The 115,343-nt window shown below is 50.0% G+C and carries 97 protein-coding genes, 1 tRNA gene and 1 riboswitch (1 of these 99 running past the window's edge); of the genes, 69 read left to right on the top strand and 29 right to left on the bottom strand.

The features are described 5' to 3' along the window. From ligA to eno, 3 genes are all read left to right on the top strand, one after another. A protein-coding gene (gene ligA / locus HMPREF0636_RS06820) for an NAD-dependent DNA ligase LigA (protein WP_044169358.1) crosses the window boundary here: on the top strand, window positions 1-1,539 show its 3' portion. The gene continues 552 nt to the left of window position 1, outside the view; the window shows 1,539 of its 2,091 coding nt (coding positions 553-2,091); the start codon falls outside the window, past its left edge; the stop codon is at window positions 1,537-1,539. 41 nt (window positions 1,540-1,580) lie between these two features. Beyond that, window positions 1,581-3,818 carry an inorganic phosphate transporter gene (locus tag HMPREF0636_RS06815; RefSeq protein WP_044169355.1) on the top strand — a complete coding sequence of 746 codons (2,238 nt, stop codon included), beginning with the start codon at window positions 1,581-1,583 and terminating at the stop codon, window positions 3,816-3,818. A gap of 858 nt (window positions 3,819-4,676) precedes the next feature. After that, a complete protein-coding gene (eno, locus tag HMPREF0636_RS06810) occupies window positions 4,677-5,957 on the top strand; it encodes a phosphopyruvate hydratase (RefSeq protein ID WP_005468802.1) in 1,281 nt (426 codons plus the stop codon). Window positions 5,958-6,088: 131 nt separating this feature from the next. Here the strand turns inward: eno and HMPREF0636_RS06805 are convergent, their stop codons facing one another. Then, window positions 6,089-8,026 (bottom strand): DNA topoisomerase IV subunit B, encoded by a 1,938-nt coding sequence (locus HMPREF0636_RS06805; protein WP_044169353.1) that lies wholly within the window; start codon window positions 8,024-8,026, stop codon window positions 6,089-6,091. Window positions 8,027-8,493: 467 nt separating this feature from the next. Between HMPREF0636_RS06805 and HMPREF0636_RS08290 the strand changes: the two genes are divergently transcribed. The 7 genes from HMPREF0636_RS08290 (at window position 8,494) to kbl (ending at window position 14,942) form a co-directional block, all read left to right on the top strand. After that, window positions 8,494-9,336, top strand: a complete 843-nt coding sequence (locus tag HMPREF0636_RS08290) for a DNA-processing protein DprA (protein ID WP_052328786.1) — start codon at window positions 8,494-8,496, stop codon at window positions 9,334-9,336. Window positions 9,337-9,641: 305 nt separating this feature from the next. Beyond that, entirely contained in the window at window positions 9,642-10,697 is a 1,056-nt protein-coding gene (nusB, locus tag HMPREF0636_RS06795; protein ID WP_044169351.1) for a transcription antitermination factor NusB, read from the top strand. A 41-nt stretch (window positions 10,698-10,738) separates the two neighbouring features. Further along, window positions 10,739-11,047: a preprotein translocase subunit YajC gene (yajC, locus tag HMPREF0636_RS06790; RefSeq protein ID WP_044169349.1), complete on the top strand. Its 309-nt coding sequence runs from the start codon at window positions 10,739-10,741 to the stop codon at window positions 11,045-11,047. Window positions 11,048-11,166: 119 nt separating this feature from the next. Beyond that, the gene (locus HMPREF0636_RS06785) at window positions 11,167-12,198 is read left to right on the top strand and encodes a CdaR family protein (protein ID WP_044169348.1); all 1,032 of its coding nucleotides are present in this window, start codon (window positions 11,167-11,169) and stop codon (window positions 12,196-12,198) included. Window positions 12,199-12,200: 2 nt separating this feature from the next. Beyond that, a complete protein-coding gene (gene coaE, locus HMPREF0636_RS06780) occupies window positions 12,201-12,800 on the top strand; it encodes a dephospho-CoA kinase (RefSeq protein WP_052328785.1) in 600 nt (199 codons plus the stop codon). A gap of 468 nt (window positions 12,801-13,268) precedes the next feature. Continuing rightward, window positions 13,269-13,676, top strand: a complete 408-nt coding sequence (locus HMPREF0636_RS06775; RefSeq protein ID WP_044169347.1) for a DUF5606 family protein — start codon at window positions 13,269-13,271, stop codon at window positions 13,674-13,676. 75 nt (window positions 13,677-13,751) lie between these two features. Then, entirely contained in the window at window positions 13,752-14,942 is a 1,191-nt protein-coding gene (kbl, locus tag HMPREF0636_RS06770; protein WP_044169346.1) for a glycine C-acetyltransferase, read from the top strand. Window positions 14,943-15,288: 346 nt separating this feature from the next. On the opposite strand, the gene HMPREF0636_RS08490 is transcribed toward kbl, so the two are convergent. The 5 genes from HMPREF0636_RS08490 to rfbA form a co-directional block, all read right to left on the bottom strand. After that, complete coding sequence (locus HMPREF0636_RS08490; RefSeq protein ID WP_005468812.1) at window positions 15,289-15,459, bottom strand: hypothetical protein; 171 nt, start codon at window positions 15,457-15,459, stop codon at window positions 15,289-15,291. A 261-nt stretch (window positions 15,460-15,720) separates the two neighbouring features. After that, complete coding sequence (gene rfbB, locus HMPREF0636_RS06765) at window positions 15,721-16,758, bottom strand: dTDP-glucose 4,6-dehydratase (protein ID WP_044169344.1); 1,038 nt, start codon at window positions 16,756-16,758, stop codon at window positions 15,721-15,723. Beyond that, window positions 16,758-17,639, bottom strand: coding sequence for a dTDP-4-dehydrorhamnose reductase (gene rfbD, locus HMPREF0636_RS06760; RefSeq protein WP_044169342.1), 882 nt, complete (start codon window positions 17,637-17,639; stop codon window positions 16,758-16,760). The genes rfbB and rfbD overlap by 1 nt, the downstream gene beginning before the upstream one ends. After that, the gene (rfbC, locus tag HMPREF0636_RS06755; RefSeq protein WP_044169341.1) at window positions 17,626-18,189 is read right to left on the bottom strand and encodes a dTDP-4-dehydrorhamnose 3,5-epimerase; all 564 of its coding nucleotides are present in this window, start codon (window positions 18,187-18,189) and stop codon (window positions 17,626-17,628) included. Before rfbC ends, rfbD begins: the two co-directional genes overlap by 14 nt. Then, window positions 18,190-19,074, bottom strand: a complete 885-nt coding sequence (gene rfbA, locus HMPREF0636_RS06750) for a glucose-1-phosphate thymidylyltransferase RfbA (RefSeq protein ID WP_044169340.1) — start codon at window positions 19,072-19,074, stop codon at window positions 18,190-18,192. Window positions 19,075-19,965: 891 nt separating this feature from the next. Between rfbA and HMPREF0636_RS08365 the strand changes: the two genes are divergently transcribed. From HMPREF0636_RS08365 to HMPREF0636_RS06665, 18 genes are all read left to right on the top strand, one after another. After that, window positions 19,966-20,193: a 4Fe-4S dicluster domain-containing protein gene (locus HMPREF0636_RS08365; RefSeq protein WP_081748432.1), complete on the top strand. Its 228-nt coding sequence runs from the start codon at window positions 19,966-19,968 to the stop codon at window positions 20,191-20,193. 45 nt (window positions 20,194-20,238) lie between these two features. Continuing rightward, entirely contained in the window at window positions 20,239-21,327 is a 1,089-nt protein-coding gene (locus HMPREF0636_RS06745; protein ID WP_044169338.1) for a 3-methyl-2-oxobutanoate dehydrogenase subunit VorB, read from the top strand. Beyond that, the gene (locus HMPREF0636_RS06740; RefSeq protein ID WP_005468819.1) at window positions 21,327-21,533 is read left to right on the top strand and encodes a hypothetical protein; all 207 of its coding nucleotides are present in this window, start codon (window positions 21,327-21,329) and stop codon (window positions 21,531-21,533) included. The genes HMPREF0636_RS06745 and HMPREF0636_RS06740 overlap by 1 nt, the downstream gene beginning before the upstream one ends. 12 nt (window positions 21,534-21,545) lie before the next feature. Then, complete coding sequence (locus HMPREF0636_RS06735; protein WP_044169337.1) at window positions 21,546-22,319, top strand: thiamine pyrophosphate-dependent enzyme; 774 nt, start codon at window positions 21,546-21,548, stop codon at window positions 22,317-22,319. A gap of 21 nt (window positions 22,320-22,340) precedes the next feature. Further along, window positions 22,341-22,889, top strand: a complete 549-nt coding sequence (locus HMPREF0636_RS06730) for a 2-oxoacid:ferredoxin oxidoreductase subunit gamma family protein (protein ID WP_005468821.1) — start codon at window positions 22,341-22,343, stop codon at window positions 22,887-22,889. A 36-nt stretch (window positions 22,890-22,925) separates the two neighbouring features. After that, window positions 22,926-23,966, top strand: coding sequence for a branched-chain amino acid aminotransferase (locus tag HMPREF0636_RS06725; protein WP_005468823.1), 1,041 nt, complete (start codon window positions 22,926-22,928; stop codon window positions 23,964-23,966). Window positions 23,967-24,514: 548 nt separating this feature from the next. Further along, a complete protein-coding gene (locus HMPREF0636_RS06720; RefSeq protein ID WP_044169335.1) occupies window positions 24,515-25,105 on the top strand; it encodes a LemA family protein in 591 nt (196 codons plus the stop codon). A 58-nt stretch (window positions 25,106-25,163) separates the two neighbouring features. Next, window positions 25,164-26,471, top strand: a complete 1,308-nt coding sequence (locus tag HMPREF0636_RS06715; protein WP_044169334.1) for a TPM domain-containing protein — start codon at window positions 25,164-25,166, stop codon at window positions 26,469-26,471. Between the two features lie 100 nt (window positions 26,472-26,571). Next, window positions 26,572-27,234 (top strand): cell division ATP-binding protein FtsE, encoded by a 663-nt coding sequence (locus HMPREF0636_RS06710; RefSeq protein WP_044169332.1) that lies wholly within the window; start codon window positions 26,572-26,574, stop codon window positions 27,232-27,234. Window positions 27,235-27,280: 46 nt separating this feature from the next. After that, complete coding sequence (locus HMPREF0636_RS06705; protein ID WP_044169330.1) at window positions 27,281-28,618, top strand: aspartate kinase; 1,338 nt, start codon at window positions 27,281-27,283, stop codon at window positions 28,616-28,618. Beyond that, on the top strand, window positions 28,618-29,505 hold the full coding sequence (gene menA, locus HMPREF0636_RS06700; RefSeq protein WP_044169328.1) for a 1,4-dihydroxy-2-naphthoate octaprenyltransferase: 888 nt from the start codon (window positions 28,618-28,620) through the stop codon (window positions 29,503-29,505). Before HMPREF0636_RS06705 ends, menA begins: the two co-directional genes overlap by 1 nt. 53 nt (window positions 29,506-29,558) lie before the next feature. Beyond that, entirely contained in the window at window positions 29,559-29,900 is a 342-nt protein-coding gene (locus tag HMPREF0636_RS06695; RefSeq protein WP_044169327.1) for an FtsB family cell division protein, read from the top strand. 15 nt (window positions 29,901-29,915) lie between these two features. Continuing rightward, on the top strand, window positions 29,916-30,269 hold the full coding sequence (locus tag HMPREF0636_RS06690; protein ID WP_044169325.1) for a hypothetical protein: 354 nt from the start codon (window positions 29,916-29,918) through the stop codon (window positions 30,267-30,269). Between the two features lie 26 nt (window positions 30,270-30,295). Then, window positions 30,296-31,312, top strand: a complete 1,017-nt coding sequence (locus HMPREF0636_RS06685; protein ID WP_044169323.1) for a pseudouridine synthase — start codon at window positions 30,296-30,298, stop codon at window positions 31,310-31,312. Between the two features lie 48 nt (window positions 31,313-31,360). Further along, the gene (locus HMPREF0636_RS06680; protein ID WP_044169321.1) at window positions 31,361-33,460 is read left to right on the top strand and encodes a protein-disulfide reductase DsbD family protein; all 2,100 of its coding nucleotides are present in this window, start codon (window positions 31,361-31,363) and stop codon (window positions 33,458-33,460) included. Between the two features lies 1 nt (window position 33,461). Next, a complete protein-coding gene (gene mazG / locus HMPREF0636_RS06675; protein ID WP_044169320.1) occupies window positions 33,462-34,256 on the top strand; it encodes a nucleoside triphosphate pyrophosphohydrolase in 795 nt (264 codons plus the stop codon). A gap of 127 nt (window positions 34,257-34,383) precedes the next feature. After that, window positions 34,384-35,472, top strand: a complete 1,089-nt coding sequence (locus HMPREF0636_RS06670) for a glycosyltransferase family 4 protein (RefSeq protein WP_044169318.1) — start codon at window positions 34,384-34,386, stop codon at window positions 35,470-35,472. A 143-nt stretch (window positions 35,473-35,615) separates the two neighbouring features. Further along, the gene (locus HMPREF0636_RS06665) at window positions 35,616-36,236 is read left to right on the top strand and encodes a porin family protein (protein WP_044169539.1); all 621 of its coding nucleotides are present in this window, start codon (window positions 35,616-35,618) and stop codon (window positions 36,234-36,236) included. 286 nt (window positions 36,237-36,522) lie between these two features. Here the strand turns inward: HMPREF0636_RS06665 and HMPREF0636_RS06660 are convergent, their stop codons facing one another. From HMPREF0636_RS06660 to HMPREF0636_RS06630, 7 genes are all read right to left on the bottom strand, one after another. Further along, window positions 36,523-37,881, bottom strand: a complete 1,359-nt coding sequence (locus HMPREF0636_RS06660; RefSeq protein WP_044169317.1) for an MATE family efflux transporter — start codon at window positions 37,879-37,881, stop codon at window positions 36,523-36,525. Between the two features lie 147 nt (window positions 37,882-38,028). Further along, window positions 38,029-39,588: a peptide MFS transporter gene (locus tag HMPREF0636_RS06655; RefSeq protein WP_044169316.1), complete on the bottom strand. Its 1,560-nt coding sequence runs from the start codon at window positions 39,586-39,588 to the stop codon at window positions 38,029-38,031. Between the two features lie 56 nt (window positions 39,589-39,644). Continuing rightward, a complete protein-coding gene (locus tag HMPREF0636_RS06650) occupies window positions 39,645-40,742 on the bottom strand; it encodes a DUF4831 family protein (protein WP_044169315.1) in 1,098 nt (365 codons plus the stop codon). A 487-nt stretch (window positions 40,743-41,229) separates the two neighbouring features. Beyond that, a complete protein-coding gene (locus HMPREF0636_RS06645; RefSeq protein ID WP_044169314.1) occupies window positions 41,230-42,393 on the bottom strand; it encodes a TlpA disulfide reductase family protein in 1,164 nt (387 codons plus the stop codon). Window positions 42,394-42,438: 45 nt separating this feature from the next. After that, entirely contained in the window at window positions 42,439-43,644 is a 1,206-nt protein-coding gene (locus tag HMPREF0636_RS06640) for a hypothetical protein (RefSeq protein ID WP_044169313.1), read from the bottom strand. Between the two features lie 9 nt (window positions 43,645-43,653). Beyond that, a complete protein-coding gene (locus HMPREF0636_RS06635) occupies window positions 43,654-44,109 on the bottom strand; it encodes a NanQ anomerase/TabA/YiaL family protein (RefSeq protein ID WP_044169312.1) in 456 nt (151 codons plus the stop codon). Window positions 44,110-44,161: 52 nt separating this feature from the next. Continuing rightward, complete coding sequence (locus tag HMPREF0636_RS06630) at window positions 44,162-45,409, bottom strand: MFS transporter (RefSeq protein WP_044169310.1); 1,248 nt, start codon at window positions 45,407-45,409, stop codon at window positions 44,162-44,164. A 461-nt stretch (window positions 45,410-45,870) separates the two neighbouring features. Between HMPREF0636_RS06630 and HMPREF0636_RS06625 the strand changes: the two genes are divergently transcribed. Next, entirely contained in the window at window positions 45,871-48,642 is a 2,772-nt protein-coding gene (locus tag HMPREF0636_RS06625) for a dipeptidyl-peptidase 3 family protein (RefSeq protein WP_081748423.1), read from the top strand. A 16-nt stretch (window positions 48,643-48,658) separates the two neighbouring features. Further along, complete coding sequence (locus HMPREF0636_RS06620) at window positions 48,659-50,944, top strand: exo-alpha-sialidase (protein WP_044169307.1); 2,286 nt, start codon at window positions 48,659-48,661, stop codon at window positions 50,942-50,944. A 94-nt stretch (window positions 50,945-51,038) separates the two neighbouring features. Here the strand turns inward: HMPREF0636_RS06620 and meaB are convergent, their stop codons facing one another. Together meaB and HMPREF0636_RS06610 are read right to left on the bottom strand one after the other, a co-directional pair. Beyond that, the gene (gene meaB, locus HMPREF0636_RS06615; protein ID WP_248616893.1) at window positions 51,039-52,154 is read right to left on the bottom strand and encodes a methylmalonyl Co-A mutase-associated GTPase MeaB; all 1,116 of its coding nucleotides are present in this window, start codon (window positions 52,152-52,154) and stop codon (window positions 51,039-51,041) included. 75 nt (window positions 52,155-52,229) lie between these two features. Beyond that, the gene (locus HMPREF0636_RS06610) at window positions 52,230-52,604 is read right to left on the bottom strand and encodes a DUF488 domain-containing protein (protein WP_044169305.1); all 375 of its coding nucleotides are present in this window, start codon (window positions 52,602-52,604) and stop codon (window positions 52,230-52,232) included. Window positions 52,605-53,108: 504 nt separating this feature from the next. On the opposite strand from HMPREF0636_RS06610, the gene HMPREF0636_RS06605 reads away from it, so the two are divergent. From HMPREF0636_RS06605 to mscL, 11 genes are all read left to right on the top strand, one after another. After that, a complete protein-coding gene (locus HMPREF0636_RS06605) occupies window positions 53,109-53,765 on the top strand; it encodes a LysE family translocator (RefSeq protein ID WP_005468856.1) in 657 nt (218 codons plus the stop codon). Window positions 53,766-53,814: 49 nt separating this feature from the next. Next, window positions 53,815-54,459, top strand: a complete 645-nt coding sequence (locus tag HMPREF0636_RS06600; RefSeq protein WP_044169303.1) for a carbohydrate-binding family 9-like protein — start codon at window positions 53,815-53,817, stop codon at window positions 54,457-54,459. Window positions 54,460-54,462: 3 nt separating this feature from the next. Beyond that, complete coding sequence (locus HMPREF0636_RS06595; protein WP_044169302.1) at window positions 54,463-55,917, top strand: DUF5686 family C-terminal domain-containing protein; 1,455 nt, start codon at window positions 54,463-54,465, stop codon at window positions 55,915-55,917. A 338-nt stretch (window positions 55,918-56,255) separates the two neighbouring features. Beyond that, window positions 56,256-57,101: an ATP-binding cassette domain-containing protein gene (locus HMPREF0636_RS06590; RefSeq protein ID WP_044169300.1), complete on the top strand. Its 846-nt coding sequence runs from the start codon at window positions 56,256-56,258 to the stop codon at window positions 57,099-57,101. Between the two features lie 52 nt (window positions 57,102-57,153). Beyond that, entirely contained in the window at window positions 57,154-57,966 is an 813-nt protein-coding gene (locus HMPREF0636_RS06585) for a hypothetical protein (protein WP_044169297.1), read from the top strand. Between the two features lie 6 nt (window positions 57,967-57,972). Further along, window positions 57,973-58,317 carry a GntR family transcriptional regulator gene (locus HMPREF0636_RS06580; protein ID WP_005468861.1) on the top strand — a complete coding sequence of 115 codons (345 nt, stop codon included), beginning with the start codon at window positions 57,973-57,975 and terminating at the stop codon, window positions 58,315-58,317. A gap of 212 nt (window positions 58,318-58,529) precedes the next feature. Continuing rightward, window positions 58,530-60,002, top strand: coding sequence for a cysteine--tRNA ligase (gene cysS / locus HMPREF0636_RS06575; protein WP_044169295.1), 1,473 nt, complete (start codon window positions 58,530-58,532; stop codon window positions 60,000-60,002). Between the two features lie 3 nt (window positions 60,003-60,005). Further along, window positions 60,006-60,992, top strand: coding sequence for a glycosyltransferase (locus HMPREF0636_RS06570; RefSeq protein ID WP_044169293.1), 987 nt, complete (start codon window positions 60,006-60,008; stop codon window positions 60,990-60,992). Continuing rightward, complete coding sequence (locus tag HMPREF0636_RS06565; protein WP_044169291.1) at window positions 60,985-61,473, top strand: DUF5106 domain-containing protein; 489 nt, start codon at window positions 60,985-60,987, stop codon at window positions 61,471-61,473. Before HMPREF0636_RS06570 ends, HMPREF0636_RS06565 begins: the two co-directional genes overlap by 8 nt. A 4-nt stretch (window positions 61,474-61,477) precedes the next feature. Beyond that, on the top strand, window positions 61,478-62,119 hold the full coding sequence (locus HMPREF0636_RS06560; protein WP_044169290.1) for a MarR family winged helix-turn-helix transcriptional regulator: 642 nt from the start codon (window positions 61,478-61,480) through the stop codon (window positions 62,117-62,119). 98 nt (window positions 62,120-62,217) lie between these two features. Then, complete coding sequence (gene mscL / locus HMPREF0636_RS06555; RefSeq protein WP_005468868.1) at window positions 62,218-62,643, top strand: large-conductance mechanosensitive channel protein MscL; 426 nt, start codon at window positions 62,218-62,220, stop codon at window positions 62,641-62,643. Window positions 62,644-62,919: 276 nt separating this feature from the next. On the opposite strand, the gene HMPREF0636_RS06550 is transcribed toward mscL, so the two are convergent. Then, on the bottom strand, window positions 62,920-63,624 hold the full coding sequence (locus HMPREF0636_RS06550; protein WP_044169535.1) for a YceI family protein: 705 nt from the start codon (window positions 63,622-63,624) through the stop codon (window positions 62,920-62,922). A gap of 230 nt (window positions 63,625-63,854) precedes the next feature. Here HMPREF0636_RS06550 and HMPREF0636_RS06545 point away from each other — a divergent pair, with 230 nt between their 5' ends. From HMPREF0636_RS06545 to recN, 12 genes are all read left to right on the top strand, one after another. Then, the gene (locus tag HMPREF0636_RS06545) at window positions 63,855-64,487 is read left to right on the top strand and encodes a nitroreductase family protein (RefSeq protein ID WP_044169288.1); all 633 of its coding nucleotides are present in this window, start codon (window positions 63,855-63,857) and stop codon (window positions 64,485-64,487) included. Between the two features lie 272 nt (window positions 64,488-64,759). Further along, on the top strand, window positions 64,760-65,653 hold the full coding sequence (gene folD / locus HMPREF0636_RS06540; protein WP_044169287.1) for a bifunctional methylenetetrahydrofolate dehydrogenase/methenyltetrahydrofolate cyclohydrolase FolD: 894 nt from the start codon (window positions 64,760-64,762) through the stop codon (window positions 65,651-65,653). Then, window positions 65,646-66,923 (top strand): MFS transporter, encoded by a 1,278-nt coding sequence (locus HMPREF0636_RS06535; RefSeq protein WP_044169286.1) that lies wholly within the window; start codon window positions 65,646-65,648, stop codon window positions 66,921-66,923. The genes folD and HMPREF0636_RS06535 overlap by 8 nt, the downstream gene beginning before the upstream one ends. Before the next feature lie 34 nt (window positions 66,924-66,957). Continuing rightward, window positions 66,958-67,956: a glycoside hydrolase family 130 protein gene (locus HMPREF0636_RS06530; RefSeq protein ID WP_005468873.1), complete on the top strand. Its 999-nt coding sequence runs from the start codon at window positions 66,958-66,960 to the stop codon at window positions 67,954-67,956. A 194-nt stretch (window positions 67,957-68,150) separates the two neighbouring features. After that, window positions 68,151-69,404: an alkaline phosphatase family protein gene (locus HMPREF0636_RS06525; RefSeq protein WP_081748421.1), complete on the top strand. Its 1,254-nt coding sequence runs from the start codon at window positions 68,151-68,153 to the stop codon at window positions 69,402-69,404. 11 nt (window positions 69,405-69,415) lie between these two features. Next, a complete protein-coding gene (locus HMPREF0636_RS06520; RefSeq protein ID WP_044169285.1) occupies window positions 69,416-69,961 on the top strand; it encodes a DUF4924 family protein in 546 nt (181 codons plus the stop codon). Window positions 69,962-69,970: 9 nt separating this feature from the next. Continuing rightward, complete coding sequence (locus HMPREF0636_RS06515; protein WP_044169284.1) at window positions 69,971-71,557, top strand: peptide chain release factor 3; 1,587 nt, start codon at window positions 69,971-69,973, stop codon at window positions 71,555-71,557. 53 nt (window positions 71,558-71,610) lie between these two features. After that, window positions 71,611-73,053 (top strand): Gfo/Idh/MocA family protein, encoded by a 1,443-nt coding sequence (locus HMPREF0636_RS06510; RefSeq protein WP_044169283.1) that lies wholly within the window; start codon window positions 71,611-71,613, stop codon window positions 73,051-73,053. 897 nt (window positions 73,054-73,950) lie between these two features. After that, a complete protein-coding gene (gene dnaN / locus HMPREF0636_RS06505; RefSeq protein WP_005468881.1) occupies window positions 73,951-75,096 on the top strand; it encodes a DNA polymerase III subunit beta in 1,146 nt (381 codons plus the stop codon). A gap of 34 nt (window positions 75,097-75,130) precedes the next feature. Beyond that, window positions 75,131-75,898 (top strand): 3'-5' exonuclease, encoded by a 768-nt coding sequence (locus HMPREF0636_RS06500; RefSeq protein ID WP_005468882.1) that lies wholly within the window; start codon window positions 75,131-75,133, stop codon window positions 75,896-75,898. A 1-nt stretch (window position 75,899) separates the two neighbouring features. Then, on the top strand, window positions 75,900-77,108 hold the full coding sequence (coaBC, locus tag HMPREF0636_RS06495) for a bifunctional phosphopantothenoylcysteine decarboxylase/phosphopantothenate--cysteine ligase CoaBC (protein WP_044169281.1): 1,209 nt from the start codon (window positions 75,900-75,902) through the stop codon (window positions 77,106-77,108). Between the two features lie 29 nt (window positions 77,109-77,137). Then, the gene (recN, locus tag HMPREF0636_RS06490) at window positions 77,138-78,808 is read left to right on the top strand and encodes a DNA repair protein RecN (protein ID WP_044169279.1); all 1,671 of its coding nucleotides are present in this window, start codon (window positions 77,138-77,140) and stop codon (window positions 78,806-78,808) included. A gap of 641 nt (window positions 78,809-79,449) precedes the next feature. On the opposite strand, the gene HMPREF0636_RS06485 is transcribed toward recN, so the two are convergent. The 11 genes from HMPREF0636_RS06485 to HMPREF0636_RS06435 form a co-directional block, all read right to left on the bottom strand. Further along, complete coding sequence (locus tag HMPREF0636_RS06485) at window positions 79,450-81,402, bottom strand: helix-hairpin-helix domain-containing protein (protein WP_044169277.1); 1,953 nt, start codon at window positions 81,400-81,402, stop codon at window positions 79,450-79,452. An 11-nt stretch (window positions 81,403-81,413) separates the two neighbouring features. Continuing rightward, window positions 81,414-81,965, bottom strand: a complete 552-nt coding sequence (locus HMPREF0636_RS06480; protein ID WP_044169274.1) for a DUF1697 domain-containing protein — start codon at window positions 81,963-81,965, stop codon at window positions 81,414-81,416. Next, window positions 81,932-82,639: a PM0109 family protein gene (locus tag HMPREF0636_RS06475; protein ID WP_044169272.1), complete on the bottom strand. Its 708-nt coding sequence runs from the start codon at window positions 82,637-82,639 to the stop codon at window positions 81,932-81,934. The genes HMPREF0636_RS06480 and HMPREF0636_RS06475 overlap by 34 nt, the downstream gene beginning before the upstream one ends. Window positions 82,640-82,644: 5 nt before the next feature. Then, a complete protein-coding gene (locus HMPREF0636_RS06470; protein WP_044169271.1) occupies window positions 82,645-83,355 on the bottom strand; it encodes a hypothetical protein in 711 nt (236 codons plus the stop codon). Between the two features lie 71 nt (window positions 83,356-83,426). Next, entirely contained in the window at window positions 83,427-86,312 is a 2,886-nt protein-coding gene (gene gcvP, locus HMPREF0636_RS06465; protein ID WP_044169269.1) for an aminomethyl-transferring glycine dehydrogenase, read from the bottom strand. A gap of 100 nt (window positions 86,313-86,412) precedes the next feature. Further along, window positions 86,413-87,063, bottom strand: a complete 651-nt coding sequence (locus HMPREF0636_RS06460; RefSeq protein WP_044169267.1) for an MBL fold metallo-hydrolase — start codon at window positions 87,061-87,063, stop codon at window positions 86,413-86,415. Window positions 87,064-87,435: 372 nt separating this feature from the next. Then, window positions 87,436-88,143 carry a methylated-DNA--[protein]-cysteine S-methyltransferase gene (locus HMPREF0636_RS08285; protein WP_162147896.1) on the bottom strand — a complete coding sequence of 236 codons (708 nt, stop codon included), beginning with the start codon at window positions 88,141-88,143 and terminating at the stop codon, window positions 87,436-87,438. A gap of 61 nt (window positions 88,144-88,204) precedes the next feature. Continuing rightward, window positions 88,205-88,876 (bottom strand): thiamine diphosphokinase, encoded by a 672-nt coding sequence (locus tag HMPREF0636_RS06450; protein WP_044169265.1) that lies wholly within the window; start codon window positions 88,874-88,876, stop codon window positions 88,205-88,207. Window position 88,877: 1 nt separating this feature from the next. Continuing rightward, window positions 88,878-89,477, bottom strand: coding sequence for a nicotinamide riboside transporter PnuC (gene pnuC / locus HMPREF0636_RS06445; RefSeq protein WP_044169263.1), 600 nt, complete (start codon window positions 89,475-89,477; stop codon window positions 88,878-88,880). A gap of 20 nt (window positions 89,478-89,497) precedes the next feature. Further along, the gene (locus tag HMPREF0636_RS06440; protein ID WP_248616892.1) at window positions 89,498-91,774 is read right to left on the bottom strand and encodes a TonB-dependent receptor; all 2,277 of its coding nucleotides are present in this window, start codon (window positions 91,772-91,774) and stop codon (window positions 89,498-89,500) included. A gap of 45 nt (window positions 91,775-91,819) precedes the next feature. Further along, a riboswitch (TPP riboswitch) is annotated at window positions 91,820-91,931 on the bottom strand. A 210-nt stretch (window positions 91,932-92,141) separates the two neighbouring features. Then, window positions 92,142-92,223 (bottom strand) — tRNA-Leu (locus tag HMPREF0636_RS06435). A 703-nt stretch (window positions 92,224-92,926) separates the two neighbouring features. Here HMPREF0636_RS06435 and HMPREF0636_RS06425 point away from each other — a divergent pair. From HMPREF0636_RS06425 to HMPREF0636_RS06350, 16 genes are all read left to right on the top strand, one after another. Next, a complete protein-coding gene (locus HMPREF0636_RS06425; RefSeq protein WP_155807304.1) occupies window positions 92,927-93,337 on the top strand; it encodes a hypothetical protein in 411 nt (136 codons plus the stop codon). A gap of 274 nt (window positions 93,338-93,611) precedes the next feature. Continuing rightward, the gene (locus HMPREF0636_RS06420) at window positions 93,612-95,879 is read left to right on the top strand and encodes a GH92 family glycosyl hydrolase (protein ID WP_044169256.1); all 2,268 of its coding nucleotides are present in this window, start codon (window positions 93,612-93,614) and stop codon (window positions 95,877-95,879) included. A gap of 578 nt (window positions 95,880-96,457) precedes the next feature. Further along, window positions 96,458-97,591 carry a tRNA guanosine(34) transglycosylase Tgt gene (gene tgt, locus HMPREF0636_RS06415; RefSeq protein ID WP_005468903.1) on the top strand — a complete coding sequence of 378 codons (1,134 nt, stop codon included), beginning with the start codon at window positions 96,458-96,460 and terminating at the stop codon, window positions 97,589-97,591. 7 nt (window positions 97,592-97,598) lie between these two features. Further along, the gene (locus HMPREF0636_RS06410; protein ID WP_005468904.1) at window positions 97,599-98,753 is read left to right on the top strand and encodes an LptF/LptG family permease; all 1,155 of its coding nucleotides are present in this window, start codon (window positions 97,599-97,601) and stop codon (window positions 98,751-98,753) included. Between the two features lie 12 nt (window positions 98,754-98,765). Then, the gene (smpB, locus tag HMPREF0636_RS06405) at window positions 98,766-99,227 is read left to right on the top strand and encodes an SsrA-binding protein SmpB (RefSeq protein WP_044169254.1); all 462 of its coding nucleotides are present in this window, start codon (window positions 98,766-98,768) and stop codon (window positions 99,225-99,227) included. 100 nt (window positions 99,228-99,327) lie between these two features. After that, complete coding sequence (gene pheS, locus HMPREF0636_RS06400; protein ID WP_044169253.1) at window positions 99,328-100,347, top strand: phenylalanine--tRNA ligase subunit alpha; 1,020 nt, start codon at window positions 99,328-99,330, stop codon at window positions 100,345-100,347. Between the two features lie 29 nt (window positions 100,348-100,376). Then, a complete protein-coding gene (nth, locus tag HMPREF0636_RS06395; RefSeq protein ID WP_044169251.1) occupies window positions 100,377-101,039 on the top strand; it encodes an endonuclease III in 663 nt (220 codons plus the stop codon). Window positions 101,040-101,052: 13 nt separating this feature from the next. Next, entirely contained in the window at window positions 101,053-102,006 is a 954-nt protein-coding gene (locus tag HMPREF0636_RS06390; RefSeq protein WP_044169250.1) for an ABC transporter substrate-binding protein, read from the top strand. Between the two features lies 1 nt (window position 102,007). Then, complete coding sequence (locus tag HMPREF0636_RS06385; RefSeq protein WP_052328782.1) at window positions 102,008-102,721, top strand: ABC transporter ATP-binding protein; 714 nt, start codon at window positions 102,008-102,010, stop codon at window positions 102,719-102,721. After that, on the top strand, window positions 102,705-103,460 hold the full coding sequence (locus HMPREF0636_RS06380) for an ABC transporter permease (RefSeq protein WP_044169248.1): 756 nt from the start codon (window positions 102,705-102,707) through the stop codon (window positions 103,458-103,460). The genes HMPREF0636_RS06385 and HMPREF0636_RS06380 overlap by 17 nt, the downstream gene beginning before the upstream one ends. A 770-nt stretch (window positions 103,461-104,230) precedes the next feature. After that, window positions 104,231-107,296, top strand: coding sequence for a SusC/RagA family TonB-linked outer membrane protein (locus HMPREF0636_RS06375; protein WP_044169246.1), 3,066 nt, complete (start codon window positions 104,231-104,233; stop codon window positions 107,294-107,296). A gap of 41 nt (window positions 107,297-107,337) precedes the next feature. Beyond that, window positions 107,338-108,855: a RagB/SusD family nutrient uptake outer membrane protein gene (locus tag HMPREF0636_RS06370; RefSeq protein WP_044169245.1), complete on the top strand. Its 1,518-nt coding sequence runs from the start codon at window positions 107,338-107,340 to the stop codon at window positions 108,853-108,855. Between the two features lie 571 nt (window positions 108,856-109,426). Then, window positions 109,427-110,356 (top strand): CsgG/HfaB family protein, encoded by a 930-nt coding sequence (locus tag HMPREF0636_RS06365; RefSeq protein WP_044169244.1) that lies wholly within the window; start codon window positions 109,427-109,429, stop codon window positions 110,354-110,356. A gap of 25 nt (window positions 110,357-110,381) precedes the next feature. Next, window positions 110,382-110,738, top strand: a complete 357-nt coding sequence (locus HMPREF0636_RS06360) for a hypothetical protein (protein ID WP_044169243.1) — start codon at window positions 110,382-110,384, stop codon at window positions 110,736-110,738. Between the two features lie 47 nt (window positions 110,739-110,785). Continuing rightward, window positions 110,786-111,133: a DUF4810 domain-containing protein gene (locus HMPREF0636_RS06355; protein ID WP_005468918.1), complete on the top strand. Its 348-nt coding sequence runs from the start codon at window positions 110,786-110,788 to the stop codon at window positions 111,131-111,133. Beyond that, window positions 111,130-111,846 carry a GNA1162 family protein gene (locus HMPREF0636_RS06350; RefSeq protein WP_044169242.1) on the top strand — a complete coding sequence of 239 codons (717 nt, stop codon included), beginning with the start codon at window positions 111,130-111,132 and terminating at the stop codon, window positions 111,844-111,846. Before HMPREF0636_RS06355 ends, HMPREF0636_RS06350 begins: the two co-directional genes overlap by 4 nt. 1,148 nt (window positions 111,847-112,994) lie before the next feature. Here HMPREF0636_RS06350 and HMPREF0636_RS08485 read toward each other — a convergent pair. Both HMPREF0636_RS08485 and HMPREF0636_RS06345 read right to left on the bottom strand, forming a co-directional pair. Further along, window positions 112,995-113,132 carry a hypothetical protein gene (locus HMPREF0636_RS08485; RefSeq protein ID WP_169728693.1) on the bottom strand — a complete coding sequence of 46 codons (138 nt, stop codon included), beginning with the start codon at window positions 113,130-113,132 and terminating at the stop codon, window positions 112,995-112,997. A 27-nt stretch (window positions 113,133-113,159) separates the two neighbouring features. Next, window positions 113,160-115,211, bottom strand: a complete 2,052-nt coding sequence (locus tag HMPREF0636_RS06345) for a hypothetical protein (RefSeq protein ID WP_044169241.1) — start codon at window positions 115,209-115,211, stop codon at window positions 113,160-113,162. Between the last annotated feature and the right edge of the window lie 132 nt (window positions 115,212-115,343).

Genomic DNA, 115,343 nt, shown 5'->3' with positions numbered 1-115,343 from the left:
GCAGAGCGTAGTGAGGCAGGACTCCCTCTCTTTGCCAACCCACGTAATGCAGCTAGCGGTACACTCAAGCAGCTCGATCCCGCCATCGTAGCCTCCCGTAGGCTGGATGCCTTCTTCTACTATGTCCCCGCACAGCCCGATATGCCTGATAGCCACTATGAGCGACTCATGCAGTGCAAGGCATGGGGGCTCAAGGTGTCTCATGCCATAGAGCTCTGTCACTCACTCTCGGAGGTACATCACTTCCTCGACCACTGGGATGAAGCTCGCCACTCTGCACCTGTAGCTACAGATGGCGTTGTGCTCAAGGTGGACTCCATTACCGAGCAAGAGGAGCTGGGCTATACGTCCAAGACACCTCGCTGGGCCATAGCCTACAAGTTCCAAGCAGAGCAAGTAAAGACGACTCTCCTCTCTGTAGACTTCCAGGTCGGACGTACAGGAGCCGTAACACCGGTAGCGAACCTAGAGGCAGTACCCATCTCTGGGACGATCGTACGCCGTGCCTCCCTACACAATGCAGACTTCATCACTACCCTAGATCTACACCTCGGAGACCAAGTCTTCGTCGAGAAGGGGGGAGAGATCATCCCCAAGATCGTGGGTGTAGCTAAGGAGGAGCGTCAGCAGGGAGCCGAACCAGTCATCTTCCCCACACAATGTCCATCATGTAGTACCCCCCTACAGCGCAACGAAGGGGAGGCTGCCTATTACTGTCCCAATCAGTCTGCATGCCCACCACAGCAGACAGCACGTATCGAGCACTTCTGCGGGCGTAAGGCAGCAGACATTCGTCTCGGAGAGGAGACGATATCTCTGCTCTTCGAGCTCGACTTAGTGCATAGCATAGCAGATCTATATCGCCTAAGAGTAGAGAATCTACTTACCCTCCCCGGCTTCAAGGAACGTAGTGCTACGAAGCTCCTTGACAGCATCACCGCCTCCAAGGATCGCCCCTTCAGTGCTCTACTCTTTGGTCTAGGCATTCGCTTCGTGGGTGAGACGGTCGCTAAGACCCTAGTACAGCACTATCGAAGTATAGAGGAGCTCGCCAAGGCTTCCCTTGAGGAGCTGACCACCATACCTGATATCGGCAAGGTCATAGCGCAGAGCCTAGTCGATTACTTCGCACTCGAGAGTAACAGACACTTCATCCTAGAGCTTGAGGAGCTAGGCCTTCCGCTTAGACGTACAGCACAGGAGGAGCCAAGCCCTGTCACCTCGCACGAATTCATCTCTGGACGGACGTTCGTCATCAGCGGTGTCTTCACTGAGCATTCTCGAGAGGAGTACAAGGCTATGATTGAGTCCTATGGAGGTAAGATCTCCTCCTCAATCTCAAGTAAGACGGACTTCGTCCTTGCAGGAGCCAACATGGGACCTGCCAAGCTCGAGAAGGCTACCTCCCTAGGCATCACCCTACTCTCCGAGACAGACTTCCTTGCCCATCTCCATGCTACTCAGGTTACGTCCACTGAGGCACCCACTCCCGCTCCTGTACAAGAAGAGCGCGATGAGCCTCGTCTACTCTTCGATTAGTCAAGCAACCCAACTAACCCTAGAACATATTTGTCCCAGCAATGGAAATCATCTTTATCTGCATCCTAGCATTCCTACTTATCCTCGCCTGCTTCGATTTGGTGGCAGGGGTAAGCAATGATGCTGTGAACTTCCTAAACTCTGCGATCGGAGCGAAGGCTGCACCCTTCAAGGTCGTCCTCGCTGTTGCAGCTGTCGGTATCTTCATCGGTGCATCCCTGAGCAACGGGATGATGGACATAGCACGCTATGGTATCTATGACCCGTCGTACTTTACCTTCCAGGAGGTGATGACGATCTGTCTAACAGCAGTGGTCACCGATATTATCCTACTGAACATCTTCAATACACTTGGGCTACCGACCTCTACGACTGTCTCGATGGTCTTCGAGCTACTAGGTGCAGCCTTCTGTATGGCGATGATCAAGAGTGTCGGTGATCCCTCCCTTCAGGTACTCGATCTACTGAACACCTCCAAGGCCCTACAGGTCATCATCGCCATCTTCCTCTCTGTGGCGATCGCCTTCTTCTTCGGCTCTGTGGTGCAGTGGATAGCCCGTGTACTCTTCACCTTCAACTACAAAAAGACTCTCCCCTACCTAGCCGGTATCTACGGGGGACTAGCCATCACGGCTATCATCTACTTCATGCTCATCAAGGGGCTAGGAGACTCTACCTTTGCCTACAAGGCATGGATCAACGAGCATACTCAGGAGCTCGTCCTAGGCTGCCTCGTCGTCTCCTCCATCGTGATGCAGATCCTGCACTGGTGCAAGGTGAATATCCTCAAGATCATCGTCCTAGCAGGTACACTCTCCCTCTCACTCGCCTTCGCTGGTAACGACTTGGTGAACTTCATCGGGGTACCTCTGACTGGGCTAGCCTCCTATCAGAACTTCATGGCTCACGGCAACGGTGCCTATGATAGCTACCTAATGGCAGCCAATAAGGGCCCTGCCGAGACACCCTATTACTTCCTCCTGGCCTCTGGGGTCATCATGGTCGTTGCGCTCTTCTTCTCCAAGAGTGCTCAGAACGTCATCAAGACCTCCGTAAACCTCTCCCGTCAGGATGATGGTGAGGAGACCTTCGGCTCCTCTCGTATCGCTCGTGGTCTCGTACGCACGAGTAGTGCGATAGCGAACTTCCTAGAGCGTGCCGTACCCAAGCGTACACGCACCTGGATTGATAGCCGATTCAACAAGCAGGAGATCACCCTCGAGCAGGGGGCTGCCTTTGACCTCGTCCGTGCCTCTGTGAACCTCGTCCTCTCGGGGCTACTCATCGCCGTAGGTACCTCGATGAAGTTGCCCCTCTCTACGACCTACGTGACCTTCATGGTCGCTATGGGTTCATCACTGGCAGACCGTGCCTGGGGACGTGAGAGCGCCGTGGGACGTCTCACGGGGGTTATGTCCGTGATCGGTGGGTGGTTCGTCACCGCTGGTGCAGCCTTCATCATTGCGATCATCATCGCTGCGATCATGAACTTCGGGGGCTTCGTAGCTATGGTTGCCCTCATCGGTGTCGCCCTCTTCCTCCTCTTCAATAACCACCTACTCAAGCGCAAGAAGGATGATGCTGACGATGAGCTCTTCGTCGCTATCCTCAATGCCGAGAAGCCTGAGGAGATGTGGAGCCTCCTCTCCGAGCACGTACGTCTCAACCAGATTACACTCCTCGACCAAGTCAGTGCAGACTACATGGATCTGACTACAGGCCTCTTCGGCGAAGACCTACGCAAGCTCCACCGTACCCAGCACCACCTAGACAGCCACAAGCGTCGCTTCAAGACGATGCGCCGTAAGGAGACGATCGGACTAAGACGTATGTCCAACGATGAGGATGTGCTGGAGAAGAACATGTGGTTCCACCTCGGAGCAAACACCTGCCTGCAGATGATCTATGCCCTAGAGCGTGCAAGCGAGGTCTGTGCCGAGCACGTAGACAACAACTTCAACCCTATCCCCGAGCAGTGCCGTGAGGAGTTCCTCCCCATCCGTGACCGTGTCGTAGACTACATCGCACAGGTGCATCGTCTCATCGCCAGCGAACGTATGGAGGATGCCAAGACAGCTAAGGCCATGGGGAAGGAGCTACGCAACATTGTCAAGGATATGCGTAAGACGCAGATGAAGCGTACGCACAAGAGCAGTAAGGAAGACCTACGAGCCTCCCTCGTCTACCTCAACCTCCTCATCGAGACCAACGAGCTCCTCGTGAACCTCCGTCACCTCGTAGGCTACAGCCAGCATCTACTAGAGGAGGAGACCGAATAACATCGGACACAACCATCCTTTGCTACAAAGGATGACCTCGCATTCCCCGCGTATAGCATCCTATACCAAGGTGAATCATCATATCTTAAACTTTGGGCTGGGCTTTAATAGAGCTTAGCCCAAAGTTCATTTCTAGAGCTTGTGTTTGAGAGTAAATTCAGTTGAGAGAGGCCTTTGGTGTACCTCAGATTTATTGATGTGGCCCCTCGTTATCTACTTAGCTCTTAGTCTCTGGCCTGGATCTGCCCAATAGCAAGTATTCTTCCCCATACCAGTAGTGGCCATCCCCCGAAAATAAACCCGACAATGCCCTAATCAAGTTTCGCCTATTTAAAGGGATTTACAGCACATGCAGACGAGTTACTATAAGTCGCCATGAAGAGTTATGGTAACTCGTCTTGACAACTTACCATAACTCGTTGCAAAGACTTACCATAACTCATTGCGACGAGTTACCACAACTCGTTCACTCGCCTTTCTACCCTTTTGTATCTCTCTTGTTTTCATATCATTATAGAGCTATCTAAGAGTACACCCTCTCTGGAAATTGCAGCCGATATGTTTCGCTCCGTATCAAGAGACGAAGCGGACTTCATCACCTCCCATATCCAAGCACTGTATTTAGGCATTTATCAAGGGCAAATATTCTGATATTTCGAAGCTAAACAAACGCTGCATAGCAGACCATACAGAACTATGCAAGTATAGAGTATACCTCACATTCCACTTCGGCTAGCACACCTACCTCTGTTATCGTCTTTTTTCTACCTTCTTCCTCTTTTATCTCTTGTATAATAATCGTATCTTTGCGAGCAAGTATAATCACTAGTAGATTTGCTAATTCGAATTAGTTCAGTTATGGAAATTATCAAGATCGTCGGGCGTGAAATCCTCGACTCGCGTGGGAACCCCACCGTAGAAGTAGATGTACATCTAGCTTGTGGTATCATCGGACGTGCTGCTGTCCCCAGCGGTGCCTCTACAGGTGAAAACGAAGCCCTCGAGCTGCGTGACGGTGACAAGAGCCGTTACCTCGGTAAGGGTGTCCTAAAGGCTGTAGAGAACATCAACAACGTGATTGCTCCTGAGCTCTACGGTATGAGCGCCCTCAACCAGCGTGAGATCGACATGAAGATGATCGCACTCGATGGCACCAAGACCAAGAGCAAGCTCGGTGCAAACGCTATCCTCGGCGTCTCACTAGCTGTTGCTAAGGCTGCTGCTCAGTACCTTGACATCCCCCTCTATCGCTACATCGGCGGCACGAACACTTATGTACTCCCCGTACCTATGATGAACATCATCAATGGTGGCTCACACTCCGATGCTCCTATCGCCTTCCAGGAATTCATGATCCGTCCTATTGGTGCTTCTTCCTTCCGTGAAGGACTTCGTATGGGTGCTGAGGTTTTCCACAGCCTAAAGAAGGTGCTCCACGATCGTGGCCTAAGCACAGCTGTGGGTGACGAAGGAGGCTTCGCCCCTGCTCTACACGGCACAGAGGACGCTATCGAGTCTATCCTCAAGGCTGTAGAAAAGGCTGGCTACGTACCAGGCAAGGACATCACGATTGCTATGGACTGTGCTTCCTCAGAGTTCTTCAAGGACGGCGTATATGACTATACCAAGTTTGAAGGAGAGAGTGGCAAGAAGCGCTCAATCGATGAGCAGGTAGCCTTCCTCACCGAACTAGTAGAGAAGTACCCAATCGATTCAATCGAAGACGGTATGGCTGAGAACGACTGGGAAGGATGGAAGAAGCTCACAGACAAGCTCGGCAAGAAGATACAGCTCGTAGGTGACGACCTCTTCGTAACGAATGTTGAGTACCTCCGTCGTGGTATCGCAGAGGGTTGCGGTAACTCCATCCTCATCAAGGTAAACCAGATCGGTACACTCACCGAGACGCTTGATGCCATCGATATGGCACACCGCCACGGCTTCACTTCTGTTACCTCACACCGCTCTGGTGAAACAGAAGATGCTACGATCGCTGACATCGCAGTGGCTACCAACTCTGGTCAGATCAAGACGGGTTCACTCAGCCGTACCGACCGTATGGCTAAGTACAACCAGCTCCTACGTATCGAGGAAGAGCTCGGTGATCTCGCTGTCTACGGCTACAAGCGCATTAAGTAGTCACTTCCCTACAAAACGAAATAGACCTCTTGCTCAGCTGAGCAAGAGGTCTATTTATTTATCGACACTCATGAATGCATCTACGAAATAGGAGTATTAACAGAGGCTACTCCTACACGCAATAGAGAGCGTCATTCGTCGACAACAAGGTTGTCAATAATGAAGTTTTGACGCTCGGGCGTATTCTTACCCATATAGAAAAGGAGGAGGTTCGCTAGGTTATCTTCCTTCCTTAGGCGAACAGGGTCGAGCTTGATATTCTCCTCCGAGATCCAATCCTTGAATTGCTCGGGAGAAATCTCACCAAGCCCCTTAAATCGAGTGACCAAAGCTCGTTTACCTAGCTTCTTCAGAGCAGCTTGCTTCTGTGCCTCGTTGTAGCAATAGATGTTTGTCACCAGCTCCTCGGTCTGTGGTGAGTCTTCCTTCTTCTTGCGTCCACGCTTCTTTGTCGTAGAGGACGCCATGAAGTTATCCCCCTTCTTATGCTCCTTGGGTAGAAAGACACGGAAGAGTGGTGTCTCTAGGATATAAACATGTCCACGACGCACGAGCTCGGGGAAAAACTGCAAGAAGAAGGTAATGAGTAGCAGACGGATATGCATCCCGTCGTCATCAGCATCGGTGGCAATAATTACCCGGTTGTAGCGAAGCCCTTCCAAGCCGTCCTCGATGTTAAGAGCAGCCTGCAGGAGATTAAACTCCTCGTTCTCGTAGACAACCTTCTTCGTCTGTCCGTAGCAGTTCAGCGGCTTACCACGAAGGCTGAAGACCGCTTGGTAATGTGGGTCACGGCAAGTCGTGATTGAGCCACTAGCGGAGTTACCCTCTGTGATGAAAAGACTTGTTCGCTCGGGCTCTTTCGCTTTAGGATCGTTGAAGTGAATAGTGCAGTCCCGCAGTTTCTTGTTGTGCAGGCTCGCTTTCTTTGCTCGCTCTCTGGCGAGCTTAGCCACACCGCTGAGGGCTTTACGCTCCCGCTCGCTCTCCTGGATCTTCTGAATCATTGCGGCTGCATCCTCGGTGTGGATGTGCAGGTAATTGTCGAGCTCTTTACCAAGGAAGTCGTTGAGGAACTTCTGAATACTTCGCCCGTCAGGCTCCATGTCCTTGGAGCCAAGTTTGGTCTTTGTTTGGCTCTCAAATACTGGTTCCTCAATTTTGATGCTGATAGCAGCAGCCATCCCATAGCGAATGTCTCGGTAATCGAAGTTCTTCCCTGAGAAGTCCTTGATGACTCGTGCCACAGCCTCACGAAAGGCGGAGAGATGTGTACCTCCCTGCGTGGTGTTCTGACCATTGACGAAGCTATAGAAGTCCTCCCCAACTTGGTTTGTGTGGGTGATAACGATTTCTACGTCCTCGTCCTTGAGATGAATGATGGGATAGAGTGCTTCGTCCGTCATGTTCTCGGCAAGCAGGTCTGCTAGCCCTTCCTTCGACTGATACCGCTGTCCGTTATATACTAGGGTAAGCCCTGCATTGAGGTAGGAATAGTTCTTAATCATCGCGATGACGAACTCATCCTTGTACATATAGTCCTTGAAGAGGTTGATGTCGGGACGGAAGACCACCCGTGTACCTGCACGCTCCGTGCTGGGTGTGGGTTCTGTTTCCTCGAGGAGCTTAGCGTGGGAGTAACGGACGGTTTTGGTAAGGCCGTCACGCCAAACGGTAATCTCGCAGTGAATAGACAGCGCATTAACGGCTTTAATCCCTACACCATTCAGCCCTACGGACTTCTTGAAGGCTTTGGAATCAATCTTCCCGCCTGTATTCATCTTGCTCGTTGCATCGACGAGCTTCCCGAGCGGGATACCACGGCCGTAGTCTCGCACCGTAACGAGGCCGTCGGCGATGGTCACCTCGATCCTCTTGCCAGCCCCCATGACGTATTCGTCTATGGAGTTATCCAAGACTTCTTTCAGGAGCACGTAGATCCCGTCATCGGCGTGCGAACCATCCCCCAACTTCCCGATATACATCCCCGGGCGACGGCGGATATGTTCGTCCCATTCTAGGGTCTTGATGTCTCCATCGCTGTAACCTACCGTTTGCTCATCTAACATGTTTCTTGCCTCTATCTATGGATTTTGTGTGCCAAAGATACTAAAAATGAGGCTGTGAAGTGCTGAGATAAGCTCAACACCCCGTCTGGTTTTCATGAAGGTCAAGGGCAAAAAACGGAGCTAAACTCAGGGGAGAAATGCCTCCCTTTCAGAAGGTATATTGTGTGCTTCAGCAACGTATATTGTGTGCAAACGCAAGGTATATTGTGTGCGCTCGCACACAATATACCTCCCGGAAGGATGCCTTGACCTCCATCCCAGCTCCCCTCATAATCTGCTTATAAATAGGCTGTTTATAAGGATTTCCAGCTGGGTACTTCTTGCACCCAATACACCTTACTCTACCTTCTCTTGAGCTAAGACCTCAATCTGTCTGTGTGGCATCCCCTTCTCCTCAAGATCAACAACGGGACCTTCGCCTTATGGGCTCTTGTCACTGGGGGGCTTTGCGTACCTTTGCCCATGCTATGGGAAGAACTGATACAGAGCAAAAACAGGCCGTACAAATCCTCGCGCTACAGCTTGCTGGACTTCGCTACCGACACATCGCCGCTCTCTTCGATAAGGTGGCAAGGGGCGATGAGCTACCTCTGGGGCTTCCCTCGGGGCTCGAATGCTACACGAAGGAGCTTACCGCCCACGAGGAGCAAGCCACGAGCCTGCTCGGAGCATGCCACAGACTCGGAATACACGTCCTTCCCTTCGTTAGTCCAAGCTATCCCGATGCCTTTCATTGCCTTGCCTTCGACCGCCCGTTGCTTCTTTATGCCAAGGGTAATCTTGCTCTCACAACAGCCTCTCCTCGGCTCGCCATCATCGGCACACGCCACCCCGACGAAGAAGGGAAAAAACGCACCTACGAATTGGCACGAAGACATGCCGAAGCCGGAGCTACGCTCCTAAGCGGTCTGGCTCGTGGATGTGATGCCTTAGCACATCAGGCATGCCTTGATGCAGGTGGCAAGGGCATACCAATAGTCGCCACGGGGCTCGATGAAGTCTATCCTAGAGAGCACCAAGCTCTGCAAGAAGCATTGCTCAGACAAGGCGGCTTGATCCTTTCAGAATACCCGCCCTTCACTCCAATCAACAAGTATCAGCTCATTGCCCGAGACCGCCTACAAGCAGCACTGGCCGAGCGTGTCATCGTCACCGAATGCGGAGCAAAGAGTGGCACACTACATACGGTGCGCTTCGCTAGGAAGTACCAAAAGCCCGTTGAGGCGCTTCGTTACGAGACTTACACCGAAGCTAGCCTTGGCAACCACTATCTCCTCACTTCGCATCTAGCCGAAGAGTACAGCGAGTAATGCCCGTACCCAACAGCACCTTCTTTGCGTACCGAGTATCGTCCCTCCTACACCGAGCAAGCCCTTTACTCCGGCATTTCTTCCTCCCTTCTACACCTCAATCTCACGACCTACACCCTGCATCCATTCCGTTGCACCTAGCACCCTAACGGCTCCCATAAGTCTCTTAGACTAGGTGTTTTCCTAAATCATTGTATCTTTGTGTGCTCTGTAGCGTCTCCGCGATCTTTGGCTCGTATTCTCAGTAAGATGTACCAGTGGGGATCAAAAGATTTCAGCTCGGAGCGCATCTGACTACTAAATGTATGATCAATAGAGTACTTATACGCACCCGTGTGCTACAGACAGCCTACGCACACCTGCACCGTGGAGAGCTGAAGCTAACCGCTGCGGAGCAGGATCTCATGGTGGGGCTGGAGCGCACCTATGATCTTTACCTGTACCTACTACAGCTCATCCCTTCTCTTACGGACTTCTACCAAGAGGTACTAGACGTTCGTCGCAGGAAGCATCTTGCTACCCGTGAGGAACGCTCGCCCAACCTTCGCCTCATCCGTAATCGATTTGCCCAGCAGCTGGCTTCCTCCGAGAAGCTCCAGAACTGGTACAATCAGTTTGGTCTTCGCTGGCAGGATGATGAGACGCTCCTTCGCCATCTCATTCGTTTGATTGAGGACTCTTCGCTCTATGATGACTACCTAAAGGGAAGCACAGAGAGCTATGAGCAAGACCAAAACTTCTGGGCGGATGCATTTCATCACCTCTTTGCTGCGGATGATCTCCTGAATGAACGCCTAGAGCAACAGTCTATCTTCTGGGAAAATGACTTAAAGATTCAGGAAAAGATTGAATGCGAAGAGCGTCCATCAGGGGAGGAAGAGCAAGTACAAGCAGTCATCGAGGAAGCAAAGAGCATGGGGCAGTACCAGTCCACGTCCTTTGCCAATGGTCCCGTAGAGGTAGTCAAGGATTTCGTGGAGAAAACCCTACGAAAGGCAGTCGAGTCACAACCAATTGACGAGCAAATCCTCCCGATGTTCCGCGAAGAAGAAGACGAAACCTTTGCTCGCCACTTGCTTCGTCAGGTATTGGTCAAGCACGATGAGTACCTCAAGCTCATTGAGCCCATCCTAACCGAAGGATGGAGCAGCGAGCGCCTGGCCGACATGGATGCTCTGCTCCTAAGGCTAGGGGTAACTGAGTTCCTTCACTTCCCTGGCATCCCCACACATATCACCATCAACGAATATGTAGAGCTAGCCAAGCACTTCTCCACAGCTCACAGCGCATCCTTCATCAATGGTATCCTAGATGCTATGGCCAAGAGACTACGTGAAGAGGGTAAAATCCTCAAGCAATAGAAAACAAAGTAATACTAACCTATAAACTGGAATTACAATCAATGGAAACAATCCTTCTCCAAGCACAAGCTCAACAGGGTAGCGGATGGACCTCCATCATCATGATGGCTGCAGTCGTACTGATCTTCTGGCTCTTCATGATCCGCCCACAGCAGAAGCGTCAAAAGGAAGTACAGCGTAAGCGTGAAGCCCTCTCCACGGGTGATCGTATCGTTACCTCTGGAGGTCTATACGGCACAATTCGTGACATCAAGGAAACGGAATTCGTCGTCGAGATTGCCGAGGGTGTGCGTGTCCGTGTCGATCGTGGATCGGTCTTCCCTGCAGCGAGTGACGAAGTAACGAAATAGGGAGTTATCCCCCATCAGCACAAAGGGCTGCCTCATGGAGTAACGAAGCTCTAGGGATAGCCCTTTATGCTTCCTCTAGGTAAACACCACTACGTAGTACAACAAATAGGCACCAAGCTATGCGACTTGATCTGAAGAGCCTCAAAGGACGAAAGAATGAAGGAGAACGCACCTTCTCCCCGGAGCATAGGAGGAAGCGGACAACGCAGGTAGTGACATTCCTCTTTTTTGTCTTCCTATCAGCGATCTTCTGGTTCATCCAGAGTTTACAGATGCGCTTCCCATACGTACTACATATCCCCATCACGTATGACTCTATCCCACCTGAGGTAGGGCTGGAGAGTCACTTACCGGAGTTCATCGAGGTAAGCCTAGAGGATGAGGGCAATCACATCTTAGAGTATTCTATACGAGGTGTGAACCCGATTACACTCCATCTCAAGCAACACAAGGGGGTGAATCAGGGCTTCTCACTCACTGCCGCAGCCCTTACTCAGGAGGTACGCAAGCGTCTCTCTTCATCAGCACGTATCACAACCATCAGCCCTGCCTCTATTGAGGTATCTGCGTATCATCGTGCACGTAAGGTGGTGCCCATCGTAGTGGGTCAGCTCCCTCTCGTCACACAAGGCTATTCCCTTGGTGAGGTAGAGCTCACGCCATCTGAGGTTACCATCTTTGCCTCTGCTAAGCTATTAGACTCAATACGCTTTATCCGCACAGCTCCCTTTGAAGAGCAAATCCTTGAGACCACGACCACGACGAAGGTAAGCCTCCTCCTGCCCGAGGGCGTCTATGCCTCTACCAATATCGTACAGGCGCACCTCCCCGTAGAGCAACTAACCGAGCAAACCATCACGCTCCCGATCACAGTGAAGGATGCTCCTAGTGGCTACGAACTTCGGCCTCTACCCAGCTCCATTACGCTTCACCTCACCCTCCCTCGCTCACGCTATGGAGAAGTGCGTGCTGACCTCTTTGAGGTCTCTGTAAACTATCCTCGTGAGGATACACACAGCACTGATGATGGTCAGCGAGAGCTTCCCCTACAAGTAACGAAAAAGCCCTCTTGGGTACACCTTATCCGGCTCAACCCTGATCGTGTGCAGTATGTCATCGAGGAGCGTCGCCCCTCTAAGCCCTGGATGTAGCGATGACTGACCCTCGCATCCTTACCCTCGGACTTACAGGTGGCATAGGTAGTGGTAAGAGCTATATAGCTGAGCTACTTACCGCTCGTGGCATCCCCGTCTATGACTCTGATGCACGGGCGAAGGCTCTCTATGATGAAGATCCTGTACTTCGCCAAGCTCTTATCGAGCATTTTTCCCCCACCCTATACAAAACCAAGGAAGGGAAGCTGGATCGAAAGGCACTAGCTCAAATCATCTTTAGCGACCAAGAGAAGCTCAAGCAAATTAATGCGCTCGTCCATCCTGCCGTGCGTAGGGACTTCGTCCACTGGCGTAGTGAATGTATCCGCCGAGGGCTAGGATGTTGTGCTCTAGAGAGTGCGCTCCTTTTGGATGCTGGGCTTAGTGACTATGTGGACAGGAGTATTGCTGTCCTTGCCAACGACACCCTTCGCCTCGAGCGGGCAATGAGGCGTGATGGAGCAGATGCCTCTGCAATACAAGCTCGGATGCGAAATCAAATGAGCCAAGAGGAGATGCAGCAGAGGTGTGACTACGTAATCTATAATGACCCAACAGACGATTTAGAGGCACAGCTGGATACAATCTTAGCAAGATAGACACCTCGGAATAGGAAGCATGGAGCTGAGTCAACTAACTCAGCTCTTTTTTTGTCCTCCACCCCCTTTATCTAGGGAGTTTACATAGGCAACGAAATGAGTTGCCATAAGTCGCTGTAAAGAGTTATGGTAACTCGCTAAAACGAGTTATAGTAACTCTCTTAAGCGAGTTATGGCAAGTCGTGACGACGAGTTATGGTAAGTCGTAGATGAGTCCTTCTCTAGAAACATAAAGCACTGATACACTTTCACTTTAGACATCCTCCTATTTACTTGTTTATCGCCCTTATATGGGCTAAATTTAGGGCATCCAACAACAGGCTGAAGCACTACCTCTAGTGGTATCCCACCATCCCACTAGACGTATAAGGAGCCCCCACTGGTCAGCTCTCTCCATACACACCTCGTGTATTAACGTGAGATTATATACATTTGCAGTATTAAAATCAAGTATAGAGAACTGTTTATATGTTGAAGACCATCCTCTCCGTCTCTGGTAAGCCAGGGCTGTATCGTCTGCTCTCTCAGGGCAAAAACACCCTCATCGTGGAGTCATTACAGACCAAGCAACGCATTCCTATTCTCCCCAAGGATCGTGTTGTGTCGCTTGGTGACATCTCGATGTTTACCGACACAGAGGACATTGCTCTCTCAGAGGTACTAAAGAGAGTACATGAGAAGCAGAATGGGACAGCATTCCCTGACGAAGTACTCAAGGATAACGAGACCCTTCGCACTCTTTTTGCCGAGATTCTTCCTTCCTACGACCGGGAAAGAGTCTACACATCAGATATCAAGAAGCTCTTCACATGGTATAATATCCTCTCAGGGGCTGGTATCACCAACTTCGAGGAGGAAGCAACAGCTGACAACTAAGCACATTCACTGGGGGAGCACTATATGGTACTCCCCCTTTTCGTCTAACACACATACACAATTACACCTAAGACTATGTTCAAAGGCATGAAGAAGTACCTCGCTGAGGAACTGAAAGCCATCGATGAGGCTGGCCTCTATAAAAGGGAACGCATCATCGTCACCCCACAATCCGCAGACATCAAGATTAGCTCGGGGCAGGAAGTGATTAACTTCTGTGCCAACAACTATCTAGGGCTATCAGATCATCCTCGTCTCGTAAAGGCAGCCAAGGACGCCATGGATGCTCGAGGCTTCGGGATGAGCTCCGTGCGCTTCATCTGTGGTACACAAGACATCCATAAGGAGCTAGAGCAAGCGATCGCTCGCTACTTCCACACAGAGGATACAATCCTCTATGCCGCTTGCTTCGATGCTAACGGAGGGATTTTCGAGCCTCTCTTTGGTCCAGAGGATGCAATTATCAGCGATGCGCTAAACCACGCTTCGATTATCGACGGCGTCCGTCTGTGCAAGGCTCAGCGCTACCGCTATGAGAATGCGAACATGCAGGATCTGGAGCGTGTGCTTCAGGAAGCCCAAGGAGCTCGCTTCCGCATCATCGTAACGGATGGCGTCTTCTCGATGGACGGGAATGTTGCACCTATGGATAAGATTTGTGACCTTGCTGATAAATATGATGCCCTTGTCATGGTAGACGAATGCCACTCTGCAGGGGTAGTCGGTGCAACAGGACGAGGTGTCGCTGAGCAATTCAATTGCTACGGACGCATTGACCTACATACAGGTACGTTGGGCAAGGCCTTCGGTGGAGCCATCGGTGGCTTCACAACAGGGCCTAAGGAAGTAATCGACATGCTCCGTCAGCGCTCTCGCCCTTACCTATTCAGTAATTCTATTCCACCAGCTGTCGTAGGTGCAGGGTTGGAGGTCTTCAAGATGCTAGAGGAGAGTAATGCCCTTCACACCAAACTCATGGAGAATGTGGTGTACTTCCGAGACAAGATGCTTGCAGCAGGATTTGATATCAAACCTACACAGTCAGCTATCTGCGCTGTTATGTTGTACGATGCTAAGCTATCACAAGAATATGCAGCACGCCTCCTAGACGAAGGGATCTACGTCACTGGGTTCTACTACCCCGTTGTTCCCAAGGGACAAGCACGCATCCGTGTACAGCTCTCAGCTGCCCACGAACGTCACCATCTCGACAAGGCCATAGAGGCCTTCATCAAGGTCGGCCGTGAACTAGGAGCATTGAAGTAAACACGTCCCTTCCATTTAAACTAATAGAGGCCACCTCAGTGTTGAGGTAGCCTCTATTAGTTTAGCCCTATATCATTCTTCATCTTAGCCCTCAGACCTCCCGCAACTCCACATATAGACATTCTTTCACTCCCCATTTAGAGGTTCCGCAACTCCACCTTATTATCTACACTCCTCAGGTAGGGACAGATCTTTCAGCATACCCCATAAGACCTCATCCCCCTTGCACCGACAAGAGGTACGACCTTATACCAAGGGGTAGAGCTAAATACGTAAGAGGGGCTACCCAAGACCTGTATAAAGTCTATTGGGTAGCCCCTTCTTAGTTGTGATGGCGCGGTGCCGCTTACGCCTTTACTTTCTTACCAAGGAAGATATGCCCAAGATACCCACCAATGACAAGTACAAGCCCGATAGTGAGGAATGTATTTGCATGCTCAACTTGGTCAGAGAGGTACGAGTAAACCAGGAGGATTGCTCCTATAAGCATGACGATAACGCCGAGATACTGCTTCATAATGATTTGTGTACTATGTTTATTACTTTGTTCTCTACCTGCAAAGTACGGAATAATTTAGCAAATACGAAAATTCTTATGTATTACGCCACGAGGATGGAGGGCAGAGCAAAATCGCTCTGTACAGTCACTTGAGACCATTGCACTCCTACAGTTTTCACTTACCTTCAGCTTTACGAGCTCTTGCTCTCCACGCTAAGAGTTCTTTCTCCCCTACCCATACATTCCTCTACACCCTCATCATCTCATCCCTACCACTTATTAGGACTTTTGGCTGACAAGTTCGACCCACTCTTGGTTCGATAAGTACCAACGCACTGTATGCTCCAGCCCTTCCTCGAACTGAAGACTTGGCGTCCAACCCAGCTCATTCTTTAGCTTATTTGAATCGATGGCATATCGCAAGTCATGCCCAGCACGGTCGGTAACGAATGTGATAAGTTCCTCTGAATGTCCCTCTGGATTACCTAGTACCTCGTCCACGGTTTTTACTAGTAGTCGGACGAGGTCGATATTACGCCATTCGTTGAATCCCCCTATGTTGTAGGTATCTGCGATTTTCCCTTCGTGGAAAATGAGATCTATGGCACGAGCATGGTCAAGGACATAGAGCCAGTCACGGACATTTTCCCCTGTGCCATAGACAGGGAGAGGGCGATGGAGGACAATGTTCTTTATGAAGAGAGGGATGAGCTTCTCGGGATATTGGTACGGCCCGTAGTTGTTGGAGCAATTAGAGATGACCGTAGGTAGCCCATAAGTGTCATGGAAGGCTCTCACAAAATGGTCACTAGAGGCCTTACTAGCCGAGTAAGGACTATGCGGGTCATACTTCGTGTCTTCTGTGAAGAAGCCACCATCAAGCTCTAAGGCACCATATACCTCATCTGTGGAGATATGGTAGAAGCGTTTCCCTTCATAGCCCTTGGGAGACTTTGACCAAACTTCTTTGGCAGCTTGTAGCAAGCTAAGTGTACCTAATACATTGGTTTTTGCGAAGACAAAGGGATCGGAGATACTACGATCAACATGGCTCTCTGCTGCTAGGTGAATAATACCCTCTACGGCATATCGCTCCAAGATCCCTCTCACACAATCATAGTCACAGATGTCCTCTTGGATGAAGGTGTAGTTGGGCAATGCCTCTACATCTGCTAGGGTCTCTCTATTACCTGCATAGGTAAGTTTATCCAGGCACAGAATATGGTAGTCAGGATACTTCGTCACAAAAAGTCGGACGACATGCGAGCCGATGAAACCTGCTCCACCTGTAATGAGGATGGTCTTCTTATAGTCCATTATTCGTTTGTATCTGTCCATGTGAGTTTATGGAGGCATTCCTCTAGTGACGTTTGCCAGTGAGGTAGCGTAACCCCAAAGGCTCGTTTGAGCTTACTCTTATCCAATACACTGTAGGATGGTCTCGTTGCTTTCGTAGGATACTGACCGCTACGTACAGGGCAAAGCCGACAATGATAGCCCATATAATGGCGAATAGCCTCGGCGAAGTCATACCACGAGCACACCCCTTCGTCAGCAAAGTTATAGGTACCCTCATGCCGACACCCTGCATTCTGGTCAAGGATTGATATCAAGAAGCGAGCCAAGTCACGAGCGTAGGTAGGCGTCCCAATCTGGTCAAATATAACACCGAGCTCCTCTCGCTCTTGCATCAGCCGACACATTGTCTTCACAAAGTTCGACCCATAGGTAGAATAGAGCCACGAGGTGCGCAGGATGAGGGCATGACAGCCCGTATGTCGTATAGCCTCCTCCCCAAGGAGCTTGGTTCGCCCATACACACTCTGGGGGCAGGGGATTTCGTCTTCGGTGATTGGGAGATGACTATCTCCTCTGAAGACATAATCTGTAGAGATATGGATGAGGTATAGGCCACACTCCTTCGCTAGCTCAGCAAGTCCAGCCACCGCCTGATGGTTAATGCGGTCGGCTTCCTCTGCCTCATCCTCAGCTCGATCTACAGCTGTGTAGGCTGAGCAATTAATAATCGTATCAATATGATGCTTCTGGACGAAGAGCTTCACAGCTAGCAGATCTGTTACATCCAGCTCACTACGGCTCATGAAAAAGTAGTGCTGCACACTCCCCTCTGCCACCGCTCGTAGCTCTTGTCCCAGCTGTCCACCAGCTCCCAAGACTAGGATATTACTCTTCCCCATAGATGAATGGTGTATTAAACTCATCCAAGCACGGGTGATGCGCATCCTTAGCAGAGAGGATAACATCTTGAGTAGGTACTCGCCAGTCGATGGAGAGTGTAGGGTCATCCCAAGCTACAGCCCCCTCGGACTGAGGGGCATAATAGTTATCACACTTATACTGAAAGATAGCGTCGGAGCTCAACACACTGAAGCCATGGGCAAAGCCACGAGGGATAAAAAGCATCCGATGATTCTCTTCAGATAGCTCTACGGCTACGTGCGCTCCATACGAAGGCGAGCCTTTGCGAAGGTCTACTGCCACATCTAGTACAGAGCCCTTAACTACCCGAACAAGCTTTGCCTGTGCATGTGGGGGAGCTTGGAAGTGCAACCCACGCACTACGCCGTAGCTGGATCGGCTCTCGTTATCCTGCACGAAGTGAGTCGGAGTGACAAGGCGTGAAAAGACCTCCTCACTAAAAGCCTCAAAGAAATAGCCTCGGTCATCTTGGTAGACCTTGGGCTCTAGGATAACAACCTCGGGAATAGCAGTCTTAATTACCTCCATCTACTTTACCTTATCATCTATGAGACGAAGCAAGTACTGCCCATACGGGTTCTTGGCCATAGGCGCAGCTACACTCCTTAGGGTATCCGCCGTGAGCCACCCCTGATGATAGCCTATCTCCTCGAGGCAAGCGACCTTCAATCCTTGCCTTTTCTCAATCACTTCGACGAAGGTAGAGGCCTCTGCTAGGGAGTCATGTGTCCCCGTATCAAGCCATGCAAAGCCTCGTCCAAGTGTCTCCACAAGGAGTCGCCCTTGACTAAGGAACTCTTGATTCACACTCGTTATCTCCAGCTCTCCTCTTGCTGAGGGTTTCACATTGCTTGCTACGGTGACTACATCATTTGGATAGAAATAAAGCCCCACGACAGCGTAGTTACTCTTCGGGTTCTGTGGCTTCTCCTCAATTGAGACGCACCGCCCCATCTCATCGTACTCGGCTACACCATATCGCTCTGGATCATTCACCCAGTAGCCAAAGACCGTTGCCTCATTAGCTTGCTCGGCTCGCTCTACAGACTTCCTTAGAAGCTGCGTAAACGACATCCCATAGAAGATGTTGTCCCCCAGTACGAGACACACACTATCGTTCCCAATAAAGTCCTTCCCAATGATGAAGGCTTGTGCCAAGCCCTCGGGGCGGGGTTGTTCAGCATAGGCAAAATGCACACCGTAGCTAGAGCCATCGCCGAGGAGTCGCTGGAAGGCAGGGAGATCTTCGGGGGTAGATATAATGAGTATATCTCGAATCCCTGCGAGCATAAGCACAGAGATCGGATAATAAACCATGGGTTTATCATAGATGGGCAGTAACTGTTTACTTACGCCCTTTGTAATGGGATAGAGGCGCGTACCTGCACCGCCAGCTAAGACTATTCCCTTCATAGGATTGAGGCTATTATGACGAAATAATAATGCTAAAGGTACGAAATCTGGCTCAGCTAGGTACTGTAGCTCAGGAAGGTCAGGTTGTGATGGTATAGATACAAGCTGTAAGAAACTCCTCATGAATACAGCTTGATGAGGCAACATAAATATTGATGAGTAACAAGAGAATAATCAAGCCAAACACGGATCATGCTCGCACATACTTTTCCCCACCCCTTCACCACATCATTTCTTTTTGACTTACAGCAAGATAACAAGGCATACCATTCCCCCCTCTAACGAGTTATGGTAACTCGATAAAACGACTTATGGTAACTCGTCGCAACGAGTTATGGTAAGTCGTCGAAGAGAGTTATGGTAAGTCGTTACGGCGACTTATGGTAACTCGTCAAAGCCAAGCCAACTACTATAAGTCGTTACCCTTCTCACAAGAGCACTCATACTATCCGAGGGTGTGTAAGAAAAGGGTGCTCCAAACTCTGACACACAGGAGGAGTAAAGTACTGGCTCTACCCTCTCCTACCTCCTTACAGCATAGATAGTGGAACGATTTCTTAATAGCCCTGATCCCAATCTGACGAGTTAGAGGCGAGCTGAGACAACCTCTGACATTGACCACATCAATGGAAATATCATATCTTCATCCATACATCCAAGCAGGGAACAAAGTAAGACTATGTATACTGGCACTTGATAGTACGTTATTAGTGGGGACATCATCTATTTCGTAGTAAGGCATACAATAACAAATAATTGGTATATTTGACGTGCTAATCCCCTCTATTGGGTAGCCACGATCAAAGAGAGATACACACGGCTACCTCCTCTGTAGCGAGGGCGCAACCCATGCGAGGTGGAGCTTGGTTAAACTATTTACGACATGAAGCTATGGCTAAGACAAGAGGAACAATCGTCGTAGACACAGGTCATTGTAAGGGCTGTGACCTATGTGCAGTAGCATGCCCCGTACATGTCATCGAAATGCACCCTACGGACGTAAACAACAAGGGCTATCACTATGCCCGACTCAAAAACGACAATGACTGTATCGGTTGTGTCAGTTGCGCACTAGTCTGCCCTGATGCGTGCATCACAGTCTACAAGTGGAAAGAGTAACGTAAATCCTTCGAGCATCGTCAAACACACTAAAGAACCCTTGTTATGGCAGAAGAAATCAAACTCATGAAGGGGAACGAAGCCATCGCCCACGCTGCTATCCGTGCTGGTGCTGATGGATACTTCGGCTATCCCATTACTCCCCAGTCTGAGATACTTGAGACCCTCACCGAGGAGCACCCTTGGGATACGACGGGTATGGTCGTACTCCAGGCCGAGAGTGAAGTAGCAGCAATCAACATGGTCTATGGAGGCGCAGGCTGTGGAAAGCGCGTCATGACCTCTTCTTCATCACCAGGCATGAGCCTCAAGCAGGAGGGCGTCAGCTACATCGCAGGTGCAGAACTACCATGTCTGCTCGTCAATGTAATGCGTGGTGGACCAGGACTAGGGACAATCCAGCCTAGTCAGGCAGACTACTTCCAGACGGTCAAGGGCGGAGGCCACGGCGACTACCGACTCATCACGCTAGCACCTAACTCTGTGCAGGAGATGGCCGACTTCGTACCCCTAGGATTTGAGCTAGCATTCAAGTACCGCAATCCCGCTATTATCTTAGCTGATGGAATTATAGGTCAGATGATGGAGAAGGTACGCCTCCCAGACTTCACTCCTCGCCGTACAGAGGATGAGATCCGCAAGGAGTGTCCTTGGGCAACTCTCGGACGCAAGGATAAGCGTAAACCCAATGTCATCACATCGCTGGAGCTAGAGTCCTCCATCATGGAGCAGAACAACGAGCGCTTCCAGGCTAAGTACAAGGAAATCGAAGCCAACGAAGTACGCTACGAAGAGATACAAACAGCTGATGCAGACTACATACTCGTAGCATTCGGATCATCAGCTCGTATCTGTCAGAAGGCTGTAGAACTAGCTCGTGCCGAGGGGCTACGCGTAGGGCTCCTTCGTCCGATTACGCTCTGGCCTTTCCCAACGCACGCCATACAGTCACTGACTAGTCGTGTTAAGGGCTTCCTCGTAGCTGAGCTAAATGCAGGTCAGATGATTGAGGACGTGCGTCTAGCGGTAGATGGGAAAGTCCCCGTTGTACACTACGGACGCATGGGCGGAATGCTCTTCTCTCCTAACGAGATTGTCGAGAACCTCAAGAAACTCCTTATCAAACACTCCTAATGGATAGTCCCCGCAACCGCCCACATAGAGACCGTATAGACCAAGCCCTCCAGCTCTGGTTCTTCGTCTTGGCTATCGGCTCAATCGTTGCGTTCTTCTTTTTTAGACAAGACTCTCCATGGCTCTTCCAGAGCTTAGGTGTAGCTGCACTGGTTATCCGTGTACTCTATTACCTAAAGCAATTATTTTTCACAAAGAAGGGTTAGCCCACACATACTATGACTCCTACATCCAACGTACAAGAGCATATCAAACCAGAGAACCTGGTTTATGCCAAACCAGCCTTGATGAATGACCTCTCCATGCACTATTGCCCAGGCTGTAGCCATGGCGTAGTGCACAAGCTCGTAGCAGAGACAGTAGCCGAGATGGGACTCGAGGAAACAACAATTGGTGTTGCCCCAGTAGGTTGTGCTGTCTTTGCCTATAAGTACATTGACATCGACTGGCAAGAAGCAGCCCACGGCCGTGCACCTGCACTAGCGACAGCTATCAAACGTCTCAATCCAGACAAGATGGTCTTCACTTACCAAGGCGACGGAGACCTTGCTGCCATCGGTACAGCAGAGACTATCCATGCATGTAACAGAGGGGAGAACATCGTCATTGTCTTCATCAACAATGCCATCTATGGCATGACTGGTGGACAGATGGCTCCAACGACCCTCGAAGGAATGCAGACAGCCACCTGCCCACAGGGACGCAACGTAGAGATGAACGGCTACCCACTGAAGATATCCGATATGCTCGCCCTACTCGATGGCACCTGCTACGTCACGCGCCAGTCTGTCCATACAGCCGCTGCTGTAATGAAGGCAAAGAAGGCTCTGAAGAAAGCCTTCCAGAACGCACTTGATCGTAAAGGAACCTCTGTTGTCGAGATTGTGTCCACCTGTAATACGGGTTGGAAACTAACTCCTGATGAAGCCAATAAATGGATGGCCGAACACATGTTCGAGAGGTATCCACTCGGTGACCTAAAGAGTATCTAACCCCTCATATACTACGATACGATGACTTGCGAAATAGTAATAGCAGGCTTTGGTGGACAAGGTGTCCTCTCAATGGGGAAGATCCTCGCCTACTCTGGCCTCATGGAGGACAAGAACGTTAGCTGGATGCCTTCCTACGGCCCAGAGCAACGTGGTGGTACAGCCAACGTCACTGTGATTATCAGTGATGATGCAGTGAGCTCCCCTTTGGTACAAGACTACGATGTAGTAATTGCCCTCAATCAACCATCGGTAGATAAGTTTACTCCCCGTGTAAAGCCTGGGGGGACGCTAATCTATGACACCAATGGTGTAAGCCATATCCCCGAGCGCAGTGATATAGAGATCTACGAAGTCCCAGCAACCGATGAAGCAACAAACATGGGTAACGCTAAGGTCTTCAATATGTTGATTCTTGGTGCTATGCTCGCCGTGCGCCCTATACTACCGCTGGACAGCATCCGTAAGGGGCTGGAGAAGTCCCTTCCCGAGCGTCACCACAAGCTCATTCCGATGAATATGCAGGCTCTAGAACGTGGAGGACAAATACTCCACCCACACAAAGCCTAGCATCCATATACACCAAGTTTAATAGCCTATTTTATAATGAATGCTCAACAAGAACAGTTAGACTGGGGAAGCCTAGGCTTCGGCTACATCCAAACCGACTACAACGTCCGTTGCTACTGGCGTGATGGGAAGTGGGGCGAATGGGAAGTATCTTCCTCTGATATGATTACCATACCCATGGCCTCCACCTGCCTGCACTATGGGCAGGAGTCCTTCGAGGGGCTCAAAGCGTTCCGTGGCAAAGATGGCAAGGTTCGTGTCTTCCGTCCAGAAGAGAATGCCAAGCGTATGCAGAGCACCAGTCAAGGCATTCTGATGCCTGAGCTCCCCACAGAGCGTTTCCTCGAGGCCGTAGATATGCTTCTACACCTCAACAAACGCTTCATCCCCCCCTATGAGAGTGGGGCCTCACTCTACATCCGTCCTCTGATGATTGGACTAGGTAAGCAAGTCGGAGTAAAACCCTCGAATGAATATATGTTCCTTATGTTCGTTACCCCCGTTGGTGCTTACTTCAAGTCTGGCTTCCGTCCTACCCCAATGGCAATCATGCGTGGCTATGATCGTGCGGCGCCTCTCGGTACAGGCACCTACAAGGTCGGAGGTAACTATGCTGCCAGCCTTCGCTCAGGCGAGCTAGCACACTCCATGGGATACTCCGCCGTTATTTACCTCGATGCAAAGGAGAAACTCTACATCGACGAGTGTGGCCCCGCCAACTTCTTTGGTATTCGGGATAATACCTATATCACACCCAAGAGTAGCTCCATCCTCCCCTCAATTACCAATAAGAGTCTCATGCAGCTGGCAGAAGACATGGGGCTACGTGTCGAGTGCCGTCCTGTCCACGTAGAGGAGCTTGAGACATTTGAGGAAGCAGGTGCTTGTGGTACCGCAGCTGTGATTAGTCCGATCGAACGTGTAGATGACCTCGACCTAAAGAAGAGCTATATCATCAGTAAGGATGGACAGCCTGGGCCCATCAGTAAGCAGCTTTACGAGCGACTAAGAGCCATCCAATACGGGGATTATCCCGATACGCATGGCTGGGTACGCATCTACCCCGACATCGACTAAACGCTCTCATATACAGAACAGAAAGGCGGATACGTCACATCGGTGGCGTATCCGCCTTCTTTTTCCAGAGAGTCTCCGCTGGTCTGGCATCGGATATAAGGCCTATTGCCCACCCAATACCTTTGCCTTAGCATCTCTTCTATACCATGCTGCACATCTGATTCACAAGCATCTTGACGAACACACCTGCGGATGATATATGTAGTAAGTTCATATCGAATGAAATACGAAGGACATAAATGGGGGAAGAAACAACTTACTATAAGTCGTCATAAAGAGTTATGGCAACTCGCCTAAACGAGTTATGGTAACTCGTTGAAGAGAGTTGTGGTAACTCGTTACAACGACTTATAGTAACTCGTTATCCACCTCCTAAAAAACCTGTATCTAGGTTGTTTATAAAGAGAAGGAATCAATATGGAGGAGGGGCGAATTAAAAAGAAAGGAATGACGACTTCCCTTGTACCAAACTCACGCTAAATTTACGTACCTTAGCCAAGGCATTCAATGCCTTAGTTAGGTTGTTTAATTACACAAAAGAAACAAAGATGAAGTTCCCAAAGTGGGTTATACCCGTCGCCATCATTGCTATCCTTCTGCTCTGGGGGATCAGCCAGTACAACGGACTCGTAGGGATCCAAGAGCAAGTCAATACCCAATGGAGCCAAGTAGAGAACCAGTATCAGCGTCGCACTGATTTGATTCCTAACCTCGTCAATGTCGTCAAAGGCTATGCTTCGCACGAGAAGGAGACTCTAGAGGGTGTCATACAGGCTCGGAGCAAGGCGACATCTACTACAATTAATGCCTCTGATATGGATGAAGCCGCTCTACAGCGCTTCCAGCAGAGCCAAGACGCCCTATCCTCTGCCCTCTCTCGTCTGATGGTCGTCGTAGAGAAGTATCCCGAGCTGAAGGCTAATGAGCAGTTCCAGTCGCTCATGGTACAGCTTGAGGGAACAGAAAATAGAATTGCGACAGCCCGTAAGGACTTTAATGACGCAGCAAAGGACTACAACACCAAGATTCGTAAGTTCCCTGCCTCTCTCGTAGCCTCCATTACAGGCTTCCGCACTCGCCCATACTTCACTGCTCAGGCAGGTAGTGATGTGGCTCCTGTTGTAGACTTCACTAAGTAAGCCCCCTCTCCTCGTGAGTAGCCATTAGAAAGTGTAAGGCAATATCGCAAGCTGTGTGATGCTAAAACATTCTCTCAAGTACCTCTTCGTCTTCATTATACTTGCTCTTTCTTCCTCCACATGGTTGCACGGAGCAAGACAAGTGTACACACCAGAGACTGTGCCCAATGTCTTTGTAGAGGATAGTCTGCAGTTACTCTCTGACCCTGATGGGTTCATTGATCAGCAGGCACGGAGAGCCATCAATGAGGAGTTACTAAGACTTCGATTAAGTTCTGGTGTAGAGTTCCCCGTAGTGATCCTAGAGACAATAGGAGATAGGGACATAGAGAGCTTCTCCACAGAGCTCTTTAGGCTATGGGGCATAGGCTCTAAGTCAACAAACGATGGCTTGCTGCTACTCATAGTCATTGATCAAAGGAAGCTGCGCTTCGAGGTCGGCTATGGACTCGAGGGAATGTTACCAGACGCTCTGGCAGCAAAGATCCAACGACAGCAAATGATACCGCTCATGCGGCAGGGAGATTATGCTGGAGCAATCCTTGCTGGGGTACAGGCTGTCTCACAGGTCATCAGCGGTGAGGGATACATATCCGACCGCAAGGGAGGGAAGGGCAATCTGAAGGATGCCCTACCTGGCAGCTTTGGTCTATGTCTCTACCTCATCCTGATAGGGGCTGCGACATATAGTGCTGTTAGTTCTTTCCAAGGAAAAGTCAAGAGGCTAGAGTCTGATGGATGTGCTCTACTCATGGAGCAGGACGAGGTTAAGCGAAGTTCATCTGTTTACGGATTTCTGCTCTTTGTCCTTTGTGCACCTATCGGGCTATTATTCTTGCTCTACGTATATACGCGCATTCGCAAGCTGAAGAATGCGACAGGTATATGCCCTTCGTGCAAGCAGAAGGCTCTCCACCTTGTATCACAGAGCGAAGCTACAGCTTACCTTACTCCAGCTCAAGAGCTCGAGGAACGACTTCGCTCCTGCCACTACCAGACTTGTCTTTGCTCTCATTGTGGGTTCCATAGGACAGTTGGTCATACACACCCAAGTAGTCCATACAAGGAGTGCCCCAACTGTGGGACACATGCTCTGGAGGTAGTACGCCGTGAGCACATACGTGGCGCTCGAGGCGGGCGGTATATACGCACCCACACCCATTGTAAGTATTGTAACCATGACGGGTACTCAGACCGAAGAGACGCATCAGATGAAAGTGCGGCTCTCGGTGCAATGGTCCTGTCGGGGCTAATGAGTGGGAATCGCCACAGAGGTGGGGGCTCAGGTTGGGGAGGTGGCGGTTTCTCTGGAGGGAGCTTTGGGGGAGGATCCTCTGGAGGAGGTGGTGCAACCTCTGGCTGGTAAAGGCATAAAAAACAGAAGGAATCTCTACGCGGATCTTATCTGCTGTGGATATGATACTTTACGTATCTTTGTCACATATATAAAGAATTGATGCATATCTATGGCTGATACAGCGCATATACTCGACTATCAGAAGGTTCAGATAGCACGGCGCGAACATATACTCTTTGATGACTTTGACCTGCAGCTATCCGCAGGAGAGTTCCTCTATCTAACTGGTAGCGTAGGTGCAGGTAAGAGCACCCTCCTAAAGACAGTCTACGCCGAAGTCCCAATTACCAAAGGGAAAGCAATGGTTCTCGGACATGATCTCAATCAACTTACCAAGCGAAGGCTTCCTTTGCTGAGACGAAAGATTGGGATCATATTCCAAGACTTCCGCTTGCTCCCTGATCAAAATGTCTACGGCAACCTAGATATTGTTCTGAGAGCCTTTGGCATGGGGCGCAGTGCAGAGCGCAAGGAAAAGATTGACGAGGTACTCGAGGAAGTCGGTCTGGGAAACAAAGGATATAAGTACCCTCATGAGCTCTCAGGCGGTGAACAGCAACGCGTTGCCATTGCACGTGCCTTGGTTGGTAACCCTGAGCTGATTTTAGCTGATGAGCCAACCGGTAATCTGGACATTGAGAACGGACTTGCTATCGTTGGCCTTCTTCACCAGTTATCCTCTGAGCGAGGGACAGCCGTGCTTATGACAACACATAATAGGCTTGTCCTAGAGCGTTATCCAGCACGCTGTATTGAGGTAGGGAATATCTAGTGTCAGGTATCACCATAGATTCATATTTAAAGTCCACATATCACTGGTGAAAGTCATGAAGTTTGGAGGCACATCTGTTGCCTCCGCTGAGCGTATCCAGCACGTAGCTAACCTAATCACAGCCACAGACGAACCCAAGATTGTGGTTCTCTCTGCAATGGCAGGGACGACAAATGCTCTCGTGGAGATTGGGCATCAGCTCATGGCACACCATCGTCATGAGGCACTGACAATCCTCACCAAGCTCAAGCATAAGTATGAATCAGAGACTCGCAAACTCTTCCCTGACACTAAGAGCTACGATAAGGCGTGGACACTAGTAAACGAGACCTTTTTCTTCCTAGAGCAGATTTGCTATGCAGAGTCTTTCACTCTCTTCGATGAGAAGAAGATACTAGCTAGAGGGGAGCTACTCAGTACAGCCATGATGCTCCGCCATCTATCTGATCGAGGTATTCAGGCTGTCGGACTACCTGCCTTGGAGTATATGCGCACAGATAAGCAGGCAGAGCCCGATGAGGCCTTCATAGAAGAGCATCTCAAAGGACTCATCAAGCTCGCTCCAGAGGGAACGCACCTCTTCATCACGGAGGGTTACATCTGTCGCAACGCATTCGGTGATATAGACAATCTACAAAGAGGAGGTAGTGACTACACTGCAACCCTAATTGGTGCAGCCCTCGCTGTCGACGAGATACAGATCTGGACAGATATAGATGGTATGCATAATAATGATCCTCGTTTCGTAGATGCAACCTCTCCAGTACGCCGTCTGCATTTTGAAGAAGCATCTGAGCTAGCATACTTTGGCGCAAAGATTTTGCACCCAACATGCATACAACCTGCTAAACGAAGGAGCATCCCCGTTCGTCTGCTCAACACTCTTGCTCCCGAAGCTCCTGGCACACTCATCTCTCTTGATACCGACAAGGATATGATCAAGGCTGTGGCAGCGAAGGACAACATCACAATGCTCCGTATCCGAAGCAATCATCAGCTCTCACATTGGTGCTTCATAGGCAAGGTATTCTCTCTCTTTGAGCATCACTGTATCCCCATTGATATGGTTGCATCCACAGAGGCATCTATATCTCTCACCTTTGAGCGTCCAAGTCTCCCTGATGAGCTCCGTATCGGACTACTTCAGCTAGGATCGATTGAAGTAGAGCATGGGCTAACCATTGTCTGTATTGTAGGAGATTTGGAGTGGGAAAATATCGGTTTTGAAGCTCAGATACTCAATGCCCTTAGGGAAGTTCCAATCCGTATGATTTCCTATGGAGGAAGCGACTACAACCTCACCGTACTCGTTGAGGCTGAGGATAAGCAACGGACCCTACTCGCCCTCAGTAATCATCTTTTTAGCTCCACAGCCAAAGAATAATGGCGCCATCTGCCTCCTCCCGATGCCAGCTTTGGCTGGGACTCACCCGGCCACGTACGCTCTTCTCTGGGTTAAGCTCAGTGCTGGTTGCCCTATTCTATGCTGGGAGCTTAGGGGCTATTGAATGGGTGAAGGGATTACTACTTATACTCGTAGCAGTGAGTGCACAGATAGCGAGCAATATAGCCAACGATCTCATTGACTATAAAAAGGGTGCTGATACAGATGAGCGAAAAGGGCCTCTGCGTCCTCTCTCTAAAGGTCTACTCACAGAGCGAGAAGTCAAGCAAGCTCTCTATATTAGCCTCGCAGCACTCCTCATTTCTGGAATTTCCCTCATCGCCCTATCCTCTTGGTGGCTCTTATTTATAGGAGGGTTCATTTCCATCGGAATCTTCGCCTACTCAGGAGGCCCCTACCCTCTTTCATATCATGGGCTAGGCGATGTAGCTGTGTTAGTCTTTTTTGGCTGGATACCTACTCTTACAAGCTTCTATATCCTAAGGGGGACAGTCTCCGACTCAACAATATGGCATCTCGCAACAGCCATTGGCCTAGCAAGTGTGAACATCCTAGTTGTAAACAATTACCGAGATGTAGAGGAGGATCGCAAGGCTGGTAAACAAACACTCATCGTACGAATGGGTAAAGACTTTGCCCCTCGCCTTTACCTAACTCTAGGGCTACTCTCTATAGGATTTCTTTACCCTATCTTTTCATTCTGGGGAATGCTTCTCTTACTTCCCTATGTCTTCCTCATTTCACATGCTCATCGCAGTCTACAGCGAGCAGAGGGAGAAGAGCTCAATAAGACTCTTGGAGAGACAGCAAGGAATGTTTTCCTCCTCGCCATTCTGATTGGCGTAATGCTTCTCATTCGTAAGTAAATGAGCGAACAACAAGTACAGCTTCACTATTCTACTATATAGATAGTATAACTATGATAACGAATGTGGTGAAAGAGGGACTACGCCCTTTGCGAGACTTCAACCGTAGACATCCATCACTACGCTATATCGCAGTGGGGCTAGCGACGGTTGTCTTCTGCTTCTTCCTTGGTGAGCGAACTATTTTCTCCTACCTAGGCCATATGAAGCGAAAAGCATTCCTACAAAAAGAGTATAACTACTATCGCCCACGTTACGAAGCCGATAGTGCTCGCCTCAGTGAAATCAAGGATAATCCCGAGCTCATTGAGCATATAGCCAGAGAGAAGTACTACATGCATGCACCTGGGGAGGAGCTATTTATCATCACTACTCCCTCCGAGGATAAGGAATAGATCTTCATAGACCCAATGAATAAGAAGTATAAATACCTCTACATCGTCAGCGTACTAATGCTCCTCACTGGGGCTGCACTCGCTATGACGCGCCATATAGTGTTTGATATTATCTATACTTTGGGGGCATTGGGATATACCCTATATTACGTCCTTGCACCACTTAAGGAGCGGTCACACCTCATCCGAAGGGTTACTCGTATGGGGGCATTCTCCGGGCTACTCTTCCTTCTTTCGGCCATTGCTCGCTTTGGCGTCTTTGATGCTTATGGTCGGAATGCATGGCTACTCTTCCTCGCACTTGGTCTTGTTTATATGTGTTATGGGAATGTGCTCCTTTACCTTAGTGAGCGCAAGAGTAAGAAGTAACCTCACAAAAGAGCATCATCCACTATATGGATAACAAAACGACAAAGAGCCAAGGTGCACCTACCAAACAGCGTGTCACAGTCCCAGGAAGTAGGAAACAGCTACTTAAACTGACAGTAAGTGAAGAGACAACCCTCCTTCCCTTCCTCCTCTCCGCTCTCCCTGATAAGAGTCGTACAACAGTCAAGCAACTACTGCATGACCGCTTTATAGCGATTGGTATGGAGCCAACGACTCAGTTTGATGCACCTCTTAGGGCAGGCGATGTCGTGAGTATCCACCCCACTCCACTCCCCAAGAAGCTATCTCATCCTCAGATTGACATCATCTACCAGGATGAGTACCTTATCGTGGTGCGTAAGGAGGTTGGGATACCAACTGTCGCCAGTGGAGAAGAAAAGGATGTGACAGCACTACGTCTACTCTCCGATCACCTCAAGAGCTTCAATCCTCTAGCAAAGGTCTATCATGTCACGCGGCTAGACAAAGACTCCGCGGGCTTCGTTGTCTTTGCTAAAAGTAAGGAGCTACAGACACGTCTCAGTGAGAACTGGCATAAGTACTGTCGCCTCCAGCAATTTGCAGCTGCGATTGAGGGCGAATTAAACCCAAGCGAAGGTCTTCTTCACGCCCCTACTCCACGGGAAACAAAGAACTCCACATCGAAGGTAAGGAAGGCACAAAACTCCCCTCATCAAGAAGCGAACTCCGCTGGTGAAGCAGGCTACCGCACCTTGTCAAGCAGTGGCGAACGGAGTCTCCTCTCCATTGAGCTACATATTGGACGGAATAACAGGCTACGTAAGCAGCTCTCCATCCTTCGTCACCCAATCGTGGGCGATTGGCGAAATGGATCTAAAGAGAAAGAGCTTGGATACGTTGCACTGATAGGGACACACCTAACCCTTGTGCATCCTATCACACATGAACTACTCGATTTTAAGCAGCCTATCCCGGCTCTCTTTCGTAAGCTTTTACGTACGAACACTCGCCCTCGTGGCGTTAAGAAGAAAGCGACACAGCCTGGAAGACTAAACCACTAGGCTACCCCTCTAGTATAAGAACTATCAATCATTACAAATCCAATCATTATGAAGACCAGACACTGGACACAGTCTTCCCTTCATCGGTATATCTACCGAGGGATGCTGAGTGTCGTACTCGTGCTACTTTCCCTCTCTGGGGCAAAGGCACAAATCATTCGTGATGCAGTAAGCTGGACACGAACAGTAGAGGACAATGGCCCAACAGAGAAAACCATTGTCTTCACCGCTACGATCAAGGACGGCTGGCATCTCTATGCCACAGACCTCCCTGCTGGAGGGCCAACACCCACCCAACTCATCGTCGATAAGCTGGGCGGAGCTGAGCTCGTGGGGACACTCACCGCAAATACGAAGCCTGTAGAGAAGTTCGATCCGAACTTTGATATGAAGCTCCGTTTCTTCAGTGGAAAGGTAGTTTTCAGGCAGAAGATACGCATCACAGATGCTAAGAAGTTTGCCTTTGAGGGAGCTATCCGCCACATGGCCTGCAACGATGAGAAGTGTCTACCACCCAGCAACTGGGAATTTACCGTTCAGGTCAAGGAGTTAGGTAAACTCTCCGAGGTTGCACCTGCTACTAGCACAGAGACTCCTGCCCCCCAAGAGGCTACCCCTACCGTGGGGGAGCCCTCAGCCGATAGCGCTACGTCTGCCCCAGATACGCTATCGGTGGACCAAGGGATGGCCAAGGATGCTGTCTCAGATCTGTGGGCACCTGTGATACCAGAGTTAAAGGCTTATGGTGACAAGGCTCTTACTCAGGCTGATGGTTCTCTATGGATGCTCCTTGTAGGTGGCTTCCTAGGGGGACTCGTTGCCCTCGTCACGCCATGCGTATGGCCTATGATCCCAATGACGGTGAGCTTCTTCCTCAAGCGTTCTAAGGATCGCAAGAAGGGGATCCGTGATGCTATACTCTACGGAATCTCAATCATCGTTATCTACGTGGCTCTAGGCCTGGCTGTATCAGCTGCCTTTGGTGCGAGTGCATTGAATGACCTAGCAACGAATGCGTACTTCAATATTGCCTTCTTCCTCCTGCTTGTCTTCTTTGCTATTTCTTTCTTTGGGGCATTTGAGCTTGTACTCCCAGCCTCTTGGACAAATAAGATGGACGAGAAAGCAGACTCAGCTTCGGGTATCGTGAGTATCTTCTTCATGGCCTTTACCCTCTCGCTAGTCTCTTTCTCTTGCACAGGGCCAATTATTGGTACGTTATTGGTACAGGCTGCCACTTCCTCCTCAGGTATTCTTGCTCCTGCTATTGGAATGCTAGGCTTCGCCCTCGCTCTGGCTCTGCCCTTCACCCTTTTTGCCATCTTCCCCAACCTCTTGCAATCCATGCCTAAAAGCGGTGGATGGCTAAATTCAGTGAAGGTGGTACTGGCTTTCATCGAGTTGGCTCTTGCCTTGAAGTTTCTCTCTGTGGCAGACCTCGCCTATGGTTGGCGTATCCTCGACCGTGAAGTCTTCCTCGCTCTTTGGATTGTCATCTTCACTCTCCTAGGTCTTTATCTCATTGGGAAGATACGCTTCCCACACGATACACCTCAGGAGAAAACACCGATCCCTATGCTCTTCTTGGCTATTGCTTCCTTCGCCTTTGCTCTCTATATGGTACCAGGGCTCGTCGGTGCTCCTCTCCGTGCAATCAGTGCCTTCTCACCTCCACTGAGCACGCAGGATCTCAACCTCTATAAGGGTGAGGTACACGCTCAGTTCTCAGACTATGAGACGGGGATGGCCTATGCTAAGCAGGTAGGCAAGCCTGTGATTATAGACTTCTCGGGCTATGGTTGTGTGAACTGCCGTAAGATGGAGGCCTCCGTGTGGACTGATGCCAATGTCAAGGCTACTCTTGACAACGACTATGTCCTCATCACCCTCATGGTCGATGAGAAGACGGCACTACCGGAGACTATCGAGGTCGAGGAAGCTGGTAAGAAGGTCAAGCTACGTACGATCGGCGACAAGTGGAGCTATCTACAGCGCATGAAGTTCGGAGCTAATGCCCAGCCCTTCTATGTCCTGCTGGACAACGAGGGTAAGCCCCTTGCCTCCTCCTATGCTTACAACGAAGATGTACCTGCCTATATGGACTTCCTCAAGAGCGGTCTAGCAGAGTACTCAGCTCGTAAGAAGTAAGATGTCTCATACAAGAGAAGAGAAGCTCGCAGCCTTCAGCCGTCTACTAGACGTGCTGGAGCGCCTGCGTGTCGAGTGCCCTTGGGATAGGGAGCAGACCAACGAGAGCCTTCGTACAAATACCATAGAGGAGGTCTATGAGCTCTCCGATGCCCTCCTCAGGGGAGGGCCCGAGGAGATCAAGAAGGAACTCGGGGATGTCCTCCTGCATATCGTCTTCTATAGCCGGATCGGTGAGGAGAAGGGACTCTATGATATCGCCGATGTCTCCCACGCGCTCTGTGATAAGCTCATCTACCGCCATCCCCATGTTTATGGAGAGGCTACGGCTGAGAGCACGGATATTGTCCTAGAGCGATGGGAGGAACTCAAGCAAAAGGAGAAGGATGGTAACAAGACTGTCCTCTCTGGTGTCCCCAATTCCCTGCCTACCCTCATCAAAGCTTATCGCATACAGGATAAGGCACGTGGTGTGGGCTTTGACTGGGAGAAACCCGAGGACGTCTGGTCTAAGGTCGAGGAGGAGCTCCAGGAGCTTCGCGAGGCCGTAGCTCACCACGATGCCGATGCCATGGAGGCAGAGCTCGGGGACTTCCTCTTCAGTGTGATCAATGCTGCTCGTAAGTATAAGATCAATCCCGACAATGCCCTTAGCCGTACGAATGAGAAGTTTATTCATCGCTTCGGCTATATAGAGGCAAAAGCCAAGGAGCAGGGGCGCTCGATCAAGGATATGACCCTTGGCGAGATGGATACCCTCTGGGAGGAGGCAAAGGCTCTCGAGCCTAAGGCTTAGTCTTCCCCTCTCGATATGCTGCTATCTAGCTGCTGACCTCACTACACCATTGCCCCTAATGATCTAGGGGCGAGGTGTGGTGAGGTTAGTTTTTCTGTATTTCTGTATCTCTCCTATCTCAGTATAGATGTCTTATCCAGCGACTAATACTCGTCTGCTCATCACTCATCGTGAAGCCGATGAGTCTACGATTATCCTAGCGGAGGGGCTTGCGAATCTCCCTGACTTCCAGGTATACATGACTCGGGAAGGTATCACCTCTGCTGTCGTAGAGCGAGGGGTGACCTACCTGCCCAGTCCCCCAATCACGGGCAAGGTGAACCTATCGGTGTGTCGTCTCCTACGCCGATATATGCGCCTGTACCACCTCACGCACACGTACTCCCCAGGTAGCTCAGGACTATCGAATGCGCTTCTAGCAACGCTGTTCTCCTCGGTAAAGAATATCGCCTACCGAGGTACGGGAGCTCGTATTCGTCGTACAGATCCCACCTACTACCTCGGTATCCTGAACCCTCGGGTGCATCATATTGTCTGTGAGACGGAGCATGTGGCTGCCTACCTACGCACTTTCTTCTCTCCATCTAAGCTCACGGTGGCTACCAAGCCCTTCTCTCTACCTTGGGCTGATGAAGCTCTCCGTTCACCCATTGAGCTGCCCGAGTTGCAGGGGAAATCACTGCGTCTGGTGATGGTCGCCAACAATAGGGGGCGTCCCTTCAAGGGGCTACACACCCTACTAGAAGCCATGCTACTACTTCAGGATGATAGGATCGGACTAACGCTAGTGGGAGACTATGATGAGCAGGAGCAACTCTTCGTCCAGACTAGCCCGATTGCCTCGAATATACTCTTCCTAGGGGAGCGACCAGAGGCTATGCGCTATATGGCTGCCTCTGATGTCTATGTCCTCCCGAGCTGGCGTGATGCCTCCCCACGTGTCGTACGTGAGGCCATGTCGCTGTCTCTCCCCACGATCGTAAGTGACATCCCGGGTAGTAGGGACTTGATCCTTCCGGGTGAGACGGGGCTACTCGTGCCTTCCCAAGATCCCGGAGCCTTGGCCAAGGCCATCCTTTGGATGCTGGAGCACCCTGAGGAGCGAAGGGCTATGGGGCATCTAGGACGGGAGCGTATAGCACGTGACTTCAGTCCCGAGCGTTATATAGAGATATTCGCAGACCTCTTCCGCTCTCTAGCTATCAACCCCTCATAGGACTCCTCTAGACGGGGACTAACGCTGGTATATTCTGCTTTAAAGGTGGTGACTTATACCATTTATGAATCTCCTCCGTTTATCTAGAGTAACAGGATATATGAAGGGCTATGCCCCCAATAACTCAGACTAAGAGCAACAAGATGAAGAAACTATTTGCAATGGTCGTACTCCTCCTCTCTACACTTGGGCTTGGGGCACAAAGCTTGGGGATAAAGGGAGGTCTAGGCTACTCCACACTCAATGGAGGTCAGATGAGCGGTGCCGATATAAAAGGACGTGGGACTTATTATGCCGGTGCTTTCGTTGAGTTCCCAATAACCTTCTTCCTAACCCTACAGCCCGAAGTAATCTATTCCGAGCAGGGAGCTAAGTGGGAAGCAACATACCTAGGACAGAAAGCCTCTCTACAACTTAAGACTAGCTACATCAATATCCCTGCGATGGCTAAGCTCAAGCTTGGGCTTCTCTCCGTCATGGCTGGTCCCCAGCTAGGTTTCCTTGTAGGTACCCCCACCCAAGAGATATCTGTAGGTAACAGTTCAGTAAAGCTCAACAAAGATACCTTTGCCGCGATTGACTTCGGGATAGCCGCTGGGGTCGAGCTCCTTCTTATAAAAGGCGTGTTCATCGACCTTCGTTATACACACGGGCTGATCAACACACTTGATAGGAACAACTCCTCACTGAAGCAACTACAGATTAGCAATAAGAATAACTTCAAAAATGCTATGCTTACCCTCGGTGTAGGTCTCAAGATCTAGTCCTCCCTATAAAGATAGAGATGCCCATCTCACACTGGCACACTAGGCCAACGTGAGGTGGGCTTCCTATTTTATACTTATCGTGGGGTTAGTTTTCCTAGGTTTCTTTTCTATCCAATATAGGTGAGCAAGAGGTATCAATATCTCTGCTGGTGTCTAAAGGGAGGCTTTCTGTTGTACCCCTCGGACTAATATAGGTCTTAGTACTCGCTAAGGTTAGCATTCAGCCTATTCGATTCAAAGCAAGTTACCCCACACTACCCTAGAGGAGGGTATGGGGTATACTCTATCTCGTAATCTGATAGAACCGCTTGTATAGGAAGATCCCCAAGAGGAGGAGACTTATCGGGAAAGAGCTCCATATAGCTGTGAGCCTTAGCCCTATATCCTCAATCCCCAAGAGGAAGCCAAAGATATAAGAGAGCGAAGGGGCAAGTATGAGATGAATAGCACAGGCATAGAGAGTCATACGCTTGACATCCTCCATACCTCTTAGAGCATTCCCATAGATTACTTGTAGAGCATCCCCGGGTTGGTAGAGAGCCATAGGAATCACTGCTACTGAAGTCATCAGTATGACAGCTGGGTCGTCACTAAAGATATACCCGACTTGATGCCTCATGACGAGTAGACCGAGCATGACGACTAGGGCTGTACCCTCTGCGAGAGCTAGGGCTATACCCGCGGTTTGCCTTGCTTGCCTATGGTCACCTATACTATGGGCGCGACTCACAAGTATTGTAGTAGCTGCACCTAGCCCATAATAGATGAGGTAACCAAGTAAGGTCAAGGTAACTAGTATTTGATGTACAGCTAGGGCATCTACACCAAGAGGAGTAATCAGTAGGATAGCAAAGGTCCAAGCCCCGGCCTCTACCCCCATCTGTACCCCAATAGGCAAGCCTAGTCGGAAAAGGCGCTGTATGTAGGGGGTACGCCAGCCTCGCTCTCGGAAGGTTCGGTAAGGAGTCCTAAGATCTCGACTCCGATGCAGGATGTAGATTAAGGCGATGAGCATATAAACTCGTGCAATCAGGGTAGAGAGCCCTGCACCGAAGAGTCCAAGTTCAGGAGCCCCCAGCTCACCGAAGATCAGGAGATAGTTACCTAGTATATTCAGTGTGTTCGAGCTTAGGATAATCCACATTGGCACCCTCGTGCGTCCAATCCCATCGAAGAACTGCTTGAGAGCCCCCGAAGCCATGAAGACGACAAACGAGATGAGCTGTAGGATGAAGTAGGATCGTACTTGGGAGAGGAGATGAGGTGGTAACTTAAACTGCTCCAGCAGGGCATAGATCAAGAGCAGGGCAAGGGTGAGTGCTCCACCCACCCAAAGGTTCAGTAGGCTACTATGCCGTAGCAGGCGTCCTAGACGAGACTGATCTCCTCGTGCAAAGGAGCTTGACACGAGGGGGGTGAGTCCATAGGTGAATCCCATGCCCAGAACGAAGAAGACAGAGAAGATGTTATTGACGAACGAGGCCGAAGCTAAGGCATCCGTATGGTACTTACCGACCATGATATTATCAGCGAAGTTCACCGATATGATACCCAGCTGTCCTAAGATAATAGGTAGCCCTATAGCCAAGAGTTCTCGTAGGGCGTGACGCCTTGCTACCCAATAATTATTCCAAGTGCTCAAGTAGAGTTATTTTGTTCGTTACCTTAATCGACTACAAAAGTACACCATACCACACAGAGATAGAAAGCCTCACATGGCAACCAGTCATCCTGATGCCATGTGAGGCTTACTCGTTTTGCTTTTCGTCCTGAGAGACGACAGAATGTGTTACTTAGCTACACGCTCTAGCCACTTGACCATCGCGAGCATCGTAATCATAGAGGCAGCACATGCCCCAACGAAGACAAGCCAGCACGCCCACAGAGGCACGTTCAGGTAGAGGATACCACCGATGAAGAGTAGGGAGTTCCCCACAGCCGTAGCAGCGAGCCAGCAACCCTGCATCACACCCTGCAGATGAGGAGGAGCAACCTTCGAGACGAAGGAGAGCCCAAGAGGAGAGATGAAGAGCTCAGCCACAGTCAGGATGAAGTACATACCTACCATGACAAAGGGCGTGATACGCATAGCCTCCTTAGCCGTCTCATCCATCGTAGCTAGAGCTTCCTTACCAGGCAGAGCCATAGAGCAAGCCATCAGGAAAATATAGGCCGAAGCAGCGATACCCATACCGATAGCGATCTTACGAGGAGCTGAGGGCTCCTTACCCTTGGCATTGAGTCTACCGAAGATGAACATAACAATCGGGGTGAGTAGCACCACGAAGATGGGGTTTACTGCTTGGAAGATCTCAGCCCCCTTGATCTGGGTAAATCCTAAGTCAATGTTAATCACACTTAGATCTACGTAGTCACGAGCGAAGTAGGTCAGTGAGTACCCATTCTGGTGGAAGGACATCCAGAAGAAGATCACGACTGCGAACACAGCAAAGAGTGCATAGATACGCTGTCTTATCTCAGCTGCATCCATCTTGATTTCCTCCTTGGTAATCTGCTTATCGCCATCCTGTACCACTGTCTTAGTCCCTGGGTTAGGGAAGCGAGACTTGTTCATCACGAAGATAACAAGCGATACAAGGATCATCACGATAGCTGCAGCGAAGGCATAGTGGAAGCCACGGCTAAAGACATCCAGATAGCTATTGACGAAATCTCCAATGTCAGAGAAGGACTGACCTGCTAGGCTAACCTTACCAGAGAGAGCCTGGAGGTTGTCGAGTGCCTGCTGTGGCATCGCTGCACCCTCCTTGAGGTACTGGTGACATAATGCGGGTAGGTCACCGTTGTAGTCGAAGCCATTGGTCTTGAGCCACCAGTTACGTATCCCTACTGCCATGAAGGGAGCGAAGATTCCCCCAACGTTGATGAACATGTAGAAGATCTGGAAGCCAGCGTCACGTACCTTGGAGTAGATAGGGTCGTCATACATCTGACCAACGAGTGCCTGAAGATTTCCCTTGAATAGCCCGTTACCGAAGGCTATGACTCCTAGTCCGAGACAGGAGATAGCGAGGTAGAGACCTAGGCTAGGCACTGGTGTCGGGGTGGGTATGGCGATGATCAGATAGCCAATAGCCATGACGACGAGACCCATGAGGATTGTCCCCTTGTAGTTCTTTGTTCGGTCAGCGATGATCCCCCCTACGAGAGCTAGCAGGTAGATGGAAGCATAGAAGGCCGAGTAGATGTACCCTGTGACGTCCTCTGACAGGCCAAACTTAGCCGAGATGAAGAGCGTCAAGATCGCCATCATGATGTAGAAGCCGAAGCGCTCTCCCATGTTAGCTAGAGAGGCTGCGAGCAATCCCTTAGGATGATTTTTGAACATAGAGTTGGTAAGTTGTTAGGAGGTGAGTATTGTATGTGAGTTAGTGATAAGCAGTTTTATTCCTGACGGATGTCTAGGATAGCCCCCGTACGGATATCGAAGTAAACCGCCGTAGCCTGCCCTTGAGTGAGGTTAAACATCTTTGGAGCGAGAGCTTGCTTTGATCCCAGCTGAGTAAGTGGGAGCTTATCGGAGGCGATGGTGCGCCCCTCATAGCTGAGGGTCACAAGAGCCTGCCCTGGGAGATTATAGACGATACTCCCTTCGAGTTGCTTCTCTTTCTTCTTTTGTTCCTTTTCTGGTAACTCCTCAGTGCGCTCAGTGGCACGGAGAGAGAGGTGTATAGGGGTACCGCTCAGGTCATCCACGCTCTTCATCCCCGACAAGGGTGAGAAACGAGCAAAGACAATATCCGTCACATCCTCAGATGTAGGAGTGTAGGTGAAGATATATTCAATAATTCGCTCCGTGGTATCACCTAAGAAGAGACGCTGTGCCCGATGCTCTTCGCTACGCAAGCGCTCTAGGACAAGGCGCATTGACTCTCCATCCTTAGGCATGTTATCCACAGAGCCAGAGAGGATGTTCATCGTATTCTCCCGCACCTCGTAGAGATAACTCGCTGCGATAGCAGCCTGTTTAGCCTTCGAGCCTGCCTGTACATACTCTCGGGGAAGAGCTGGTTGGGTACGATCTGGTAGAATCTTGGACTTCGTTACCTCGCTATGGGTCTCGGATATGAGCCCCTGACATAGGTCGCCACTCCCGTTGATGGAATAAAGGATACCTCGGTCGGTCAGCTTGACAAAGGGAGCTGTGGTTTTCTTATCGAAGGCAATCAGGTACTCGTGTGACGTATCAGGTACACCAACGACTCGTAGCGTGGAGCTTAGGATCTCATAGGTCGTCTTTACCTCAGGAGTTACCTTACGATTGAGGTACTTGTTGGCATAGCCTGAGAGCTCCCCTGGGGTATAGACACGCTCACGTACGGAGAAGACCGCTTGTATTCTCGTCTCAGGTAGTCGGTAGACGATGCCGTAGTCCGTCTCCTTAGTGACGTCATAGCGTCTAACCTTTGTCTGAGCCTCGAGACCTATATGCACGAGGGTCAGCAACCCGAGTGCACACAGTGATCGTTCTAGTCGAATCATTTATGTGTAATATAATGAGGTAGAGATGTATCTCGTAGGGACAAAGCTACTAAAAAAGCCACGTATCATCAAGCCCTCCCCTAGCCTCCGCTCATTGCACCTCTACCATACCCAATCTACCACTTTATATACAAGCTCTTTAAGCAAGCGAACATGAGTAAAGGTCGTAACCTAATTAACAGCTGTCACTACTCCCCAATCCCTCCTCTTCCGCACGGTATTGAGACCTTGCCCAAAGAGGAAGATATAGATATAAGTCCAAGGTCTTTACTCTCCTACGATTTCTTGCATGCTAAGGGTAAATGATCCCCCTTGCATGGGTCTCCGCATAACCCTTGCTAGCCTTCCATCGGTACCCCTTGCTAGGGTTTCCTTCAAGACCCTTGCTAGGGGTAAACGAAGACGGTTCGATGGAGAAAAGATAAACCCCTTGGGGGTGACCAATCAGCCACCACCAAGGGGTTTCTTCTTTGTTGATATGGGAGCTCTAGAGCTTGCCCTCTGTAGTCTTGAGGATCTCGTCTAGCTTGTCATTGATTGCCTTACCACGTAGGTCTCGAGCAACAATCTTCCCATCAGGAGCGAAGAGGATAATCTGAGGAATACCCTGAATACCATAGAGGTTAGTAGGCTCGTCCTTATTAAGGATCTGAGGCCAGGTAATCTCAAGCTCCTTCATCGCCTTGAGGTGAGCCTCCATTTCATCCCATACAACTGCACCAAGGATAACCAAGCCCTTGTCCGTGTAGGCATCACGTACTTTCTTCAGGTGAGCGATCTCACGCCGGCAGGGACCACACCATGATGCCCAGAAGTCTACCAGCACATAGTGTCCCTTCCCGACATAGTCACTCAGGCGGACAGCCTTGTTACTATCATCTACGCCTGCAAAGTCTACAAATGGCATCCCTGGCTTAGTAGCCTCACGCTGGCGAAGGCTCTCGAGCATCTTCTGGATATCAGTTTGGTTACGTACCAGAGGTTGTGCTTGAGCAATGCAACGCTCCGCCTTGGCTAGATCCATAGTGGTACTACCAAGTAGATCACGCAGCGCCATGAAGCCAATGGCATCATTGGGATGCTCTGCCAGACGAGCCGCATAGCGTGGCTCGAGCTTACCATATAGCTCTTCGATGATGGCATCCTGTGCCTTTTCCTTCTCATCCGCAGAGAGTTTCTCATCCATACGAATAGCCTTCAGTCGGTCAGTGTAAGGCTTTACAAAGGCTTCATCCTCCTCTCTGAGCTTAGCAGATAGGTCATTCAGTGGCGTACCAGTGGCAGCATTCTCATCCATCGGAGCTATGATTGTGCCTTCCTCTGGAATGAGGCTAAGGTAGTATTCCCTAGGTACGTGGAGTGCAGCCTGGAGGTGCTCTTGCACAACGGGACGCTCAATACTGAACTTCCCCCCCTTGATCATAACACTGTCCAGCGCATCCTTGCCATTGACAGTGAGGTAAACCCACTTACCATTGGCGGCACTCGGAGCTGTGCCGAGGATGAGATAGTGACCAGCCTTGTTCTTAGCTACCACAGTAGCCTTGGGAGTCTGTTGCTTGGTTGCCTTCTTACGCTGGGCTACCATAGGGGTAGCCGTCAAGGCAATGAGGGTCACGAGGCCGACCCTTAGCCATGAGTTTGTTTTCATATTAGTGCATCGTTTAATGTTCGGGGAATGGATGAAAGGGAACGACTAAGGTTGTACTTCGATACAAACGACCTTGGGGCTGCGCACCCCAGGTTTTAGCTCACCTTGAAGGAGGTAGATATATCCGGCGTCAAAAGCCACAGCACTCGCCCCTGCTCGCCCAAGAAGACTCGGGATGGGAGAGAGAATACGAAACCAACGGCTAGTGATGGGGGAGAAATAGTAAACGTCACTAGTGAACTGGTACCAAGCCTCAGGGTGGGTCATATAGTCTTCATGCTCTGCTCTTAGTTTCCTTATCTCTGTTTCTGATAACGCCTCCTTATGATGGTTTAGTCTACGTAACCGCTCTAGAGCAGGCTCAAAGACAGCCTTGTGCACCCCTCCCGTAGCAATAAGACCTCCTGCCACTGGGGTTAGTGTGCCACCAGCCCAATAGTCCATGCGCTTCTCCTCTCCACGAGGGAAGAGTCCCGTACGCCAGTGTGGTACCTTCGCTGTGATATCTAGGCTATGGATACCTTGATTTACCGTGGCAGGGTGCTTATCATCGCCAGGGTAGAATCCCCCACTGACGAAAAGTGTATCGTCTACCGAGGCTGCCACAGGCTGTACATAGCCACGAGCATGGGGTAGATCTGGGAGTCTACTCCAGCCTTTGCTTGGATTATCTATGTCGTAGCTCCAGACTGCACTACTGGGCTTACCATCCTGCATACCACCGATGAGGAAGAGACGATGCTCAATAACCGCTCCAGCTGCGTTGCTAATCGTGAAGGGAAGGGGTGCAAGGGGTTTGATTGCTAATGTATTCCCTGCGGACTTAGTTAGCATATAGAAGCCCCGCTCAGCTCCATCATGAGACTCTCCACCTGCGATATAGAGCGTATCACCGAGCTGCATGCTCACACCGTAGGCAAGAGCCTTAGGGAGCTTACCCGCAGCATACCATTGAATACTCCTTCCCTCTGCGGGGGAGCCAAGGAAGACCGCATCATAGTACATCTTCTCTCCCCCCTTAGCAGCTGGAGTGTTGGGGAAGTTCGCTCCACCAGCGAAGCAAATCTGATCTCCTACCCGACCAGCAAAGGCTGCCGACACACCATGTACATCGTAGGCAGGATCACCAAATGTACCCGATACCTCGTAGACCTTAATGTAATCGTTCTGCACGCGATGTACCCCACACGAAGCAAAAGCACCAAGGAGGAGAGCAAGGGGAACGAATAGGGAGCTACACCTGAGTTTCATAGGGTAATATTAGTAGGTTACACGCACCTTGACTATGAGCTTACGTATCGTACCTCCGTCGCCGATCATGGGAGCATGCGCATCCTCAGGGTAGACAATAGCAAATTGCCCAGGTAGGAGATCAACGTAGCTCGTAGGCTCATCATCGTAGAGGATGAAGTCATTCTCCTTGTCAAATGGCCCCTGAGGCTTGCGACAGAGGCTAGCAGGAATCCAACCTATACGCTCCTTCCCCTCGAGTAGCACATGTATATCGAGATAGGTCTCATGCACCTCTAGAGGTTGCTCGGCCTTACTCTTGGTAGTAGGCTCAACGTTATTAATGAAGAGATCGTCACCCCTCAGCTCTATCCGTCCCGTCTCCATATGGAGTAGGTCGTGCGTCTTGATATACTCAAAGACCTCACGAAATAGTGGGTGTAGAGCATCGTAGCGTGCACTGTCCTGTAGGTTACCAAGTATCATGCGTCGTAAATGTATTATAGGTGATGGGAATTACTCTATGTGATAACGGAATCTATTCCATATTATCGGTCGTGGGGCGAAGTACGAGGAGCTGGATGGCTAGGGCTACAAGCACAATAAGACCAAGGAATATAAAGCCTGAATCCAAGCTACCTTCATCCTTCAGCTTCCCCAATACCTGTGTAACCAGCGCACCAGCGAAGACTCCAATCATATTCATAAAGCCATACGCTGTCGCCCGGAGCCGTGCAGGGACAAACTGACATAAGATGGGCATGTTGTTTGCATCAAACATCCCATAGCCAATTCCAAATAGTATACCAGCCGAGACAACTGCCACAACACTATGTCCGTAACCTAGGAGGATGAGCGAGGGTACAGTAAGCGTCAGTCCAATTGCTCCCGTATAGATACGCCCTCGGAGGTTACACTTCACCCAGCGATCGGAGAGCATACCACCGATGAGTACACCTACGAAAGATGAGGCAGCGATGGTAATCGTGGAGAGTGGTCCAGCCTTACTCATCCCGATATCAAGACTCTCAGAGAAGAGTGTAGGGAGCCAATTCTTGGTTGCCCACCCAGGTAGACTTGGTACCGCAAAGCAGATCAATATAGCCCAAAAGGCGATGTTGCTAAAGAGCCAACCGAAGCCCTGCAGGAAGCTCTTGAGCGTAAACCGTTGTGATGTATCTGACTTCACTACAGTACGCTTCTTCGGCACTTCATAGAGGAAGAGAATCAGCACCAGTGCATAGACCATCCCGACAAGCCCAAAGACAAAGAACGTCGTATGCCAGCTAAAAGCAGAGGCAAGGGTAGCCCCAAAGCCCCCAATCGCCTGTCCCATGTATAGCCCAGTCATGTGAATACCCACGGCGAGTGAACGACTCCGTCCCTCGTGGTAGTCAGCTATTAGGGACAGGCCAGCTGGGATATAAAGGGCTTCACTGATTCCCATCAGTGCTCTCAGGATGCGTAGTTGATTGAAATCCTCAGCTACGCCCATAAGGAACGTCACCAGAGACCAAACGAAGATACTACCGACGATGAGCCACTTGCGATTGACACGGTCTGAGATAGCGCCTGCGAATGGACTCACACAGCCATAGATCCAAAGGAATATGGCCATAAGCACACCGAAGCGCTCTGCACTCTGCAGCTCGGTGATATCTATGGCCATCGCATCTTTCATCGTGCTGAGCATTTGCCGATCCATATAGTTCAGTAGGGCGACGACCCACAGTAGACCGACGACGAGCCAGGGATAGAAGGACTTATTTCTAAGGGATTGGAGCATTCTGATATGTAAGTATGTGAATAGCGATTGATATGTATGCTTCGTATGTGCAAAGATAGAAACTTTAGCCACACAATATCTCAGCGAACAGGCATCTTCCACCTTACCTTTCCCTAAAGGGGATAACTAGGGAGGGAAACCACTCATTCATACGCTCCTTTTAGTACCCACGAGTGGGTTTCCCTAGGAACCCACTCGTGCATATCAGGGCAAACCCATGGGTGGGTCTCTCTCGATACCCACGAGTGGGTGCCGAAGGGAATCCATAGGTAGCTACCCAAGTAGCTAGGTAATGCGTACTTCTTAGGCGTATAAATAAGACATAGAACAAAGCAGCATATAGACTGAGGAGGACAGCTCAAAAAGGAGAGAAGAAGGCATATCTTGGGGAGGCATCGAAGGGATACATTGTTAAGCGCAACGCTTTTCGGTATCTTTGTAAAAAAGCTAATAACCTTGGCATGAACGCTAAGGTAGCCCTACTTAGACAGGACGAAAATAAGACATTCATGCATCCAGATACCCCCTGCTCCGTGAGTGGAGCCTCCGTAGCTCGCTTTGCCGACATCGAGATACTACGCTACGAGATACCAGGCTTTGCGAACCTTCCTCTAGAGCGCAAGCTCTTCATCTATCACCTCAGTCGTGCGGCTTTAGCAGGACGAGACATCACCTTCGATCAGAATGGTCGCTATTCGCTCCGATTGAGAGAACTCTTCGAGGGTATCTACCTTCATTACGAAGGAGAACGAGACCATGAGGAGTTCCGTGGAGTAGAGGAATATCTCTTCCGTCTATGGTTTTCCTCTGGGATTCACCACCACTATGGCTCGGAGAAGTTTGAGCCCCAGTTCTCGAGAGCATATCTATGTGGGCTCATTGAAGCGGTGCAGGTAGAGAGGGGGGAGTTGCTATACTTCCATGGACGAGAACTAGAGGAACTTCTTGAGGTCATCTTTAACCCTCACCTTGAGCCACGTCGTACAGTGCAGAGTGGAGAGAAGGACTTACTTCAAGCCTCTTCAGCTAACTTCTATGATCCAGAGGTTACACAGCAGGAGGCAGAGGCCTTCTATCGTGAAGCCTATGAAACACTGACCGAAGAGGAGCGATCTACCCCACCTTCACTCGGCTTGAACAGTCGCCTAGCACGAAGGGAGGACGGTAAGCTCTACGAGCAGACATACCGCATTGGGGGGCTCTATGAAGAAGCACTAAGTCGTATCTCCGCCGAGCTACATGCTGCACTGCCCTATGCCGAGGGAGAGAGGCAGCGAGAGACCATCCTTGCCCTGCTGGACTACTACAAGACGGGAGACCTAGAGGAATACAATAGGTGTATGATCTCTTGGGTAGGTGATACCCAAACGGAGGTGGACTTCATCAATGGCTTCACCGAGGTTTACACCGATCCATTAGGCATGAAAGGGATGTGGGAGAGCCTCGTGCATATCCGCAATCACGAGGCAAGTAAACGTACGGAGAAGCTCTGCCGTGAAGCAGCTTGGTTCGAGAAGCATGCCCCCATCGACGAGCGATTTAAGAAAGAAGAGCCTAGGGGCGTCACGGCAACAGTTGTCTCTGTGGCGATGCTCGCCGGAGATTCTTATCCTGCTACTCCAATTGGTATTAACCTACCGAATGCAGATTGGATAAGAGCAACTCATGGATCAAAGTCTGTGACGATCGATAATATCCACGAAGCCTACCGAGGGGCCTCTCGGCATAGTGGGATGGACGAAGTCTTTATCCCCAATCCCGAGGTGCGAGCATTGCTTGCGAAGTATGACAACCTCACCGATCATCTACATACCGACTTGCATGAGTGCCTGGGGCATGGGTCAGGTAGACTACTTCCTGGCGTCTCAGCCGACGCCCTCGGAGCCTATCACTCCACGCTAGAGGAGGCTAGAGCAGATCTTTTCGCCCTATACTATATGGCTGATGAGAAGCTCATTGAACTAGAGCTTCTACCCAATCATGAGGCGTACAAAGCATGCTACTATCGTTACCTCCTGAATGGATTAGTCACACAGCTCGTACGTATACGTCCTGGACACCAGCTCGAGGAGGCACACATGCGGAATCGGGCACTCATCGCTCGCTATGTACTCGAGCATGGGGAGGCTATCGGTGCTCTAGAGCTACGTGGGCTAGAGCTCATCATACACGACTACGCTGCAATGCGACCCATCATCGGAGAGCTCCTCCGTGAAGTACAGCGTATCAAGAGTACGGGCGACCACGAGGCTGGAAGACAACTCGTAGAGCGATATGCTATTTCTGTCGATCCCGAGCTACATAGAGAGGTATTGACACGCTATACTCAGCTCGGCATTGCTCCCTACAAGGGCTTTGTCAATCCTAGACTAGAGCCCGTCCTTGAGGGAGACAAGATTATTGATGTCATAGCCCATTATGACGAAGGATATGCAGAGCAAATGCTTCGTTACAGCAGGGAGTATAGGACACTCAGCACCGCCCCCATTTCATTAGAGACCCTTCGTCACCCTGAGCCCTCTGACGCTACACTAGAGGCAGCTAAGGAGCTACGGAGTAACCTCCGCCACTCGATGGATGGTCAGGTAGCCTCCTCCATGCGTTCTAAAGGTCTTTACTATGGTATTAACTTCGGACTCACACTCGACTATATCATCCGACTGGCAGAGAAGCAACCTAAGACCGAAGACCTAGCATCATACATCCTCAGCCGAGATGTACGAGAGCTGAAGATCATCGGGCAGTTGATCTACCCACCCGAGTGCATGACCTACGAGAAAGCTACAGAGCTGGCCCTTACCGTATCTTCTAATCCCGAGCTACGAGACTATATTGCTAAGAACCTCTTCGACCGTATACCCGAGTCTACTCACTGGGCTCTTGATTGGTCGCTCTGCTCCAATGTATCAAGCAGGCAGGAGATACTGCCCGTAGCCTTCACGGTCCTCGTTCGCAAGATTACCAAGGGCTTCATAATTCAGCCTCCTGTGTGGCGACAGCGTCTCCTCAATATACTCCTCGACATCCTCTCGGATGGGATGGTTGCCTATCCCACAACACAGCAGCGCACCGCCCTTCTTCTCCTCAAACGATGGGGACGAGAGGATAAGGCTATTCGAGAGCAAATCCTATCATCAGCAAGTCTCTCAAGCTGGCGTAGCAGTGAGAGCCCTGTGCTACGTGAGTTTGCAGATGATATAACCTTTGAGCTAGAGGAATACCCAAGCAACTAACCCACTACTGAGCATAATGACCTACACAAAGCATCTATCTGCACTCCTCATTGCAGTTGCTATGGCAACCTCAGCCCTAGCACAGCAGCATCGCTCCGTACTCGAGCTTAATGGACAGGGGGAGCACTTATTGATTCCCTCCCATCCAGACTTCAATATTCCACCTGATGGGAGCTATACCATCAGCCTACACCTATCGGGTGACCGCACAATCATATACAACACAGGTCAACGCCTCATCTCACGTAGAGACCTAAAAGCACCTAAGGGCAGCAATCAGAGCGGATATGAGTTACTCGGTCTAAGAAACCTAACCAAAGCATTCTTTGGCGTGTCAACACCAGACAGCACCGGTGGCTATGATCACTCGCTGAACATCTGGACGGGTGACGAGGCACTACGAAGGGAGCTACGTACGTGGCATCATGTAGCATGGGTGGTAGACAGAGATCAACACCGCATGCTCCTCTACATAGATGGAGAGCTTCAAAGAAAGGGACAGAGCCCCGACATCGGTAGCTGGAGCATGGAACAAAACCTCCCCATACTCATCGGTGCGGCACAAGAAGGAGAGAGAAGAGTAGCGTTCTATGGTGGGAAGCTGGACAATATACGTTTCTATCGTCGAGCTTTATCACCATCAGAGATCAGAGAAGACAGCCAAACCGAGCGCATCAGCCACAAGGCAGAGGGTCTCGTAGCCGCATACGAGTTCGATAACTATCGACCTGGTGACACAATAATAAATGATGTCACGGGGAGGCACCCTGCGCACCTTATAGGCTTCCCCCAGCGTCTCCCCCATCACTCAGTACGCTCCTATCGGGAGCATGGCACCAATGCCACCTTGGTAGGGCGAGGTACCACACAACCCCTCTTCACCTTTTCGCTTGGCTTAGCTAGCCCCGAGCGTCTACGCTCCCTTGCCCTTAATCTCAGTGGTACCACTCCCTCCGCCCTTACCCAAGTAAAGCTCTACGAGACACAGAATGGGGATCGTTTTGACCCACGCAGTCCAGGGAGGCTCATTGCCACAGGGAAGGTTGGCAAGGGATGTAAGGTTACACTTCGTCCTGTATCTAAGACTCAAACCCTCAACGCTCACAGCAAGCTATGGGTAGTCACCGATGTCGCCTCTAGTGCTCCCGAGGGAGGGAAGATTGTCTCTCGTCTTCTGGAGGTACGTCTATCAGGTACCGCCCAGCCCTTTCATCCTGATACACTCTCTAGGGCCTATGAGCATGAGATCGTCCTACAACGTACACTCCTCTGGGCTCCAGGAGAGAACCACTCGGCACACTACCGCATACCTGGGATCGTTCGTCTCAATGATGGTACGCTAGTAGCCAGTATAGACAAGCGCAAGAATAGCGAATATGACCTACCCGAGGATATTGATGTCGAGGTTAAGCTCAGCCACGATATGGGTAAGACCTGGAGTAGACCAATCACCGTAGCAAAGGGTAGCCCTCAGCAGGGATTCGGAGATGCAGCTATGGCTACTGATGGGCATACAATACACATGGTCATGGTCAGTGGTAGCGGGCTGTGGCATTATCCCTCTCAAGCAAAGAAGCCCCTACAGATGTACTACACGAGTAGTAGCGATGGAGGTAAGAGCTGGAGTACCGTGCGTGAAATATCGGATGAGGTATATGGCGACCGCTTCCGTTATGGAGGATTCTTTGGATCGGGTAACGGTATCATCACCAGTAAGGGAAGAATTATGTTTGTGGCTGCTATGCGTACTGGCGAAGAATGGGGGGGCACAATGGATAATGTACTCGTCTACTCCGACGACCAAGGTAGGACATGGCATACCTCTCCTGTTGCACGTGCTAATGGGGACGAGTCCAAGGTCGTAGAGCTCAGCGATGGTACGCTCCTCATCTCTAGCCGCAATAGGGCTGGGGGGGCGAATGCTCGTACCTTCGTGCGCTCTACCGACTCTGGGATGACCTGGAGTGAACCTCAGACTTGGCCTGAGCTAACAGGTAACGCCTGCAATGCTGCCCTTGCTCGCTATGCCCCTATTGGCAGCGGTAAGGATCAACACCTCCTCCTGCATACACTCCCCACAAGCCCTACACGTGATCACCTACGCCTCTTCCTAAGTGAGGACGAAGGCAAGACATGGCGGTACTCCCGTGAGCTATGTGCTGGTGAGGCGGTCTATAGTGAGCTTGTGATCCTACCCGATGGCTCAATTGGGGTCATCAGTGAGGAGGATGATCGTCCAGGCTTCGATATCTACTTCACTCGGGTGAGCCTCGATTGGCTAAGAGGAGGCAAGCAACACTAGCCCCTTACCCTAGAGGATATATATAATAAAGCCGTGCATGACTAGTTCATGCACGGCTTTATTATGTCTTATATTCTTGAGGTCTCAGCCTACCCTACTTGCCCTTGAGTGCCTCGAAGTAGGTATCCAGAAGATGCTGGGCCCCGACGAAAGAGGATAGAGTGTCCGAGAGCACTTGTTGCTCCACCTCGGGACGAAGGCGTTGCACATGCTCATTTTGGTAGAAGGAGGCCTTCAGGGCATCGTTGATACTCTCATACATCCACCACTTCGCTTGACGCTGGCGCTTTTCCGTGAAGTAGCCTGAGTCCATCGCAAAGTGTCGGTACTCGTCAATCATATCCCAAATCTCCTTGATACCTATACCATAGAAGCCCGAATAAGTAAGCACCTTCGGTCTCCAACCCGACTCGGTTGGCGGGAAGAGATGTAGGGCGTTTCGAAAGTGCGATGCTGCAAGGTTAGCCTTGTCAATGTTGTCACCATCGGCCTTGTTTATGACAATGGCATCTGCCATCTCCATGATGCCACGCTTGATCCCCTGTAGTTCATCTCCTGTACCTGCCAGCTGTATGAGCAGGAAGAAGTCCACCATCGAGTGTACTGCTGTCTCACTCTGCCCGACACCTACTGTCTCTACAAAGATTGTGTCGAAGCCTGCCGCCTCACATAGGATAATCGTCTCCCTTGTCTTACGAGCAACTCCACCGAGGGATCCTGCCGTAGGGCTAGGACGTATGAAGGCATTCTTCTCTCTGGAGAGCTGTTCCATACGCGTCTTATCACCCAGGATTGACCCACCCGAGCGTTCACTGCTTGGGTCGATGGCTAGGACAGCGAGCTTACGCCCCTGCTTGACGAGGTGCATACCGAAGGTATCAATCGAAGTACTCTTCCCAGCTCCAGGCACCCCTGTGATGCCGATACGCATAGATTTACCCGAGTAAGGCAGGCAACGCTCTATGATCTGCTGAGCAATAGCCTGATGCTCTGGTCGGTTACTCTCCACGAGCGTAACGGCCTGACTCAGGCATGTGATGTCGGAGGCGAGTATCCCAGTCACGAACTCATCTACCGTATAGGTACGCCGTGCTACACGCCTAAAGTTTGGGTTAATCATCGGCTGTGCCACCACCCCCTCATTGACCTTGAGTCCCATGTAAGCGGGGTCATTCTCTGGGTGATGCAGTCGCTCTTCGTTGATATCCATATCGTAGGTATATATCTGTTTGTGTTGTATATGCTCGCTAGGAGAAAGGAGTGGAGGGAAAGGATCAATAATTCATTACACACCCCTCGCCCCCTCATGAGTCATCAGCTCCTCTAGGTAAGCCTTCAGCACAAGCGGATGGCAGTGCGCCTCGTCTCGTGCAGCATAAATGAGTGTCACCCGCTCCTCTCGCATCACTTTGCTCAAGAAGGTTTGGCAGGCACCGCTCGCCCGCAGCTCTGTGAGATAACGCTCGCTGAAGGTAGCCCACCGTGTAGGGTCATGCCCAAACCAGCGACGAAGCTCCGAGGAGGGAGCAAGATCTTTGTTCCACTCATCTAGCCTTGCCTCCTCTTTGCTTAGCCCACGAGGCCAAAGGCGGTCAACGAGGACTCGGTAGCCATCGGTCGGAGAGGCAGGCAAGTAGGCTCGCTTGAGAAGTAGCTCCATTGCTCTAACTGACTAGAAGACATACAAGGGAGGGAAAAGCTATTCACCTCTCTAAGGCAAAGGTACACTAATTCCCGTGTAAGATGAATGGTGTCCATCCCTTCTCCTCTAAACTGGATACCTTAGATGACTCAGTAGCTTCAGACAGCCATAGGAGCATTGCCTCAAGTTATGAGGTTCATCCAGTTGCCTAGGACTGCTAAGAGGGGGTGAAACGTATCCCTTCATGGATTACCATCCTTATCCATAAAGGGGTTGCTTGGTTACCCTTGCATGGGTTGCATCCATTACCCTTGCAAGGATAACACAGGAAACCCTTGCAAGGGTATTTTTTAAGGGTATAAAATATCGATGAATAAAGGGGTAATGACTATGTGGATACAGGTGAGATAAACCAGCGCAGAAGAGAGTAATGAAGCATAGAAGAACGGAGTATAGAGATGGAAGAAAGAGTGTCGTGGAGGGTGCGTAGAACCCGTACATTTAACTATCTTTGTAGGCGTCATGCTACTTTTTGAGTTCTTATTTACGTTCCTCAAAGGGATCCTTATCGGGATGTTGGTCTCTGCTCCTATGGGGCCAACAGGTCTGCTGTGTCTCAGAGAGACGACACGTGGTGGTAGGCGACAAGGGATGCTCGTAGGACTGGGTGCTACGCTGAGTGACCTTGTATATGGTCTCATAGCCTACTGGGGTGTGGGGATCGTACTGAACTTGCTCGATGAATATAGTAGCTCGTTACGTCTTGGAGGAAGCATCTTCATCCTTGGCTTCTGCGCCATACTTCTGACCAGGCGTGTCACGCCGAGGGAAGACGAAGAGCCTGTACAAGCCCATCCACTGAAGTCGGTTTATAGCGTGAAGAAAGTCTCAGGCTCATTCTTCCTTACGCTCTCCAATCCCTTCATCATCCTTCTCTTCTTGCCTCTCTACACTCGACTAGAGTTCGTCCGTGTGGTGAAGCTACAGTTCGTGGAGTTCTTTGTTGCCATGGCAGGCATAGGCATAGGGTGCTTACTCTGGTGGGTCATCCTAACCTATATAGTAAAGAAGCTCTCCATTCATTTCGGAGTGGGGAGCTTGGAGTGGATCAACCGAACGGTAGCATTCATCCTGATTGTCATCGCTGTGATGGGAATCTACTCCGTCGCCTTTGAGTAAGGGGATGCACCAACATGCTCTAACGCCCACTCCAACCGCAGCCAGTCAAATGAAGCAAACATCCATACCACACCTCGAGCGTAATCATCGCTCCCTAGAGGCTATCACTCCTCTGCTCCGTGAGCAAGGGCAGGTTCTCTATATCGATACCCTTAACTGGCGAAAGGACTTCCCTCATCGCCCTCTCGTGGCAGCCTATTTGGGCTACGACGATGAGGCTCTATACCTGACCTATGTTGTTGATGGTGAGGATCTGCGTACACTCTCCCCAGGGGATGGGAACTATGTACATGTAGACAGCTGTGTGGAGTTCTTCATGCAACGAGAGCGAGGGGATGCATACACAAACTTCGAATTCAATGCTGCTGGAGTGTGCTATGCAGCTCATCACTCTAGTCCCTCCGAGAGCGTGCTGCTCTCAGACGAGGAATTTAAGTCCATCGAGCGTTGGGGTAGCCATCTCGGTAGACACGGCATAGAGGAGACGGGGCCACATGCATGGGTGCTGACGGTCAGCATCCCATGGCAAACAATGGGCTACAGCCAAGGTCACCCCGACCGCTTCTTCGCCAACCTCTACAAGTGTGGAGATAAGACGGCACACCCTCATTTCCTTAGTTGGGCACCCATCGAGGAAACAGCTCCTGCCTTTCATCGCCCGCAGTTCTTTGGTGAGCTAACACTCCTACCCTAGCCCATGTGCTCTACAATCCGTATCGCTTGCCTTGCTCTATCCTTCCTTGCCATTACCCAAGGATTAAAGGCTCAATCCCCCACCCTAGAGACGAAGCCCAGCCAAAGGGACTCACTCATCCAACTGCAAGAGCAACTCATTAATGAGCATTATGGGAGGAAGCGGTACGAAATCAAGAAGATCGACCGCCTCTTCCGATATGAGCCCCCCTACCCATACAATCATAACCGAGGCTATGACTTCCTGCATGCATTTGCAGAGAGTCAAGTGCGGACACACAATGAGACTCAAGGGAAGACCACGACCCTAATGCGCCTCATCCAATGGGCAACAGGCACGAACTTCGACTTCGGTAAGTGGCAGCTGGGCATTGATGGGATCGTAGATCTCATTCCAGACCGCAATAAGGTGGATGGGCAATGGCTAGGATATGAGCTACAACTCGTACGCCACCTAGGAGAGGGGAAGAGCATACGCCTACGCACGTCGAACAACTATACACTCCGCTCCCATCAGTGGTTTACAGAGAACCATCTGATGCTCTATTATGCTCCTCGGCTGAATGGACTCATTCTCCTCTCTGGCGGACGTACATCCCGAGGGACCACACACCTAACACCCGAAGAGATCTATCGGGACTATTACGGCACACTCCCCGCTACGAATAGCCCAGTCCGAGACTATGAGAAGCTCTACCTCATGCTACGTAATAGGCTCTCTCTCGGTAGCACGATAGACCTCTCCACATCGCTGACCTTCGAGGATCGTAAGAGCCAAGTATCTACGCCCCTACCACATCACCGCGCACTCGTGGCAGAGGGACAATTGCTCTGGGCTCCATCTTTCCTCAATCGTTCCTACACCTCTACGCCCATCCCTATTGGCTTCCGAAGGGAGCTTGGCCTCGTTTATAAACATGCCTTTCGTCCAGAGGGCATAGACAAGAGCAAAGTCCCCTATAGCAGCTACAGCTCTCTTGAGGGTTTTGTACGTGGCTGTATCCCCTTCACGGAGGATAACAAGCTCGAGTTTAAGCTGTCGGTCGGGGGGTATCTAAGTCATGCCCTCCGCACGGCTAGCGATGAGAAGTACTTTGCACACAGCTCAGCAGTTGGACGCCAATCGTTCCGCCAGGCTTGGGCAACTATGCCCCTCTTCTTTACAGGAGGAGAAGGCTGGACAACACAGGAATTCACCTTCTCTAGCAACCACTTCTTACTCTCTCGTACTCGTGCATTTGGGGAATTTCTCAAGATGGATGATGCCCTGCACGCCAAGAACTTTATTGGCTTCGATGGGCAAGCCTACACAGAGGCGGGCTACTCGGTAGGCTGGGGTGAGATGATGCGCCTTGGGCTCTTCGCTGGCTTTGACTATAGCAAGCACAAGGTAGGTGTTGCTTTAAGGCTGAGTCTACCACTCTTTTGTCTCACCTCCTCGTGGAGTGAACGACACTAAAACCGAGGTAACATCCCTCCATACATCTAGCTAACATAGGTCAAGGGGAGTACCCATGCAAGGGCCTACTTCCTACCCATGCAAGGGTCGCTCCTATTATCCATGCAAGGATAGGAAAGGAGACCCTTGCATGGGTTTCTTTTCACCCCTATCATGAGAAATCAAGAAGGAGCAATAAGAGTTAAACTACCAAGGGATTATGTATCCCGAGGGCATAGAGACACAGGGGTACAGAGAGGCATACACTACATTTCTTTTACTGGAGTATGTTGTATGAAAAAGTTTCTTACCTTTGCAGTGTGTCATAAATGTGACACACATCATCCACATTATAAACTATGATTACTGTAAAGCAACTATCATTCGGCTATACCCGTCGTCGTAACATCTTCGACAGCCTAAGCCTAGAGCTACCCAAAGGAAGCATCGTCGGTCTACTAGGGCGCAATGGCGAGGGGAAGACTACCCTACTCAAGCTCCTCTATGGGCAGCTCCTACGCCGTCAGGGAGAGCTCAAGGTATTAGACTCCGACCCGAAGCATCGAGCCGTCTCCTTCCTTCAGCAGGTGTATCTGCTACCAGAGGTGTTTCGGGTACCTCCGATCTCAATACGCAGCTTCTTCGATATATCTGCTCCCTTCTACCCTAACTACGATGAGACCGTAGCTAAGGAGCTGATAGATATCTTCGGGCTACAGTGGGATATGAACCTCAAGAAGATCTCCCAAGGACAGAAGAAGAAGGCTCTCATCGCCTTTGCCCTATCCCTGCGTGTGCCCCTGCTCCTACTCGATGAGCCTACCAACGGACTAGACATCCCGTCTAAGGGTGAGTTCCGCCGTGCCGTAGCTCGCTATACCTCAGACGAGCAGACCATCCTCATCAGTACACACCAAGTGAGAGACCTAGAGCAGCTGATCGACCGTGTACTCATCATGGAGCGAGGATCTATCTTCTGCAATGCCACAGTAGCAGATATCACAGAGCGACTAAGCTTCAGACTAATCACTCCCGAGCTGGCAAACAAGGCTCTCTATAGTGAGCCCTCAGCAGTAGGTACAGTAGGTATCCTACCTAACGATGGGAACGAAGATGGAGAGAGTAACTACAGTATGGAGCTCTTCTTCAATGCTGTTATCTCCGAGCGTGATCGTATCCTACAAGCACTCTCCCAAGGGCATTAGTCTATGACATCACACCCCTCCATCTTACACTCAAACGACATATACAACGACAATGAATACCTCTAGTCTCCATACATCATCCCTTGGTCGTATCTTCCTACTCACCAAGGCTAGCCTAACGGGCTCACTCAGATCCTTCCTGATCTTTCAGCTCGTCATGGCTATTGTCTTCATCGCAGCCCCCCTTCTCATTAACTTGATAGCCTCGGGATTCAGCCTAGAGTATGCCTATAGAGAGCTTGCCGAGTCCTTCCTCGACGGGACTCTTCTCCTCTCCTATGGTCTCGCCACCTGGATATACTGCCTAATCTGGATCTGCCAGCTCGTGCATACCTCTAATCCCTCAGCCTTCACGCAGATACCAGCCTCTGTCGGGGAGAAGATAGCTACGATGGCTCTAGCGACGCTTGGATACCTATTCATCACCCTGATGTCCATAACAATCATCGCACTAATCTTCAGCTGGATAGCACCCGATGCCGTAGTTAAGGACGAGTTCTTCTTATGGGAGGTAGGAAGGGAGCTCAGAGGAGAGATTGGCCATCTAAGCACAGCCAATCAGATCGCACTACTCTCCTCAACTATCTTTGCTATCGTGATGCCCGTCCTCTGCATGCTCTACTTCCGACGCCCACTCTTCGGATTTTGCGCCATTGGGCTCATCGTAATCCTTGTTGTTGGGATAAGCACCTCCCAGACAGTCAGGGTATTCAGTAACGCTAGCTACGATGACTATAGTAATATGGAACAGCTACAAAGGGAGCTGGAGTTCGTACGCAATATCTATAGTGGTATCATGCTTGTCGTTAATGCTGCCATAACCTACGGTATCTACTATAGGCTCAAGACAATCCAACTTAAGTAAGATGACATGGCTTATCTCAACGTGGGCTTCACCCACATCGTAGACTACATAACAGAGGGAATACTCTCTGGACGCTTCCCTGAAGAGGAGCGCATCCCTTCGGTGCGGGACATGGCCGTACTGATGCAGGTAGCCCCCAATACCGTCGTACATGCGTACGAGAAGCTCACCGCAAGGGAGCTTATCTATACACAGCGTGGTATCGGTTTCTATATTTCCACTGGGGCAAAGGAGCGTGTTCGTTCACAGCGCAAGGCTCTCTTCATGGAGGAGACCATCCCCCAGGTACAAAGGGAGGCTAGACTCATTGGCATTAGTGCCGACGAACTTCGTGAGGCTCTAGAGCTCTAGCACCATACGCTACAAGCAAAGAGAAAGCCCGTATCGACCTCAGGTTGAATACGGGCTTTCTCCTTCTATCCATAATAAGTCCTTGAGAGTTGAACCTATTAAAAAGGACATAACAAAGAGAACTTCTCCTCGGGTAAGCATGTGGAGCTATCGATGATGCCCCTGCAAAGTGTTACCTTTGTAAGTATAAAAGAACAATAGACATACAGCAGATGGAACATCCCTTATCCATATACAATACCCTGCACCGCAGGAAGGAGCAGTTCATCCCAACCCAAGCTCCCCACGTTGGGCTCTATGTTTGTGGTCCTACGGTCTATGGAGATGCTCATCTCGGGCATGCTCGACCAGCAATTACCTTTGACATCCTCTTTCGCTACCTCACTCACCTAGGCTACAAGGTACGCTACGTACGTAATATCACTGACGTTGGCCACCTAGAGCATGATGCAGATGAAGGAGAAGATAAGATCGCAAAGAAGGCTCGTCTAGAAAAGGTGGAGCCTATGGAGGTCGTGCAGTACTACCTAACCCGTTACCACCATGAGATGGATCGTCTTGGAGTACTTCCTCCCAGTATCGAGCCTATGGCCTCAGGGCATATCATAGAGCAGATTCAGCTCACTCAACAGATACTGGATGCTGGCTTTGCCTACGTCAGCGAGGGCTCTGTATACTTCGATGTAGAGAAGTATAACAAGAGCTATGGATATGGAGAACTAAGTGGGCGGCGCATCGAGGATATGCTGAGTAATACTCGCTCATTAGATGGGCAAGACGAAAAGCGTAATCCACTAGACTTCGCCCTATGGAAGAAGGCACAACCTGAGCATATCATGCATTGGCCTAGTCCATGGAGTGAGGGCTTCCCGGGGTGGCATGCCGAGTGTACGGCAATGGGACGTAAATACCTCGGTGAGCAGTTCGACATACACGGAGGTGGTATGGATTTAGTCTTCCCTCACCATGAGTGTGAGATAGCACAGGCTAAGGCTTCACAACACGGAGAAGCTATGGTACGCTACTGGATGCACAATAATATGATTACTATCGGAGGGCAGAAGATGGGCAAATCGCTCGGGAACTTCATTACTCTGGAGCAGTTCTTCTCTGGAGAGCATCCCATGCTTACCCAAGCCTATAGTCCGATGACAATTCGCTTCTTCATCCTCAGTGCTCACTATCGTGGTACCGTAGACTTCAGCAATGAGGCTCTACAAGCAGCGGAGAAGGGGCTTACTCGCCTACTGGATGCAGCTATCCTACTTGACACACTGAAAAGTAGTGTATCCTCCAGCGTAGATATCCATGGTCTATCGGAGCGTTGCCACGCAGCACTAAATGACGACCTAAATACACCCATTGTTATCGCTGAGCTCTTTGATACTGCACGTATCATCAACTCAATCCATAATGGTCAGGCAACAATCAGCGCCACAGACCTTGTGGAGCTGAAGCAAGCATATCATCTCTTCCTCTTTGACCTACTTGGCATCCGAGATGAGCGTATGGGTGAGGGAGCTTCTCATGAGGCATTCAGTGGAGCTGTGAATCTCCTCCTCGCCCTCAGAGCTGAGGCAAAGAGCAAAAAGGACTGGACTACCTCTGACCACATTCGTAAAGAGTTAGAGGCACTTGGTTTCATCATTAAGGACACCAAGGAAGGTACAGAGTGGTCTCTCTAGCCCATGCGGTACAGCTTCATTATCCCTGTATATAACCGTCCCGATGAACTAAGGGAACTGCTGGAGAGCATTACTCTTCAGCAGCTGAACGACTATGAGGTTATCGTCATTGAAGATGGGTCTAGCCTTACCTCTGAGGCTGTGATACACGACTTCACCCCGACAATTCATTCACTACATTACTATCAAGTACCTAACGGTGGCCCCTCCCGTGCTCGGAATATCGGTGTCGGGTACGCCATGGGAGACTACATCATCATATTGGACTCTGATGTTGTCCTACCCGCGGGCTACCTACAAGCAGTAGATACAGCACTGAGAGGACAAGCAATTGATGCATTCGGTGGACCTGACGCAGCCTCTGATGACTTCACCCCGATCCAAAAGGCCATCAACTATGCTATGACCTCTCCCCTAACTACGGGAGGGATAAGAGGAGGTAGTGCCTCTGCTATGGAGCAGTTTAAGCCTCGGAGTTTTAACCTTGGTTGCCGTAGAGAGCTTTACCTACACCTAGGAGGCTTTGATGAGAGTCTACGGTTTGGGGAAGACATAGACTTTAGCCTACGCCTTATCAAAGCTGGAGCTAAGACTGCGCTTATCCCTGAGGCTTTCGTTTATCATAAGCGTCGGGTAGACTTTCGTCGCTTCTTCAAGCAGGTTCACAACTCAGGTATAGCACGCATCCATCTTGAGACGCGCCATCCAGGTAGTACCCATCTTGTACATCTCTTACCCGCACTCTTTACGGTATTCTCTGTCCTTGCCCTCTGCAGTGGAGTAGGTATTGGTCTACTTATTTTGCTGGGACTCGTCTTCTTCATTGATGCTTGGCTCCGTACAAGAGATGGGGAGGTAGCCCTACTGGCAGTACCTGCCTGTTTCATACAGCTCTGGGGATATGGATCTGGCTTCCTAAGAGCTTGGTGGCGTAAGTACGTGATGAGGGGAAAGGAATTTACAGCTTTCCATGACAACTTCTATGACTAGTCGTATCGTCCTTGGGCTCCTAACATTGATTACTCTAGTACTGTCATCGTGTCGTCCAGAGAAGCGTAGCACTGATTCAGCTAGAGTCTCTGTTCCTGCTTACCTCTCGACACCTACCGAACGACGAGACTACATCATCTCCCACTACTGGAAGCGAGGCCTTTCTCCCCAGGCAACGAAGGGTGAGGTAGATGGTCTCGTATTAGACTTCTGTGGCTTCCTATCTGGAGCAAGCACAGCTACCATTCGTCCTGCACTCGTACGCTCTCTGGAGCAATGCCCTGACGAACAACTATCCCTACTTCTGGCCTCCTACCGTTCAATACTTGCTAACCCCAAGTCTCATCTTCGAGACGAGGATAGCTATAAAATTATCCTCCACTGGCTGATCCGAACGACACGTCTCGACCCTAGCCTTCGAGCCGAAGCACAGCAAGAATACGTTAGAATAGAGACACAACAAAGAGGTACTCAGCACTAAGCCTATGCGAAGCAAACGACTATTGACAGAGCTCCTCGAATACCTAGAGCTCTTTGAAGAAGCCTTCCCTCATGAGGAGGAGCTAAGCCTACAGAGCTTCATTACCTTCGCAAGTAGTCTACTAAACGACCGACACCTAGCTCAGTCATCCTCATGCCCCATGCCTCGTGAGGTATCTATAGCACGCCGGCTAAGCCTACTCCAACGTTACTCAAAGAGCTACATCAAGCGGGCTCTGCTTGCCTCTGATTTACTCCAGAGCGAGGAAGAGTACTCGTACCTAGTGAGCCTAATGAGTGGGCCACTAACCAAGACCACCCTCAACACCCTCAATGCCATCGAGAAGACCAGTGGAGCCGAGATCATCCGTCGGCTCGTTGTGAAGGGTCTAGCAGAAGAGATGCCCGACGAACGAGACCGCAGGAGCGTACTCGTATCAATCACTCCTCTTGGACGCATGGAGCTAGGCAAAGTCTTTCCACAGCTGCGTACCGCAGCCATGCTCCTATCACAGTCTCTCCAACCAGAGCAACGAGCGATGCTTGACCTCCTGCTGGATCATCTCTGTACGACCCATGCAGACCTTGCCCAGAGCAAGTCAGACGGCACACTCTCTGCTCTACTTGCCGAGATAGAGAAGAGATAAGGATATAGGTCTAAGCCTACTTATTTCTCACTGATGCTTTTATACTATCTTTGCACCAGTTCCAACCAATAGTTAATTTATCCTAAGTACAAATAGAAATGGGAAAGTTCATCCAAGAGTTTAAGGAGTTTGCCCTCAAGGGTAATGTCATGGATATGGCCGTGGGTATCATCATAGGTGGTGCATTCGGTAAGATTGTATCCTCCCTAGTTAATGATATCATCATGCCCCCTATTGGGCTCATCACAGGTAGTAGCTTCGAGGACGCAAAGGTCGTACTCCGTGCTGCCGAAGTTGACACAACAACGGGGGAAACCCTCAAGGAGGCCATCACGCTGAACTGGGGTAGCTTCGTGCAGACGACTGTAGACTTCTTCATCATCGCCCTCTGTATCTTCCTCCTCATCAAGGCTATGAACAGCTTCCGCAAGAAGAAAGAAGAGGAGCCAGCAGCACCTGCCCCAACGCCAGAAGATATTGAACTCCTTCGTGAGATCCGTGATGAGCTAAAGCGTCGAGGCTAAGCTCTATTCTCCTTCGGGTTCATACCCTACAGATGTAGCCACATCATCCCTTGCGATGGTGTGGCTACTTTCTTTCTATGAGCTTGAGAGAATGGTATTAGAAGGGTATTGAACAAGACCTAAAGACCCTATCCAAAGAACCTACTCATTGGTAAGAAAATTAGGATCGAGTAGGTAATAAAATCACCACCTCGGTGGTAAGAAAATTACCACCGAGGTGGGTAACAGCAATACTACCTAGGTGGTAATTTTCTTACCACCGAGGTGGTGATTTTATTAGGAGCGAGGTAGTATGTCCTCCTGCTGTACCGAGCGAGTCACGAGGACAAAGCTCAACTCAATATCGTCATTTATGAACTTGTCACCGAGCCCAGTGAAGAAGCTCTTCGAGCCATACTTGACACCCCAGTCTGCCCTATTGATGGTGAAGACAGAACTGGTAAACGTATATGTCCCCTCATTTATATCAAGCACGCAGGAGGCGATAGGGATAGCGATGTTCTTTGTCACGCCCTTGAGTGTCAGATTACCATGTAGCACTTGAGCATCGGAGAGCTTAAGCCCTTCGGCAGGGATACCAGTGAGCTCAAAGCGAGCCTCAGGGTACTTCTCAACATCGAAGAAGTCTTCACTCTCTAGATGTGCCTTGAGTTTATCTCCACCCTCATCAGCCTTGAGATCCTCTACGGAGATGCCATTCATTCGGATTATGACTGCCCCTGCATATAGAGTACGCTCCTTCAGATTAACCACGCCCGAGCTTATAGGGAGCTTCCCGAAGTGTTCCCCTCCAGGCTTGAAGCCTCTCCAGCTGATATAGGAGAGGGTGGTATCGATACTCAACACTTGATCTGTCGTGATGGTGTTCGTCGCCACAGAGTCGGTGGCAGAGACCGCATTTTGCCCCTTCCGTCCGGAGCATGAGGCGAGGGTGAGTGAAAGGCTGAGTAGCCCTATGGTGGCAAATGTTGGATAGTTCATCATCTCATTCTTATTTGGAAAAAACTAAAGCTCCTAGGGGAAAGTAACCCCTCTTCCATAAGGGTAAGTAATCTCACTCTAGGGCTGTAGGTTAGTAACACCCATGCATCCTTTTAGTTTAGCGATATAGAGTCTCGCCCCCCCAAGGAGGAGCAACCTTTACAGAGCTCTCTCTGTTGTACCTTCGTATCAAGCATCCGATTATTCACCTTCATAACAACAAAGAATACATGGCATTACTAGATGACCTCACCTGGCGACACGCTACGAAGGCGTACGACCCTACCCGCAAGGTAGCCCACGAAGATATCCTAAAGATCGTAGAGGCTGCCCGACTAGCACCCACTTCCTCAGGGCTACAGCAGTTCCGCCTCATTGTCGTAGCAGACCAAGAGCTCAAGGAGAAGATGGTCGCTGGAGCACTGAACCCTGACTGCATGCGCGAATGCTCGCATGTAATCGTCTTCGCAGCCTGGGATGAGTATACCCCCGAGCGCATCGACGCTATCTACGACCGCACTACAGATGAGCGTGGACTGGTACGTGGTCGCTTCAAGCGATACACCGACATGCTGAAGGAAACCTTCGGTAAGATGACGAAGGAGGAGCAGTTCCAGCACGCTGCGAACCAGTCCTTCATTGCCCTTGGTCTAGCCCTAGCAGAGGCTGCCGAACTCAAGATCGATAGCACTCCCATCGGAGGCTTTGATCCCAAGCTCGTGGATGAGCTATTGGGGCTTCGTGAGAAGGGACTACGCAGTGTCTCACTACTCTACCTAGGCTATGCAGACCAAGAGCGTGACTGGCTCGGCAAGATGAAGAAGGTACGTAACCCATTAGAGGAGTTTGCCACCTTCATCTAGACCCTAGTAGCACCTCCCAGCAAACCCTTGCAAGGATATCCTTTGATACCCTTGCAAGGGTTTCTTTTTGACCCTAGCATGGGTAGGAACGAAGCGTCATTAAGGAGGCTCAGACACCCCGACATACAGGGGGAGGAACGCCCCTTCGCTACGTGGAGGAGACAGGTATGGTTGCATCTGACGCAGAGAGCATACTCAGACTCGCCTCCGCATGCAAGTTTTTATTACCTTTGAACACACTAAGATTACTTTGACAATACATATCCAGCATTATGGCAAACCCAACCTACACCCTCCTCGATGGTAAGGCTACCTCCGCCCGCATCAAAGAGGAAATAGCCCAGGAGGTAGCCACTATGGTCAGCCGTGGTGAAGAACCTCCCCATCTAGTAGCGATACTCGTCGGGCATGATGGAGGAAGTGAAACATATGTAGCCTCGAAGATTAAGACCTGTCAAGAGGTAGGCTTCCGCTCCTCCCTCATCCGATTCGAGGACGATGTCACTGAGGAGCGATTGCTCGCCGAGATTCATCGCCTTAATGAAGATCCATCCGTCACAGGCTTCATCGTCCAGCTCCCCCTACCTAAGCACATCAACGAAGAGAAGGTAATCGAGGCTGTCGATCCACGTAAAGACGTGGACGGCTTCCACCCCATCAATGTCGGGAAGATGAGCATCGGTCTACCCTGCTTCGTATCTGCCACTCCTCAGGGAATCATTGAACTCCTCAGGCGGTACGATATAGAGACCCGAGGGAAGCACTGCGTCGTACTCGGGCGCAGCAATATCGTGGGTAAACCTATGGCTCAACTCCTGCTCCATAAGGGAACGCCAGGCGACTGTACCGTCACTGTCTGTCATAGCCGTACACCAAACATCAAGGAGCTATGTCTGCAGGCCGATATCATCGTCGCAGCACTGGGTGTCCCAGAGTTCCTACGGGCAGATATGGTACGTCCAGGGGCAGTGATCATAGACGTTGGGACGACACGTGTACCCGACCCCTCTCGCAAGAGTGGCTTTAGGCTCTCCGGAGACGTTGCCTTCGACGAGGTCGCACCCCTTGCCTCCTTCATCACTCCTGTCCCAGGTGGTGTCGGCCCAATGACCATTGTATCCCTCATGCTTAATACCCTGAAGGCGGCCAAGAATCGTCATGCATAATCTCCCCACAGCAACTAAGAAGCGAAGCCCAATCGCCTGGGTACCGAGTGTCTACTTCGGCATGGGGCTACCATACGTAGCCCTATCCCTAGTCTCGGTCATCATGTTTACAGACCTCGGTATCGGGAAGGAAGAGGTAACATTCTGGACATCCCTTCTTGTCCTCCCTTGGTCACTCAAGCCCCTCTTCAGCTTGTGCATGGAGCTGTTTGGGACGAAGAGGCAATATGTATTCCTGACCGAATGCATCTCTGCGCTCATGTTCGGATGCATCTGCTTCATCCTCCCATTGCCTAGCTTCTTCGTCTATGCCATCGCCCTAATGGGTGTACTCGCCATCAGTGGCTCCATGCACGACATCGCTGGTGATGGGATCTACATGAAGGAGCTTAGCCACGAGCAACAAGGGCAATATGCTGGCTGGCAGGGAGCCTTTTACAACCTAGCGAAGATCCTCACCAACGGAGGGCTTGTCTATCTCGCAGGAGTCCTTGCTAAGACCCATGGACTTCAGACGGCTTGGATCATCATCATGGGGATTTGTGCAGCTATCATGCTCTCCCTCTCGCTGTACCACCTGTTCATCCTACCACGAGAGGAGGCTAAACCCAAGAAGTCTACAGACCAAGCTGTGATAGAGCTATATACTGTGATCTTCTCGTTCTTTAGGAAGCGAAACATTTGGCTATACCTCATCTTCATCTTCCTCTATCGCCTAGCCGAAGGGCTGACCATGAAGGTGGCTCCCATCTTCCTCAAGGACAACATCCTCAGCGGTGGCATAGGCCTCTCCAACGAGACCTATGGCGTGATCTATGGTACAGCAGGCACAGTAGCCTTCATCGTAGGCTCTATCCTCTCGGGCTATTACATCGCACACTTTGGGCTGAAGCGAGTACTCTTCTCTCTAGTGTGCATCTTCAACATCCCCTTCGCCGTGTATCTACTCTTCGCCATCTTCCAGCCTCAGGGGCTTGGATGGCTCGCTACGGGGATTATCTTCGAATACTTCAGCTATGGCTTTGGGTTCGTAGGTATCACCCTCTTCATGATGCAGCAGATAGCCCCTGGCCCGTACCAGATGGCACACTATGCCTTCGCCAATAGTCTGATGAACCTCAGTGTCATGATACCTGGGATGATCAGTGGTTGGCTCGTCGGGAAGCTAGGCTATCAGAGCTTCTTTATCCTCGTCATGGTAGTTACCCTACCAGCTATACTCATGGCTGCTCGCCTTCCCTTTGTACACAAGGAGCAGAACGCTGCCTAATCTAGATGATATTTACTGTAATAATAAGAACTGAATGAGCAAGATCAAGATCGTAGGACAAGCCCTACCCGATATGCCCTGGGAAGACCGCCCTAGTGGCTGCCAAGATGTAATGTGGCGCTACAGCGCGAACCCCATCATCCCACGTGACCTACTACCTACCTCAAATAGCATCTTCAATAGTGCTGTCGTCCGCTTCGGTGAGGGGTATGCAGGGGTCTTCCGCTGTGATGACACCAATAGGCGTATGCGCCTACATGTTGGCTTCAGCGATGATGCTATCCACTGGAATATCAACCATGAGCCTCTGCGCTTTGAGTGTGATGACAAGGAGATCGGAGAATGGGTCTATGGCTATGATCCTCGTGTAGTCTTCATCGAAGATAGATACTATGTTACTTGGTGTAATGGGTATCATGGGCCAACAATCGGAGTAGCCTATACATTCGACTTCAAGACATTCCATCAGCTGGAGAATGCATTCCTCCCATTCAACCGCAATGGGGTGCTCTTCCCTCGCAAATTCCATGGGAAGTTCGCCATGCTGTCACGCCCTAGCGACAATGGGCATACACCGTTTGGGGACATATTTTACAGTGAGTCACCTGACCTAGAGTTTTGGGGTAGACACCGCCATGTCATGTCTCCAGCCCCCTTTGAGGATAGTGCTTGGCAATGCACCAAGATTGGGGCTGGTCCCATTCCCATCGAGACAAGTGAGGGCTGGCTCCTCATCTACCATGGTGTCCTCGCATCATGCAATGGGTTCGTATATGCCTTCGGCTCTGCCATCCTAGACCTAGATGAGCCATGGAAGGTGAAGTATCGCTCTGGTCCTTATCTCATCTCTCCTCGTGAAACCTACGAGTGTATGGGAGATGTGCCTAACGTTACCTTCCCTTGCGCAGCACTGCACGATGCCGAGACAGGGCGCCTAGCGGTGTATTATGGTTGTGCCGACACTGTGACTGGACTTGCCTTCGGGTACATTGATGAGATCATAGAGTTTACCAAGCGTAACTCCATCATATAACCTCAGCAACCAATCATCCAATCAAGGCGACGTGCTCACCCCGAGTATGTCGCCTTTTGTATTCCATAGCTTACATGCAAAACTAGGTCTCTAGTCTTTCAAGGCAAACCAAGTTACCACAGGGCTTTTTTTGCTACCTTTGTGTGGTTTAATTGCATCACTGGTTTCCATCTCAGACAATTACAGCCTCCATAATGAAGTCAAGTATATCAGCACTGATCGAGATGCTCTCTCTAACGGCGATTGTTGTTGGATGTGGCATCATACACAAGGCTCCTAAACATACGAGCCTTACTACTTCCCCGAATTATGACCGATATGTAGTCATACTCTCCCTTGATGGCTTCCGTGCTGACTACCAAAGCAAGGCAAACACCCCAACCCTGGACAAGATGGATGCAGAGGGACTATCTGGATGCTTTCGTCCTTCTTATCCAAGCCTCACCTTCCCTAATCACTATGCCATGGCCACCGGACTCTATCCGAATAACCATGGACTCGTAGGGAATGAGTTTTGGGATGAGCGAGGTGCCCACTATCGCCTCGGGGATAGGAAAGCCGTAGCCGACCCTACATTCTACAATGGTGAGCCTCTTTGGAATGTAGCGCGTAGGCACGGCATGAAATCCGCAAGCTTCTTTTGGGTAGGTAGTGAGACTGCGATTGGAGGCTTCCAGCCTGATCGATGGAAGAAGTTCGATGACAAAGTACCTTATACCGATCGAGCAGACTCTGTACTGAGCTGGCTACAGCTCCCCAAGGAAGAGCGTCCCCACCTCATCATGTGGTACATCGAGGAGCCAGACCATACAGGACACCATGAATCCCCAGAATCACCAAAAACTCTCCGTATGGTCGAGCGTATGGATTCTGTTGTTGGATACTTCAGAAATCATTTAGCGCAGCTAGAGATACACAAGCAGGTAGACTTCATCCTAGTATCAGACCATGGGATGGCAGCCTTTGACAAGAGCAAGACAGTGAACCTAGCGGATTATCTTCCACTAGATAGCTTTGAGCATGTCGCCACTGGCCCCTTTACCCATCTCTACCCAAAGAAGGGCTATACGGAGACAGCCTACAAGATATTGAAGAAGGTCCCTCACATCACAGTATACAAGAAGGCAGATGTACCAGCGCGGCTACACTTTGGTAGCAGTAGCCGTATAGGTGAACTTGTTGTACTAGCAGACCTCGGCACACAAATCTTTTTCCGTCCTGAGGGGCTCCCTGCTTCATTCCTTGCTGCTGGTCACGGGTTCGACAACAAGCACCCAGAGATGCTTGCTGTATTCAAGGCTGTAGGTCCAGACTTTGAAGCAGGACGTCACATCAAGAGCCCCATCCCCAACATCACACTATATCCCCTCGTTTGTCGCATCCTCGGTCTACAGCCTGGCAAGCATGATGCAGACTCCTCACTGGCCTATTCCCTCTTAAAGAAATAGTAAGGTACTCTATGATCGTTGCTCAGAAGAAACGCAGAGAGAATATCATAGAATACCTGCTCTATATGTGGCAGGTGGAGGATTTAATTCGTGCAGCAAATGTCACAGAAGAAGGGATAGAAAACCTTATCCTCCCTAGATATCAGGGAGACGAGGAGATGCTTCAATCGATTAGGGCTTGGTACCGGGAGCTCATAGATATGATGCGTACAGAGAGCAAGCAAAAGGGAGGGCATCTTGATATCAATAGAATTGTCCTCCTTGAGCTTGAGGAGCTTCATCAAAGGCTATCCAGTAATCCAGAAGACTATGTCTACTCTGGGCTATACTTTAAGATACTCCCTGCCCTCATTCAGCTGAGGGGGAAAGGGACAAAGGAAGGCGAGCGAGACATAGAGACGCTACTAAATGCTGTCTATGGCTACATAACACTCTCCCTACAAGGGAAAGAGATCAGTGACGAGACCCAGCAATCAATGAAGCAGATCAGTGCCTTCCTCGCCATACTTGCACATCGGTACAACCTAGAGCATGAGCAAGAGCTGAAGTCCAACTAACAGCGCACGATGAACGAATATAAAGACGAGATAGACAAGCGACGAACGTTCGCTATTATTAGCCACCCAGACGCAGGGAAGACAACACTCACAGAGAAACTCCTCCTCTTTGGGGGAGCCATTCACGTGGCAGGTGCGGTCAAGAGCAACAAGATTAAAAAGACCGCAACAAGTGACTGGATGGAGATCGAGAAACAACGTGGTATATCTGTTGCTACATCCGTAATGGGATTTGAGTATCAAGGGCACAAGATCAACATCCTAGATACACCTGGTCACCAAGACTTCGCTGAGGATACATTTCGCACCCTCACAGCTGTAGACAGTGTCATCATTGTCATAGATGGAGCCAAGGGTGTAGAAGCCCAAACGCGTCGCCTCATGGAAGTATGCCGTATGCGCAAGACTCCTGTAATGGTATTCATCAATAAGATGGACCGAGAGGGACGAGATCCATTCGACCTGCTTGATGAAATTGAGGCTGAGCTACAGGTACGGGTACGACCACTCTCTTGGCCAATTGATATGGGGCAACGCTTCCGTGGTGTGTACAACATCCATGAGGGTGCATTGAACCTCTTCACCCCAGATAAGCAGCGCGTCACCGAGACAGTAACGCTCACAGATATTCATTCCTCAGAGCTAAAGACGCACGTCACATCAGAGCAAGCGGAGAAGCTCCGCACGGATCTAGAGCTCGTAGATGGTGTTTATCCCACCTTTAATCGAGATGAATACCTAGCGGGTGACCTTGCCCCCGTTTTCTTCGGATCAGCACTAAACAACTTTGGGGTACAAGAGCTACTCAATTGCTTCGTTGAGACGGCTCCTTCTCCGCGACCTGTACAGGCGGAGGAGCGAGAAGTGTCACCCTATGAACCTGCCTTCACAGGCTTTGTCTTCAAGATACATGCTAATATGGACCCTAACCATCGTAGCTGTATCGCCTTTGTCAAGATTTGCTCGGGACGCTTCGAGAGGAATGCAAACTACCGACACATTCGTCTAGGGAAGACAATGAAGTTCAGTAGTCCGACAGCCTTCATGGCACAGAAGAAGGAAACGGTAGAAGAAGCCTTTGCTGGAGACATCATTGGATTACCCGACACTGGGAACTTCCGTATCGGAGACACCTTAACAGCAGGTGAGGAACTTCATTTCCGTGGACTACCTAGCTTCTCTCCTGAACTGTTTAAGTACATCGAGAATGAAGACCCAATGAAGACCAAGCAGCTAGCTAAGGGTATCGATCAGCTCATGGGAGAGGGTGTCGCACAGCTCTTCGTCAACCAGTTCAATGGACGTAAGATCATCGGTACCGTAGGTCAGCTACAGTTCGAGGTCATTCAGTACCGCCTCTTGCACGAGTATAGTGCAGCATGTCGTTGGGAGCCCATCAACCTCTATAAGGCTTGCTGGATTGAGTCTGATGACGCTACTGAACTAGAGAACTTCAAGCGACGCAAAGCCCAATACATGGCTAAGGATCTAGCAGGTCGAGATGTATATCTAGCTGACTCTAGCTATGTACTAACGATGGCACAACAGGACTTCCCCAAGATACGCTTCCACTTCACAAGCGAGTTTGAGAGCTAGTCCCCATACAAAGAATAACTAGTCAATCATAATATCCACTAACTCATTTACACATGAAGACAATCAAGCTATTGTCCGTTGCCCTCTTGGCAACCTTTGCTCTTACCCCACTAAGTGCACAAAAGAGCAAGCGTAAAGATGTCCCCAAGCCTCCAGGCTACTACGTAATCAAAACGGATGTCCCCGTCCGCCCTAAGGGTCAGAAGGATGTGCTTGCACTTCGCCACAAGCCCATGAAGGTCGTACGTGTAGGATTCATCGGTCTTGGTATGCGTGGTCCTGGTGCTGTGGAGCGATTCACACACCTTGATGGTGTAGAGATCAAGGCTCTTTGTGACCTGCACCCCGAGCGTGTAGAGAAGGCTCAGAAACTTCTTACGAAAGCAGGGCTCCCCGCAGCAGCTTCCTATAGCGGAAGTGAAGATGCTTGGAAGCAGCTCTGCGATCGTGACGATATCGATCTCGTCTACATCGCTACCAACTGGCAGCATCATGCCGAGATGATGATCTACGCAATGAACAAGGGCAAGCACGTAGCCTGCGAAGTCCCAGCAGTCATGACACTCAAGGAAGCTTGGGATGTCGTTAATACCGCAGAGCGTACACAGCTTCACTGTATGATGCTAGAGAACTGTGTCTATGACTTCTTTGAACTAACGACACTGAACATGGCTCAGCAAGGTCTATTTGGTGAAGTACTCAGCTCTAAGGGTGCTTACATCCATAACCTAGAGCCTTTCTGGAAATACTACGAAGGTAACTGGCGTCTCAAGGCAAATGAAGAATATCGTGGTGATATCTACGCAACGCACGGCCTTGGCCCAGCCTGTTGGGTACTGAATATCCATCGTGGAGACCGCATGCAGTTCCTCACGGCCATGGATGTACCTGCCACCTCCCTGCCTCGTTTCATGAAAAAGGAGATGGGCATACAAAACCCCAAGGTTGCCAATGGCGAAATGACTCAGACGCTCATCAAGACTTTCAAGGGTAAGACCATCTATCTCGAGCACAATGTGACGTCCTATCGCCCCTACGACCGTCTCTATCAGGTCATTGGTACCGATGGCTTTGCCAATAAGTATCCAAACGAAGGCTACTGCCTCCGTCCAACAGAACAAGCGAAGGAATCCGTTCCCAACCACGAAGATCTGAAGGGTCACGACTTCGTCAGCGAGGAGACAAAACAGGCTCTGATGAAGAAATATCAGCATCCTATCCAGCGTGAGATTGCAGAGAAGGCCAAGAAAGTTGGTGGTCACGGAGGCATGGACTTCATCATGGACTATCGCCTCATCTACTGCCTACAGAATGGTCTACCTCTCGACATGGACGTCTATGACCTAGCCGAATGGTCTGCCATTGGGGAGCTCACACGCCTCTCACTCGAAAACAACTCTGCTCCCGTAGCTTTCCCCGACTTCACACGTGGGGCATGGGATCGCCTCAAGGGACTACAGCTCCACATGTTACCAGCCTCTTCTGCAACGAAGTAGAGGAACTAGAGCTGTAGCCTATAGGGCAACACTCATCAACCTCTCCCCCCTACCCATTCCTCCCTTTTATAACCTTCTATAAAGGCTTAGGGCTAGGGAAAAGAGAGAAATTCTAAAGGCACTTCGGGAAGTATGTAATCACATGCTTCCCGAAGTGCTTTTATTGCCCTTGGTAGGAATGGGTACTTTTCTGAGGGAAGGGAGTGGTTGAAAGCATCCCAAAGGAAGGTTTTCAATCTGAAGAAGCACACTCTCACTCTCTCCTTAAATCTGAGTTCAGCACGAGAGACTATATAGTTCAAGTAAGATAAGTTACATATTCAAGATTCGGACGAGGCTTGCTCTCAAGCCTCTGGAGGACGCTCTCAACGGCATCACAGAAACACTATATAACAAACTATAAATAAATGGTTTATACTGAATGGTGGCGAGTTACTATAAGTCGTTGTAGCAAGTTATGGTAACTCGTCGCAGCGACTTACCACAACTCTCTGAGACGACTTACCATAACTCGTTGCAACGAGTTACCATAAGTCATTCCCTCTTCTTTTTCACCTGTCATATCACACTGTTTTCCAAGCCTTTAAGAAGGACATCCAGAAATCTCATTTTGTAGCATCCAAACCGCTTGTACTTAGTCTGCCTTCACCCTTATTTTCTCTTGCTTCAGGTGTATCCATCTCATGTTAGAGGTGGACAGCTTCACAGGCTAAGCACCACGCCTTCTTAGTGCCGGTTGATGCGCCAACAAAGCAGCATACAATCAGAAGCTGAATGCCTCCATTTATCTGCTTATCTTTCTTCCATCAATGGACTATTTCCCTAGCCCAACATCCGCATCGTTATCCCCCCTAAAAAACTTATCTTTGTGCTATCATTAAAATAATAGTACTCGCTATGAGATTTACGGTAACAAGCAATGACCTCCTCCAGCAACTCCTCACAGTCGCTAAGGTTATTTCCTCCAAAAGTATAGCTGCGATCCCCGTCCTAGAGAATATACTCTTTGAGCTAAAGGGGAACGCCCTTACCCTCACCGCTGCTGACCAAAGCAATCGCCTCACCTCTACCCTCGAGGTGCAGAACCAAGATGGAGATGGCTCCTTCACTGTGCGTAATAGCATTATCATCGATGCTCTCAAGGAGCTACCAGATCAGCCCATCGAGGTAGAGATTGACACCAAAGCCCATCAGGCAACCGTGACTTATAGCAACGGACACTACAGCTTCCTAACCTCCTCAGCAGATGTATATCCCGAGGGGCTGGAGCTGGAGAGTAAAGACGTGCGTAGCGTGGAGCTACCTGCCCAGTCCCTACTCAAAGGTCTAGAGCGGACGGTCTTTGCCGCCAGCGATGACGATCGCCGTCCGATTATGACGGGGGTATTCTTGGATTTCTTTGAGGATAAGCTCGTCTTCGTAGCATCTGATGGTCGCATCCTCGTGCGCTACACAGATAATAACATCAAGAGTGAGTCTACGGCATCCTTCTGCCTACCAGCGCGTGTGTGCCTACTCCTGACTCGTGGGCTTCTTGCCAAGGAGACATCCCCCGTGCGCGTCAGCTTCGACGAGCGTAACGTACGGTTTGAGATGAAGAGTGGCGCCCTCACAGCACGCCTCCTCGAAGGGAAGTACCCGAATTATAATTCGGTTATCCCCCCCCAGTCTCCACACAATATCACCGTAGACAAGGATCAGCTTTTCTTTGCCTCTAAGCGTGTATCACTCTTCTCAAACAAGGCCAGCAGTCTGGTTATCTTCGAGTTTGCCGACGGAAATATCCACATCACAGGGCAAGACCTAGAGCTTTCCATTGCTGCAGAGGAGACCATCCCATGCTCGGGGCAGGAGCCAGATACTCGAGTACGCATAGGCTTTGATTTCAACTTCCTACAGCGTCTGTTGCAGAGTATTTCTTCCGATCAGATACTCTTCAGCCTATCAGACCAAACACGTGCAGGTGTAATCACTCCGCTTCAGAACGAAGACGGCATCGAGGTCTGCACGCTCATCATCCCCATGAAGCTTATCGGCGAATAGTAGCCGATAAGCCTCCTCCTATTTACGCATGTAGATGAAGCTTAAGCTAGAGCGCCCAATCGTAGTCTTTGACCTGGAAACAACAGGGGTACAGATCACGCGAGATCACATTGTAGAGATTTCGATCTTGAAGGTACACCCCGATGGAGAAGAAGAGATAAAGACGAGACGTATCAACCCTGGGATACCCATCCCTGCAGAGGCAACTGCTGTGCATGGCATATCCGATGAGGATGTAGCCGACTGCCCTACCTTCCCTCAGGTAGCACGGAGCTTATACGAATGGATACAGGGCTGTGACATTGTGGGTTTTAACTCTAATCGCTTCGATGTCCCGATGCTCGTGGAGGAGTTCCTTCGTGCTGGTATCCCGGTAGATTTTACAGATCGCCATTTAGTCGATGTGCAGACAATCTTTCACAAGATGGAGCGTCGCACTCTGGAGGCAGCCTATCGCTTCTATTGTGATAAGGCACTAGACAATGCGCATTCGGCAGAGGCAGACACACGAGCCACCTATGAGGTACTACAAGCACAGCTTGATCGCTATCCCGAGGAGCTGACCAATAGCATCCCTGCACTAGCAGAGGTATCAAGCTATGGACGCTGGGTGGACTTTGCGGGGCTCCTCATCTATAATGATGCGGAGGAGGTACTGATTAACTTTGGCAAATACAAGGGGCAAGTATTGAGAGATGTTCTCCAGAAGGACTCGGGATATTACACCTGGGTGATGGGGGCGCAGTTCCCTCTAGAGACAAAGGCTTGGTTTACACGTATCTATCAGGCGGAGCGTAGCTAAGATGGGAGTACTAAGCGGTAAGCATATCGTCCTTGGGATAACGGGAAGTATCGCTGCATACAAGGCTGCGGTGCTCACTCGTTTGTTGGTACGTGCAGGCGCAGAGGTCCAGATTGTCATCACCCCTGCTGGGAAGGAATTTATTACCCCAATTACGCTCTCTGCACTCAGCTCCCACCCAGTCATTAGCGAGTTTTTTAGTGGGCGTGATGGTACATGGAATAGCCATGTCAATCTAGGTCTTTGGGCTGATGTAATGCTTATCGCTCCTGCATCAGCCTCTACCATTGGCAAGCTTGCCCATGGCATAGCAGACAACATGCTTATCACGACATATCTATCTATGAAAGCTCCTGTCTTCATTGCTCCTGCAATGGATCTAGATATGTTTGCACACCCATCGACCACGGATAACCTTGACTTACTTGCCCAGCGAGGGAATTTCATCATAGAGCCACAGTCTGGGGAACTAGCTAGTCATCTCGTGGGCAAGGGACGCATGGAAGAGCCAGAGGCAATCGTGGCAGTGCTGGAGGAATACTTCTCCACAGAGCAGGATTACCAAGGCAAGCATGTCCTACTCACAGCAGGCCCAACGCATGAACCTATTGACCCAGTCCGCTTCATCGGAAATCATTCCACAGGGAAGATGGGAATTGCTCTAGCTAATGAATTCGCACGACGAGGAGCAGAGGTAACCCTCATCCTAGGACCGTCATCTCTTCGTCCTCGAGAGGAAGTCAAGGTACTCCCTGTCATGACAGCAGAGGAGATGCTTCGTGTGGCCGAAGATAATATTGGGGAGGCAGACATTGCAATCTTTGCTGCAGCCGTTGCAGATTATCGTCCCTTGCACTCTTCAGATGAGAAGCTGAAGCGTGAAGAAAAGGGAGATCTCCAGCTCGAACTCGTTCGCAATCCAGATATAGCTGCTACGTTAGGCTCTTGGAAGCGACCCAACCAATACTTTGTCGGCTTTGCCCTAGAGAGCAATGCGGGCTTTGAGGAAGCTAAGCGTAAGATGGCGCAAAAGAACCTAAACGCCATTGTCCTAAATAGTCTATTGGATAAGGGTGCTGGCTTCTCTTATGAGACCAATAAGGTCACTCTATTCGACCGAGAGGGAGGGATAGAGGCCTACGAGCTGAAGTCCAAGGAGGCTGTGGCTCGAGATATTGTAGACTTCATAGCTAGGCGCATCGCCCTCTAGCTCTGAAGCCTTTTTATTCCTACACAAACATGCTGCAGCGACTAAGCATCCAGAATTTTGTACTGATCGAAGAACTCTCAATCGAGTTCTACCCTCACTTCTCTGTCATCACTGGAGAGACTGGAGCTGGGAAAAGCATCATACTCGGAGCCATCGCCCTGCTAATGGGTCAGAGAGCAGATAGCGGGACACTCCTCCCTGGTGCAGAGCGGTGTATTATTGAGGCACAGTTCACGGATCTTGATACTGCTGTAGCACGTATGCTGGAGGAGGAAGATATTGATGCAGACGAAGGGGAATGTATCATTCGCCGAGAGATTACCTCCAAGGGGAAAAGCCGTGCATTCATCAATGACACACCTGCCTCCCTTCAACTCCTCAAGCGTCTCAGCGAATATCTAATTGACATCCACTCACAGCATCAAAACTTACTCCTAGGCGATGCACAGTTTCAGCTCTCTACACTCGACCTCTATCGAGGAGAGGATCTGCTCGTGAGTCGCTACCAAGAGCTCTACGAAACCTACAAGTCAAAAGCCGAAGAGCTCAATAAGCTCCGGCAATCCATGGAGGCTTTACGAAAGGAGGAGGATTACCTTCGCTTCCAATATGACCAACTCGAGGAAGCCGACCTTGAGGAAGGAGAGCTGCAGGAGCTGGTTGATGAAGAGAGACAGCTAGCTCATGCCCAGGAGATCAAGGAAGCTCTCCAACGAGCTACATCTGCCCTTAGCGATGAAGAGCAGGGAGCCCTACCTGCACTTACGTTTGCTCTCAAGGCTCTAGAATCCATACGTAACTATCATACATCCGCTGAAGAGTGGTACGATCGCCTCAGTAGCATACGTATCGATGTACAGGATCTTACCTCCACACTCGAAGAGGAAGCATCTAGTGTGACCTTTAGTCCAAAGCGTCTAGCCCGTGTAGAGGAGCGTCTTGACTTAATCCGTGGGCTACTACACAAACACAGCCTACAGGATGTCTCCGAGCTTATTGTATTAAAAGAACGGCTCAGTGAAGAGCTTGACAAGATTCAATCTTCTGACGAAGACCTTGCTCGCCTTGAGGCAGAGGAAGCCACATGCTATACAGCCCTTCTAGAGGCTGGAGCAGAACTCTCAGCCTCACGCCAAGAGGCTGCACGAGCCATCGAGGAGCAACTCATCTCCTCACTGCACGAGCTGGGCATGCCACATGTGCGCTTCCATATCCACATCGATTCATTACAGCACCCTACCCGTATGGGGCTTGATCACGTAACCTTCCTCTTCTCAGCCAATCGAGACATCGCTCCCGAACCCGTGGCAGACATTGCTTCAGGAGGTGAGGTATCACGCTTGATGCTTGCCCTAAAGGCCTTAATCGCAGATAAGCGTAGCTTGCCTACAATCATCTTTGATGAAATTGACACGGGTGTATCGGGTGAGACGGCAGAGCGTATTGCGAAGATCTTACGCCGTATGGGGCGGAGCATGCAAGTGATGGCAGTGACACACCTACCACAGATTGCAGCAGCAGGGGAAGACCACTTCTATATCTACAAGGAGCATGGTGAAGCAAGCACCCGTAGTCACCTCAAGCATCTAACGGCGACTGAACGTATAGACGAGATCGCCCGCATGCAGAGTGGGTCGACTCTAACAGAGGTCACACGAGCTGCAGCCCAAGCGTTACTCTCCAGCTTTGCTGAGGACTAATGTGCTCGGTTCGCTAGGCTCTCTCTGTTAAGCAACTACCGTCATGATAGATTCCAGAAGACCTATCTTCTAAGCCAAAGCTCTCCACCACCTCTGTCTATTCATCCCTCTATCTCCTCTTGTCTTTTTTAAGAGGGAAGAAGAGCATCTTCCTCATCACATCTCCTATCCAGCTACCATCTCTATTCACATTCCCCTCGTCCCCTTCTGAAATATAAGTTTAGGATAAGCTCCCCTATCTTATTCTAAGAATACTTGTACTGAGTTCATATTGAATAAAATACGAGGAGCTAAAAAATAAGGAGAGACAAGTTACCATAAGTCGTCACAAAAAGTTATGGTAACTCACTTAAAAGAGTTATGGTAACTTGCCGGAGAGAATTATGGTAACTCGTTACAGCGACTTACTATAACTCTTCACCTACCCCCCGTAACCTACATATCTAGGGAGCTTATAAAGGGTAGTAATCGATATAGAGGAGGAAGAGCTAAAAAGAGCTGAGAGCACCTATATACCAAACATTTGGTTCCGAAAGGACCATTACATACAATACCATGTATATCACACATATTCACATACAATCCCCCTGTGAATGAGTGCCGAAGGGAGTCCCGATAAATAGCAGAGTACCAAAGAAGAGCTAGGGACGATAGAGTAATGTAAAGGTAGCTTGGGTCATGGAAGGGCGTGTGTCGTAGCGCTGGTGTTGGTGGACAATCTTTCCCTCTAGCAGGATGTGATAATTAGGTTTCCAAGTCAAGCGAAGGCCAAGGTCGTAGCCCTCACCAAAGAGGAGCATAGACGTGTATTCATAGCGAGCTCTCGGATGAGAAGCATAGAGGCGTGACTGCCAATTAGGTGCTTCAAAGTAGTCCCCAAAGAGACTAATACGAATGTGCGGACGCAGCTCCGTATGCACGACTCCAAGTACTGCCCAGCTAGCCTTCCCTCCTGCACGGGACCAACGAAAGGTACAGGTACTCTCCCACTCCTTCTGTGCTTGATGCAAGCTGAGACTGAATCGTTGCACCTTAGATTCCCCTGCCTTTCTTCGCTCTCGAAAAGAGGCGAGTAGACTAGCAGTTTTTCGTTGGTTAAGCTCAACATTTAGATTTGCTCCATAGCTCCAACCTCTGTGCTTCACAGTATCAGCCTTTGCCTCCGAGAGTCTTCGATAGCGATCAGCATAGAGCTCTAGGGACGTTGCGCTAAGAGGCAGAGCAACGAGCCACATAAACCGCCCACCAGCCTCGTCGTTGGGGCGAAGTGCATGTGTACCACCGTGCCCATAGTAGCTCCAATAGTCCGAACCTACATACCAGTAGGAGAGGCGGAGGTCACCCACTTGCAACTGCTGAAGTAAGAGATGATGGATGGTAGCCCAAGCACCGAGGTTGCTTCGCCCAAGTTCACCCATCAGTTTCGCTTGACCTTGTCTACTTTGCACTGCATAGGATAAGCTAAGAGCCGAGGACGAAGAGAGATCATGCAATCGAGGGCGATGCGATGCACCAGAGGCGGAATGCAATATATATCGGTGCCAATCCTGATGCACACCTTGTAAGGCTATGCGCCAGAGATCTTCTCGATATTCCACCCAGCCCCCAAAGAGGCGCATAGGGACCATTGCTCGACGACTCCATTCACTACTTGTTCGATGAAGCCCTGTCTCTGAGAGTGAAGTAATGACTTTATCCTCATCTACCTTTCCATCAAGAGAGCGAGCAGAAGCAAAGGTACCAAGACGAAAGCTTCTATGACCTAGCTCCAAGGCGATGCCACGGCAAAAGTTCGTCTCCGTACTAGAGCGTATCGGGCGAATGCCCTCTGGCAAGCGAGGTGCTAGGGAGAGGAAGCTCATGGGATATATCCCTTGCCCCAAGACAAGCCCACAGCCACGTGTCACCCGATAGTCTCCAAGGACAAGACTATGGAGTAACCCACGTTCACGAATAGCTAGATGGGCATTATAACTATCAAACCCTCGATGACGTCCATAATTCCAGGGCTCGAGATAATCCTTCTCCGCACTGAGATAAAGACTCGTGTGACGCTTCCGCTCATAAAGAAAACGAAGCAAGGCAGACTCGTTTCCTCCTAAGCCTTCTTGCTTCGTTTCAGTTTGCTTTCGTAGGCTTACCCGCCCTACAAACTCTAGTTGTCCTCTACTCTCCGTCCCTTTCTCCTGTTCCCTACCCTCTCGACACACCAGCACAGGGAGAAGAAGAGTGAGAAGCTTAGCATCCCAGCCCCTTACCAACTTGAGATCAGAGAGGCTTCGGAAAGGCCCAGAGCAACGCCGATAGTCAATGAAGCATGTAACCTGAAAGTCACGAAGGAAGGGGATACGTTGTAGCTCCTCGGGCGTCACTTCATTAATGTCCCAAGGGCTATGACGTAACTCATCATAAAGCTGCTGGAGCTCAGCAAGCTCCTCATCAGAGAGGAGACCCAGGTAGCGTTGCTCCTCAAGATATTCATCCCAAGCCCTTACATGTTGAGGAATACTATCAGGTACCCCAGCATGTACTCGAAGGACAAAAGAAAAAGCTATAGCAACTAAAGAGAGGAAGAGGCGTTGGTGTTGTTTCATGGGATAGGAGACTAGCCCGGGGACTCAAGTTTCTCGGCGAGCTCGATGAGACGAACGAGGGTATTGCGGTTACGTGTCGTAGCGGTGAACTTGAGTTTCTTCTCTAGGAAGTTGTTGCTTAGCTTCGATCTACTTGCATCCTTCGGTAGGTACATATAGAGTCTGCCCTCTACCATACGGAGCTCCTCTTCCCCGAAGTCCTCTTGACAGAGGGCTACGATTCGCTTCGGGTCAATGGGCTCCATCATCGTGGTATAGAATACCCGATCCTGCTGGTATTCATCACCGAAGGGGTTGCCTCGGAGGTGCTTCTTGAGCTCGCTAGCGTCGGTGGTGATGACTTGTAGCTCCGCACCGCAATAGGCTCGTATGATCTCTGCGATACGTACGGAGGTCTCCTCCTTAGATAGGGGTGAGCGAAGGACGATATTCCCGCTCTGTATATAGGTCGTGACCTCGGCGAACTCCTCCGCTTCGATGGCATCACGTAGCTCAGCCATCTTCGGGATACGGTTCTTTCCGGAGGGCATTACTCCCCTGAGGAGGACGATGTAGGTGCGCATGTCGGTTCTAATATTAGGTCGTCGAAGACATGGATCCCTTGTTCTTTGCAGTAGGAGCGAAACTCACGAAGTACCTCGAGTGTAGCCTCCATGTTGATAAATCGCTCTAATGGGAAGGAGCATAGAATCTGCGTACCTCCAGAGGTGGTCCTTCGGACTTCCTTTGTGTGCTCCTTGCTCCCAACCTCCTTGTTTAAGACTATCCTTTCCATATAGGATCCGTCTTTCCATTCCCATTCACTATCCTTGGATTTATATTCAAGGAAGAATAGGAGCTTAGAGCTAGACTCTTTCTCTGAACCGAACTCGCTAATTCTACACCTTCTCTGTCCATCTTGGTCGAAGTATCCCGTATCACTATACTGAATGAGGCTAAACTTATATTCATACACCTCATCGCTTGTTTTTTGTACTCCGAGATAGTACTCAAAGAGGTAGGAATATAGGTAGTCCCATGCCCACATATCATGCCATATGTTTAGACGGCTATGCCCTTTACTTCGGCCATAAATAGGGTTAGAGAAGTGTTTGAACCCATAGAAATCGGGCATGCCTAGCTTACACTTGATGAAGTATGCTAGATCAGACATTCGCCTCTGGTAGGCATAGAGTATTCGGTGTGCTCGTCTAACGTCTAGAAGAGCATTAGAGAGGTTTTCTGTGGTTGTCTCCATGATGCTTATTTGTATTTAGGGAGGTGGAACAAGGTGTCGATAGAGGAGGGAGCACGTCTTGCGGGGGGATCCTTATAGGTGTCTGCGAGGCTATCCAGCCATTTCAGGGAAAAGTACCCGAATAGCTCAAAAGCCTTGATGATGTCCTTACATATTCGCTTCTCTACGCTGCTGTAGGGAGAGGACTCATATGTATACTTCTTGACTTCCTCAAGGAGTGTTTGCCATCGTATATTAATAATGGAATATGTCTTGTCGCCTAGAGATAGTGACTGCTTGGATGTTTGATAGTTTCCACCTAAAGCAAGCAACCATATCGGTCGTTCATCGTCTTCCGCAAGAGTGTTGAGAAGGGCTTGTATCTCATTAAGCCATTGACCTTCATATTGTCCTTCTTCCTCGTATCTCTTCGCTTCGATGATGAGGTGCATTCGCTCCAGCTCAAGCCATACATCAGGCTCTACAGAACTTTTGTTGTTTGTTCCTTCCGCAGACATTCTTTCCCAAAAGGATATGTTCTCGATCGCACCAGCATCAGAGAACTCTGGTAGCGTATGCTTACTAGCCTCATATTTACTAGCCTTGTAGAGTATCTCCCAAAAGGTTTTGTCTGGTAGATACTGTAGTAGACCTATGGTGCTGGAGGTAAGAGCATCTTCAGATCGCTTACCTGTAGGAGTCCTAAGATTCTTCTTACGTAGTATTGCTTGTAACATATATCTAAGTAGAAAAGTAAGCCCTACCCCTACATCGTGGAGATGTAGGGGCAGGGCTTATCTTGACCTGCTTATCCCTCGATCGTGGGGGCTAGGCAGGCGCAGAAGGCGGGGACGAGGTTGCGGTCGCCGAAGCCATTATCGACACGGGCAACGTTGATCCAGAACTTATTCTCACGCAGGAAGGGCAGTGGGTAGGCTGCCTTCTCACGGGGATAGCTGTGTGTCCACGTGTCGGAGACCACTTCGTACTCGGGGTGGGGGGCATTCTTTAGGACGTTGTCCTCAGCATCCACACGACCCTCCTTGACCTCTTGGATTTCGTCCCAGATGCACTGCATCACATCGAGGAAGCGATCCAGCTCAGCCTTGCTCTCGCTCTCCGTGGGTTCGATCATCAGGGTACCGTGTACGGGGAAGGAGAGGGTGGGGGCATGGTAGCCGAAGTCCATCAGACGCTTAGCGATGTCGCTCTCATCGACACCGCAGGTCTCCTTGAGGCGGCGGCAGTCGAGGATGAGTTCGTGCCCGACACGTCCTGTGGCGCCGGTGTAGACGATGCCGTAGGTATCCTTGAGGCGAACGGCCATGTAGTTGGCATTGAGGATCGCTGTACGTGTGGCACGCTCGAGTCCCTTGGTACCGAGTAGGCGGATGTAGGCATAGGAGACGACGTCGATCCCTGCGCTACCCTGAGGCGAAGCGGCTACGATATTGCCCTCAATGGGCTCGAAGTCCACTCCATAGCCGTGGGTCGGTGCATAGGGTGCAAGAGCCAGGGTCATGCAGATCGGGCCACTACCAGGGCCACCACCGCCGTGGGGGATGGCGAAGGTCTTATGGAGGTTGAGGTGGCAGACGTCAGCACCGATGAAGCCGGGGTTGGTGAGTCCTACCTGAGCGTTCATGTTCGCTCCATCCATATAGACGAGGGCACCGCAGTCGTGGATGCGCTTGCAGAGGTCGATGATGTTCGTCTCGAAGATTCCGTGCGTGCTGGGGTAGGTGATCATCATCGCAGCGAGGTCGTCACGATGCTCCTCGGTCTTCTTCATGAAGTCCTCCCAGTCCACATTCCCGTGTTCGTCACAGGCGACGATCACGCACTGGTAGCCACACTGCGAGGCGGAGGCGGGGTTCGTCCCGTGGGCAGAGGCAGGTAGGAGCACCTTGTTGCGGTGACCATTGCCGTGTGCCTCGTGGTAGGAGCGTATGGTGCGTAGGCCTGCATACTCCCCTGCGGCACCCGAGTTGGGCTGTAGGGATACGGCTGGTAGACCTGTGATGGTCGCTAGGAGTTCCTTAAGGTTCTCTAGGAGTTCGATGGAGCCCTGTACCTGATCGGCGGGGGCATAGGGGTGGATGTTGCAGAAGGCTGGGTTGCTCAGTGGAATAACCTCCGAGGCAGCGTTGAGCTTCATCGTACAGGAGCCGAGGGAGATCATGGAGTGCGTGAGGGAAATGTCCTTACGCTCTAGACGCTTGATGTAGCGCATCATCTCGGTCTCGGTGTGGTACTTGTTGAAGACTTCGTAGCCGAGGAAGGGTGAGGTACGTACGTACTTGCGGTCGATGTGGATGGTGTGTTCCCCGACCTCATCGTTGAAGTTGCTGTCCTTACCTACCGCCGAGGCGAAGATGTGGCAGAGCACCCCTAGATCCTCGGGCAGTGTCGTCTCGTCAATGCTCACGAGGGCGACACAGCCACAGGGGGAGTAGAAGAGGTTCACACGACACTCCTCAGCTATCTCTCGGAGCTTGGCCATGAAGCCCTCTTCCTCGGGGAGGATGATGCAGAGAGTGTCGAAGAAGTCTTCGTGTAGGAGCTTGTAGCCAAGTCCCTTGAGCTTGCCTGCGAGGAAGCCTGCGTAAGAGTGGATACGTCGGGCGATGTTCTTGAGCCCTTCGGGGCCATGATAGACGGCGTAGAAGCCACTCATCGAGGCGAGCAGAGCCTGTGCCGTACAGATATTACTCGTGGCACGCTCACGCTTGATATGCTGCTCACGAGACTGGAGGGCTAGGCGATAAGCCTCCTTGCCGAGGCGGTCCTTGCTAAGCCCGATGATACGTCCGGGGAGGGTACGCTTGTACTCCATGCGACAGGCGATGTAGCCTGCCGAAGGGCCACCATAGTACATGGGGACACCGAAGCGCTGTGCCGAGCCGAAGACTACGTCTGCTCCCCATTCGCCTGGAGGGGTCAGCAGGACGAGGCTCATCAGGTCGGCGGCTACACCTACCTTGATATCTGCCTCGTGCGCCTTCTCTACGAAGGCTGTGTAGTCGTGGACACCCCCTAGGGCACCTGGGTACTGAATAATCGCGCCGAAGAACTCACCGCTGAAGTCGAACTCCTGCCACTTGCCGAGCACGACCTCGATCCCCTGTGGTGCACAGCGGGTGAGGATGACATCTCGTGTAGAGGGGAAGACCTCCTTGTCGACGAAGAGCTTACGTGCCCCTGCCTTAGTCTTGGCCTTGCTCCGCTCGTTGAAGAGGAGGAAGGCTGTCTCTGCACCCCCCGTAGCCTCGTCGAGTAGCGAGCAGTTGCTCAGGGGCAGTGCGGTGAGATCGGTGATGACGGACTGGAAGTTGAAGAGTGCTTCGAGACGACCCTGCGACACCTCTGCCTGATAGGGCGTATAGGAGGTGTACCAGACGGGGTTCTCTAGGACGTTGCGCTGTATGACGGGAGGGAGCACGGTATCGTACCAGCCTTGACCGATGTAGGAGGTGAAGACCTCGTTCTTCGAGGCTAGGTCGGCGATATGCTCAGCGAACTCCCGCTCTGTCATTGGCTCTGGTAGGTCAAGGGGCTTAGGGAGCCGGATATTGCTAGGCAGAGTCTGTTCGATGAGTTCGTCTAAGGTCTTAACCCCGATGGTACGGAGCATCTCATCAGCATCCAGCTGATCTACGCCTATATGGCGTATCGAGAAGTCATTGGTGTTCATTGGCGAACGATAGTTATTTGTAGTTAGTACGTTTATCTGCTACTTGATGGTGTAGCGTATCAAAATTAGCGAATTTGCATAAAGGAAAGCTAGGCTACCCCTAGAGGAAAGGGTTATGCTGACGCTCGTAGCCAATTGTCGTTTCCTCCCCATGACCACTGAAGACAATGGTCTCGTCAGGCAGGGGAAGGTACTGCTCTCGAATGGACGTGACGAGCTGGTCATAGTCTCCGTACCAGAAGTCTGTGCGCCCAATCGTCCCTAGGAGGAGCGTATCCCCCGAGAGTAATAATCCTGAGTCGGGGGCATAGAAGGCAATGTGTCCCGGAGCATGTCCTGGGACAAAGAGTACACGTAGCTCCTCTCGCCCCAGCTGTATGGTATCACCCTGCCCCACTAGGGTATATCGTTGCATCGGCACATCCTCTAGTGGCAAGGGGATACCGTAGCCTCGGAGTTGCTCCGAGGGCAGGGGTAGCTGCTCGAAGTCAATCCTATTTCCATAGGCAGAGATGGACGCCCATGTGCGTAGGACGTATGCCGCCCCCCACACGTGATCAAAGTGCTGGTGTGTGCATAGCATGAGCTGTGGTGATAGTTCCTTCTCCACAATGAAGGCTCTGAGCTTCTCCTCCTCAGAGTGACGCATACAGCCAGGGTCTACAATAGCAGCCTCTCGAGTATCTTCATCATAGAGGACGTACGTGTTCTCCTGCACAGGACCAAACACGAACTGATGTATCTTGAGCATTTCCTTTTCTACTGGGATGATATATGTACTACAAAGATGCAAAAAACTAGGCTACGTCCTGCTCCTTTCACGAACTTCCTACCCTCCCTACCCTACCCGTTCTCACTTCTCCCAACGAGGATTCAAAAAGTACCCACTCGTGGGTAGCACTTGTAACCCATGCTAGGGTAATGAAGCAAACCCACGAGTGGGTATCCAACACGACCCACCCGTGGGTACCAAATGCAACCCATGGGTAGGTATTTTCACTCCTACCTCTAGAGTACATTATCCACCTAGTAGGCCAGACAGATGCAGGCATATCTGTCTAACCCTAGGAGGGGTACTTTAAGTAAAACGATGGACTATGAAAGGGGGAAAGTGGGTATCGCTCTAGTACAGGGGCGAGGAGATAAGCTCAGGCAGGAGAACAAGTGCCTTGAGTGCTGATCCCCAGTAATAGTCTCCAAGAGTATCAGTACGTGGTAGGACCCGATGGCACGGGATGAAGGGAGCCAGTGGATTAGCACCAACAGCTGTCCCAACGGCCTGTGCTCCACGAGGCTTCCCAACGAGCGTAGCTAAGTCTTGGTAATGACAGCAGCGCCCGCTCGGGATGTGCAACATGGCCTCCCACACCTTACACTGGAAGGGCGTACCAAAGAGGTGTAACGGAGGTAAGGATACCCCCCTTCCTAATCTCGAGAGGGAGTACAAAGCGTCTTCATGGAAGGGGCAAGAGCTTTGGATAAGTACCTTAGGATGGAACTCCTCCTCAATACGCTTTAGCACCTCGGCTCGCCCCATGAAGGAAAAGAGCGAAACACATAAACCCTGCTCTGTGGAAGCGAGTAATAGCTCACCAGCATAGGTCTCATAGAAGTTGTAATAGAAAGTGTACTCCTTTGCCTCCTGACGCCTTGCATGGATGAGGGTGGTCTCCTGCCATTCTGCTAAGGGAATGATACTCTTGGCTAAGCACTCAGAGCTGAGATAGTGAAGGACTTCATCCACAGGCAGCGTAAAGGTCTCAACAAAGGCTTTGTTCAATTCCTCACTTGCACAATCCAGAGCGAGACTCAGCTCTAGGGAAGTGGGCAAGTCTCTCTTGTGTGGCGAAAGCTCTCCAAGGGCACGAAGCACTAAAGTGCGTGTAGAGACACTAGACATTGGCTAGATACAGAAGTACGGGGTGATTTACTGTCAGACGGATGGTTTTCTCCGTAGCACAGTTCAGCGAACCACACCAGAGCTGGGGGAGCAAGTGTTGCTCTAGTGGCCAGCGAACCCCAGTAAGACTGATTGGCTTCCCTAGAAAGTCAAAGACAGAGACCTGTTGTCCTACAAGTACCTCCACCTCGGCAGGCTCTGTAATAAGGATAAAGTACCCCTCATCGGTGAGCATAATAAGTTCGTCCACGAGTGGAGCATAGCTAGAGAGTAGAGCCAGATTAGCCAAGAAGTGATCTTCCCGCCCTCCACTTGCACCAAGAAGCGTTATGGATCGTCGCCCCATACTCCGATGGACGAAGTTCATTGTCTTAGTCAGGTCATTGGTGTCTTGGTCAGGGAAACGATGGATACGTTGCCCAAGGAGATCCTTCAGAGCGGGTGATACCGAGTCGAGATCCCCCACTACGGCGTCGGGTAGCTGGCTCGTATAGCGACGGAGCTTATTCACAGCACCATCACAGCAGATGAGGCTGTAGCCTTCCTCCCCAGCACACCACTTGTCTAGGAGAGCTAGTGGCACGGGTGCCTTGGGGAAAGCACCATTGGCTAGGACAAGAGTCTGAGGGAGGTTGTCCTCAGAGAACAAGGGATAGTACTTCATCTTATGCTTGGTCACGCTTCATCAGACGTGTCCATTTGTAGAAACCAAAGAAGGCTGTAACGAAGTTCACAGCGTAGACAAAGGTCGAGAGATAGTCCTGTGCTGAGAGGAGGGAGATTACCCCAGCAGCGTTGGCCACAATCCAGCAGAGCCAGTGCTGCCTCCACTTACGTGCCATCCAGATCATCCCTATGACAGAGGAGAGGGTAAGTAGTGCATCAGCCCAGGGGATCCGCCACTCAGGGAGATACACAGATAGCCTAATGAGCGGATAATAGAGAGCAAAGATGATAAGGAGCGTATAGAGTAGAGTCTTTCGGGGAATATCCGTAATAGGGACTTCCTCCTCTCCATCCTGAGAGCCTCGGCGAAGCCATGCTATCCACCCCCAAACACTTGTGATGAGGTAGTAGATGTTGATTGATAGCATCCCATAGAGATGCGCCTTCCATGCGATTGGAATCCATAGGATAGGCAGGATGATTCCCACTAGCCAAAGCCAGATGCTCGCCTTATACTCCAGATAGAGCCACAGCAAGGAGACAAAGACCGTCACAAGCTCTAGGGAATGTGAGCTAAGGTAAGAGAGGAGGAAGTCCATGAGTATAGTACTAAATCTGCTTAGAGTGAAATGGTCGTGCCGACGAGGGCATGGATGCCCGCCTGCGGATAGAGCATGAGCTTCGTGTAGTCTCCCCCTGTCTGAGCCTTAGCAAAGTCATAGACATACCCATTGTTACTGTACTTGGCATTAAAGAGGTTGTTCACCTGAAGCTGTACACTCCACCCTTTAACAAAGCGTACAGGAAGTTCATAACCCAAGCGAAGGCTTGTCGTGTGATAGCTCGGCAGTGAATGGTCTTCTCGCCCGAGGTTATCCAAGTACTGCTTGCCGACAAGCTGATGGGTAAGTGCCACCTCAAACCCACCATATCCATAGCTCAACGTATTACTCATTACAATGGAAGGAGAGAAGGCTATCGGTGTGGAGCGTAGTGTAGCAGAGTAGAGGTCTGGTTGATAATTGAAGTCCGTAAGATTATCAATGACCGACGCATAATACGTGTAATCCTTGATACGGCTCTGGCTTAGAGCAAAGGCGGCATCCCAGCGTAGAGAAGAGAGGATGAGCCATGAGGCATTGAGCTCGACACCCATGCGGTAGCTCTTAGCCACGTTCTCTTTGAGGATGCCTCCCACATCACTCAGCTTTCCATTGGCTACGATTTGGTCCTTGTAGTCCATATAGTATAGGTTAAGACCTGCGGAGAGTGTCCTACTTCTGAAGCCATAACCTAGTTCGTAGTCAATGAGTCGCTCAGCCTTCGGATAGTCCTTGGGTGTAGCATCTGTGTAGAGACTCCTGTTGGGTTCACGATGCGCTACTGCTACTGAGGCATAGAGGTGGTGTGCAGGGGCAAATCGGTAAAAAAGCCCAGCCTTAGGATTGAGAAAGCGGAAGGTCTTCGTTAAATCGAGATGCTGTTGCTTCTTTGTCTGCTCTACAAGGTGGTCGGTCGTTCCCTTGATGCGGTAATCAATGAAACGATACTGCACATCGGCAAACACATTCAGTCCACGAGCCAGCTCGTAGTTGAGCTTAACGAAGGCAGAGAAATCAGTCTTCTTTGCCTCGTTGCTGTAGTATCGCTCTGTGGGATCCACAGCATAGGGATAACCTGAGGTAATGGAGCGTGTGCCATAGTGATCCCCGAGGTAATGGTTACCAGCTATACCACCTGTCAGCTCAATCCTATCATCCTGATAGGCAAGCGAGGTAATTAACCCTGCGAAGTGATTATCAAGGTACTTGGATCGGAGGAGTGTTACCTTCTTTACTGTAACATCTTTACCATTAGCATCCTTCTGTACAAAGTTCTGCAAGCCATACTCCACGAGCTTCCTACCCGTACGTAGCTCATCGGTGAAGCCATACCCTCGGGTGTAATGCCCTGTGACGCTAAGGGTCGTCCTCGGTGTGATCTGTTGTGATAGCTGGAGCTGATAATGGTTTTGCTCATAGTTATCTGTATTATACCTATACCGTGCATCTTGGGGTGTACTGCCAGGATTAATATGGCCAGCAGAGTTGTATGTACGACCATACTTCGCCTCATCCTTGGCCGATAGCCCATTCCAAGCTATACCCGTATGTTGCTTCCCTCCAAAGGCGAGGAACTTGAGGATGGTTTTCTCACCAAAGTACCCACCTTGTACGAAGTAGGAGCGACCATCCGTCCCACTGCGATCTACGTAGCCATCTGTAGTCGTCTTACCGAGCCGAGCCTCAAGAGCCCAATGCCCTGCTATACGTCCTGTCGAGGCGTGTACCTCACGACGAAAGGTATTGAAAGCTCCACCTAGCAGGGAGACAGAGGCTGAGGGTGTGAGCAGGAAGTGGTCGGTACGTAAGTTAAGGCTTGCTCCAAACGCTCCTGCTCCATTGGAGCTAGTCCCTACACCTCGTTGTAGCTGAGCATCCTGAACACTTGCAGAGAAGTTGGGCATATTAGCCCAGAAGACCCCTTGGCTCTCAGAGTCGTTGAGTGGGACACCATTGGTCATCACATTGATCCCCGAGGCATCCACACCACGCACCCTAAGGGCTGTGTACCCGATGCCAATCCCTGCATCGCTCGTAGCGACAACAGATGGGGTTTGGAGAAGAAGATAGGGGATATCAAGTCCAAGGTTATTCTTCTGCAGGCGTTCCTTGGAGACATTCGTGAAGGTCATCGGCGTCTTCTCAGAGGCCCGTGTAGCGGTCACCTGTACCTCCTCGAGGCGATGTGTGCTGATGCTGTCTTGCTCGGCTCGTCTGGAGGCCTCAGCATACTGAGGGAGTGTAGTCGCCAGAGATAGCACAGCGACAGGGAGGATTGTTTTTCTCTTCATCATACAATTACTTAAATGATGTAACAGTAGAGCTGAAGGGAAAGGGCGTGTGTAATGATTGACAATTCCTACGCCAGTATTGACTGGATCAGGTCTTGAGGGTATCATCTCAGCTAAATACACTCCGCAGGGCGGAGGATCAGCACCCCTTTGTCCTTAGTTCTTTCGGGACACAAAGTTAGCAAACAACATGCATAAGGCAAAAAGACAGATTGATTCAGAGAGATAGGGAAAACTAGCTAGCAGGAGAAATGGATAGGTAACAGGAAGGAAGAAGATACTAGAGTACTCAGCCTCTATTTGGTGGGTGTGTACAGATAAAAGGAGAAGAGACCAACCTACTTGGAGTAGATTAGCCTCTTCTGTCTTGTGCGGCTGAAGGGACTCGAACCCCCACGCCTCGCGGCATCAGATCCTAAGTCTGACGTGGCTACCAATTACACCACAGCCGCATACCGCTGTGACCCCTCATTGAGAAATCACGCCACAAAGGTAGTACATTTTTTCATTTCTACAATAGCAGAGCTTCCTTCAGCTCCCTCCCGTGGTTCTTCCCCATCCTCACACCCCATCCGATAGCCTCATATCAGGCCTTAAAGTTCCACAAATTGAGGACATATAATCCCCCTCATAAGCATCCGACAAGGACGCACACTCAAAAGGAGCAACACCTCTCTATACTAGCCCTAAACACAGGCCTCTCAAACATCAGTAGAACGAGTTACCATAAGTCGTCTCTACGACTTACCATAACTCGTTGCGACGACTTACCATAACTCTCTGAAGCGAGTTACCATAACTCGCTATCACGAGTTATGGTAACTCATCAATGAGCTTTTTTTGTCCCTACATATCCACCTCACAACAAGCCCATTACAATCGCCACACCATCTCTATACGATGGCGTATCTAGAGCGTACTCATCCTTCACTGTATATTTTGTCTTACCCCTTTATTATCCTCCCACGCTCCCATACCTAGAGATGGACCATACAGCACCTACACATCCATCAAAAAACACCTTAAAACAGACAACAAAAGAAGATAATATGCAACATATTATATTTATTTATAAATTTGCACCAAGATTAGACAGACTTATTAAACAGACAAACAGAAAGAACGGTCATATTTTAAAAATAAAGCATATCAATAATGGCAAATATATTGGCACAGCTTCTCCAATGGGTTACGGGGGGCGGAGCACACGGATCTAATAAAAGACACATCAGCAAAAGGCGGGATGCCTTGCGCTACAAGACCTACCCCTCGCCGGCTGCTGTAAAGCGAGACATGCACACAGAGGGGACCTCTATTGAATCATGCCTCTCGCTGGCCAAGAGCTGTATGAACCCTAAGTGTCCCCCCATAGACTACGACACAGCTCTGTATTATGCAGAGGAAGCTGCTGAGCGTGGGAGCCGAGAGGGTATTGAGCTTGTCATCCACCTCCTAGAGGGGAACTATCCCGAAGGTGATCACACAGAGCTCTTAGCCTTTTGGCGACGTACTCGTGCTAAGATGGATGAAGAGGCCCAAGCATTAGCCTCTCACCCGACCCATTAGATGTATCGACACCTCCCCAAGAAGGATATCGCAGGCGTCATAGGCAAGTAGCCAAACAAATTCATACGAGCTACCACAGCTCCTCATAGAGCGTCTCCGCAAGAGATCGCCATGAGGAGCTGTGGTGGCTCGTCTAGCTATCCAACACTACCTTTTCACCTCATCACACACCCACCTCGTGAGCTTTTACGTATCTTTATCCCAGCAATGACGGCACTTCTACTCTCTACTGTCCGAAGGGAGGAGTGTAAGCCCACCGATACAACGACAAGAAATGAAGCAAATAAAGCTCTTCCCTACCCTCTACATCTCTATCCTTGGACTCTTTCTACTCTCTACCACACCTAGCTGTAAACGAGGAGCAGACTCCACCCAAAAGGCCCTCGCTGAATATGTAGATCCATTCATCGGAACGGATTGGGTAGGCAATGTCTATCCAGGGGCGACTGTTCCCTTCGGGATGGTGCAACTCAGCCCTGACAATGGTCTACCTGGCTGGGATCGAATAGCGGGATACTTCTACCCCGATAGTACGATTGCAGGCTTTAGCCATACCCACCTTAGTGGCACAGGAGCAGGGGATATGTACGATATCTCTTTCCTACCCGTACTCCTCCCTGCACTAGAGGGAGGGACCTTCCCCATCAATGAGGAGGGGGAACAAGCTACCCTAGGCAAGCATGCACGCTTCAGACACTCCACCGAAGAGGCCCATGCAGGATACTATGTCGTTACACTAGAGCCTTACGACATTCGTGTCGAGCTGACGGCCACACCACACATGGGCATCCAGCAGTACACTTTCCAGAAAGCCTCGGACTCAGCCTGCGTAATCCTCGATCTACACCGTGCTATGAATTGGGATCAGACCACCGGTAGCGACATCGAGCAAATGTCGGAGATCTTCCTACAAGGTTACCGTAAGTCTACGGGCTGGGCTAGGGATCAAGAGGTGTACTTCTCCACACACCTCTCTCGCCAGCCTGATAGCATCTTCATCCAGCGCATCTCCGAGGATCAAGCAGGCAAATCCCCCAAGCAGACAGTCATTGCCTACCTATATTATAAGGTAAAGGCTGGGGACAAGCTCATCATTGAGACCGCACTCTCTGGGACAAGCGTTGAGGGAGCTTTAGCCAACTGGAGTGATGAAACAAAAGAATTTGACTTCGGCAAGTATCGGGAACGAGCAGAGGAAAGATGGAACGAGCGTCTTGGGCGCATCACACTTCCTAGTGACGTAGCCGACAGCCTGCGCACGACCTTCTACACTGCTCTTTACCGCGCACAGGTCTGCCCCACCCTGTATAGTAACACCGAGGGAACCTATCTGGGGGCAGATAGACGGGTACACCTCAGGAAAGATGGGACGAGTACCTACAGCACATTCTCCCTCTGGGACACATATCGAGCTGCACACCCACTATACAACCTCATTGCGACCAAGGAAAATCGTGATATGGTTCAGTCGATGATTGACTTTGGAGAGCAGAATAGTGGTTATCTCCCCGTATGGAATATGTATGCCTCTGAGACCAATATGATGATTGGCCACCACTCTGTACCGGTAATTGTCGATGCTGTGCTCAAAGGTGTCTACCGACCTAAAGATCCTCAGGCACTCCTTGATCTATTTCGTTTCACCTCTGAAGGGCCACTCCATAAAGGGTTAGATGATTACACGAGTCTAGGCTATGTGCCAGCAGATCGACACGATGAAAGTGTATCGAAGACGCTCGAGTATGCATACGATGATGCTGCCATTGCGGAATATGCCCGCTGGATGGGTAAAACAGAAGAAGCTGAGGTATATGCTCGTCGTGCCAAGAGCTACCTCAACCTTTGGGATGCAAAGACAGGCTTCTTCCGCCCCAAGGATAGCGAGGGCTCATGGCTCCCCAACTTCAATCCCTTTGCCTACACCGAGCACTTTACCGAGAGCAACGCCTATCAGTATCTCTTCAGTGTGCAGCATGACCTCAGCGGACTTGTCTCGCTAATGGGAGAGGAGAACCTCAGCAAACGTCTAGATGAATTTTTCGCTAGCCCCACACCACAGAGCGTCAAACTCCCTATCTTCTCCACGGGCATGATTGGGCAGTATGCACACGGCAATGAGCCTGCCCACCACGTGATTTTCCTCTACAACCTCGCACGTGAGCCGTGGAAGACTGCCGACCTAACCCATCAAGTCCTCACCACACTCTACAGCCATCACCCTGATGGGCTCTGTGGCAACGAAGACTGTGGACAGATGTCGGCTTGGTACATACTCGCCTCAATGGGTATGTATCCTGTTGATCCCCTCACTAGCCATTACGAACTGACGACACCACTCTTCCGAGAGGTGACACTCCACCTAGAGAGTTTTAAGACCTTCACCATCTCTGCTCCCGGGCTCTCGGAGACGAAACGATATATTCGCTCGGTGCGCCTCAATGGAGAGCCACTCCATCGCTCCTACATCACCTACAAGGAAATTATGCGAGGTGGTACACTAGAGTTTGAGCTGACAGATCAACGAGGCGTCATTTGGTACTAAGGGAAGCAACTCACGGCTTATCCCTATCCTACCCTCTTGCCCAGCCCATTCAAGTATGAAATGGGCTGGGCAAGTTTATTTTCTATCGGTCAAGAGAGAGATAGTCAGGTGTATATCAGAGCTAAAGGTACAACTCTTGATCTCCAAACAAAACACTGCAAATCAAACAGATACAAATGGGTCTAAAAGAGACCTCAACAACTTACCATAACTCGCCAAGACGACTTACCGCAACTCTCTACAGCGAGTTACCATAACTCGTTTGAACGACTTACCATAACTCTTCGACACGAGTTATGGTAAGTCATTACCATCCCCTCACGAATGCCCTAGATAGGCACATTTCGAAGCTCAACTTTTGGCTCAATGCAAAGACCATCCTCTGCCTCCATTGTAAATCAAGGGTGAGTTTTTAATCATCAAATTCCCCTTGCATGCTAAGCTATAAGCTCTTTTCCTGCAAGACATACTTCCTTTTCAGGAGCCCATTCCTCGTTTTTCCCATTAGGATTTATGAAGCATCCCTAGAGAACTCGTATCTTTGTACACCTCTAGCTAAGAGGAAAGTAGACAGATAAATGCTGAAATTTGATATACATAAGACCTGCTCGGAGAGTGCAGCCCGAGCTGGCAGGATAGAGACAGACCATGGCGAGATACTTACGCCAATCTTCATGCCCGTAGGTACTGTGGGGTCGGTAAAGGCCGTCCACATGACAGAGCTACGTGATGACATACGTGCTCAGATTATCCTCGGCAACACCTACCATCTCTATCTACGCCCAGGGCTAGACATTCTCCGCGAAGCTGGGGGACTCCATAAGTTCAACAGCTGGGACGGATCTATACTCACAGATAGTGGGGGCTACCAAGTCTTTAGCCTAGCTCATCGCAGGAAGATAACCGAGGAGGGTGTTACCTTCCAGTCGCACATCGATGGATCGAGGCACCTCTTCACTCCCGAGCGAGTAATGGATATCGAGCGCACGATAGGGGCAGATATTATCATGGCCTTCGATGAATGTTGTCCAGGCGACGCAGATATTCACTATGCGAAGAAGTCTCTAGCACTTACTGAGGGCTGGCTTCGTCGTTGTGTCAATCGAATCAAGGAAACCGAGCCACTCTACGGCTACCATCAGAGCCTATTCCCCATTGTACAGGGCTGTGTGTATCCAGAGCTTAGGACGAGGGCAGCGGAGTTTGTCTCTTCATTAGAGGCAGAAGGGAATGCCATAGGAGGGCTAGCCGTAGGTGAGCCAACCGAGAAGATGTATGAGATGGTAGAGCTGACAAATAGTATCTTACCCAAGGACAAGCCCCGCTACCTAATGGGGGTAGGGACTCCTATTAACCTCCTAGAGAACATTGCCCGAGGCGTGGATATGTTCGACTGTATCATGCCGACACGCAATGGCCGTAATGGGCAGCTCTTTACCAGCCGAGGGACAATCAACATCCGCAATGCCAAGTGGGCAAGAGAGTTCAGTCCCATCGACCCCGAGGGCTATTCGTTTGTGGATAGCCAGTACAGCTTGGCCTATCTGCATCACCTCATCCGTGCAGATGAGCTATTGGGACTTCAGATTGCCTCGATACACAATCTCGCCTTCTACCTTCGCCTCGTGAGGGAGGCACGTGAGCACATCCTCGCGGGGGACTTCGTGGCATGGAAGACCAAGATGGTACGGCAGATGGATAATCGCCTCTAAGGGAAGTATGGACACTACACAGCAAGAGGAAGAGAAGAAGCCACAAGGCGAGCCACAGGTAGAGCTTCACAAGCCCTACCGCCCCTGGCTCGGGCGAGTGGATCGGTACATCATACGCACCTTCCTCTCGACGTTTATCTTCTCTATTATCCTCATTCTCTCGATCGCTGTCGTCTTCGATGTGAATGCTAAGATTTCGGACTTCCTGAAGCCCGAGGTCCCTTTCTCCAAGATTCTATTCCACTACTACCTGAACTTTATTCCCTACTATGCGAATATGTTCAGCCCACTCTTTGTCTTCATCTCGGTCATCTTCTTCACATCAAACCTAGCGGCCAATACCGAGATCGTGGCGATGCTCGCCAGTGGAATGAGCTTCCGCCGTCTGCTACGTCCCTATATGGTAGCAGCTGGTATCATCGCCTTGGTAACCTACCTGCTCAACGGCTTCATCATCCCGTCAGGCAACAGGGTGCGTCTGGCATTTGAAGATGCATACCTCAGGTCAAAGACAGAGAAGTACACATCAAACATCCAGATCGCTATCGAGAAGGATGTCTATCTGTATATCAAGGAGTATGAGAGCCAGAGTAAAGTAGCCTATTCTATGGCCGTGGATAGGTTTAAGGGGCGGTCTCTCGTAGCCCGCATGACCTCTGACGAGGCTCACTATGACACGCTCGACAGATGGCACCTCCGCGACTTCCATATACGTCGCTTTGCAGGACTGAAGGCAACCGACACCGTGGGCTACGATCTCGACACAAACCTACGCATTAGGCCCTCCGATTTTCTAGTCAACGAGAAGGATGTAGAGAAGATGCGTAACGATCAACTAGATAGCTATATAGCTCGACAGAAGGAGCGTGGGGCAAGCAATACGAAGCTCTTCCAGATAGAGCTACATAAACGCTATGCAGCTATTTTCTCTGCCTTCATACTAACCTTCATCGGAGCTGTCCTCTCCTCAAAGAAGATGAAGAATGGACTGGGTATTAACCTCGTCATAGGCTTTGCACTCTGCTTGGGCTACATCGTGGCTACAACAGTCACAGCACAGTTCTCCAATGTAGGCATGATGGCTCCTTGGCTAGCTGCATGGCTTCCCAACATCTCCTTTGTGCTCATCGCATCCCTCCTCTGGCGCAAGGCTCCACAATAACGTACATCTACGATGAAACAAAAGATACAGAAGGGCGTTTTAATCCCTAACAAACGAGCGACCTTCGACTATGAGCTACTCGACACCTATACGGCAGGGCTTGTCCTAGTGGGGACAGAGATCAAGTCGCTACGACTCGGTAAGGCCAGCCTCGTTGATGCCTACTGCTACTTCCATAATGGAGAGCTTTGGCTAAAGAATGCAAACATCAGTGAGTACTTCTATGGCTCGTACAATAATCATGTAGCACGACGCGACCGTAAGCTCCTGCTCAACCGCAAGGAACTACGCAAGCTCCTTGACTACGTCCAGACCCCAGGGGTAACTATCATCCCAACCAAGATTTTCATCAACGAGCGAGGGTTAGCTAAAATAGTCATTGCTCCAGCTCGCGGTAAGAAACTCTACGACAAGCGAGCTTCCCTAAGAGAGAAAGACGACAGGCGAGAGATGGATCGTGCCATGAAGCGTTAGACAAGCACGCACACGGTTCCCCTCTCTCCTACAGAGACAGATCAGAGGCAAACTGGGAGCAATTCGCTAACTTTACACCCCCAAACAACGCAAGAAGCTCATGCAAGAAAGGATACAAAAGCTACACGAAGATGTCCAAGCACTCTCGGCACAAACCCTTGAAGAGGTAGAGGATCTTCGTATCAAATACATCAGCAAGAAAGGGCTAATCGCTCAGCTCTTCGACGAGTTTAAAACCGTACCAAACGAAGAGAAACGTTTGGTAGGGCAACAGCTCAACCAACTCAAGGAGGCAACGATTGCTAAGATTAACTCCCTAAGAGATGCTCTCACATCAAGTGGTCAGACTGCTGAGGAAATAGACTGGACGCGTAGCCCCTACCCGATCAGGCTAGGTACACGTCATCCTCTCACGCTCGTACAGCAAGAGATCACCTCTATCTTTGCACGCCTAGGCTTCTCTATTGCTGAGGGCCCCGAGGTCGAGGATGATGAACACGTTTTCTCTCTCCTTAACTTCGCTGATGATCATCCTGCCCGAGATATGCAGGATACCTTTTTCGTTCGGAATACCCCGAGTACACTACTTCGCACCCACACTTCATCGGTACAGACTAGAGCGATGCTTGGCACCAAGCCCCCGATACGCATTATATGTCCAGGCAGAGTGTACCGCAATGAGGCCATATCCTATCGTGCACATTGCTTCTTCCATCAGGTAGAAGCACTATACGTAGACGAAGGGGTCTCTTTTGCCGACCTCAAGCAGGTACTCCTTTATTTTGCCCAAGAGATGTTTGGAAGAGACACCAAAATCCGTCTTCGCCCATCATACTTCCCCTTCACTGAGCCTTCCGCAGAGATGGATATTTCATGTAATATATGCGGAGGCAAGGGCTGTAACTTCTGTAAGCACACAGGATGGGTGGAGATCTTGGGCTGTGGTATGGTAGACCCCAACGTCTTAGACAACTGCGGAATCGACAGCCGTAAGTACACTGGCTACGCACTTGGTATGGGGGTAGAGCGTATCACAAACCTAAAGTATCGGGTGAGTGACCTACGTCTCTTCTCTGAAAATGACATACGTTTCTTGGAGCAATTCCAAGGTACAATGTAAGTTCATCCTGCATCAAGCCACTTAAGCACGTGACCAGAAAAGAACGCTACGAGGCTGTCATCTCTTGGTTTGAAGAGCACATGCCAGTTGCTGAAACGGAGCTACATTACGAATCTCCGTTCGAGCTACTCGTAGCAGTCATTCTCTCCGCACAATGCACCGACAAGCGGGTAAATCTAATCACACCTCGTCTCTTCAAACAGTACCCAACAGCAGAGGTAATGGCTCGTGCCGAGGTGGAGGATATCTTTGAGCTTATCCGTAGTGTGAGCTACCCCAATGCTAAGGCAAAATACCTCGTTGCCACATCGAAGCTCCTCGTTGAGCATTTCTGTGGTGAGGTACCAGAGTCCCGAGAGGAGCTAATGAAACTCCCTGGTGTCGGGCGAAAGACAGCCAATGTCATTGCATCTGTTATCTATGGTAGACCCACGATGGCCGTTGATACACATGTCTTCCGAGTTGCCAATAGAATCGGACTCACAACCAACTCCAAGACTCCTCTAGAGACAGAGCTAACACTCGTCAGATACATCCCAGAATCTCTCATTCCTAAAGCACATCATTGGCTCATCCTCCATGGGCGATACGTCTGTGTAGCTCGCAAGCCTCATTGCTCGGAATGTGGGTTAGCACCTTACTGTCGTTACTATGCAGCTCAGCAGCGCAGGAGCAAGAAAGAGACCAAATAGCCCCTACATATTTATGAAGCGTAAGCGCAGGGCAAGTACCATCGCTTGTCTTTGTATCCTATCACTAGGTCTGGTAGGTTTTGTCGTCCACTCCTGCAAAAAGAAAAGTCAAACTACTCTTAGCGACAGTACTGCACTCGTTATAGGAGTGATGCCTTCTGTTGACTATCTTCCCATAGCAGTTGCCGAGCAGAAGGGATTTTTTTCTCAGCCCATCAAACTCGTACACTTCGCCTCTCCTATGGAGCGAGATGCCGCATTACAAACTGGCGCGGTGGATGCATCTGTAACAGATTACATGGGTGCCATGCTCTTGCATAGCAAGGGAACAGATGTTCTCCTCCCCATAGCCTGTCAAGGGATGTTTCGCCTCGTCTTAGGGCGCAGTACTCCGCTGGCCAAGATCAGTGACCTACGGGGGCATCATGTGGGACTCTCGTCCAATACCCTCATTGAGTACGCTACGGAGAAGACACTTGTAGAGGGTAACCACCCCTTCCCCTACACCAGAGTAGAGGTGCAAGCCGTCCCGATACGCCTCGAGATGCTTCGCTCTGGAGATTTAGATGGAGCTATCCTACCAGAGCCCTTCGCTTCTATAGGAGTTGCTAAGGGGCTTAGTGCAATAGACTTGCCCCAAGGGCTAACAAGTAACATCACCGGCCTCCTATTCCTATCCAAAGCGACCAAGAAAGAAGCAGCTCTACGCTCCTTCCTCATGGGCTATGATAAGGCCGTGGACTACATCTGCACTCATCCTCGCAAGGAGTGGATCGGAGTGTTACAGGGGCTACTCGGCATCTCGCCTGAAGTTGCATCTGCCATTCCTCTACCCTCTTATACGAAGGCTACCCTTCCTCGCACTGAAGACCTCCAACCCATCCTCACGTGGATGAAAGGTAAGGGGCTTGTGCCTACGGACTATAACGCAGAGGGACTCATCCGCCCGCTCATTCAGGATAACTAACATGAGTTTTCCTACAGAGCTAAAGGTCCAACACCTCTCGGCTGGGTATACCAGCAAGCAAGGTCTACATACCGTGCTTGCTGGTATTTCCTTTACTCTCGGAGAGGAAATCACCTCGATTATTGGGCCCTCTGGTGGTGGGAAGTCCACCCTCCTGCACTGCCTCTCTGGCATCTTATCCCCTAGCTCTGGGACTATAATCCTAGGCGAAAGACCTCTTAATCCTCGGGCACATCAGATTGCCCTTGTCCCACAGCAGTACGGACTACTCCCTTGGAAAAAGGTCAAAGCAAATATTCTACTTCCCCAAGCCCTCGGCAAGCGGATTGTCTCGGAGGAACTCCAGAACTCTATCATCCAAACCCTTGACATCGCTCCACTCCTAGACCGGTATCCTGCCGAACTTAGTGGCGGACAGCGACAACGTGTCGCCCTTGCACGAGCTTTCATCATGCAGCCAGACCTGATATTGCTCGATGAAGCCTTCTCTGCTCTAGATATTGCCACAGCTGAGCGTTGCCGCACTCTGTTTCTCAAGCTCTGGGAGAGCTACCCCACTCCGACTCTTGTCGTCACACATAGTCCAGCCGAAGCTGTAGCTCTCTCCTCTCGGACGCTCCTAATCAGCCAGGGAGAGTTACTCGCTGATTTGCGGTATCCCCAGCGAGATGAACTGGAGTCTCGACTACTATATCTCAATGAAACGCTTCAGTAATCACCTCCTACAGCTCCTACTTGGTGCTCTACTCCTGCACCTCATCTGGCTACTGGGCTATGTGCTACTTCGCACTGAGGTCTTACCTGCACCTTGGTTGGTATATCAACACCTCGTTGGGATGGACTGGAGTGACCTACTGCTCCATGCAACAGCAAGCCTAGAGCGAATAGCTTGGGGAATACTTATTGCAACCATCCTTGCTTGGGGAATAGCCCTCACTGTGATTCTAGCACCGCGCCTAGGGAAAGTCTTCTCCACCTTCATCTATTTCTCTTACCCAATTCCTAAGCTGGCCCTGCTTCCCATCGTGATGCTGATTGGAGGGCTTGGGGAAGGGACAAAAGTTGTGATGATTGTACTTATCATCCTTTTCCAACTAGCAGTCTCGATGCGTGACGCATTGCTGACGGTCCCTAGGGAGCATTTTATGCTCGCACAATCACTGGGAGCGAGCACTGCGGGAATACTACGTCACGTACTCATCCCTGCCGTCTTACCGGCCTTCCTCTCCGCTCTAAGGGTTGCCATCGGTACGGCGATTTCGATACTTTTTGTCACAGAGACGTATGGGACGACACTTGGATTAGGCTATTACATCACGGATGCTTGGATGCGGATTAGTTACCTCGACATGTATGCAGGCGTCGTGCTACTGAGCCTCATCGGTGTCCTACTCTTTATCCTCATTGACCTTGCCGAGGTCTCACTCTGTCCCTCTCTCCATCGAGGCAAATAGTCCCCTGTACCCTCTGTTATCCTCTCTTATAGCAGAGATACAAACCTTAACATTCTTCCATAGACCCTTATTTACTTGGCCTTTCCTCTCGATGATACAGGGGAGAAAGAAAGGGCATTTATACCCAAAAGAAAATAAATTAATAAGCTAATAAATAGAGGGTTAAGACGGAAGATAAAGTCCTCTCCACGAGTTATAGTAACTCGTCACACAGAGTTATGGCAACTCGCTGAGAAGAGTTGTGGTAACTCTCTACGACAAGTTATGGTAACTCGTTTTAGTAAGTTACCATAACTCTTTAAGGCCTCTTATTATCAAATACTATATCATTAGTAATCCGCACGTTACAAAAGACCATAGAGGGGAACTGAATCTGGTATTGAGGAGACAAAGAACACTATAGCATATTTATACACCTTCTGTACACAACAGGGGACATGGTAGTATGAATTAGAGCTAGGGATAAATACAACAAGACTAAAACAAACCATTTAAACAGCTGATATCAAACTATTTCACCTCTTAAATTAATTTATTTAATCAATTCTTTTGTTTCGGAAACAAAAGTGCCTACTTTTGTTTATGAGAGGATATAAGACTCCTTGCTGTCTCGACTGATAAGTATAGAGAGACATTCTGTATCTTATCCAAGTTGCACTCTGGAGAGTCTATCAACTGCAGGGCAAGAAAACGTGCATAACAAAGACTAAAGTACACCGTAATAGATGTAAAATTAAATACGTATCAAACACTAACTAACGACTACTCTCATGAGAAAAAGAACACTTGCCCTACTTCTCCTCTTCCTAACGATAGGGGTCACATGGGCACAAAAGAAGCAGATCACCATCTCTGGCACGGTGATTTCGTCGGCAGACAAAGAGCCAGTCATTGCTGCGAGTGTCGTATGTACAGACTTTCCCTCTATAGGAGTCCTTACAGATGTCAAGGGGAACTTCTCCTTCAAAGTCCCCGAAGAAGCACGCACGCTGACCATCAGTAGTATCGGTTATACTACACAAAAGGTTGCAATCTCCTCCTCTCCAATGCATATTATCCTCAAAGCTGAGGAACGCATAACAGAGACCGTTGTAATCACAGGCTATGGAGCGACACGGAAATCGGCCTTCACAGGAGCAGCAACCACACTCTCCACGAAACACATGAAGGACGTTCCCTCCGTATCAATTGAAGATAAGCTCACTGGGGCTATCGCTGGGCTTAATGTCAGTTCTGTCTCAGGACAGCCTGGTAGCTTCTCCACTGTTCGTATCCGTGGTCTTGGCTCAATCAATGCTGGGAATGATCCTCTCTATGTAATTGATGGAGTCCCTGTAAACACGAATAGTGCAACTCAATTTGGTAGCTACAGCTCCGGTGGGGTTAATCCTCTAGCTACACTAAACTCCAATGACATCGAGAACATCACGGTCATCAAAGATGCAGGGGCAGCAGCACTCTACGGGTCTCGTGCAGCCAATGGAGTCATCGTAATAACGACTAAGGCTGGTCGTAGTGGACGGACACACTACTCTTTCAAGGCAGACTGGGGAAGTACAGACATGGCCATTGACTACCGCCCAACACTAAGCGGAGAGGAACGCAAGACCCTCATCGAGGCAGGCTACCGCAAATACTACTCAGAGCTCCGGAATAAGCAGACAGGTCAGCTCCTTTACCCTACCCCCGATCTTGTAGAAGAACAGGTACGCAAAACCACCGAGCCCTCCACCGCCGTCCCTTGGACTGGTCACTACACAGATTGGAGGAAAATCCTACTGCGTAAGGGTAGCGTACAAAACTATGAGTTCAGTGCCAATGGTGGCTCAGAGAATACGAAGTTCTATACCTCAATCTCCTACTCCGACCAAAAGGGGATCTCCCTAGCCTCCTCCTTTAATCGGTTAACAGGCTCATTCAACGTTTCACATACCGATCGTCGCCTAGAGCTGAAGGCTAGGGCTCTCTTTGCAAGGACAACGCAAAACCAGAATAGTGATGGCACAGCCTTCTCAAACCCTATCTACGGGGTATCCACTACTCTTAGCCCATCTACCTATCCACGTAACCCTGATGGCTCGTATAACCGATCTTTCCAAGGTAATAATAACATCAATCCTCTCTTTGCGCTAGAGAAGAACTTTAATCAAGCTAAGATTTTCCGTGCGACACCAACATTGGAGGCTAGTTTCACTATCTTCCCTTGGCTGAAGGCAAAACAGATAGCTAGCTGTGATTACTTCAACACAGAGGAAGCTGTCTGGTGGGATCCCCGCCAAGGAGATGGAGAGGCCTCTAATGGGGTATTCCAGAGAGCAAATAGTGAGTACTATACGTTGACAAGTCAATCCCAACTCTTTGCCGTCAAACAGTTTGGAGAACATAATCTATCCGGAGTTATGAGCTTTGAGGTAGAGGACTATCAGCGACTGGAAAACTATCTATATGGTTTGGACTATCCCTCTTTCCTAAAGAAAGAGATAGAGAATGCAGGGACAAAAAGCGGATCATCCTCAGCGAATTCGAGTCGAATGCTCTCTTACCTTATCAAGGCAGATTACAATTACGCTGACCGCTATATCCTAGCAGCCTCGGCTCGCTGGGATGGTTCCTCTCGCCTTGCACCTAATAAACGATGGGGTCTCTTCTGGTCCCTCTCTGGATCTTGGAACATAAGTAAAGAGTCCTTCATGAAACCCCTAGAAAAGGTACTCTCTGATGCTCGCCTTCGTGTTTCCTATGGTGCAAATGGTACACTTCCCTCCAACTATTATGATCACTTATCTACCTACAGCTTTGGGTACAACTATAATGGAGGAACAGGGTTAACAGAGTCCAGCCTCGGATCTCCTAACCTCTCCTGGGAAAAGAATAAATCCCTTAACGTTGGTGTGGACTTCAAGCTCCTACACCGCTTTGGAGTCTCATTCGACTACTATACACGCACAACTACAGATCTTCTGATTGAGAAGAATATATCAGGGACAACTGGATTCTCAGCAGAGCTGCAGAACTTAGGAAGCATGCGTAATACGGGCTTCGAGCTAGAGTTACGCTCTGCGAACATTACCCTCGATAATTTCTCTTGGAACACAACTCTCTCCGTCGGCCACAACAAGAATACCCTCCTGCGTTATGATGGCAAACAAACCAGAGAGGTAGCTGGACGTATCGTCCACGAAGTAGGATATCCATACAATAGCTATTATATAGCTGAGTATGCGGGTGTAGACCCTACCACTGGGAAGGCAAGCTACTATAAGAATACCCTTACATCCAAAGGAACACTCGACCGAACAATAACAACAGATCCTAATCAGGTCTCTCGCCGTCGAATAGATAAGCCTTACGATCCAGTCATCACTGGAGGGCTTATGAACACCATCTCTTGGGGGCCCATTGACCTTAGTTTCAACCTTAGTTATTCTCTTGGTGGGTATATCTTTGATAATGCGGAAGCACTACACAAAGATGGTAACAGTGAAGTCCTTAATCTTGCCATCCCAAAGATGTATGACCTCAATAAGATGTGGAAGAAACCTGGTGATAATGCTGAGCTACCAGCCTTTGACCCTACAAATACGTTCATTTCATCTACACGCTTCCTCTTCTCCTCAGATCATCTCCGCCTAAAGAGCCTCACGCTGGGAGCTACTCTACCTAACAACTGGGTGAAGAAGATGGGGGTTAACTCAATTCGTCTCTATGCATCAGGAGCAAACCTCCTCACATGGAAGGATAAAAAGCTGGTAGTTGACCCTGAGTTTAGAGGCTTCGTTAGCTATCAAACACCAGCTCTGCGTTCAATCACTTTCGGTGTGCAGGTCGGGATCTAAGAGCTGCATGAAGTTAAATCTTAGTTATGACAATAACTCTCATGAAAAAGAATCGTCTTGCCATCCTTGCTTGCATGTGCATGATGGCTACCTTACCCGCATGTAAGGACTTCCTCAATACAGAGCCTTCTGACTCCCTTCCTACAGATAAAGTACTCTCTGAGTACAGTCTACTTCCCTCAGCTGTAAATGGACTCTACGATGGACTCCAAGGGAATAGTAGAAGCACTGCGTACTACGCTGCTATGTTCCCCATCGCAGGAGATCTAATGGGGGATGACGTACAAGGGGTCCCTTCCGGCTCTCGTGTGAGTTCCTATTACGAGATGTCCTATACCAAGAGCAATGCTCCTGGTATCTGGTATAAGGCTTACAATACCCTCCGTAGAGCTAATCGTCTCATCGAGATGTGCGACAACCTAACGAATGCCTCACCATCTACCAGTCAGGCTGCCCAGATTAAAAGTGCACGTGCTCAAGCCTTAGCTGTACGCGCCCTCGTACATTTCGACCTATGTCGCCAGTATGCTACACCCTATCCATTCTCCAATGATGGTAAAGCTCCTGGTGTGCCTATCCTCGTAACTGTCCCAGAGAATAAGAGTACACCAGGACGTGCTACTCTTGGTGAGGTATACACACAGATCATCTCTGATTTCAAGGAGGCGATAGCCAGTAATGCTCTGAGCGAAACAGACTATGGCTTCATCAGTCTTTATGCTGCAAAGGCTCTACTAGCCCGTGTATATCTATACATGGGTACATCTGAGGGGAACACCGAGGCTCTTCGCCTCTGTAAAGAGGTCATTGAAAGTGGGAAGTATGAACTTGCCTCCACAGTCAGTGAATATAAGACTATCTGGAGCGAACCGGGATCTAAAGAAATGATTTTCTCGATCGTAAACTTCGACACCAAGGACTGGGCAGACCGTGAAGGGCTAGCCTATATCTACAATGTGAATGGCTATTATAATGCTCATATCACCAAGAAGTTCTATGAAGAGATGCTACAAGACCCAGACGATATTCGTTGGAATGTGCTCTGGCCAAGTGAAGGCACAAAGGCCGCTGATGCAATCAAAGGAGTACCAGAGATTAAACCAAATATGAAAATTTTCATCGGTAAATATCCTGGTAAGGCAGCCTATAAGGACATGCGTTCAAACGACATCCCAGTCATCCGTCTAGCTGAGGTCTATCTCAATGCTGCAGAAGCAGCATTCAAGCTCAACGATAAGGCCACAGCACAAACCTACCTCAATACCATCGTCAAGCGTGCCAATGGCTCGAAGTCCGTGGCTCTAGCTGATGTTACACTCGAACGTATTCTCCTCGAGCGAGCAAAGGAACTAGTAGGAGAAGGACACCGTTTCTTTGACCTGATGAGAAATGGGCTCCGATGTGAACGTTTCTATGGTGGTGTCGCAGGCTGGCATGGTACTTTGGATAAGAAAAGCCAGTCCTTTGACCATACATACTTCCGCACAATCCTTCCTATCCCAGAGGCAGAGCTAGATGTCAATCCTACGCTAGCCCAGCAACAGAACCCTGGCTACTAGCCCTCTCCCCTTCTTTTTTCTTCACGTATCCCCAGCCCGAAAGTGCTACTCTTTCGGGCTGGGGATCTTGTATAAGGGTAAGCCAGCAATGAGACTTGGTCATAAGGGGTAGAAGAGCCCCTCTAAAAGCACACATCATCAGCACGGACACTCGTACAATAAATAGCACAGAGGGGGCATCATATCAGGGTTAAAAGTCTGCTAGGCTGGTCAACGATTATTTTTGCCTCTAGAAAGAGGACATATCAAACTAAACAACAGTCAATTACAAAGAAACAAAACTAGGCGTCCACAACTTATGGTAAGTCGTCTTAACGAGTTACTATAACTCGTCAAAAGGAATTACCATAAGTCTTCACGGCGAGTTACCATAACTCGCTAAGACGAGTTATGGTAACTCTCTGCCCACCCCTTATAAACACCCTAAATAGAGGGAAAGGGAAAAGAGACGTGAGGCATCTATCGGACAGCCTTCGACCACGCCTATACCAAGGTGTAGCATAAACTAGGATTTGTCTGTATAATTATCTACATTTGCTCTATCAAATGAACTCTAAATATCTAAGTGAAGATGAAAACATTAAAGGCTTTAATAGGGGTACTCCTCATCACAGGATGTAGCACCTCGATTCTTTACGCTCAGGATCCCCCTCGTGTGGTGGCGCAGCAGGGTGTAGATCACCACAACATCCAACCTCGAGGGCTCAAATGGAAGGTTGCTGTCGGGCGTTTCTCAAATGAAACCCAATACGGCAAAGGAATTTTCTATGACCGTGCTAACGATCCTATGGCTAAGCAGGCTCTAGACATCCTTATGGCTAAGCTCAGTGCCTCTGGGAAGTTCATCCTCTTGGAGCGTAGTGACACGGACAAGCTCGAGGCAGAACTGAAGTCCGGTGAAGGTCAAAAGATTGGCGCGGACTACCTAATCCTTGGTTCCATTACAGAATTTGGTCGCAAGGTAACGGGCAAGGAAGGTCTTTTCTCCTCGGAGAAGAGTCAGACCGTACAGGCTGGTGTAAGCATCCGTATCGTAGATGTCACAACGGGTCAAGTCATCTATTCTGAGGAGGCGAAAGGGCAGGCTGAGACAACGAGCAAGAGTACCCTTGGGCTGGGTGGTAAGGCAGGATATGATGCTACACTGAGTGATAAGGCAATCTCTGGCGCCATAGACCAACTAGTAGAGAATATCATCAATAAATGCACAGACAAGCCTTGGCGCACCTATGTCATCAGCGCAGATGAAGATGGTATTATCTTAGCCGGTGGTGCAGCACAGGGCATTCGTGTAGGGGATACCTTCACCCTGTATAAGCGAGGCAAGAAGGTGAAGAACCCTCAGACGGGAGTCACCTTTGAGCTCGCTGGTAAACCCGTTGCCCAGATACGCGTTGGGAGCATCGCTGGAGATACCCCCGATACTGAGTACTCCATCGTCGAGCTCGTATCTGGCACATTTGATACGAAGGCACTCGATAATTACTACGTACAGCCCTAGTCATATCCTCTAATTAGTCAGTCCTATGAATCAGTTATTCAAAAGAGGTACGGCTCTTATCCTCGCTATGTTTGCCTTCCTCGTCATCGGCGTTTCTTGTGGTACTACAGCCTCGATGTCTGGGGGGCTTAGTGACGAGTCCTACCTCGTCATAGCCGCTTCGCCACTTTACCAAGGGAAGAAGGTTTTTGTCTCTATCGATGACGAATCCACAATCGGTATCGTAGCTGTGCGTCCAGACCAAGTAACTCGCCATGCCAAACGTATTACCATCACTCCAGGTAAACATGTCATCCTCGTACATGATACAGCAGGGCGCAAGATCTTCCAGCAGGAAATATTCGTCTCGACACGATCAACAAAGACGATTACCCTTCGCTAGCTCTACCCTCTGATAGACACCATTCATTTCAACTAATTCTCACTATTATGATCCGAAAGATTGGGAGTATAGCCGCTCTGGCTATACTCCTTACGAGCTGTGGCTCTACGTCACGGCTCTACTCGTGGCACGGCTATGACCGAGTGTCCTACAACGTAGCAAAGAGTCCCACACCCGAGCATCTAAAAGCTCTAGAGCTCACCTATGAGAAACTCATCAACAGCCCCGCAGGCACAAGGAACACACCACCCCCAGGCATCTGTGCTGAGTACGGCTATATGCTCTATAAACAGGGAAAGCAAGCTGAGGGAATAAAACTCATGGAGAAGGAAATTGCCCTCTACCCTGAGAGTAAACTTTTCATCGGTAACATGATTAAACAACTGAAGAAATGAAGCACACATTACGCTCTTTAGCCATTGCCATCCCCACACTCTTACTCTCGCTCTCCACCCTTACCTCATGTGGCGTAGCGAAGGATAGCAACCGAGAGACGCTCTATCCCAAGCTCTACGAAGAGAAGCCTACCTCCATCGTTGTCATGCCTCCCATCAACGAGACCAATCAAGTAGAGGCTAAGGACAACTTCTTTGCTACGCTCATGGTACCTCTAGCTGAGCGTGGATACTACGTCTACTCACCCTTCCTAGCCAAGGAGCTACTCGAGCAGGAGAGTGCAGCCAATGCCGAAGTCTTTCTTGAGGGTGATTTACGTCCTTTTGGCAGGGTCTTTGGTGCAGATGCTGTCCTCTTTACCATCATCCATCGCTGGGAGAAGCAAGCCCTAACCTCCAGCATCAATATTGATGCGGAGTATATCCTTCGCTCGGTACGTACAGGAGAAAACATATTCGCTCGGCGCATCGAAGGTACACTAGATACGAGCGTTGCTGCAGGAGCTGGTGGCGGGATCTTTGGTGTGCTCGTCTCACTCGCTGCGGATGCCCTCAGCACAGCCCTCACAGATAAGGGTATTGTGGCCCAGCTAGCCAACGAAGAAGCGGTCTCAGATATGCCTGTCGGGAAGTACCACAATAGCTACGACAAGGATCGTAAAACACCAGCAAGCCCAGCACACGTCAGGGGCGTTGTACTCCGCCGTAAGTAGAGATCGGCCCCTGCCTTCTCCTACCCATTCACTCTCATATAGCAAGAAAAGAACACCACCGAGGAGGTAGAGTAAATACCACCTCGGTGGTAATTTTTTTGACACCTAGGTGGTAATTTTCTTAGCACCTCGGTGGTAATTTTCTTGACACCTAGGTGGTAAATAATTTACCTACGAGGTTGAATAATTACCAACATGCACCTCATGACAGAGAGGAAGAATGGGTTTCTACTGAGCTTGAGTCAGAAATTTATACTTATCCACTCCTTAAGCAAGAGTAAGGTTCTTTGCCTCTTCCTAGTCAAGCCCTACAGATAGATTATTACCACTTGGATTATCAAGGATTTTTCTAGAAATACAAGGATTATGAAAGACCTCTATAAGGCTATTCCCAAATAGGAAAACCTATCTTCTAATATGATGAAGTATAAGATAAGAATCTTATATTGACTAAAACATTACCTAAAAGGCTCCATAATAGGCTCGTAACTGCTTTAGATGAACGTATTGGAGTATCTCCTAATCCTTAACGCCTCGAGCAGGCTTTCTCATCCTGTTAATGTAGCCCCCGCAGCCACGAGCCTCGGCCCTATTCTCAACCCTAGGGCTTGTGCTATCGCACTATTTATGTCAAGGAGGGGGATTGTACATCATTAGTTTGTTGCTTCTATCGCTCTTCCTTCTTACTTGAAGCAAGAGAAAGATGTTCCACAGAGCATTTGAGAACTTGCTGCATAAATGATGACTGATTAATTGTGATTATACAAAACAAGGAGGGGACACTGCGTGACCTATAGTGCCATGCAGTGTCCCTAACTTATTTTTGTTGTAAAGGGTTGCTTAGTTGAGGTTGTGGGGAATTCGGCTAAGCTTTCGGTAAGACGAGACATAAAGAAAACTTCGAGGAGTAGGACTTCTCTGCGCTATTTTGTTGCTATATGTTTGATGTCTTGCCATTATGCTTAACGAATCTCAGCGACGATAGAAGTATGGGAATAATCATAGATAGCAGGCTAAGACTATTCATAAGAGTAGCGAGCCCGAAGGTTATTACCTCCGGACTCGCTACGTCAGTCGTGTCCACTAAGTCGAGAGCAGACCACAATGTGAATCTGCACTGGTGGATGCTACTCGAGCATTAACCAGGCTTAATCGGAGAGTTCCCCACCATCCTCAATATCCTCAATCGTCCCTTGGACAGAGAAGTTAATGAGGAGGCTAAGCTCAGAGTGCTGGAACGATATTACCTCCACTGAGGGCTTCTGATATATTTTCTTCTGTTTCATTGTCATCGTCTACATTCCGTTTATGTCTTAGTCTTTATTCTTAAAGAGAAGAACTGGATAGCGAGAAGGGTTACTATAAGGCGCTTCGATCTCTGGGGCAGTGTCATATCTTGGGCCAATAGGTGTAGATGAAATACCCTGAGAATCGAGATATACATATGGAGGATAATTCTCCGTATAGCAAATTCTGAAGCCGAAAGTGAGAGGGAGCAAAGGATACTCCGGTATGGAATGCGTCCATATAGAAGGATAGCCTGGGCGATCTGGCCATTTTGCCACTTGTCCTGCCTGTTTCCTATTATAGGTAAAGCCACCATCCCTTCGCTTTGATGTGCTAGGGAGGTATACTATTTCACGCCGCTCAACCTTCGTGCTGGTAGCGAATACATTTCGGTCGCGTACGTCCTTTGCAGTCTGTATGTTAGGATCCGCACCTACAGGGCAAGCTTCAATAACGACCTTATCCCTGTAGTATGAGAACCTATATGCATAGCGAGCAGCGCTATTTAGGAGCCTAATTCGCTTGAGCCCTGGGATCCGCTTCATAGCTTCTTCAGTATAGTAGCCATAACGACGACTTCCCGCTCCTACCACCTTATCAAATAGCAAGGCGTAAACAACAATCTTCTTATTCGGATCCTCCAGGAGGCGTAGTGAACTGAAGACGTATGCCGACGAACGCGGCCAAGACCCATCCTCTGGGTAGCGGTAGTAGGGCGCCGGATCTATGCTCTCTGCTGAATTACCTCGGATAAAGGTGCCGTTTGCATACTCGAATGAATGGGAACCAATCTGTGCAGGATTGGGATGATATAAGTGACCTTGCAACCTTCCATCTTCGTAATAATCTCCAAGACTCAATTGTCCTAGATCGCCTCCTAACACCTTGTCTGCTTTGATATAGATTGGTACGGTGCTGTTAGCCCTAGAGTGAGGCCCGAGGGCTGCTGGATATATAGCGTCTAGTTCGTACTCATTCGCTATATGGTAGCCTGGGATATTCAGTTGCTTCGCTTCCCCATCAAGATAGTATCCCACATTTGTGGTGACTTTAGCGTTGTTCGTGAAGCCAGCGAAGGTAACGGTTGGAGAGACTGCCGTTGGAGTTTGCCCAGCCATTTTACCATCGAAGTATGTCAGCGGATTTGTCATCTCCCGCAGTGTTAATGTGGTTCGCATAAGCTTCCCATCTCTAGAGGTAGTACCATTTGAAAGCATCGGGAAGTCCGTAAATACGGCCTGCCCATACGTCCCATCTACAGGCTCTACATCCAGTGCAATTTCTCCTCTACTATACTGGGCAGGGCTCGTAGCACAATAAAAGAGATACTCATCTTGACTTTCTTCTCCGCTACGAAGTAAGATACCTTGGTTTCCTTCTGGGAACGTGAAAACTGTTGTAGCCGAACCGATTGGGAGTGTAATCTGGCCTGTAGTAGTGTCGTGGTAGAGTAGCCCATTACTAGTAATTCCAAAGGATTCGGAGCGAATAGCTCGTATGTGATAGTCCTTATCTGTGTCATTCTTAATCTTCATACGCAACAGGAAACCTGCCATCTTTAGCGAAAGGTTACGAGCTACGATGTAAGGCATTCCATGAGGGTCGGTTCCACGAACTAAGTTATTCCCTACACTAATTAGAGCGACTGAGGCGCTAACTGGTTGTGTCGTATTAAACTTTTGCAGGACAGTGCTAGGGGTTGTAGAACCTGTTCTAACGAGTAAGCTCACCTTTAGTTGTCCACCCCCAAGAGAGGAGATATCGATATCCTCCATCGCCTGAAACTTCTTTCCATCGGCATCAACCTTGAGGTCTATTTCACCCGATGTATACTGGCCAGTAGAATTGACAATTAGATAGTCTGCTCGTAGCTTCCTATCCCCGGATTTTACCTCAATCTTAACCTTTCCTCCCTGTTCCTTCGGCGTAAGGATCAGACCTCGTGCTTCGCCAAGATCTCCAGAAAGGGAGAGGCGAACCACCTCTTTCTCTCCGGACGAAGGGGAATTGGGCAGATCATCCTTCTTGCACGAAGCAAATGCGACAAGCGCAAGAAAGACAAAGAATACTTTCTTCATACTAATTACTTCTGATTAATTGGATTAAATAATTTGGATTGAATATGAAGCGACAGGGATACGACATGGCTCGTCACGCCATGAAGCATCCCAGCCTCTGTTTATCGTAAAAGGTTGTTTAGTTGGGGGGGG

The organism is Porphyromonas catoniae ATCC 51270, assembly GCF_000565015.1.
Taxonomy (GTDB): Bacteria; Bacteroidota; Bacteroidia; order Bacteroidales; family Porphyromonadaceae; genus Porphyromonas; species Porphyromonas catoniae.
This window is presented reverse-complemented; position numbering and strand designations above follow the sequence as displayed.

Bases quoted from the DNA above. Each gene is read 5' to 3' on its own strand.
- rfbA (WP_044169340.1), bottom strand. From the start codon at position 19,074: ATGAAGGGAATAGTCTTAGCTGGCGGTGCAGGTACGCGCCTCTATCCC.
- HMPREF0636_RS06600 (WP_044169303.1), top strand. From the start codon at position 53,815: ATGAAGCAAACATCCATACCACACCTCGAGCGTAATCATCGCTCCCTA.
- HMPREF0636_RS06665 (WP_044169539.1), top strand. From the start codon at position 35,616: ATGAAGAAACTATTTGCAATGGTCGTACTCCTCCTCTCTACACTTGGG.
- HMPREF0636_RS06640 (WP_044169313.1), bottom strand. From the start codon at position 43,644: ATGAAACTCAGGTGTAGCTCCCTATTCGTTCCCCTTGCTCTCCTCCTT.
- HMPREF0636_RS06680 (WP_044169321.1), top strand. From the start codon at position 31,361: ATGAAGACCAGACACTGGACACAGTCTTCCCTTCATCGGTATATCTAC.
- HMPREF0636_RS06610 (WP_044169305.1), bottom strand. From the start codon at position 52,604: ATGGAGCTACTTCTCAAGCGAGCCTACTTGCCTGCCTCTCCGACCGAT.
- HMPREF0636_RS06380 (WP_044169248.1), top strand. From the start codon at position 102,705: ATGAAACGCTTCAGTAATCACCTCCTACAGCTCCTACTTGGTGCTCTA.
- HMPREF0636_RS08290 (WP_052328786.1), top strand. From the start codon at position 8,494: ATGGGAAGAACTGATACAGAGCAAAAACAGGCCGTACAAATCCTCGCG.
- HMPREF0636_RS06625 (WP_081748423.1), top strand. From the start codon at position 45,871: ATGAACGCTAAGGTAGCCCTACTTAGACAGGACGAAAATAAGACATTC.
- HMPREF0636_RS06550 (WP_044169535.1), bottom strand. From the start codon at position 63,624: ATGAACTATCCAACATTTGCCACCATAGGGCTACTCAGCCTTTCACTC.
- HMPREF0636_RS06595 (WP_044169302.1), top strand. From the start codon at position 54,463: ATGTGCTCTACAATCCGTATCGCTTGCCTTGCTCTATCCTTCCTTGCC.
- HMPREF0636_RS06685 (WP_044169323.1), top strand. From the start codon at position 30,296: ATGGATAACAAAACGACAAAGAGCCAAGGTGCACCTACCAAACAGCGT.
- rfbD (WP_044169342.1), bottom strand. From the start codon at position 17,639: ATGGGGAAGAGTAATATCCTAGTCTTGGGAGCTGGTGGACAGCTGGGA.
- HMPREF0636_RS06485 (WP_044169277.1), bottom strand. From the start codon at position 81,402: ATGAAACAACACCAACGCCTCTTCCTCTCTTTAGTTGCTATAGCTTTT.
- recN (WP_044169279.1), top strand. From the start codon at position 77,138: ATGCTGCAGCGACTAAGCATCCAGAATTTTGTACTGATCGAAGAACTC.
- mazG (WP_044169320.1), top strand. From the start codon at position 33,462: ATGTCTCATACAAGAGAAGAGAAGCTCGCAGCCTTCAGCCGTCTACTA.
- HMPREF0636_RS06620 (WP_044169307.1), top strand. From the start codon at position 48,659: ATGACCTACACAAAGCATCTATCTGCACTCCTCATTGCAGTTGCTATG.
- HMPREF0636_RS06535 (WP_044169286.1), top strand. From the start codon at position 65,646: ATGCATAATCTCCCCACAGCAACTAAGAAGCGAAGCCCAATCGCCTGG.
- HMPREF0636_RS08485 (WP_169728693.1), bottom strand. From the start codon at position 113,132: ATGAAACAGAAGAAAATATATCAGAAGCCCTCAGTGGAGGTAATATCG.
- HMPREF0636_RS08490 (WP_005468812.1), bottom strand. From the start codon at position 15,459: ATGAAGCAGTATCTCGGCGTTATCGTCATGCTTATAGGAGCAATCCTC.
- cysS (WP_044169295.1), top strand. From the start codon at position 58,530: ATGGAACATCCCTTATCCATATACAATACCCTGCACCGCAGGAAGGAG.
- HMPREF0636_RS06350 (WP_044169242.1), top strand. From the start codon at position 111,130: ATGAAGCACACATTACGCTCTTTAGCCATTGCCATCCCCACACTCTTA.
- folD (WP_044169287.1), top strand. From the start codon at position 64,760: ATGGCAAACCCAACCTACACCCTCCTCGATGGTAAGGCTACCTCCGCC.
- HMPREF0636_RS06375 (WP_044169246.1), top strand. From the start codon at position 104,231: ATGAGAAAAAGAACACTTGCCCTACTTCTCCTCTTCCTAACGATAGGG.
- rfbB (WP_044169344.1), bottom strand. From the start codon at position 16,758: ATGGACTATAAGAAGACCATCCTCATTACAGGTGGAGCAGGTTTCATC.
- HMPREF0636_RS06730 (WP_005468821.1), top strand. From the start codon at position 22,341: ATGACTTGCGAAATAGTAATAGCAGGCTTTGGTGGACAAGGTGTCCTC.
- dnaN (WP_005468881.1), top strand. From the start codon at position 73,951: ATGAGATTTACGGTAACAAGCAATGACCTCCTCCAGCAACTCCTCACA.
- eno (WP_005468802.1), top strand. From the start codon at position 4,677: ATGGAAATTATCAAGATCGTCGGGCGTGAAATCCTCGACTCGCGTGGG.
- HMPREF0636_RS06805 (WP_044169353.1), bottom strand. From the start codon at position 8,026: ATGTTAGATGAGCAAACGGTAGGTTACAGCGATGGAGACATCAAGACC.
- HMPREF0636_RS06545 (WP_044169288.1), top strand. From the start codon at position 63,855: ATGGCATTACTAGATGACCTCACCTGGCGACACGCTACGAAGGCGTAC.
- HMPREF0636_RS06450 (WP_044169265.1), bottom strand. From the start codon at position 88,876: ATGAAGTACTATCCCTTGTTCTCTGAGGACAACCTCCCTCAGACTCTT.
- HMPREF0636_RS06815 (WP_044169355.1), top strand. From the start codon at position 1,581: ATGGAAATCATCTTTATCTGCATCCTAGCATTCCTACTTATCCTCGCC.
- HMPREF0636_RS06670 (WP_044169318.1), top strand. From the start codon at position 34,384: ATGTCTTATCCAGCGACTAATACTCGTCTGCTCATCACTCATCGTGAA.
- coaBC (WP_044169281.1), top strand. From the start codon at position 75,900: ATGGGAGTACTAAGCGGTAAGCATATCGTCCTTGGGATAACGGGAAGT.
- rfbC (WP_044169341.1), bottom strand. From the start codon at position 18,189: ATGGAGGTAATTAAGACTGCTATTCCCGAGGTTGTTATCCTAGAGCCC.
- HMPREF0636_RS06530 (WP_005468873.1), top strand. From the start codon at position 66,958: ATGAGCAAGATCAAGATCGTAGGACAAGCCCTACCCGATATGCCCTGG.
- pheS (WP_044169253.1), top strand. From the start codon at position 99,328: ATGCAAGAAAGGATACAAAAGCTACACGAAGATGTCCAAGCACTCTCG.
- HMPREF0636_RS06440 (WP_248616892.1), bottom strand. From the start codon at position 91,774: ATGATGAAGAGAAAAACAATCCTCCCTGTCGCTGTGCTATCTCTGGCG.
- HMPREF0636_RS06560 (WP_044169290.1), top strand. From the start codon at position 61,478: ATGCGAAGCAAACGACTATTGACAGAGCTCCTCGAATACCTAGAGCTC.
- HMPREF0636_RS06525 (WP_081748421.1), top strand. From the start codon at position 68,151: ATGAAGTCAAGTATATCAGCACTGATCGAGATGCTCTCTCTAACGGCG.
- menA (WP_044169328.1), top strand. From the start codon at position 28,618: ATGGCGCCATCTGCCTCCTCCCGATGCCAGCTTTGGCTGGGACTCACC.
- HMPREF0636_RS06650 (WP_044169315.1), bottom strand. From the start codon at position 40,742: ATGATTCGACTAGAACGATCACTGTGTGCACTCGGGTTGCTGACCCTC.
- HMPREF0636_RS06470 (WP_044169271.1), bottom strand. From the start codon at position 83,355: ATGTTACAAGCAATACTACGTAAGAAGAATCTTAGGACTCCTACAGGT.
- HMPREF0636_RS06510 (WP_044169283.1), top strand. From the start codon at position 71,611: ATGAAGACAATCAAGCTATTGTCCGTTGCCCTCTTGGCAACCTTTGCT.
- HMPREF0636_RS06740 (WP_005468819.1), top strand. From the start codon at position 21,327: ATGGATAGTCCCCGCAACCGCCCACATAGAGACCGTATAGACCAAGCC.
- HMPREF0636_RS06775 (WP_044169347.1), top strand. From the start codon at position 13,269: ATGTTGAAGACCATCCTCTCCGTCTCTGGTAAGCCAGGGCTGTATCGT.
- HMPREF0636_RS06385 (WP_052328782.1), top strand. From the start codon at position 102,008: ATGAGTTTTCCTACAGAGCTAAAGGTCCAACACCTCTCGGCTGGGTAT.
- HMPREF0636_RS06720 (WP_044169335.1), top strand. From the start codon at position 24,515: ATGAAGTTCCCAAAGTGGGTTATACCCGTCGCCATCATTGCTATCCTT.
- gcvP (WP_044169269.1), bottom strand. From the start codon at position 86,312: ATGAACACCAATGACTTCTCGATACGCCATATAGGCGTAGATCAGCTG.
- HMPREF0636_RS06515 (WP_044169284.1), top strand. From the start codon at position 69,971: ATGAACGAATATAAAGACGAGATAGACAAGCGACGAACGTTCGCTATT.
- HMPREF0636_RS06365 (WP_044169244.1), top strand. From the start codon at position 109,427: ATGAAAACATTAAAGGCTTTAATAGGGGTACTCCTCATCACAGGATGT.
- meaB (WP_248616893.1), bottom strand. From the start codon at position 52,154: ATGGATATCAACGAAGAGCGACTGCATCACCCAGAGAATGACCCCGCT.
- HMPREF0636_RS06695 (WP_044169327.1), top strand. From the start codon at position 29,559: ATGATAACGAATGTGGTGAAAGAGGGACTACGCCCTTTGCGAGACTTC.
- pnuC (WP_044169263.1), bottom strand. From the start codon at position 89,477: ATGGACTTCCTCCTCTCTTACCTTAGCTCACATTCCCTAGAGCTTGTG.
- HMPREF0636_RS06345 (WP_044169241.1), bottom strand. From the start codon at position 115,211: ATGAAGAAAGTATTCTTTGTCTTTCTTGCGCTTGTCGCATTTGCTTCG.
- HMPREF0636_RS06500 (WP_005468882.1), top strand. From the start codon at position 75,131: ATGAAGCTTAAGCTAGAGCGCCCAATCGTAGTCTTTGACCTGGAAACA.
- HMPREF0636_RS06580 (WP_005468861.1), top strand. From the start codon at position 57,973: ATGGCTTATCTCAACGTGGGCTTCACCCACATCGTAGACTACATAACA.
- coaE (WP_052328785.1), top strand. From the start codon at position 12,201: ATGACTGACCCTCGCATCCTTACCCTCGGACTTACAGGTGGCATAGGT.
- mscL (WP_005468868.1), top strand. From the start codon at position 62,218: ATGGGAAAGTTCATCCAAGAGTTTAAGGAGTTTGCCCTCAAGGGTAAT.
- HMPREF0636_RS06355 (WP_005468918.1), top strand. From the start codon at position 110,786: ATGATCCGAAAGATTGGGAGTATAGCCGCTCTGGCTATACTCCTTACG.
- HMPREF0636_RS06460 (WP_044169267.1), bottom strand. From the start codon at position 87,063: ATGCTCAAGATACATCAGTTCGTGTTTGGTCCTGTGCAGGAGAACACG.
- yajC (WP_044169349.1), top strand. From the start codon at position 10,739: ATGGAAACAATCCTTCTCCAAGCACAAGCTCAACAGGGTAGCGGATGG.
- HMPREF0636_RS06480 (WP_044169274.1), bottom strand. From the start codon at position 81,965: ATGCGCACCTACATCGTCCTCCTCAGGGGAGTAATGCCCTCCGGAAAG.
- HMPREF0636_RS06565 (WP_044169291.1), top strand. From the start codon at position 60,985: ATGACTAGTCGTATCGTCCTTGGGCTCCTAACATTGATTACTCTAGTA.
- HMPREF0636_RS06745 (WP_044169338.1), top strand. From the start codon at position 20,239: ATGGCAGAAGAAATCAAACTCATGAAGGGGAACGAAGCCATCGCCCAC.
- HMPREF0636_RS06370 (WP_044169245.1), top strand. From the start codon at position 107,338: ATGAAAAAGAATCGTCTTGCCATCCTTGCTTGCATGTGCATGATGGCT.
- smpB (WP_044169254.1), top strand. From the start codon at position 98,766: ATGAAACAAAAGATACAGAAGGGCGTTTTAATCCCTAACAAACGAGCG.
- nusB (WP_044169351.1), top strand. From the start codon at position 9,642: ATGATCAATAGAGTACTTATACGCACCCGTGTGCTACAGACAGCCTAC.
- HMPREF0636_RS06410 (WP_005468904.1), top strand. From the start codon at position 97,599: ATGGACACTACACAGCAAGAGGAAGAGAAGAAGCCACAAGGCGAGCCA.
- kbl (WP_044169346.1), top strand. From the start codon at position 13,752: ATGTTCAAAGGCATGAAGAAGTACCTCGCTGAGGAACTGAAAGCCATC.
- HMPREF0636_RS06645 (WP_044169314.1), bottom strand. From the start codon at position 42,393: ATGAAAACAAACTCATGGCTAAGGGTCGGCCTCGTGACCCTCATTGCC.
- HMPREF0636_RS06425 (WP_155807304.1), top strand. From the start codon at position 92,927: ATGGCAAATATATTGGCACAGCTTCTCCAATGGGTTACGGGGGGCGGA.
- HMPREF0636_RS06360 (WP_044169243.1), top strand. From the start codon at position 110,382: ATGAATCAGTTATTCAAAAGAGGTACGGCTCTTATCCTCGCTATGTTT.
- HMPREF0636_RS06605 (WP_005468856.1), top strand. From the start codon at position 53,109: ATGCTACTTTTTGAGTTCTTATTTACGTTCCTCAAAGGGATCCTTATC.
- HMPREF0636_RS06715 (WP_044169334.1), top strand. From the start codon at position 25,164: ATGCTAAAACATTCTCTCAAGTACCTCTTCGTCTTCATTATACTTGCT.
- HMPREF0636_RS06570 (WP_044169293.1), top strand. From the start codon at position 60,006: ATGCGGTACAGCTTCATTATCCCTGTATATAACCGTCCCGATGAACTA.
- HMPREF0636_RS06635 (WP_044169312.1), bottom strand. From the start codon at position 44,109: ATGATACTTGGTAACCTACAGGACAGTGCACGCTACGATGCTCTACAC.
- HMPREF0636_RS06710 (WP_044169332.1), top strand. From the start codon at position 26,572: ATGGCTGATACAGCGCATATACTCGACTATCAGAAGGTTCAGATAGCA.
- HMPREF0636_RS06690 (WP_044169325.1), top strand. From the start codon at position 29,916: ATGAATAAGAAGTATAAATACCTCTACATCGTCAGCGTACTAATGCTC.
- HMPREF0636_RS06390 (WP_044169250.1), top strand. From the start codon at position 101,053: ATGAAGCGTAAGCGCAGGGCAAGTACCATCGCTTGTCTTTGTATCCTA.
- HMPREF0636_RS06725 (WP_005468823.1), top strand. From the start codon at position 22,926: ATGAATGCTCAACAAGAACAGTTAGACTGGGGAAGCCTAGGCTTCGGC.
- HMPREF0636_RS08365 (WP_081748432.1), top strand. From the start codon at position 19,966: ATGGCTAAGACAAGAGGAACAATCGTCGTAGACACAGGTCATTGTAAG.
- HMPREF0636_RS06590 (WP_044169300.1), top strand. From the start codon at position 56,256: ATGATTACTGTAAAGCAACTATCATTCGGCTATACCCGTCGTCGTAAC.
- HMPREF0636_RS06785 (WP_044169348.1), top strand. From the start codon at position 11,167: ATGCGACTTGATCTGAAGAGCCTCAAAGGACGAAAGAATGAAGGAGAA.
- HMPREF0636_RS06420 (WP_044169256.1), top strand. From the start codon at position 93,612: ATGAAGCAAATAAAGCTCTTCCCTACCCTCTACATCTCTATCCTTGGA.
- HMPREF0636_RS06630 (WP_044169310.1), bottom strand. From the start codon at position 45,409: ATGCTCCAATCCCTTAGAAATAAGTCCTTCTATCCCTGGCTCGTCGTC.
- HMPREF0636_RS06520 (WP_044169285.1), top strand. From the start codon at position 69,416: ATGATCGTTGCTCAGAAGAAACGCAGAGAGAATATCATAGAATACCTG.
- HMPREF0636_RS06655 (WP_044169316.1), bottom strand. From the start codon at position 39,588: ATGTTCAAAAATCATCCTAAGGGATTGCTCGCAGCCTCTCTAGCTAAC.
- tgt (WP_005468903.1), top strand. From the start codon at position 96,458: ATGCTGAAATTTGATATACATAAGACCTGCTCGGAGAGTGCAGCCCGA.
- HMPREF0636_RS06585 (WP_044169297.1), top strand. From the start codon at position 57,154: ATGAATACCTCTAGTCTCCATACATCATCCCTTGGTCGTATCTTCCTA.
- HMPREF0636_RS06735 (WP_044169337.1), top strand. From the start codon at position 21,546: ATGACTCCTACATCCAACGTACAAGAGCATATCAAACCAGAGAACCTG.
- HMPREF0636_RS06475 (WP_044169272.1), bottom strand. From the start codon at position 82,639: ATGGAGACAACCACAGAAAACCTCTCTAATGCTCTTCTAGACGTTAGA.